Genomic DNA, 114,216 nt, shown 5'->3' with positions numbered 1-114,216 from the left:
GATTGGAGAAGTAGTAAGCGGGGTTGTAGAAAAGCACATAGCCAAGGCGTCCGCCGATCACCACGCCGAGCGCTGCCCAAATGACAAAGTCGTCGAGCGCTATCGGCTGCATAGGCGGCTGGTTGTTGGCCCAGAGGCGATGGTTACGAAGCAGCTTTTTGCCATACCACCATGCGAACATGATGCCGACGACATAGCCCAGCCCATACCAGTGCACGGCAAACGGACCGATCGAAAAGATTATCGGATCGATATTCGGAAAGGCGAGGCCAGAGGCAGACTGCAAAGTCTCCATAATTCAATAACTCCATTTTCCGGCGGACCATGCGCGACGATATCTGAGTGGTCAAGTCATCACGTTTATACAGCTTCACTTGCATCAGAACCGAGACGGCCCTATTTCAAATTGAGGTTTTCAACAAGACCGTATCGAAATAGGGAATAAAGCTATGACCAGCGGATCGAACCGGGTTCTCGATGAACTCGCAAAGCTTGTGACGGATGCGGCAGGCGCTGCGCAAGGTGTGCGCCGCGAAGTCGAGACTGCTTTACGCTCGCAGAGCGAACGCGTGCTGAACACGCTTGATGTTGTGCAGCGCGAAGACTTCGAAGCAGTACGTGAAATGGCGATCAAAGCACGCGCCGAAAATGCCGCTTTGCTTGTCAAAATTGAAGCACTTGAAGCGCGTCTTGCTAAATTTGAAGTTGATTCGACTGCGAAAACGGCAAAAACCTCTGCCGCAGCAGCGAAATCCAAAGATAATTCATAATTTTTTATTAACAGGCCATAAGTGCCAAAAACCCTTGTCTTAGAGTCGCTTAAGGCAGGGGTTCTGACCCGTCCTTCTCATATTTCCACATGCTTTAATGCCTCTTTCGACAAAAGGGGCTAGCGTTCAGATTCAGCATCAATAGACTGAAAACACTACATGATTCGTAATGTGGTCATGTAGGCAGCGGCGAGGGGCTGTAGTTTTAGTTTTCGCGTCTTCAGGCTGCTTTCCAGTATCAGTTGCGTATGTGCGTGTACCATTGAGGCGTTGCATGTTGTTCAGGCATGTCGATTCCTCGACCGATCAATTCGTGCCTTTTTTCTGCGCTTAATCTTGTGTGGGTCGGGGTGCGGGCGAGCAATTACTTGCGCGTCAGGAATTTGGAGGCGTTTTTACGAACGCTTCGCAGAACAGGAAACGGACATGAGCCTTCTTGAGCTTGAATTTGCACGCGAAGCACATCCGGTGGATGTGATTGAGCATGTTGCGAATTCAAACGACTGGACGTTCGAGCGGACTGGCGACGACGAAATTGCAATTTCGGTAGCGGGTAACTGGACTGACTACCACATCTCGTTCTCCTGGATGGAGGATTTTGAAGCACTGCATCTGGCCTGTGCCTTTGACATCAAGGTTGCAGAACCTCGCGTCAATGAAGTGATGCGGTTGCTGTCGCTCATCAATGAAAAGCTTTTGATGGGCCATTTCGATCTCTGGCAGCAGGAAGGCGCGATAATGTATCGTCAGTCGCTTCTGCTGGCGGGCGGTGCAGAGCCGACAAGCCGTCAGGTTGAAGTGTTGCTTTCTGCGGCTCTGGAAGCATGCGAAACCTATTTTCAGGCGTTTCAGTTTGTCGTCTGGTCGGGTGTAAGCGCGCGTGAATCGCTGGAAAGCGTTCTGTTCGAAACCGTCGGACGCGCATGATGAGTTTTGATCCCGGCTCAAATGCCGGGATTTTTCTGAGTGGGGAGATTGGATATGAGTGCAACTGAAACGATTACCTGGGCCGATTTCGAGCAGGTCGATATTCGCACCGGAACAATCGTTGAAGCGGTGCCATTTCCCGAAGCGCGCAAGCCGGCTTTTAAACTGAAAATCGATTTTGGTGATAAGATCGGTATTAAGAAGTCGTCTGCACAAATTACCAAGCACTATCAGCCGGAAGATTTGATCGGTCGGCAAATTATGGCTGTGGTCAATTTTCCTCCCCGCCAGATCGGCCCTTTCATGTCAGAAGTGCTGACACTCGGTTTTCCAGACGAAAATGGCGATGTGGTGCTCGCGGCAATCGATAAAAAAGTTCAAGACGGCGTCAAGCTTTTCTGATCTTCTATCTGTGATTTGTGCAGGCCGCATGTTCTGTGCCATTGATCGCGCAAGCAATGGATAGGAATGGAACAGATGCAAGGAACGATTGCCGTCGCCATCGGTGGAGCAATTGGCAGTGTTTTACGCTATTGGTTTGTCATATGGTTCGCACCGGTCAGCCGTGATTTGCCGTGGGGCACGATCGTCGTCAACATTATCGGTTCATTTGCAATTGCCTTATTTGGGGCGATGACCATGGCATCAAGCCGGATAGAGGTCCCCGAAATCTGGCGCATTGCCTTTATGGTCGGCATTTGCGGCGGCTTCACCACATTTTCATCATTCAGTGTACAGACTTTTGAACTGCTGCGACTGGGAATGCCCGGTCGTGCGCTTATGAACGTTGCTGTTTCACTCTTTGCCTGTCTGGCTGCCACAGCGCTTGGCTATGTGATTGGACAGGCAATCAGCAAGGTTTAGGACTGAGTATCAGCTTTTCGACCCCTAAGCCGGAATGCGAATAATTGCTCTCAGGCCACCCTTAGGAGCGTTTTCCAATTCAATGTCGCCGCCATGGCTTCTGGCAATGTCGCGTGCGATGGCGAGGCCAAGCCCGCCTGTTCCGCCTGAATCCTGCGTGCGTGCTTCATCAAGGCGTACAAAGGGTTTGAACACGTCTTCGCGGCGGTCTTCCGGGATGCCGGGGCCGTCATCATCCACCACGATTTTCAGCCAGCCATCATCATGCGTGACAGCGAGCTCAACATTTTGCGCATGGCGGAATGCGTTGGAAACGAGATTGCTGACAAGGCGCGAGAAGGCATTGGGGCGGACATTGACTTCGCTGTCGCCTTCGATCGAATATTGGAAACCGCGCTCGCGCAAACGTGCTTCATTGGCCAGCTTATCGCAGAGCAGGCGCATATCATAAGTAGAAGCTTCTTCCGATCCTTCACCACGTGCAAAGGCCAGATAGCCTTCCAACATGGTTTGCATGTCGGCAATGTCCTGATTGAGCGGCTCGGTATCAATGGCGTTGCCCGTCAGCGCCAATTGCAGCTTGAAGCGGGTCAGAATGGTTCGCAGATCATGACTAACGCCTGACAGCATGGCGGTACGTTGTTCAATCTGCCGTTCAATGCGTGAGCGCATTTGAATGAAGGCGATACCCGCGCGGCGAACTTCTTCCGCGCCATGCGGGCGGAAGCCTTCGGGCATGGGGCGTCCCTTACCAAAGCTCTCTGCTGCTTGTGAAAGCTGCTGGATTGGCTTGATCTGGTTGCGCAGGAAGGCAACCGCGATGATGAGCAACACAAGCGCTGTGCCGATCATCCATGTCAGGAAGATGCCAGTATTCGACGCATAAGCCTGACTGCGGCGCGCAAAGACGCGCAGCACCTTGTCTTCAAGCTTGATGCGGATTTCAATGAGATCGGAATCGCCAACGGTATCGACCCAGAACGGGCGGTTGATCTGGCGGGTGATTTCTTCGCTCAGGAAGTAGTCGAGAATGGCGAAGAAAGGCTTGGGCCCCGGCGGTGGCAGCGGGTCCGGTGGCAGGATCGAGATATTAAGCCCCAGACGCTGCTGCGAAATACGGATGAGATTGTCGTAGCCGGGTTCCTGCGGATAGGTTTCCAGCGTGTCGATGATCGCAGAAATATCGCGCACAACGGCAGTTGAAAGCCGCTCCGTCACCATCTGCCAATGACGCTCCATGAACACATAGGCAATGATCGCCTGAAGCAACACCATTGGTGCGATGATGATGATGAGCGAGCGCGCGTAAAGCCCCTTGGGCATACGGCGCGCAAACCAGCGCGATAGAGATTTCCAGAGGGACGTCATCGTCTCAGAATACTCCAGACGCTTCTGCTAGTTTATGGTTTCGGTCACGCTCTGAAATTTGCGATGCTCCGCTCTATTCAATACTTAGCTTGTAGCCGATGCCGCGAACGGTTTGCAGCCAGACCGGATTGGCCGGGTCCTGCTCGATCTTACGACGCAGACGATTGATCTGAACGTCAATGGTGCGTTCGCCGACATCGCCGTCCTGTCCCGTCAGTTCATGACGCGGGATAGTGTCGCCAGCGCGTTCGGCGAAAATCGCCATGATGTCCTGTTCACGATCCGTTAGCTTGATTGTCTCGCTGCCCTTCTTCAATTCGCGACGTGGTATGAAGAAAGTATATGGACCAAAAACGATCTGCTCGATCTTTGGTTGCGCCGGAGCTGCTCCGCGTCGCAGAATATTATTTATACGCAGGATCAATTCGCGCGGATCAAATGGCTTTGGCAGATAGTCATCAGCACCTGCGGACAGACCATCAATGCGGCTGTCGGTTTCAGACAGCGCAGTCAGCATCAGAATTGGCACGCTTTTCTGTTCGCGAAGCGAACGGGTCAGCGAGACGCCGGTTTCTCCCGGCATCATCACATCAAGAATCAGCAGATCGAAATCGATGCCTTCGAGCTTACGGCGCGCTTCAGCGGCGCTGGCTGCCATGGTGACACGGAAGCCGCTTGTCGTCAGATATTGTGACAGAAGGCTACGAATGCGGGTGTCATCATCGACAACAAGAAGATGAGGCGCGTCGTCTGAAAGGTTCTTTTCTTCTAGAGCCATGGCGTCGTTAGATCCCATCCTGTTCCACGTCTCGCTACGCGCTTAATCGTGCGGGCGTGGCAATAATTCCAAGCAATTTGTATCAGGTGAACCAGTTTTGGTTTTCCTGACAGAATATGCTGACATGCTACATCTTAACGACAGGAAAGTGGCGCGTCTATGTGAGCGTTTCCACAGCTGCTTCGGCTGCTGCAAAGTCATCAATCTGAACACGCCGTTCAGGATTGACCATGTTGTAAAGAAAACGCTCAATGACTTTCCGGTCGTCAGGCTGACTTCCCTCCAATGCCCGCGCGATACGGCGCGACTGTGGCAGAGTGATCGAGAGAGCAAGCTGTCGGCCACTTTTCGTTGGATAAAGTTTACGATGACGGCGATCATCGAGGCCTGTTTCCTGAACGACATGGCCTGTATCAATGAGTTGCTTGAGAACGCGTGACAGACTTTGTTTGGTGATACGCAGAACATCCAGAAGTTCTGCGACCGTCATGCCCGGCTTGCGATTGATAAAATACAGCACACGGTGATGGGCGCGGCCAAATCCGATCTTTTCAAGGATCAGGTCCGGATCGGCAGTGAAATCGCGATAAGAGAAGAACAGCAGTTCAATGACGTTGAGATCGTCAGCCTCCCGACACGTCAGAGGATCGCTGATATAGTTCACGTCGTTGGTCGAATTCACATCTAGGCTCCATCTTGTTGCGATAAATATGTCAGCATTGTTGACATAACTCAATCGCCAAGATAATTTTTGGTAAGTGCAGGCTGGTTATTTTGGAATAAAGTTTGCGCTTGGGCATGTTGGAGGAGAGATAATTACGCAGTTTGCTGTGACATACTGTCCAATAAGGACGGTAATGCATAATAGCGAGCGTTATTTTCCGTAATTACCGGAAATATCTTTGTTTTACATGCTTTATCTGGCTGATTTCAGCACAATTGATTGCGTTGAAATCAGTGTATTTGGTCGTAAAATACCATTTTATTTGAAGAAAAACACGTCTTCCGTGCCAGTTAATCGATTTAACTGACTGAATTTGACTAGGGAAAGGCCCATTCGGGCCAAACGGGCTGACAGGAAAACAAAGCCCAACTTTGAGGATGCTAAAATGGCTGCGATTCCATTCGATCAACGCGACGGATTTATCTGGCAGGACGGCGATTTTGTCGCCTGGAAGGATGCAAAGGTGCATGTGCTGACCCATGGTCTGCATTATGCGAGTGCAGTGTTTGAAGGCGAGCGCGCTTATGGCGGCGAGATTTTCAAGCTGACAGAGCACACCGAGCGTCTGCATGAATCTGCCCGAATTCTTGGCTTTGAAATTCCTTACAGCGTTGAAGAAATCGACAATGCCTGCCGTGAACTGCTGAAAAAGCAGGGTTTTGAAGATGCTTATGTGCGCCCGATTGCATGGCGCGGTTCGGAATCGCTTGGCGTTTCCGCACAGAAAAATCGCATTCATCTGGCAATCGCGATCTGGCAGTGGCCAAGCTATTTTTCGCCTGAAGAAAAGATGAAGGGCATTCGCCTCGACATCGCAGAATATTGCCGTCCGGATCCGCGCACTGCACCTTCGCGCTCCAAGGCTGCTGGTCTTTATATGATCTGCACCATTTCCAAGCATGCAGCCGAAGCCAAGGGCTATGCGGATGCACTGATGCTCGACTGGCGCGGTCAGGTGGCAGAAGCTACTGGCGCTAACGTATTTTTCGTGAAAGACGGCGCTTTGCATACGCCGAAGCCTGATTGCTTCCTCGACGGTATCACGCGCCGTACGATCATTGATCTTGCCAAGCATCGTGGTCTCGAAGTTGTTGAGCGGGTCATTATGCCAGAAGAACTGGCAGATTTCAGCGAATGCTTCCTATGTGGGACGGCTGCGGAAGTGACGCCGGTTTCTGAAATTAGCAAATATCAATTTACGCCTGGAGAAATTACAGAGTTGCTTATGAAGGACTATGTAAATGAAGTTCAACCGAAGCGCATAGCGGCAGAGTAACATTGTTTTAAACAGGAAAAGCGGCTTTTAAAGCCGCTTTTTTATTATTTTGATGCTTATTGTTTGACATTAACACGTTTCAGTTCAAGATTTTGCCAGTCGGACTCGCGTTATTCCGGCATTTAACTCAGATGGGGTGACGGTTATGGAATCTCTACTGCCTATCATTCTTCAGCTTGTTTCGGGTGCGGTCGGTGGCAATATTGCCGGCGCTGTTAAAAACCTGAGCCTCGGTACTGCTGGCAATACGGTCGCCGGTGGTATTGGTGGTGTCATTCTTGGTCAGCTTCTGCCGATGTTATCCGGCGGCGGACTGGATTCTGTTCTTAATGGTGTGATCGGTCAGGTTGCGGGTGGTGGTGTGGGCGGCCTCGTTCTCACAGCAATCGTCGGTCTGATCAAAAACTCCCTGGCAAGCAAAGCTTAAAAGAATAACGCGGTTGTGGGGACAACAACCGATTGATTTCCTGTGAGAGGGGAAACGGGCGGCTTTGGCCGCCCGTTTTATTTTATGCCTTTGAAAGCGTGATGTGCTGCATTATCTCATGAGCGACGATAATTTTTGAACATGCTGACTGAATGGAGTTTTTAATGGGACAATTGCAGGCAATCATCGTTCCGGTGACGCCATTTCAGCAGAACTGCACGATCCTTTTCGACGGTGATACTAAAAAAGGCGTCGTGATTGATCCGGGCGGCGATCTTGAGCGCATCAAAGAAGCGATTGCATCGCAGGATGTCAAAGTCGAAGCGATCTGGATTACGCATGGCCATATTGATCACGCGGGTGGCGCATCAGAGTTGAGAGATGAGCTTGGTGTGGATGTTATCGGTCCGCATAAAGACGACGCGTTCTTGCTCGATAATCTGGTAACGACTGGCCTGAAATACGGCCTGACCGAGGGCGTGCGTAATATTACCCCGGATCGCTGGCTGGAGGAAGGTGACCAGGTTACCGTCGCAGGCCATGTGTTTGACGTATTGCATTGTCCAGGGCATGCGCCGGGTCATGTTGTCTTCTATAATGCAGAAGCGCATTTTGCGATTGTTGGCGATGTTTTGTTTAATGGATCAGTCGGACGTACTGATTTGCCGGGTGGCGATCATGCGGCACTTATTCGTTCGATCAAAGAAAAGCTTTTGCCGCTTGGCGACGACATTGGTTTTCTGTGCGGTCATGGCCCGGGTGGACGGTTTGGTGAAGAGCGCCGCAACAATCCGTTCCTGAATGATATCGGATATGCCTGATTTGCTTCAGGTATGAAAAAAGCCGCCCTTTGAGGCGGCTTTTAATGTTTTGTTTTCCGTTTAGTTGGCGGAACAGAAATGATCCCGGCCATCATAGCCGCGATAGGTACCGGTGTTTGCATTGAACGACCGATAGCGGTCGGAACAATACTGATACCAGCCACGGCTCCATGGCTCATAACCTGCACGATATTGCACGCTGCGGGCTGGCGGTGCTGGATAATAGGCGGGTGGTGGTGGCGGTGGTGCGTAGACTGGCGCTGGCTGCACATAAGTTGGCTGAGGCTGACTCAGCGCGCTGCCGATGAGTGCACCCGCTGCCAGGCCGATGACGCCAGCCGCGAGTGCATCGCCGCCACGGTCACGATGGCGATAGGGGCGGCGATCCCAGCCGCCACGGTCCCATCCACCACGATTATAGCCGCCGCCATCCCATCCGCGACGCTCCCAACCGCCACGACCCCAAGAGTCTGCCGAAGCAGATGCGAGCGGTGCTGAGACTGCTGCTATGGAGGCAACTGCCAGAATAGCTGTCTTAAGTAACTTGTTCATTGTCCGCTCCTTCAGAAGCACAACTTCAATCTCTTTGATGTGCAGGGCCGGATCGGCACACTGCTTCAATCATGAATAACAAGTTAATAGTTTGTACATGAATGGAGGCTGAACAATGGTGACGACCTCGTGGAAAGTGTCGTCATCCGGTAAATTAAAGGCAGCGTCGGTAATATTTCGCGCTTAACTCACGCGTTTCACATTCGCATTTTTTTGGCCAGAAGCCCTGGCAGGGTGGGGCTTTGTATAATAAAAAACCCCCGGCATTAGCCGGGGATCAAATTCTTTATCAGTAAAATATCGGTTTTAGTCAGTGACCGAGATATTTACGGCCTTAGGACCCTTACCGCGACGATCCGGTTCAGTTTCATAAGAAACCTTCTGGTTGTCAGCAAGTCCTGCCAGACCTGAAGCCTGTACAGCAGAGATATGCACGAAAATATCTGCGCCACCATCATCAGGCTTGATAAATCCGAAACCTTTTTCGGAGTTGAAGAATTTGACCTGTCCGGTCTGTGCCATGGGATCCGTTCCTTTTCCTTGGCGCCACCGTTTTATTAGAGACGGTGGAATTACAACTTCTGCCGAACGCACCACACACCCGGCAGAGGGTTATGCAGGCAGTTATCGACTTAGGAAAGGAACCGATCATTGCCGGAGATTAGATCTCCAACCCGGAACTTCTAGCGGTTCCGGCACGCCGTTCTTCCAGTCTTCCGTTGTACTCAAATTGCCCGGACACATGAAGACTGATCTAAGATGCGTGGTTTGGCAAGCAAATTTTTTACCAAATATGACATTGGTTATCTTTGAAACGGTATCGTTGTTATTTTGTATAAAAATTACCAGAATATTGCTAATTTAATACCAAAAAAGAGCAAGCTTAAGGCAATATATCGCTTCATACTATGGTATAGTATGCTCAAATGCCTATTTATTATGCAAAACTATGCATGCGCCACCCGCTGCGCGCAGTTTAGCGCAGATGTTATCCGCTTCGCCACGACTGTCAGCTCCAATACGCACTGCATAGATGCCTCGGCGCGCAATTGGTGTGCGCACACGGCTGATCACTGGGTTATGTCCGGCCAGCACAGAACTGAATTGTTTGCGCAGACGGTTCCATTGATTAACTGCGACACTGCGCCGGAAATTGCCTGCAACCTGAATGCCCCATGGTTTTGGCTTGATCCGCGACATCGGGATTGTTGCGGTGCGGACGATCGGCAGGCGTTTGCAGGCTTCGCTAAAGCTTAGCTTCGCATCAAGTGGTCTGTTGGTGATCTCCTGTCCCGCTGCAAAATTATCGGCAGGTGCGCCGGTCAGATCCAGAACATAGTCTTCGGTTTCAAGTGGCAGAAAGCCACCTGAACGCATCCAGTTACCAACGCGACCCGGTCCGGCATTATAGGCCGCAGCAGCCAAGCCCCAGTTTCCGAAGGCGCTTTTTAGTTCACTCAGAAAACCTGCCGATGCGGGGATCGCCTGTTCAATGTCGAATGGGTCAGCAAGGCCGCGCTCTTTGGCTGTGTAGGGCATGAACTGTGCAATGCCCTGCGCACCGACAGGGCTGACGGCGCGATGATCAAAGCGGCTTTCCTTCCAGATAAGACGGGCGAAAAAATCTTTTGGAATGCCCCGTTTTTCTGCATTCTCTTCAATGAGTTGGCAAATGCGCGCGACAGTGGGATCCGCTTTTTTCGGCGGCATCGGCGGACCATAGACTTCCGCTGCTGTTTCGGTTTGAGCGAATGCGGATTTAATAGAGTCTGGCCAGCAAAAAAGCTGAAAAAGCGCAACCACTGCGATAGCCAGATGCGAATGCGTCATGCAGCTTTTCCGCCCGTAAACCCCAAAATCCTTGAATGCAGAGTAAAGCAAGTTTTTGTCATGTCGATATGGTTCGAGGGTAAAAGTGGAATATCCGCCGATATATCCTTGCTCTTCCCGCCTGCTGTGCCATTTACCAATTAATCAAGAGGGAGAGAGCCATGCTGTTAAATAAAATCAGTCGTTTGAGCGTGTTGGCGGGTGTCATGTTTTTGGCGGGTTGCGTGGCAGAAGGTGGACCAGATTATCGGCCACCAGTAAGACCGGGCCCATCGCAGCCGCAAATGTGTCCGATGATTTATGCGCCGGTTTGTGGTGAGCGCGGTTCGTCGCGCAAGACTTTTGGCAATGCCTGCCAAGCCCGCGCTGATGGTTATCGAATTGTTGGAAATGGCCAGTGTGGTTCAAGACCAGTAACTGGCCCGGGTTCCGGCTGGGGAGGGGAGCGCCCGGGGCGTCCACCGCACCAAGGCACGAGACCGGGTCGTCCGGGGCCAGTGGCTGCCTGCACACGCGAATACATGCCGGTTTGTGCCCGCAGAGGGAATGCAAAGCAAACATTCCCAAATCGCTGCGAAGCCGAACGTGCAGGCTACCGCATCACGAATAGTGGGCAGTGCCGTTAAGCACCCGACACTAATGGCTTATCGCCCCGGTCGGCCAGTCTTGCCGGGGCGACGCTTTTTGCGGGCGGTTTCAGCCGGATCTTCATACGAGCCGATACCTGAACGTTCGCGGCGGATCAGAGCATCGTCCGCACCCGCTGGCTTTTCCGTCCGCTTGACGGTCATCTCATCCAGCGTGTTCTTGCGGAACAGTGGTTTGGCCATGTCGGTGCCCGGTCCCATATTGTCGAGCGACGGCTTGGCGAAGAGTGACTTTTTCGGCTCGTCATCAACAGTCCGGTGCATCTTGCGACCAGCATTATGGCGTCCCTTGGTTCGTCCGGTTACTGGGCTCTCAAGCTCCACTTCCCGCGCCATCGGGTCGTCGGCAATCGCCAGTTCCATTTCGCGCAGGCGCTTGACCTCATCACGAAGGCGGGCCGCCTTTTCAAAATCAAGATCGGCTGCGGCATCGCGCATTTGCTTTTCGAGATGTTCAAGATGGGCGGCGAGATTGTTACCCATCATCGCACCTTCTTCGGCAAAGCCCGAAATATCGGCGCGGACGTGATCCTGCTCGTAAACCGAGTTGAGGATGTCCGAGATATTCTTCTTCACCGAGGCAGGCGTGATGCCATGTTCACGATTGTAAGCTTCCTGCTTTTCGCGACGGCGGCTGGTTTCATCCATCGCGCGCTGCATCGAGCCGGTAATATTGTCGGCGTAAAGAATGACCTTGCCGTCAACGTTACGGGCCGCACGACCGATAGTCTGCACCAGAGAGGTTTCCGAACGCAGGAAACCTTCCTTGTCGGCATCCAGAATGGCGACGAAACCGCATTCGGGAATGTCGAGACCTTCGCGCAGCAGGTTGATACCAACCAGAACATCGAATGCGCCAAGGCGCAGGTCGCGGATAATTTCGATACGTTCCAGCGTGTCAATGTCCGAGTGCATATAACGCACGCGAACGCCCTGTTCGTGCAGATACTCGGTCAGGTCTTCCGCCATGCGCTTGGTCAGCACTGTGCAGAGCGTACGATAGCCCTTGCGCGCAGTTTCGCGGATTTCGCCCAGCACATCATCAACCTGATTTTTGGCAGGGCGCACTTCCACTGGCGGATCGATCAGGCCGGTCGGGCGGATGACCTGTTCGGCAAACACGCCGCCAGCTTCTTCCATCTCCCATTTACCCGGCGTGGCTGACACCGCAATGGTCTGCGGACGCATGGCGTCCCATTCCTCAAAGCGCAGCGGACGGTTATCCATGCAGGAAGGAAGGCGGAAGCCATATTCGGCCAGAGTCGCTTTGCGCCGAAAGTCGCCGCGATACATGCCGCCGATCTGCGGAACCGTGACGTGACTTTCGTCAAGGAAAACGAGCGCATTGTCTGGAATATATTCGAACAGCGTCGGCGGCGGTTCGCCCGGCTGACGCCCTGTCAGATAGCGTGAATAATTTTCAATGCCGTTGCACACACCGGTTGCTTCTAACATTTCAAGGTCAAAATTTGTGCGCTGTTCAAGGCGTTGCGCTTCCAGCAGGCGACCGGCACGGGTCAATTCTGCAAGGCGGTGCTGAAGCTCTTCCTGAATGGACTTGATCGCCTGATTGAGCGTTGGACGGGGTGTTACATAGTGCGAATTCGCGTAGATTTTGACCGACTGCAAATCGCCGGTTTTCTGAGCGGTCAGTGGGTCGAACTCGGCAATGCTTTCGATTTCATCGCCAAAAAGGGAGATGCGCCATGCACGATCTTCTAAGTGGGCAGGGAAGATTTCAATTGTATCGCCGCGCACGCGAAATGAGCCGCGCACGAAATTGATGTCCTGCCGCTTATATTGCTGTGCCACGAGATCTGCGAGAAGCTGGCGCTGGTCGAGCCGGTCGCCAATCTTCATTTCAAACGTCATGGCCGTATAGGTTTCGACAGAACCGATACCGTAAATGCAGGAAACGGATGCCACGATGATGACGTCATCGCGCTCGATCAACGCACGCGTTGCTGCGTGGCGCATCCGGTCGATCTGTTCGTTTACAGTCGATTCCTTTTCGATATAGGTGTCTGAGCGCGCCACATAGGCTTCCGGCTGGTAATAATCGTAATAGGAAACAAAATATTCGACGGCATTGTTCGGGAAGAAGTTTTTGAACTCCCCGTAAAGCTGCGCGGCCAGCGTTTTATTTGGAGCAAGAATGAGCGCGGGCCGCTGCGTTTCCTGAATGACTTTCGCCATTGTGAAGGTTTTACCCGAGCCGGTGACGCCAAGCAGAACCTGCGTGCGGTCCTGATCTTCCAGACCGCTGACCAGATCGCGAATAGCGGTCGGCTGATCGCCCGATGGCTCGAAATTCGATTCCATCTGGATCGCAATACCACCTTCTGACTTGGGTGGCCGGGCTGGGCGGTGCGGTGTCCAGAGTTCGCCGTTCTTGAATAGCGGATTGCCGGATTCAATCAGATCGGACAGTGCCTTGACGGTTGCTGTCGCGCCGGTTGGGTTTAGCGTGGTTGCGTCTTCAAGGCTGATGTCGAGACCGGAGACAGGATTAAGGCCTGCTGCAGCGCGTTCTTTTGCTGAAGCTGCGCCGCCCATTGAGGTGCCGCGTGCGCTGCGTGTTGATTCCTTGCTGCGCTCAGGCACTTTTTTGGGTGCCTTTGGGGCTTTGGCTTTCGGTTGAGGTTTGTCAGCCTCTTCGCCGATGTCTTTGGCCCAGTCAGAGATCGAGCCCGAGAATGGTGTGCCTGACAAATCGCGCTGTGGCGCTTCGCCAAAGCCGCGTGTTTCGTCGTGCGAATCCTGAGTGTATTTGTCTTTTGAGGAAGCCATGGACACAATATGGAATTTCGCAGCACAAATGAAAAGGGTGCAGCGATTAAAACCGCCGCACCACTTATCAGAATTCTTTGGCTCCTGACATCAGGCTGTCAGGAGCTGTCGCTTACCGTGGTCCCCTTGGACGCCAGCGATCGCCCGGACCGTAGAAATTTGGATGGTAGCCGGGATGGTCACGCCAGCCGGGACGATCACCCCAGTGTGGTCTTGGCGGCCCCCATTGACCGGGGCCGCGCCAACCCGGACCGGGACGAACTGGACCTGGTTCCAAACCTGCTCCCCAACCTGGCCCCCAACCTGGATTGTAGGGGCGTGGTCCCCATCTCGGGCCGCCATTCCAGCGATTGTCATTGTTGATTGCCGAGCCAATTACGAGGCCAGCTATGAGTGGAATGCCAATGGCCGCTGCAGTAGGACCGAAATTGTCATTCGTGGTATATCCGCCGCCCGTTTGCACGGCGATGTAGCGGGATGACGCCCAGCCATCAAGACCGCGATAATTGACGCGGCACCAACCATATCCGTTGGTGCAGCCTGCTACATTGAGTACGACTCCATTTGGAATGCGTCCCATAGATTGATATTGAGTGCCGGGGCCGGTACGAAGATTTATAGTAGCTGTCGCTAAACCACTGGCCGCCTCCGCATTGCTTGCAAATAAAAGTCCTAATGTAACAATAGAAGTTGCTATTATTGTTTTCATTCGAATATCCTTATATTTGTATATAAATCTAAGATATTATCTTTTTATTATTTTTACTTTAAAGGATCAAATTTGTTCTGATGTGATGATTAATATTTGAAATTTTACTCGATTTTTAAATGATGAATTTTATCGCATGGCTGTAGTGCGCATGTCGCACTTTTCCTCGTTCACGGCTTACCGCATACTTCGCCCGACTCTGTTCAGGTGACCGAAGGAAACATTGATGATTGATTTGAACGCGCCAAAGGGCATGTTGACCGTACGGACACAGGCCATGCCGAATGATACCAATGCAGCGGGCGATATTTTCGGTGGTTGGGTTATGGCGCAGATGGATATTGCAAGCGCTATTCGTGCTTCAGAACGTGCCAAGGGGCGCGTTGTAACGGCGGCTGTGCGCGAAATGTCGTTCGCGAAGCCGGTCAAGATTGGCGATGTACTGTGTGTTTACACGGAAATTACGCGTGTTGGCCGGACGTCGATCACGCTGCGCGTGGAGGCGTGGGCACAGCGTTATCTTGCAGAAGAGATGGATCTGGTGACGCATGGCGAGTTTGTTATGGTTGCACTCGACAAGAGCGGACAGCCAACGCCGGTCCCTGCGGAATAATATATAAAGCCCGGATATGTCCGGGCTTTGTGCTATTTGCAGGCGCGATGACCGCTGCGGCGCTGCATCAGATCGAAATGAAAATGATCGGCATGTTCGCGGTTATAGCCGGGTCCGAGGACCGTCGTGAAATACGAGCAGGCATCGGAGCGAACACTGTTGAGCAAGCCTTTTTCGCGGAAGGCGAAGAAGCCGGGTTTGCGAACGGTAATGCTCTTGCCGTTGTTCAGAACGATTTTCGTAACGTCAATAGCATTACCGCTGGAATGCTCTGACATTTTCGCGCCGCGACGATGGTTCATCGTGCGACAGGAATAGCCACCCGCATTGTGGATCGTGTTGATGCCTGAGAGGTAACGCAAACGCGCTGACGGTTGCAGGTCGCCCTTGATCCAGCGTGCGAAGGCTTCTGTCACCTCGCAATTCAATGTTGCTGCTGGCTTGAAAGCGATGTTGCCGCTGTTGAAACCGCGTACTTCAATCGGGTTGTCGATGCGACAGCTTCCACCCTGATTGATCGGCGATTTTTCGGTGAAGACGACACCAAGACGCTTTAAGCGCGTTCGGCAGGCCGTTTCGGAATTCGACATCGCATAGATATTTTCAACAGTGCTGACCGGATTTTGCACTGGTGTGACAAAGCCATAGTCGCCCGCGTAATGTGGCTGGCTTTGCGTTGTCATTTCATTGGCATTGTTTTCGATTTCTTCCGCGAGACCAACAACGCGCGGTTCCCGTGGGGCTTGTGGCGGCACGACAATATCTGCATTGGCAATGTCTGCCTGTGGTCGTGGTGGACGATCACCCGAGCAACTGGCTAAGAGCGTCAAAAGCGCAAGACCTGTGGGCAATGCATAACGATGAAAGCGGTTGGACAACGCAAAACTCATGTCCATGCCTTTCAGTTGTGTACTGGTTTCGTCGCATATTAGCTCATAAGCGTAAACGAACAGTCAGTGCTGTTGTTAAAGCCTATGGCGATAATCGGGCAGATGGTGGTCATAAGATTGGCGAAATTTCAATATCACTCTGCTAATAGTATTTTGCGGTTGAGGGCCAGACCGCGACATGATCCTTTCGGTCCCCAAAGTTCTTCCCATGTCAGCACTCATTTCGCCAAGCGTCTTGCCGATTCTACTTCTCATCGGCTCCAATGTATTCATGACCTTTGCCTGGTACGGGCATTTGAAATTTACGAGTACACCGCTTATCACTGTTATTTTTGTCAGCTGGGGTATCGCGCTGTTTGAATATTTTCTTGCAGTGCCGGCCAATCGCATCGGGCACGAAGTCTATTCCGCCGCGCAGCTGAAAACCATGCAGGAAGTTATCACGCTGGTTATCTTCAGCCTGTTCTCGATCTTTTACCTCAAAGAAGCCTTTACCTGGAACCATGTGCTCGGCTTTGCACTGATTGCTGGTGGCGCATCGCTGATTTTTCGCGGGTAGTTTTTTCGTACTGTTGCTGGAAATGCTGGGTTATTCAGCCGCCACTGGGATAGGTTCCGCTCTGCGTTTCCAGAACATCGGAACCAATTCCACTGCCATCATTGCGATAAACAACAGTCCGCAGCCGATAAAACCGATAAATGTCAGGCGGTCGCCGAGGAAGATTGCGCCAAACAGCGCGGCAAAGATTGCTTCGGATGAGAGGAAAATCGCCGCCTGCGCCGAGGTTGTATAACGTTGGCCAATGGCTTGCAGCGTGAATGCGACGCCTGATGAAAAGACCCCCGTGAACAGCAGTTCTTTCCACGTTAGCGCTATGAAATTCCAGTTAATGTCTTCAACCGCTACAGCAATGGACAGTCCGGCCACAGCGGCGGTTGCAAACTGCACGCAGCTTAGTGTTATGGGGCGGCCCGCACGATTGGCACGGCTGATCAGCAAAACCTGCATGGCCCAAAACACTGCGCCAATGATGACGAGCCAGTCACCTTGTTTGAGTGCGCTTAAAGTGCCACCGGACAGTAGAAATATCCCTGCGAGGCACGCAATAGCGCTTGGCCAGACAATAGGGTGTGGCCAGTTTCGAAACACAATGACGCCCAATACTGGTACCATCACAACATAAAGGCCGGTGAGAAAGCCTGCATTGGTAACGGATGTGGTGATGAGGCCGATTTGTTGCAGGACGAGGCCTGTGAAAAGCATCGAACCAACAAGCATGAAATAAAGATAGTTCGAACGTTGCAGCCTATGGGGTGAGCGTCTGCCCTCGGCAATCGACCATGGCAGTACAGTGATTGCGGCAATAGCCGAGCGAACGCCAATGAAAAGGAATGGGCCAATACTGGCCATAGCGGTTGATTGGGCAACAAAGCCCATCCCCCAAATGACACCCGCCAGAAGAAGGAGTAAATTTGCCTGAACGCGTGTCATCATTGCCTCATAAATACGGGATCAGGTTAGCGGCTTGGCGCGTCATCCCTTAGCAGTTATGCTATAGGCAATAGTCGATAACGGCGGCAAGGGATTTCCTTGCGCGGTGTGTTTGGGAATGCTTTTTCGGGAGGGGCTACATGTTTTCTTTTCTCACTAGAAACAAGGCCATTCTGGCAGGAGCTGCGCTTGCAGCAGTTTTTGCCAATGCTGGTCCCGCTGCTGCGGCGTTCAAGCAAATTCGCGATAGCTGGGTTCAATGCGATTTCGCATCCAATTGTACGCTTGCGCTTAAAAGCACGGATAATGGTCCGATATCATTCAGTCTCTATCGCAGCAGTGCAGTCAATTCGCAGCCGTCATTGCGTTTGTCCGGCTTTGATCAGAACGCTAAGGCTGGCAAGATCGCCGTTGCTGTTGATGGCAAGCAGGTGATTTCCTTCGACCTCTCGGCGATGAAGCTTGATGATGGACAAGGCTATTATGAAAACGCCGCAGACGTAAAAAAGCTGCTTGATGCGATGAAAGCCGGTCAGAAGCTGACGCTGCAATATAATGGCAAAACATATAGCTATTCGCTCTCAGGTTTTGTGGGTGGGTTGATTTATATGGATGAGCAACAGTCGCTGAACGGCACAGTTGCGGCTTTGCAGGCCAAGGGCAATAAGGCGGCTCCGCCCGCGCCAGACGTGTCGCAGATCACAACCATCAATGAACTGCCAGAGTCCATTCGTAAAGATTTCATTGGCGAAGATTCGGTTTGTGGCACTGACGATGGAGACCCCTTTCAGAATGGTGGCGGGTTCAATGCAAAAATAGCCGATGGAACGAACCTCATCGGCGTGCCGTGTGGTTCTCCGGGTGCCTACAACCAGCCCTATACCTTTTACAGCCAGTCGGATGATAAGGTCGTTCCAATTTCCTTGCCGACTATCTCTGATGATGGTCCGAGCACAGTGGACGAAGCATGGAACATTGACTGGTCGCAATCTTCCAGAACACTGACTGCCTTTTTCAAAGGTCGCGGTATTGGTGATTGTGGAACCTATGACGTCTGGAAGGCGACCGACGACGTGGATGGCAAAGTGCGCTTCGTTCTCCTTGAAGAGCGTTCGAAAGGCGATTGTGACGGCAATTATGCTGGTGGACCTGAAAAGTGGCCAGCAAGCTGGCCTGTCTCGAAAAAATAGCGCGATTTCCGCGCATAATTAACAGGCAGACATTTTTGTTCGTGAAATGATCTTTTAAAATGCTATAGTTTCACCAACATCTCTTTTAACGGTTCCGAAGCGATTGCTTCGGGGGCCGTTTTCTTTTTGTGTACCGCCGGGTGATCTCACCTGTCGGACGGTGATTTTGGTTCCAGTGTGAAGCAGAATCAGGCGGGCAATCAAACTGCCGCTGCACTTAAATCCCGGAGGGAAGTGTGGCGGGCGATGGAAAGGACTGGACTGGGTATGGAAAAGTTCCCGATGACCCCTAGCGGTTTTGAAAACCTCAAGGAAGAACTGCGCACGCGTCAGCAAGTTGAACGGCCCAATATTATTGAGGCAATTGCGGAAGCACGCGCGCATGGCGATCTTTCCGAAAATGCGGAATATCACGCTGCGAAAGAAGCGCAGAGCTTGAATGAAGGCCGTATCAACGAGCTGGAAGATCTCGTTGGTCGCGCTGAAGTTATCGATGTCACCAAGCTTTCCGGCGACAAAATCAAGTTTGGCGCCACCGTTACGCTGATCGATGAAGATAGTGAAGAAGAAAAAGTCTATCAGATCGTTGGTGATCAGGAAGCCAATGTGAAGGAAGGTCGCATTTCGATTTCTTCGCCAATTGCTCGTGCGCTGATCGGCAAGGGCGAAGGTGATACGATCGAAGTCAATGCACCGGGCGGTTCGCGTTCATACGAGATCATCGGCTTCAAGTTTATCTGATGTCTGATGTGACGGTTCCTGTCGATGAGGTTGAGGTCGTCGCCCCAAATTTCAAGCGCCGCCTTTCAGGCGTGACTTCAACCATCGTACAGCTCATTCCTTTGCAACGCGCAAAGGGATTGAGCATTGCGACAATGGGACCGGGACTGCCTGAGAGCCTTCCGCATCTTGGCTGGGCGGCTCTTTTCTCCTTCTGGAAAAAGCCCGCAAATCGCCGCTTTCGCATTTGGCATGCGCGCCGCAACATCGAAATGCTGGCAGGCATTTTCATGCGTGACGTCTTGCGCATGAAGCTGCGGCTGGTGTTTACCTCCGCTGCACAGCGTCATCACAAACGTTTCACGAAATGGCTAATCCGTCGCATGAATGCGGTGATTGCGACCAGTGGTCGCTCGGGAAGCTTTCTCGAAGTGCCTCATGACGTGATTATGCATGGCGTTGATCTTGAACGGTTTCATCCGCCTGTCGGTGAGGATGATCAGTTCAGTGCATCTGGTTTGCCGGGTAAATATGCGATTGGTTGTTTTGGACGTGTGCGCCACTCCAAGGGTACTGACCTTTTCGTCGATGCGATGATCGCACTTTTGCCGAAATACCCGGATTGGACCGCCATCATTACTGGCCGCACGACGTCTGAGCATCAGGCATTTGAAGATGATCTTAAGGCGCGTATTGCGGCGGCTGGCTTGCAAGATCGTATTCGTATTCTGGGCGAAGTGCCGGATGTGCGCATCTGGTATCGGCGCTTGACACTCTATGTTGCGCCATCGCGCAATGAAGGCTTTGGCCTGACGCCGCTTGAGGCCATGGCTTCAAAAACCGCTGTCGTTGCAAGTGATGCTGGCGCTTATGCGGAAATGATCGTTGAAGGTACGGGTAGCTTCGTTGCAGCCGGTGACGACAACGCTTTGCGTGATGCAATTGAGCCTTATCTGGCCGATCCGGCGATGGCGGAGCGTCACGGTGAAAATGCGCTAACATATGTGCGCGAAGCGTTTCCGCTCGAAAAAGAAGCCGCTGCAATCAGTGCGGTTTACGAGCGCGTATTTAACAGCTGAATTCTTGTCCAAATAAAAAAGCGACTGCGCAGGACGCAATCGCTTTTTCTTGGAATTTGATCTGATCAGAGAATCATCAGAGGTTCGTCTTTAACCGGACGAATGGTCAGTGCTGTGCGGACGGAATCGACATTCGGTGCTGCCGTCAGCTCTTCGATGACGAAAGTCTGGAAGGTGTTGAGGTCACGGGCAACGCAATGCAACAGGAAATCAGATTCGCCCGAAACCATCCATGCGCGGCGTACCAACGGCCATTGCTTTGTCTTTTCCGCAAAAGCCTTCAAATCGGCATCTGCCTGACGATGCAAACCAACGGAACAGAAGGCTACCAGATCCTGACCGAGTGCGTTGCCGTTCAGGATGGCGCGATAACCACGAATGACGCCGCTTTCCTCAAGTTTGCGCACACGACGCAAGCAAGGAGGGGCGGAAATGCCGACTCGTTCAGCGAGTTCGACATTGGTGATGCGCCCGTCATTCTGGAGCTCCCGAAGGATTTTCCAATCGATGTCATCCAGATCAGCCTTAATAGGCATATAAAACTCCGCGCAAGGAAATTTCAGTCAATTGTAATTTTAAAACACTCAGCGCCTTCGTAGCGCAATGTAATCCTGCTCATACCAAAAGAAATCACAGGATGTAAACCGTCTAAAGCGTCGTTAGCGCATCCAGAACGTCCGTGTGAACAGGATAAAGATGGTGATAAGTTCAAGACGGCCAACCAGCATGAGGAAAGAAAGCACCCAAAGTGCCGGATCATGGATGGTTGAGAAGTTGCCGACAGGGCCAATAATATCGCCAAATCCGGGTCCGACATTGGAGAGTGCGGTCAGCGCGCCCGTGAAGGCCGATACAAAATCGAGGCCGAGGGATGCCAGCAGAACCGCGCCGATAACCAGCGATGCAATGTAGAGAAACAAATAGAGCAGGACGTTCTGCGCTATTTCGCCCGACACTTCTGACGAGCCGTAGCGAATTTTTATGACGGCGTGTGGCATGACAAGGCGCGCGAGATTGGCCCGTGTCAGGTTCCACAAGATGATCAGTCGGTTCATTTTGATGCCGCCGGAGGTCGATCCTGCACAGCCGCCCAGAAAACTTGCGAGGAAGAAAATGCCGATGGCTGGCGGTCCCCACAGCGAATAATCTTCTGTTGTGAAGCCGGTCGTGGTGATGACCGAGACAAAATGAAACGATGCAGCAATCAGTGCGTCACCAAACGGAATATGCGTGCCAAGCCGTAAGACGATTGCAAGAATGAAGCTGAAACCGACGACAATCGTGAAGAAGAGCTTCACTTGAGGGTCTTTTAACAGCTCAGTCCGGCGCGGCATGAATGCTTTGATGTAAAGAATAAACGGCAAGGCTGACAGAACCATGAACACGGTGGAGACGACCAGCAGCATTCGATTGCCTTCATAATAGGCGAAAGAATTATCATGCGTGGAAAAGCCAGCCGTGGCGACAGTCGCCAAACCGTGGTTAACAGCGTCAAAAATGCTCATGCCGACGGCAAAATACGCGATCATGCAGGCTGCGGTCAGGCTGAGATAAGCGGTGACGATACCAAGCGCGATCTGGTTCATTCGCGGCAGGATCTTTTCCGACTTATCGGAGTTTTCCATATGAAAAAGCGCAAGCCCACCGGCACGCAGCGATGGCAGCATCAAAAGTGCCAAACCAATGAAGCCGACGCCACCAATCCAGCAAAGAAGCGAGCGCCACAACAAAATACCGCGCTGCATGTCGTCGAGATTGATAAGCGCCGTCGCACCTGTCGATGTTACGCCTGACATGCTTTCAAAAAAGGCCGTCGCATAACTGATCGGCAGATGTGAGAAGTAGAGCGGTATCGAGCCGAGAAAGCTTGCTGTCAGCCACAAAGACGCTGTCAGCAGAAAGCCAAGGCGCGGCGTGAAGCGGGTATTCTGATTTTGTGTCGCAAGAAAAATAAGGAGAGATATTGCGCCTGTTGCTGCAGCCGAGCGGATAAAGATCAGCCAGTCGTCGCTGCCATCACGCAGGTCGATAGCCGCAGGCAACAACATTGCAACAGCCATCACGAGGCCGAAGCGCGCACAGATATTGGCGACTGTCTTATAAATGGCGGTCGGCTCCAGCGTTTCCTGAAATTAGCTTCGCTTCTTGAGTGTTTAACGTGGGAGTTGGCCCGCTGCAATGCAGGTGTGATCTAAAGCTCCTCTGAAAGACGACAAGATATTGGGGATTGTTGTTCAAATCCCGGTCTTGCCTTGCAATGGTAAGTTCACGGACCTACCTTGGCCTTAATATCAGGGCATGGGCTTGGTTGAGCGCGAGAGCGATTCTGTTAAGCCAGCTGCCCGCAAATCAAATCGATTTTTGGGACCGGAGAATTACCCATGTCACAGCGTCATGCGCCCGTCATTATCATCGGCTCAGGTCCGGCAGGTTATACGGCGGCGATTTATGCAGCGCGTGCGATGCTTAAACCGATTATCATTACCGGTTTACAGCAGGGTGGTCAGTTGATGATCACGACGGACGTGGAAAACTATCCTGGCTATGCCGAACCCGTGCAGGGTCCGTGGATGATGGACCAGATGGCAACGCAGGCCCAGAATGTTGGCGCGGAAATTGTCTATGACATCATCACCGAAGTTGACACTCAATCACGTCCCTTCCGCCTGATTGGCGATGGCGGGACGGTTTATACCTGTGATGCGCTGATTATTGCCACGGGGGCTCAGGCCAAGTGGCTGGGCCTCGAGAGCGAACAGACCTTCATGGGCGGCGGCGTTTCGGCCTGTGCGACCTGTGACGGTTTCTTTTATCGCGGCAAGGATGTTGTGGTTGTTGGTGGCGGTAATACGGCTGTCGAAGAAGCGCTTTATCTTTCGCATATCGCAAAGAGCGTGACGGTTGTTCATCGCCGCGAAGGCTTCCGCGCTGAAAAGATTATGCAGGACCGTCTGCTGTCGCGCGATAACGTTAAGGTCGTCTGGAACAGCGTCATTGATGAGATCGTCGGCACTGAAGCCAAGCCGCCTGTGGGCGCGACCGTGACCGGCGTGCGCCTGAAGAATGTTGTCACCGGCGAGACGGCTCTTCACGACGCTCATGGCGTTTTCATCGCTATCGGCCACGCACCTGCGGTTTCTTTGTTCGAGGGCAAACTTAAGCAGAAGCCAAACGGCTATCTGTGGACTGCGCCTGATTCGACCGCCACCGATGTCCCTGGTATTTTTGCTGCTGGTGACGTCACTGATGATATTTACCGGCAGGCTGTAACGGCAGCGGGTATGGGTTGCATGGCTGCTCTGGAAGCAGAGCGCTATCTGGCTGCACAGGAACCGCTGCACGAAGCTGCGGAGTAATGAGAGGGGGAGAAGGTGGTCGCACCACTCGACTGGGATAAACTGCGCATCTTCCACGCTGCCGCAGAGGCGGGGTCCTTTACCCATGCCGCGCAGACGCTGCATTTGTCGCAATCGGCTATTTCGCGACAAGTCAGCGCGTTGGAGCTTGATGTCGGCGTTCCGTTGTTCCATCGCCATGCACGTGGCCTTATTCTGACGGAGCAGGGCGAAACGCTCTATCGCACAGCGCATGATGTGCTGATGAAGCTCGAAAATGTCCGCTCCAAACTTGCCGAAAGCAAGGAGAAGCCGACGGGGCGCCTGCGGGTGACCACAACGGTCGGCCTTGGCTCCGGCTGGCTGATTGAGCGCATTCAGGAGTTCGTTGAGCTTTATCCGGATATTCAGTTGCAGCTTATCCTCGACAATGAGGAACTGGATCTGACGATGCGTCACGCGGATTGCGCAATTCGTTTGCGTCAGCCACAGCAGCCGGACCTGATCCAGCGTCGTCTGTTCACCGTGCATATGCACGTCTATGCATCGGCGGGTTATGTTTCCAAGCATGGAAAGCTTAATTCCATCGACGAAATCGACCAGCATCGCGTTGTGACATTCGGTGAGCCTGCGCCGAGCTATCTGACAGGGTTGAACTGGTTGGAAGTTGCAGGTCGCACGGACGGAAGCGCACGTATTCCTGTCTTGCAGGTCAATAATCTTCTGTCCGTGCGTCGTGCTGTGCAGCGCGGCGTCGGCATGGCGGTTCTGCCTGATTACATGGCTGACAAGGAATCAGGTCTGGTGCAGCTGCTGCCTGATCTTGAGGAAATTCCATCCTTCGACACATTTTTCTGCTACCCGGAGGCGTTGAAGAATTCGGCTAAGCTTCATGCTTTCCGCGACTTCCTGTTTTCAAAGGCGCGTAACTGGACCTATTGATCGGTTTCAAAGAGTGAGAAAAGGCCGCGGAGGGTTGCTTACGCGGCCTTTTTCTATCGAGTGTTGTTAAGCGGGCAGGTTTTCTTGAGGTTTTAGCTGTTCCCGGTTGAGATTGTTCGGGTAAACCTCATGCATGACATCATCGATGACGTGATGTGTCAGTGTTTCAATCTCAATTATTTTGCTTGTCGCTTTGTTATCAAGATCATGAATGACCCCACCGACAATCCGGTCGCCGGGAAGTTCACGATCTATTGCATGTGCTACAAATCCCGCTGACGGTGCCCAGACATAGCTTATTCCTGCCACTTCACCCGACCACGCCCGATGAAGGTGCCCGCTGGCGTGAAGCTTCACATTATGACGTGCGAAAAGTTCCATCAAGCGCTGGCGTGGCATAGGCGGGATACCCCAGAGCCCGGTTTCGCCTTCATCCGGCCGGTCAATGAATAGTGGCTTGTGCCCAAAAACCGCAACGGGGCGACCTTCGCTTTGGTTGAGCTGTTTTTCAAGCCACTGGAATTGCACTTCTTCCAGCGCCGAGCCATCGCCTATTATCAGACTGTTGAGGCCGATAAGCAGCCATTTTCCGAAATTCAGTGTCCAGTATTCAGGGCCGAAATGGTCGCGCCAGCGTTGTAAGCGTTCGACATTAACTGGCTGCCTGCTTGCCGGTAAATGGCCGATGTCATGATTACCTGGCAGGCACAGCATCGGAGCGGGAAGGTCTGTCATCAGCTCACGACAGAAGATCAGATCGGCTTCCACATCAGCGCCATCTATTGTGAAGTCGCCAGTATGGATAATGAGGTCCGGTTTCTGATCAGCGATCCAGTCAATGAGTGGTGACCAGTTGCCATTGAAGTGCGGCTTGGTTGGGCTGAGATGGGTGTCGGTAATCTGGATGATCCGCAAGATAGGCTCCGGCGCAGCGCGATGGGGGAAGGGGGCTAGGAATTTTAAACGGTATCTAGGAGCCTATCATGACAGATCGGTTGCAGCTGGATGATTGTTTAATGACAGCTGTCAGTTGGCCTGATTTGCTTGTCGGTGTGATTTTTTGCCATTTTATGAGGCATACATTATAGCTATGTGCCTTTCGTTTAGGCGGCTCATGAGTGGGGAATAAAGAAACATACTCGGTTGGTTAACGTTCAAGGTTTTGATTTTAAATGATAATATCGAATGAAGAAGCCATGCAAAAAATGCATGGCTGCATTGTGCTAAAGTTGAGTTGCAAAAACAATAATCACGATGCATAAAGAATGCATCTCAGCGCTGCGTTTCCTCCTCCCATTTGCGCGCGCTGAGTGTTCCCCTCTGGAGGTTTGCCTCAATGGCACCTTCAAAACTCAAAGCCAGACACTTGTCTGGCTTTTTTTTTGGCTTTGCGCCGGGCAGATGATTTTTTAAGAGAAATGCAGATACGAAAAAGGGGCCATTCGGCCCCTTCGTCATGTCATAATAAAAGTATTTAGCGCAGGCTTGCGCAGAAACGCTGAATGCGTGTGCAGGCTTCTTCGAGCAGCTCATCCGAAGTTGCATAGGAAATGCGGAAGTTTGGTCCAAGACCGAACGCCGAACCGTGAACAACGGCAACGCCTTCTGCTTCGAGCAGTTCGGTGACAAAGTCTTCGTCGGTTTCGATAACTTTGCCAGCTTCTGTCTTCTTGCCGATCAGCCCAGCGCATGACGGATACACGTAGAACGCACCTTCAGGTGTTGGGCAATGAATGCCGGTTGCCTGATTGAGCATGGAGACGACCAGATCGCGACGCGCCTGGAAGATTTCCTTGTTCTTCGGGATGAAGTCCTGCGTGCCGTTCAGTGCTTCAACAGCAGCCCACTGAGCGATGGAGCAAGCGCCGGAGGTCTGCTGACCCTGCACCATATCCATAGCCTTGATGAGTTGCAGCGGGCCTGCTGCATAACCAATACGCCAGCCGGTCATTGCATAGGCCTTTGACACGCCGTTCATGGTCAGCGTGCGGTCATAAAGCGATGGCTCAACCTGTGCAGGCGTGGTGAAGACGAAATCGCCATAAACGAGATGTTCATACATGTCGTCGGTGAGGATCCACACCTGCGGATGACGCACGAGAACGTCGGTCAGTGCCTTCAGTTCGGATTCTGTGTATGCCGAGCCTGTTGGGTTCGATGGCGAGTTGAAGATCAACCACTTTGTCTTTGGCGTGATCGCCTTTTCGAGATCGGCTGCGGTCAGCTTGAAATTGTCTTCGATCTTCGTGTTGACGAAAACCGGGGTGCCGCCGTTGATCGCAACCATTTCCGGGTAGCTGACCCAGTATGGCGCAGGAACGATGACTTCATCACCTGGGTTCAGGGTTGCCATGAAAGCGTTGAACAGGATCTGCTTGCCGCCGGTGCCGACGATGACCTGTTCTGGCTTATAGTCGAGACCGTTTTCGCGCTTGAACTTGGCAACGATGGCCTGACGCAGCTCAGGAATGCCAGCAACTGGGGTGTACTTTGTTTCGCCGCGATTGATCGCGTCGATAGCAGCCTGCTTGATATTATCCGGTGTATCGAAATCGGGTTCACCCGCTCCGAGACCAATCACGTCCTTGCCCTTGGCTTTCAATTCACGTGCTTTCTGGCTGACCGCGATGGTCGCAGATGGTTTTACACGGGAAAGGGCGTCGGCGAGAAATGCCATGATAGATCTCCATAGATGGCAGGATCAGATAACCGGCACCGGGCGTGGTCCGGTCTTGCGGGCTTTCTATGTCGCATTGCCGCACGAATCGCAACAAAAGCTTTGCAGTTTCGCAACAAATTCTGCGGTCTCGCGCAATTGTGTTGCTTAAAAGTTCTTATCCATAAGCGATCCGCGCCTATTCGTTCAACGAAACTGATTGGACAGCTTGCAACAGCATCGACATGTTATAGCTGCACAGGAGAAGCAGATGCTCACGATCTATTCACAGCCAGATTCTGGAAATTGTTATAAGCCACGGCTTTTGCTTGCGAAACTCGGCAAGCCTTTTAAGCACATCGCGGTTTCCGCGCTTGATGGTTCGACCCGAACGCCGGAATATTTGGCCAAAAATCCAAACGGCAAGGTTCCGTTGCTCGAACTTGAAGACGGGCGCTTCATTGCCGAATCAAATGCACTTCTTCTTCATCTGGCAGAAGGCACGGCCTATCTGCCAAAAGATGCCTATGAGCGTGCGCTCGTCTATCAGTGGCTGTTTTTCGAGCAATATAGCCATGAGCCTTATATTGCGGTGCGCCGTGCTTTGATGATTTATCCGGAGCGCGCATGTGATGCGACGCCTGAACGATTGGCATCAACGCTTGTTGGTGGCGAAAAGGCGCTCAGCGTGATGGAAACACAGCTCAAGAAAACGCCGTTTTTGGCAGGCGATACCATAAGCATCGCCGATATTGCACTCTATGCTTATACCCATGAGGCCCATCGCGGTGGCTTCATTATGGACCAGTATCCGGCTGTTCAGACGTGGCTTGCGCGTGTGGCTACCGATAAAGGCCATGTTCCGATGGATTGGCTGCCCTGAATTTCGATCAAGAAAAAGGCGGGGTGTTACCCCGCCTTTTTCTTTGCTTTATGGGCAAAACTTATACTGCGACGAGGTTGTCTGCAGATGAACGACCCGAACGACGGTCTTCAACGATTTCGAAAGAAATCTTCTGACCTTCGTCAAGCGTGGTCAGACCAGCGCGCTGAACAGCAGAGATGTGGACGAAAATGTCCGTGCTGCCCTGATCAGGCTGAATGAAGCCGAAGCCCTTGGTCGTGTTAAACCACTTAACTGTTCCCGTAGCCATGGGAAATTCCTTTGTAACATTAGTAGTCGTTAGTCCGTATGCTTCGCACACGTCCCTGTGGATCGAATTTATGGACAGGAGATCGTCAGGAAGCACGGCAGGCCGGGCGGGTCGCAAAGTCACTTGACCGAAAAATCGATAGGCGAACTATATGCGACAAATTTGACCTGCACAAGACAGGCTTTGCACTCTCTAAAGGTCTATTTTCGTAATGCTTTTTCTCATTTCTTCGGTTCTGCGAGTAAAGGTATTTGTGAGAAGAGTTGTGGTCACTCCATATTTTTCAGAAGGTTTTTAGAGTGTCTCGCTCTATCCTCGCGTGAAAGTTACATCTTATATGTACTCAAGGCCGCGCGAGTCGTTGAAAACAACAGGGTTCTGTCTGGTTTTGGTCACTATATTTCGTCAGTAATAGCGGCAACGTGAAATCGTACATGCGATGAGGAAAGACGTGGTATCCCAGTCAAAGCAGGATGAGCCGCAAGGCGTCGATCGTCGCCTTACGAAGCCGCAAGGCGAAGTGATGCCCGACGGCAACGATCTTTTCTCGCAAGTTCGCATGATGATGAGCGCATTCTGGGTCTCTCCGGTGCGCAATCAGCTTATTGCTCTGGGAACGGGCATATTTGCGCTGATTGTTCTGATTGCGGTTGGGCAGGTGGCGATCAATCGCTGGAATGTGCCTTTCTATAATGCGTTGTCTGATCGCAATCTGAGTGCCTTCTTCCATCAGCTGCTGATTTTCTTCGCGATTGCAGGCACGGTTCTCATTCTGAATGTGTCGCAGACTTGGCTGAACCAGATGTTCAAGCTGAAATTGCGTGATGGGCTGGCACGAGATCTCGTTGGTCAATGGTTGAAGCCGGGGCGGGCGTTTCGTTTGGCAAAGGCGGGCGAGATCGGTATTAATCCCGATCAGCGTTTGCAGGAAGATGCGCGGCATCTCGCGGAGACAACCAGCGATCTCGGCATCAACTTGCTGCAATCGACGGTTATTCTTGTAAGCTTCGTCGGTGTGCTGTGGTCACTTTCGAGCGGTTTTGTATTTCATGTCTGGGGCTATAGCTTTTCTATTCCCGGTTACATGGTTTGGGCGGCTGTGTTTTATGCAGGCTCCGCTTCACTGCTTTCCTGGTTTGTCGGTCGTAGCCTCGTTAATCACAATGCAGACCGCTACGCGCGCGAGGCTGATTTCCGCTTTTCGCTGATGCGCGTGAACGAACATATTGATGCCGTGACGCTGGCGCGTGGTGAGGCCGATGAGCGCCGCAGGCTGGATCGCGATCTTGACGCTGTGCTGCTCGCTATCAAGCGTATCGTCATTGCCACGACTAATCTCACATGGGTTACGGCAGGTTATGGCTGGTTTACCATTGTTGCGCCGATCCTCGTGGCTGCCCCTGTTTATTTCTCTGGTGGGCTGACATTTGGCGGCCTGATGATGGCGGTTGGTGCCTTCACGCAGGTGCATAATTCGTTGCGCTGGTTTGTCGATAATTTTGGTGCGATTGCTGACTGGCGGGCAACGCTTCTGCGTGTCGCGAGCTTTCGGCAGGCGATTTTGCGCATGGATGAAATTGGCCATCTTGATCGACAGATTACCGTCGAGACCAATACGAATGAGCAATTGACGATGGATAACCTGTCGATTGCAGCACCAGATGGCTGCCTTAATCTGGTTGAGAAGAAGGTCGTCATAAACCCCGGTGAACGTCTGCTTGTGACGGGTGCCACAGAATCTGAGCGAAGCATGCTCTTCCGCGCACTCGGTGGCCTATGGCCTTGGGGCAGTGGACGGATTGGCTTGCCTGCGGGCGACCGCGTGGTTTTCATTCCGCATGCGCCTTACATACCGCCGGGCAACTTGCATGATGCGGTTGTCTATCCTCTCAACGCTGCCGATTTTTCAAAAAGTCAGGTTGCTGAGGTTTTGAGATTAGCCGGGCTTGAGCGACTGGCGCCGCAAATTGATCGTGTATTGCGCTGGGACCGGACATTGACGGCTGATGAGCAACAAAGCCTCGCTTTGGCAAGACTCGTGCTGCAAAATCCAAGCTGGATTGTGATTGATGGAACGCTTGATGGCATGGATGAAGATGCCCGCAAGCGCGCCTATGACCTTCTGGAAGGGCCGCTAAAACCCGCATCCGTGATACATATTGGCAAGGGACTGGGTCACAATGGCCTGTTTCCGAAAAAGCTGCATCTTGAGATAGATTTGGACGCTGATCCGTTGCGCTTGTCGCATCAGCAAGGCAGCTCTTGCTAGATAATTCCCTGTTTTGAGGCGACCCATCTATGGGTTGTCTTCTCGCTGGCTGTAAAGTGAATAAGGTGTGATCGCGGCTGATCTTAAACGTAATTATTCCATTTTTCGGTGGATTTGGAGAATTTATATGCTTTAATAAGTAGAGTTGCGTAATTGTAATTTTGTTTTATTCTTTCATTTATACTAAATTTTAGTTTTTCATCAAAATTTTCTAAGTAAGTTTGAACTACTTCTTTGATTATTATTTTCTCAGTGCTTTTATTTAAAAACTGTCGAACGTATTGCTTTCCATTAAGCGCAATATCTCGGCACGTCTCTTGGTTTGAAAGGCACCACTCATAAATCTCATTTATATCTGAAAGGTCCTGTTTAACAGGAATAAAGTGAACCCAAGGTTGCAGCGCACTTTCGCAAAACCAAGTTTCGCATGTTGGAGTTGGCATTAAGACAGTAGAATTAGAGGCCATCATCCATTTTAAACCGGTCGCTACATCATTGCCTTCCAAAGAGAGAAGAAACTTGGAAGAGAGCTGTTCTGCCATTGTCATTTTTGCGCCAATACAAGATTTTATAACATTGATTGGTATGTCGCTTGTATCATCATCAATCTGAACGATGCCGCTATACTTTAAATCTATTCCGTCAGCTAAATTCGATAAGCTTGCGACATGAAATCGCTGCGAATACTCATCCGATGGATTTCTCTTCTGAAATATACCTGTCGTGACGCCGCGCCATATGATTTTATTGTCCTTACTTTCAAACGGGCGGTCATCGCGTTTGAGATTCAATAAAGCGTTCCAATGATGCTTGCGGTCCAGTGGAAGCAGTACGCCTTTGGCGTCTTGGTCCTTTATAAGCCGAGACTTAACTATCGTGGGGCTTTCGAAGCGAACTCGGCTGTCGGCAGCATAAACAGAGAAACAAGAGCGTGGAGCGACTTCTGCGAAAAGCGCCTGCGCTTGCCTAATATAGGTTTTGTATAAATTCGGAAGTCCATTCTTAAGAATGTTATCATGTCGCTTTTTGATATTTTCCTTCGTTTCACATGTCCCACACAGCATTGGCCTATCATTGTGTGGTAAAGATGAAGGTTTATTCTGTATAGCGCCAGTGACGCCAGCAATATAAATTTCAATTCGTCGCTTGTCGAACTTGGAAAAAAACAATTTCACACTCATCTAAAAACTCGATATTTTTCTGTGAGTTTATTCTCATAAAATATATTTTCAAAACACAAAAGATCGCAGATACTTATCTGCGATCTTTTGTCATCATATGTGCGGCTTGTTAGGCGCGGAAGTAATCCTGAAGCGGACGAACTTCCATTGAGCCAGCCTTGAGTGCTGCAATGGCTTCTGCTGCAGCCTCTGCACCTGCCATGGTGGTGTAGTAAGGCAGCTTCTGCATCAAGGTTGCGCGGCGGATTGATTTGCTATCCGAAACAGCACTCGCACTGTCAGTCGTGTTGAAGACCAGATGGATCTGACGATTGCGGATCGCATCTTCAACATGCGGACGGCCTTCGATCACCTTGTTGATCTTGACAGCTTCAATGCCATTTTCTTCAAGGAACTTCTGCGTACCGCCGGTTGCCATGACCTTGAAGCCAATGCTTGCCAGCTTGCGGACCGGACCGAGTACACGTTGCTTGTCTTCATCGCGGACTGATACAAACACCGTGCCTTCACGTGGAAGCTCGACACCTGCGCCGAGCTGTGCCTTGGCGAAAGCCAATGCGTAATCGTAGTCGAGGCCCATAACTTCGCCGGTCGAACGCATTTCTGGTCCGAGCAATGTGTCTACACCCGGGAAGCGCGCGAATGGGAACACGGCTTCCTTGACAGCGATGTGCGGACGCGCACTTGGCTGTGGCTTGCCGCCATAGGCATTAATTGCTTCTTCAAGGCTTTCACCAGCCATGATGCGGGCTGCAACCTTGGCAATCGGGGTTCCGATGGTTTTTGCGACAAATGGAACGGTGCGCGATGCGCGTGGGTTTACTTCAAGAATGAAGATTTCATCATCCTTGATGGCGAACTGCACGTTCATCAGGCCGCCGACGTTGAGTGCCTTGGCAAGCAGTGCTGTCTGGCGTTCGAGTTCGGTGACAATGTCTTTCGAAAGCGTGTGGACTGGCAGCGAGCAGGCGCTGTCGCCGGAGTGAATACCAGCTTCTTCAATATGCTCCATGATGCCGGAAACAAAACTATTTTTGCCATCGCAAAGGCAATCAACATCCACTTCGATAGCCTGTGTCAGGTAGGTATCGAACAGAAGTGGGTTCTTTCCAAGCAGCGTGTTGATCTGGCCGGTCTTGTCGTTTGGATACTTAGCCTTGATGTCTTCTGGTACCAGTTCAGGAACGGTGTCGAGAAGATATGTCTGCAAGCCGCGTTCGTCATGAATGATCTGCATGGCACGGCCACCCAGAACATAAGATGGACGCACAACCAGCGGGAAGCCGAGGTCGGCAACAATCAGGCGAGCCTGCTCAACCGAATAGGCGATTCCGTTCTTTGGCTGGTTAAGGCCGAGCTTGATCAGGAGCTTCTGGAAGCGGTCACGGTCTTCTGCAAGATCGATTGCGTCAGGCGAGGTGCCGAGGATCGGAATGCCGGCCTTTTCCAGTGCATTGGCAAGCTTGAGCGGTGTCTGGCCACCGAACTGGACGATCACACCGTGCAACGTGCCTTTTTCCTGCTCAACGCGCAGAATTTCAAGCACGTCTTCGGCAGTCAGTGGCTCAAAGTAGAGACGATCCGAGGTGTCGTAATCGGTGGAAACTGTTTCCGGGTTGCAGTTGACCATGATGGCTTCATAATCGGCATCATTGAGCGCGAAGGCCGCATGGCAGCAGCAATAGTCGAATTCGATGCCCTGACCAATACGGTTTGGACCTCCACCGAGAATGACGACCTTCTTGCGATCCGAAACTTCTGCTTCTGAACGCGGCTGACCAACAAAAGGTGTTTCGTAGGTCGAGTACATATAGGCGGTTGGCGATGCAAATTCCGCAGCACATGTATCGATGCGCTTGTAAACCGGATGAACGTCCAGCTCGTTACGCTGCTTGGCCACGTCTTCCGCGTCCTTGCCCGTCAGGCTTGCAAGGCGCGCATCGGAGAAGCCCATGGACTTCAACATGCGCAGGTTTTCAGCGTCCTGCGGCAGGCCGTGTTCGCGGACGCGGGCTTCGGTTAGGACGATCTCTTCCATCTGCTCAAGGAACCATGGATCGATCTTCGATACCTCGTGGATCTGTTCAGTGGTCAGACCAAGGCGCATTGCTTGAGCGACCATGCGCAGACGATCCGGTGTTGGTGTGCCGATGGCCGCGCGGATCGCATTCTTTTCGTCGCCTTCTTCAATGTTTGGAATGGCGATTTCATCAAGACCAGTGAGACCGGTTTCAAGACCGCGAAGCGCCTTCTGCAAGCTTTCCTGGAAAGTACGGCCAATGGCCATAACTTCACCGACCGACTTCATAGCGGTGGTCAGGATTGGCGAAGAGCCGGGGAATTTTTCAAACGCAAAGCGTGGGATCTTGGTGACGACATAGTCAATCGATGGTTCAAACGATGCAGGTGTTGCGCCGCCGGTGATGTCGTTGTCCAACTCGTCCAGCGTGTAACCAACTGCAAGCTTGGCTGCGACTTTGGCAATCGGGAAGCCGGTTGCTTTGGATGCAAGTGCTGACGAACGCGATACGCGTGGGTTCATTTCGATGACGATCATACGGCCATTGGCTGGGTTGATCGCGAATTGAACATTCGAGCCGCCGGTTTCAACGCCGATTTCGCGCAGTACCGCAATCGAGGCGTTACGCATGATCTGGTATTCTTTGTCGGTCAGCGTCAGCGCAGGCGCTACGGTGATTGAGTCACCTGTATGCACGCCCATTGGGTCGAGGTTTTCGATCGAGCAGATGATGATGCAGTTATCCGCCTTGTCGCGGACAACTTCCATTTCATATTCTTTCCAGCCGAGAACCGATTCTTCGATCAGCACTTCGGTGGTTGGCGATGCATCGAGGCCGCGCTCAATGATCTCGAAAAATTCCTGCCGGTTATAGGCAATGCCGCCGCCGGTACCGCCGAGTGTGAAGCTTGGGCGGATGATCGCTGGCAGGCCAACGTAATCCATGGCCTGTGCGGCTTTAGCAAGCGCATGGCTCATGTAACGCTGTTTGCGTTCGACTTCGCCGAGCTGCCATTCGGTTTCAAGCTTGTCGAGCGCCTTGTCGAGTTCGTCGCCGGAATATTGCGATTTGACTTCGTTGCGCTTGGCTTCGTGACGCTTGCGGTCTTCGTCTTTGATTTCGGTTGCGTTCGCGAGCATGGAATTCGGCGTATCAAGGCCGATTTTTTCCATGGCTTCACGGAAAAGAGCGCGGTCTTCCGCTTTGTCGATGGCTTCAGCATTCGCACCGATCATCTCTACATTGTAGCGCTCGAGAACGCCCATGCGGCGGAGCGATAATGCAGTGTTGAGTGCGGTCTGACCACCCATTGTGGGAAGAAGCGCATCCGGGCGCTCTTTAGCAATAATTTTAGCAACCACTTCCGGGGTGATCGGCTCGATATAGGTCGCATCTGCCAGATCCGGATCGGTCATGATTGTGGCCGGATTGGAGTTGACGAGGATGATGCGGTAGCCTTCCTCTTTCAGCGCCTTACAAGCTTGCGTGCCGGAGTAATCGAACTCGCAAGCCTGACCGATAACAATTGGGCCCGCGCCGATGATCAGGATGGACTTGATATCTGTACGTTTCGGCATGGGGGCGTATCCTTGTTCTTAGCCTGCCAGAAAAGCCCGCGCGGATTTCCGGCGGGTTGGCAGAAGTATATTCTTTGGGCTAAGTGGGCCTTATAGGCAATGATGAGCCAAAGCGGAACCCCTTTAAACTAAATTCGTTATTATTTAAGGCATTTTTTATGAAGGAATTTTGGGCGCAATTCGGAAGATCAAGGCCATGTGTAACTGTTCTCTAGCATTTGCAACACACCGCCCCTTTCGTTTTAGATCGGGACGGCGAATTTTTGTCTATTGTGGCGACATATCGCTACCGAGGGTACAGGCTATATTTTTGAAGAAGCCTGTTATGTTCATACATCGTTTTGCACAATCGGTTGGTCCTAGATTGTCCTTTATGCAAGCATAGACCGGATTGGTCGATAATATTGCAGCAGTGAAGAGGCAGGCAATTGCCGTTTTTTTCATTTTTAAAATATCCTATTTAGAAGGTGCTTGTGTGCCAATCATGCAATAAGCAGTTTCCCAGAATGTTGCTTTGTCCATGCATTCGATGGCGCATTCTGCCGTAGATTTTGTGCAGGCAAACACTTCAGATGAAAATAGAATGCAGTTAATTGCTAAGATAAAAAATATACTTTTTTTCAAGGTCCTATTCTCCAAATCCCGCTTTATTTAGCGGTGTCCTCTAAATTACATTTTTTGATTGAACGCATAATCGTGATTCTGTGCCGGGCTATTATGGTCGGCAAAATTGAGTGAACTGGATCGGCTTACAGGATATTGACATTTTGCAGCTTAAAGCTGCTCTATAAAGCAATTAATGGAATTGTTTGCTGCGTGAAGGTAAGTCTCCGTAGCATTTCAGGAGAGGCGACGGGATGCGCTGGCAAGGCCGTAGACAAAGCGATAATGTCGAAGACGTACGTGGACAACAAAGCGGAGGCGGGGGCTTTCGCGGTGGTGGCATGGGTGGTGGCCCCGGTTTTCGCATCATGCGTGGCGGTGGGCTTTCCGGTATTCTCATTCTTGTTGTGATGTTCTTTGTGCTGAAGGCTGTCGGTATTGATCCGCTGCCGTTTTTGTTTGGTGACGGTAGTATTAACCCGACCCAGACCTCGCAGCAGAGCACTGGCGGCAAGGTTGCCAATGACGAGGCGACGCAGTTTGCGCGCACTATTCTGGCGGAAACCGAAGACACATGGAGCGGTATTTTCCAATCGCGCGGACAAACCTATGTCCCGCCGACCATGGTTCTATTTTCCAATGGCGTGCGCTCTGCTTGTGGCATGGCATCGTCTGCTTCGGGGCCTTTCTACTGTCCCGGCGATAAAAAGCTTTATATTGACCTGACATTCTTCAACGAGCTTGCAACCAAGTTTGGCGCTTCAGGTGATTTCGCCAATGCTTATGTGATTGCGCATGAAGTCGGGCACCACGTGCAGAACCTTCTCGGGATTTTGCCGCGCTTTAATCAGATGCGTCAGCAGATGAATGAGGCGCAAGCCAATCAGATGTCAGTGCGTGTTGAGTTGCAAGCGGATTGCTTTGCGGGTGTCTGGGGCTATTACACTGATCAGAAGGGTATTCTCGAGGCCGGTGATCTCGAAGAAGCGATCAATGCCGCGCACCAGATTGGTGATGATACGCTGCAAAAGCGTTCTCAGGGTTATGTCGTTCCTGAAAGCTTCAATCACGGTACATCGGCACAGCGCGCAAAATGGTTCCAGCGCGGTTTTGATAGCGGGAAGATCGATTCCTGCGATACGTTCAGCGGCGATATTTGATCGCTGCGATAAATATGGACAAAGAAAAAGCCGGGGTTTGATCCCGGCTTTTTTGTTTTTTGCTTTATGCAGCTTCTTCGCGTTCTGGAAGAAGGGCTTCGCCTTTGTTTTCGCGGATCAGATTGATGAACCGGCGGAAAAGATAGTGGCTGTCCTGTGGGCCCGGCGAAGCTTCAGGGTGATGCTGCACGGAGAAGACTGGCTTGCCGATGACGCGCAGGCCGCAATTCGTGCCGTCAAAAAGCGATACATGCGTTTCTTCGACGTGATCCGGCAGGCTGTCGGAATCAACTGCGAAGCCGTGGTTCATCGAGACGATTTCAACCTTACCGGTAGTGTAATCCTTGACTGGATGGTTCGCACCATGATGGCCCTGATGCATCTTTTCGGTTTTTCCACCCAGTGCGAGAGCCAACATTTGATGACCCAAGCAGATGCCGAAAACAGGTAGTTCGCTATCAACGAGCTTCTGGATTGTTGGTACTGCATATTCGCCTGTTGCAGCTGGATCGCCAGGGCCGTTCGACAGGAAAATGCCGTCTGGATTGTAGGCCAGCACGTCTTCTGCGGTTGCTGTTGCAGGCAGAACGGTGACTTTCGCGCCAAGGCCCGAGAGCAGACGCAAAATATTGCGCTTTACACCGAAGTCGAGTGCAACGACATGATACTGGGCGTCGCCCTGTTCGCCGTAACCTTCACCAAGCGCCCATGGGGTCTGGTCCCACGTCTGGCTCTGGCCGATGGTGACGTCTTTTGCGAGGTCGAGGTTTTCAAGGCCGCTCCAGTTCGCAGCGCGAGCCTTGAGCGCGTCGATGTCAAACTTGCCTTCCGGGTCATGCGCGATGACAGCATTCTGTGCGCCACGCTCGCGGATGAGTGAGGTTAGGGCGCGGGTATCAATGCCGGTCAATGCGATAACGCCACGGCTTTTCAGCCATGCATCAAGATGTTCGGAAGCACGGAAGTTGGATGGGCTTGTAATGTCAGCTTTAAAGATCGCACCGACGGCGCCATGACGGTTGGCCGGTGTCAGGTCTTCGATGTCTTCTGCGTTAGCGCCGACATTGCCGATATGTGGGAAGGTAAACGTGACGATCTGACCTGCATAGGAAGGGTCGGTCAGGATTTCTTCATAGCCGGTGAGGGCGGTGTTGAAGACGACTTCCGCCTCAATTGCGCCGGTTGCGCCCACGCCCTGACCCTCAATGACGGTGCCATCTGCCAGCACCAGAACGGCGGTTCGCTTGGCAATTGTCCAGGGTGCTGTCTTCGATGGGGATTCGGTCATGGCGTGCACTCCTGCGTGGTTTAGCAGCGCCGTCTGGCGCGCGTGTTCGGTTTATCAGTCATGCGGCATGTATCCGTGTTTCAGCCGCTCAAGACTGAGCAACTTGAAAACCGATGTTTTCGGGGCCATATATGCGCCAAAAAGCAGCGGGGATTAAACTTCCCGCCGTGAGCACATGCCGATGTCCTGCTAAGCTTTGAGCAATAGAGAAACTTGCACTCCGGGTCAATCGCCTGATTGCAAGCTTTTGATGAAATGTCGGATTGGAGCGTGTGATTGCTTATTCGCCTGCTTTCAGACTAGAAGCAGTTTTAACTGAACAGTTTAAAGATATTAGGAGGCACCTATGCTGCGCCAAGAGATTTCTGATGCAATGACCACCGCTATGAAGGCGCAGGATAAGCTTCGTTTGTCCACACTGCGTCTGATCATGGCTGCGGTCAAGGATCGCGATATTGCCAATCGCGGTGCGGGAAAAGATCCGGTTGGTGACGAAGAATTGCTTGGCATTCTTGGTAAGATGGTCAAGCAGCGTGAAGAATCCGCACGCATCTATGAAGAAGGCAACCGCATCGAATTGGCTGAAGGCGAGCGTGCAGAAATTGCGATTATCAGCGATTTTCTGCCAGTTCAGATGAGTGATGACGAAGCCAAAGCGGCTTGTGAAGCTGTTATTGCTGATGTTGGCGCGAGTGGCTTGCGCGATATGGGCAAGGTCATGGCAGCGCTGAAAGAACGCTATGCAGGCCAGATGGATTTCACCAAGGCAAGCGCTCTGGTGAAAACCCTTCTTCAATAGCAACTTGGGATGGCCCATAAGTGGGCCGTCCCTGACGTGGCACGGGTAATGCATTTTTATTGCTGCGCATGATGCTCGGTTCGAGCGTTTTATGTTGCCGGAAATATCGTCTTGACGCATTCTGGTCATTCACGGCGCACAGAATTGTTGGTTCTGTGCTGTTGCAGATGCAAGAACGGGATGAATGGCCATGGAAACAAATCAACTTCATCGTGGTCGCCTCATCGACCATATTCAGCTCGTCGTCCGCGACTTGAAGGCCAGTCAGGAATTCTACACGGCGGTTCTGTCCGTGTTGGACATCCCCATCAATGTTACGGATGACGGTTATTTCTGGGCTGACGAGCTTGTGGTATCTTCTGCGGATAGTCAGGCGGCACTGGGTCTATTGACGGGGCGTCACCACCTGGCTTTTCAAGCAAAGGACCGGGCGACAGTCGATGCGTTTTATCGAGCGGCGATGGACAATGGCGGTCAGGATAATGGCGCCCCCGGCGAGCGCTCTTATCACCCGGATTACTATGCGGCGTTCGTGCTCGATCCCGATGGCAATAATATTGAGGCCGTGTTCCATGGTGAAGCAAAGCGTAGCGCATCTTCAGTGGTGATCGATTTTTAGTGCCATCGCTTCATTGGTCAGATGAAATCATGTTTTGTGCGCTCAGAAAGGTCGGAACCTTTCTGAGCATTTTTTATGAACTTTGCTTGATCGTTTTCAAGCGTGTGGTGCCGAGCAATCCTTGTTCTTCAAGAACGGGATAGGCCATTGAAGCCAGTAGCGAGTTAATCTGCTTGAGATCGCGGATTGTGTCGAGGTGGATCGTACTGGTTTCGATGCTGCGTGTTGAACCATCGCGAAGGCGCGAGAAGTGGCGCATACTTGTTTGTTTTTCTAGATCGCGCAGATTATCCTTTTCCTGCACGAGCTGGCGTGCCGTATGTCCGTCACGCGAAACGATCACGTTAAAGGCCATATGCGCATTGGCAAGTACCATGGCGTGGAAGTGGCTCAGCTCTTTCCAGCCTTCCTCGGTAAATTCGAGATTGTGGTCCATTTTCTTCTGTACATGCGCGAGCATGTTGCGGACGATGATGTCGCCGACCTGTTCCAGTTTTACGCAAGCGCCCATCAATTCCTGCATACGCAGTGCCTCAAACTCATCGAGGTTTTTGCTGGCAAGCCTTGTCAGATAAAGCTTGATGGCAGCATGCTTCTTGTCCACGCGATCATCAAGTGCTGCAAGTTCATGGATGCGCGCCTGATCGGGGTTTTCATAGAGGTCGATAATGCGTCGCAGCATCACCTCAATGGTGTCACAGACGCCGACAACTTCACGCGTCGCATTTGCAAGCGCTTGTGAAGGGCGGTCGAGAACCGCGTTATCCAGTGCACTATATTCTTCGACTTCAAGCGGTTGCGTTGGGGCATTTTTATCGCTGTTGAGATGCACCAATGCTTCAGTCGCACGCAGCACCAGTCCAGAAAGTGGAATGCCAGCGAGCATGATGATCAAGTTGAACAGAATATGCGCGTTGACCACCTGCGAGACGGGGTCGCCGCCCAGGAACGCAATCGAGGGTTTGAATGTCTCAAACAGGATCAGCATGATAAGCGAGCCAGCGCCACGCATCAGCAAATTGCCGAGCGGCACGACACGCGTTTCTGGCGGTGCCTGACGGGTGAGAATTGGTGCGATGATCGACGAGCCGAGATTGACGCCGAGTACCATAACCACGGCCAGTTCTGGTGTGATCAGCCCTCGTGAGGCAAAGGTGGTGAGCAAAATGACGGCGGCAATGCTAGAGTGAAACAGCCATGTCATCAGCGCGGCCAGAAGATAGGCAGTGACCGGATCATTTGATAGATAATCAACAATGACTGGCAGCAGCTCGCTCTGGCGGAGTGGCTCAGTTGCGTGGCCTGTCATTTCCAGAGACATGATGAGCAAGCCGATACCGACCAGAATGCGGCCGATCTGTCGCCAATCGCGTCGTTCTGTCGTCATGAAAATGGTGGTGCCCGATACAAGGCAGAGCGGGACCAGAAGAGTTAGGTCATAGCTTAGAATTTTGACAACAAGCGCTGATCCAAGCTCGCCACCGCGCACAGCCATAAGGCCTGCAACCCCGCCAACAATGCCCGATCCGACAAAGGAGCCGACCAGAAGCGTTACTGCCGTCGAGCTTTGCAGCGCAATTGCAAGCGCAAGACCAAAGGCGATGGAGAGCAGCGGGTTTTGCATCTGGTTACGCAAACGACGGCGCAAGCGATCACCATAGGCACGCTCCACACCTGTTCGCACCATGCGCGTCGCCCAAAGAAGGAGAGCAACAGCACCAGCAAGATGCAAAAGGACAAGAGAACCGTTCACGGGAACTCCTTTCAGGTTGGAGGCGGGGGAACAAATATTTCAGTTAAGTCTACGCAACAAAAAGAGAAAAAATATGTTCCGGCTAATCATATAATTCGGGGAATATGGGCCTGAAATGCCCCAAAATCAAGTCGTGAAGCTCGAATGTAAAAGTTATATGACAGTTTTGTGACAAAGGGGGCGGTCTATAAAGGTCGTCCGGCGCATGTGATTAACGGGGAGCGTTTGGCACGGGCGATGGACTGCATGTGCGCGCGAGCCTATATAGTCTATAAACTATAGAGTTTGCTGACCTGAGAGAGACAGTTGTAATGCGTTTTCCGCCGTCATTCCTTGATGAGATCAGAGATCGCGTGCCGATTTCGACGCTGATCGGAACGCGTGTTTCATTTGATCGTAAGAAAAGCAATCCGTCAAAGGGCGACTTTTGGGGCTGCTGCCCGTTTCATGGCGAGAAGACACCGAGTTTTCACTGTGAAGACCGCAAGGGCCGTTACCATTGCTTTGGCTGTGGCGTAACGGGCGATCATTTCAAGTTTTTGACGGAACTGGAAGGTGCGAGTTTTCCTGAAGCGGTTGAGCGCGTTGCCGATATGGCAGGTGTGCCGATGCCTGAGCGTGATCCAGAAATGGAAAAGCGCGAAGCGCAACGTGCAACGCTGTTCGATGTTATGGAGCTTGCCGCCCAGTTTTTCGAAAGTCAGTTGCAGGTTGCTGCTGGTGCCAAGGCGCGAGCCTATTTGCGTGACCGCGGGCTTTCGAGTGCTACGCAGCAGACGTTCCGCATTGGTTATGCCCCTGAATCACGCAATGCGCTGAAAGAGTTTTTAGCGTCCAAAGGCGTTGCAAAAGATCAGATTGAGGCTTGTGGCCTGGTGGTGCACGGTGAAGGCATTGCTGTTTCCTATGACCGCTTCCGTGATCGGATCATGTTTCCGATTGAGGATCTGCGCGGACGGATCATTGCATTTGGTGGTCGCGCACTTTCTGCTGATGCGCCTGCGAAGTATCTGAACTCGCCAGAAACTGAACTCTTTCACAAGGGCCGCATCCTTTATAACGGCTTGCGTGCACGAAAAGCTTGTCAGGCACAGGGCGGTGAAGAAGCAAAGCCGATCATTGCGGTTGAAGGCTATATGGATGTGATCGCGCTTGCACAGGCTGGCATTCATCAGGCAGTTGCTCCGCTCGGTACGGCGTTGACGGAAGAGCAGCTCGAATTGTTATGGCGCATCAGCCCTGAGCCGATCCTTTGCTTTGATGGTGACGGTGCGGGTTTGCGGGCAGCGCATCGCGCGGCGGATCTTGGGCTTCCGAGCTTGCAGCCGGGAAAGTCGCTTCGTTTTGCGATGCTACCCGAGGGGCAAGACCCGGACGATCTGGTCAAGGCGGAAGGTCCGTCGGCGTTTTACGCGGTGTTGCGCGATGCAAAGCCGCTGGTTGATATGGTCTGGACGCGGGAAACAGCGAGCGGTGTTTTTGATACGCCGGAGCGTCGTGCGGAGCTTGAAGCAAGGTTGCGCGAAATCACCAATCGTATCGCGAATGAAGATATTCGGCGTCATTATAGCCAGGAAATGCGTGACAGAGCGCAGGCATTTTTTGGCCAGCGGCGGCAAAACAATGGCGGCAATACGTTCAACCGCGATAAGGCTAAGGGACGCGGAGCGCAGCAGCAGGGGCGTGGCGGTGCTGCCTTTGGTGGGCGCAATGCTGATTATGACAGACTGACGCGCTCTAATCTGGTCAAGAAACGTAATGCGCCAGCGCGTGAAACTGCAATCGTTTTGATGTTGCTCAATCACCCACGTCTTATCGAAGAAGATTTCGAGGCGATGTCGACGCTCGATTTTGAACACGACGCTTTAAGAGTGCTGCATTTCGCCATGCTTGATGTTTTGGCATCTGATCATGTTCAGGATGGCTTTGCCATGCGCAAAGCGCTGGTCGCCGCGGGACATGGTGAAGCGATTGAGAGTCTCGAAGCTATGGTTCGACGCACCCGTGAATGGACTGCCACGGCACAGGCTGCTGAAGACGATGTGCGCGAAGCCTTAAAGCAGGCGCTTCACTTGCATCAGCGCGCACGCACCCTACATAGAGAGCTGCGCGCCGTTGAAGCATCGCTTGATACGGACGAAACGGGCGAAGTCTTTGCCCGGCTTATCGACATTCAAAAGCAGATTGCGCAGGCAGAGGCGACCGAAGCTCTCATTGATGGTTTCGGACTTTCTTCGGGTCGTGCCCCCGGTGCTTCGTAATCTGGAAACCAGCGAATCACTATAGATCGCAGGAATTTCAAACTGGCTTAGAATGCTCGTTTGTAGAAAGTATCGTTGCGTAAAAGCCCAGAGAATGGGCCGCGACAATAAATGATTCGCTTTTTAGACCCGAATCAGGTGAGTCGCTCTTGACGTGCGGCACAAATGACGGAATCACGACAGTTCGAGCAAGGATTTAAAGAACTGATATTGATCAATATTCCCTAAGAGGACCTCTGAAATCATCCTGAGCGGGCAAGAATTAAAGAGCGGGCAGGGCCTTCAAGGCGACCAGTGCCCCCGGATCAACCCACAGGATTTTGGAACCAACAGGGCTCGTTAATAACCGCAGGGTTAATTCGGCATTAACGTGAAATCAGCTATTCGCAGAATCAACAGTTAAACGGCGCTCTCGCAAAACCGTTTGGCCACTCTATATATCTTAGAAGCGACATGTGTCGCCTGGAGACGAGCAATATGGCAACGAAGGCTAAGGAAAACGAAGAAGCCGAAGTCGAGCGCGAAGGTGCGACCGACGGGCCGCTTCTCGACCTTTCTGACGATGCTGTCAAGAAGATGATCAAGGTTGCGAAGAAGCGCGGCTACGTCACTATGGACGAGCTGAATGCTGTGCTTCCTTCCGAAGAAGTGACATCTGAGCAGATCGAAGACACGATGGCTATGCTGTCGGATATGGGCATCAATGTTGTTGAAGACGATGAGCAGGAAGCTGATCGCGACGAAAACAGCAGCGATGACGAGCAGGAAGAAGGCGGCGATCTGGTTGAAGCAACTGGCACCGCCGTTGCTGCCACGACCACCAAGAAAGAGCCGACTGACCGCACCGACGATCCTGTGCGCATGTATTTGCGCGAAATGGGAACAGTTGAGCTTCTGTCGCGCGAAGGCGAAATCGCCATTGCAAAGCGCATTGAAGCCGGTCGCGAAACGATGATTGCTGGGCTTTGCGAAAGCCCGCTGACATTCCAGGCGATTATCATCTGGCGCGAACAGTTGAATGAATCCAACATTCTGCTGCGCGAAATCATCGATCTTGAAACCACTTATGCTGGCCCAGAAGCCAAGCAGGCGCCGATTGTTGAGCGCGTGGAAGAAGAAAAGCCGCGTGACGACAAGGCTCCGCGCCGTTCGCGTGACGACGACGACATTACCAATGTCGGCGGCGATATGCCTTCGGAAGAAGAGGAAGAAGACGAGGACGAAGCCAACCTGTCGCTGGCGGCTATGGAAGCCGAGCTGCGCCCACAGGTTATGGAAACGCTTGATCTGATTGCTGACACCTACCGCAAGCTGCGCAAGTTGCAGGACCAGCAGGTTGAAAGCCGTCTCGCAGCTTCAGCTGATCTGTCATCGAGCCAGGAACGTCGCTACAAGGAACTGAAAGATCAGCTGATTAAGGCTGTTAAGTCCCTTTCGCTGAACCAGAACCGTATTGAGCAGCTCGTAGAGCAGCTTTATGACATCAACAAGCGCCTTGTTCAGAACGAAGGCAAGCTTTTGCGCCTGGCAGAATCCTTCGGTGTGCGTCGCGAAGACTTCCTGAAAGAATATCAGGGTAACGAGCTTGATCCGAACTGGGTAGAGCGTGTTGGCACTCTGTCTGCGCGTGGCTGGAAAGACTTTGCTACGAAAGAAGAGCGCACGATTGATCGTCTGCGTTCGGAAATTCAGATGTTGGCCACTGAAACCGCGATTTCGATTGGTGAATTCCGCCGCATCGTCAATCAGGTTCAGAAGGGCGAACGCGAAGCAACCATCGCCAAGAAGGAAATGGTGGAAGCCAACCTTCGTCTCGTTATTTCGATTGCCAAGAAGTACACCAACCGTGGCCTTCAGTTCCTTGATCTTATTCAGGAAGGCAATATCGGTCTGATGAAGGCGGTCGATAAGTTCGAATATCGCCGTGGTTACAAGTTCTCGACCTATGCGACATGGTGGATTCGTCAGGCAATCACCCGTTCGATTGCCGATCAAGCACGCACCATTCGTATTCCGGTGCATATGATCGAAACGATCAACAAGATCGTTCGTACATCGCGTCAGATGCTGCATGAAATCGGCCGTGAACCAACGCCGGAAGAGTTGGCTGAGAAGCTGGCCATGCCGCTTGAAAAAGTGCGCAAGGTTTTGAAAATCGCCAAGGAGCCGATTTCGCTTGAAACGCCAGTGGGTGACGAAGAAGATTCACATCTTGGCGACTTCATCGAAGACAAGAATGCGCTGCTTCCGATCGATGCAGCTATTCAGGCAAACCTTCGCGATACGACCACGCGTGTTCTGGCATCGCTGACACCGCGTGAAGAACGCGTGCTGCGCATGCGTTTTGGTATCGGCATGAACACTGACCACACGCTTGAAGAAGTTGGTCAGCAGTTCTCGGTCACGCGTGAACGTATCCGTCAGATTGAAGCGAAAGCACTGCGCAAGCTCAAGCATCCGAGCCGTTCGCGCAAGCTGCGTTCGTTCCTCGACAGCTAAGACCTTTTCGCCCGATGCCGGATATGGTGTCGGGCGATTCTTTTTAAAGAAGAGGGAGCGTTATGTCTTTTTTGAAGCGCCTTTTTGGCGGTGGCTCAGCAGAACAAACGCCAGCAGCGCCAAAAGAAGCCGGACGCCTTGAGCACAAAGACTTCCTGATCGTTGCAACGCCTTACAGTGAAGGCGGCCAGTATCAGGTGTGTGGTGTGATCTCCAAGACCATTGATGGCGAGCTGAAAGAGCATCGCTTTGTGCGTGCTGATCGTTGCCCGGGCATTGAAGATGCTGCAAGCATTTCGCTCAATAAGGGTCGCCAGATTATCGACGAGCAGGGCGAAGCGATTTTCCGTTAATCTGCTTTGATAGATTTGCAAAAAGCCGCGCATGGATAATGCGCGGCTTTTTGCATGCCTTCGTTATTTTATCGCATTATCCTACGCAAAACCGCTACGCACTTTTGCTGGAAATGTTTTAGTGCGTATGGCAGACGAAGCTGACCATTTTGCGGACCATCGGCAGGATCGCCAGCAAGACCGGGAAAGCGATGGTCCATGACAGCGCCCACGAGGTCATCCAGCTATACGCGAGATCGGGATGCGTAAAGCCAAGGCTTTTTGCTGTTGCGATCAATGAGACAACGAATGTCATCATGATTGATAGAATAAGCGGCATCACAACAGATGCATAACGCGCTGGCAGTTTTCTGCGGCGTGAACCGTTCAACTGAGACATGTGTATTCCTGAATATTATGCGGGAAGGCGCAAGCAAACATCAAAGCGTATAGCCGTTCCCAGCTAAATTGATGCGTTGCCTAACGTAAGACGCTTACGGTCATAAGGATGACGAAGGTTGTCTAACGCAAGAATGCTCAGCATTCAATAGGGAAGGGCGGCGATTTGCCCACGCTATTGAAGGCAAAACCGCTACGCACTTTTGCTGCAAATGCTCTATATGCAGCATCATGGATAAGAAACCTTTCTGGCAGACCAAATCTCTTGAAGAACTCAACCGACAGGAATGGGAAAGCCTGTGCGATGGTTGTGGTCAATGCTGCCTGCATAAATTGCTCGATGACGATACCGAGGAAGTCTACTGGACAACGGTTGCCTGTACGCTGCTGGATGCGGAAAGCTGTAAGTGCAGCGATTATCCGAACCGCCGCAAGACGGTGCCTGATTGCGTGTTTCTGACGCCTGAGATCGTGCATGAGGTCAACTGGCTGCCCGCGACTTGCGCCTATCGTCTGGTGGCCGAAGGCGCTGATCTTTACTGGTGGCATCCGCTTGTGTCGGGCTCGCCAGACACGATCTACGAAGCAGGTGTGTCCATCCGTGGAAAAGTAACGGCTTTTGATCATGAGCTGGCCGATGAAGAAGAATATATCCAGCATATGGTTCCGCTGGACTGAGCGGCGACTGCTGCAAATTAATTAAGTTTAATATTGAAGTCTGTAAGCATCTATCCAAGCACGCTCTTTGATTAAGTTGTTGCTTTAAATGAATAATATTCCATGCGTCGGGGGCGATTGTTTTGTGACTATTATCAAGCTGAACACGATATGAACGCTGGCTTGGCTTTCCGTTCATCTTTCATGGACTACTTATTGGGTGTCTCAGGTCAGAGCCACCTGATAAAAGTTTGAAAGGATTTCAAGATGTCCGCAATTTCGTTCAAGTCGCTTGTTGTCACTGCCGCAATTGGTCTTGCTGCCGTCTTTTCAGCGAGTGCATCTGCAAATGCAGCGTCGCCTTCTTCCGCTCCAGCATTGAGCACATCGACACATTCGCCTTTGATCAAGATAGATCATCGTGGCAATCGTCATCATGGCCGCCCAGCTTACCGCGGCCCCGCCTGTTCGGTTGAGAATGCCAAGATGAAAGCGCATCGCATGGGCATTCGTAATGCACGCGTTGCCTATCGTGGGAAATCGGTTCAGGTGCGTGGCTTCCGCCATGGTCGCCCAACCGGGGTTGTTTTTGCAAATGCACGGGGTTGCCCGATCATCCGCTAACGGTCGCTCAATATGGAAAAAGCCAGCCTTTCATTGAGGCTGGCTTTTTCTGTTTGATGCCGCAAAAGAGAAGGAAAGGGCGCTGGAGCGCCCTTTCTTTATTCTTTAATTTCGAAAATAACATTGACCGAAACATTGTAGCTGTTTTCGCCAGCTGCAACGGGAACTGAATCTTCAGGGGCAGCTGCTGCCATCATCTTGACCTGACGTGCGATTGGCATCGGCATATAACCGCGGTTCTGCTCGTTGATTTCGACAATGCGACCGAGCCCAACGCCCGCTGCATCGGCAAGGGTTTTGGCTTTGGCAATTGCATCTGCGACGGCGCGCTTGCGTGCTTCGTTGATTGTCGATGCCGGATCGTCATTGACGAAAGTCAGGTCGCCGCCTTGATTGACGCCGAGCGTTACGGATTCATCCAGAACATTGCCAACCTTGGCCAGATCGCGCACGCGCACTGTCAAGCTGTTTGAAACACTATAGCCGCTGATCTTGGGTTCCTTAAGGCCGTTCTTGTCGTCTGGAAAAACGTAGCGTGGCTGAATATTGATGCCGCTTGTCTGCAGATCGCGCTCTTCGACGCCGGCCTTTTTCATTGCGTCCAGCACTTTTGCCATGGCTTCATTATTGGCGGTCATAGCTTCGCGCGCGGTTTCTGCGTCACGCAAGACGGTGAGATTCAGAATCGCCATATCAGGGGTGGAGGTGGTCTTGCCTTCGCCAGTCACGGAAATACGTCCGGGCTGCTTCGTCATCTGATTCTCCTGCGCTTTGGCTGGCAGTGCAAGTATGCCTGCAAGCATGATTGCCGAAATCGAAGTGGCAAGAAGAGTAGTAGCGCGGTTTTTCATGAGATCTCCTGTAGAGAATGTTGAGGCAGCTTTTACAAAGCATTCTTTGCGATAGTGCTATTTCTGCTTTGTTGCTCGTGTATTTAAGTTTCCTCTAAAGCAAAACGCCACATTATCTGATCTGAAATGCTGTTGAATTGCAATCAACTGTTTCAAATGAGGTCAATTGTGACTTGGGTTGCATGAATGGCAATCGAATATGTGCGTATTAGGGCAACTTGTGTAATTGACAGCTTGTGTCCCATGTTTCTTTAAGGTAGTTGCAGTGTTGTGTGGGCCTGTAGCTCAATTGGTCAGAGCCGGCGGCTCATAACCGCTTGGTTGGGGGTTCGAGTCCCTCCGGGCCCACCATTTTTCCATATTTATGCTATCATCAAATGTATGTTGTCAGCGGGTTTCGGTTTTTGCATAATACTTACATCTAAAAAGTATTAATAAAACAAATGTAAAGTTATAAATGTATAACATTCCAATTCTGAAATTAAAATTCAGAGAAATTCTGATATTACCTCATTTTGACTTTATTTATTTTGCAAATAATCCCGTTTCGGCGAGACAGAAAATGATAAACGCGTTTCATTAATCTAAAAATTTCACGGCGCACTTTTTTTGTTGTTGTGAGGTTGCCCTTTAGTCTCTTTGCGGCACTGCCTTCGCGCCGCTCAATTGTAGGGCTTATTGGTTTGTCATAGGACGGTAGCCTGTCAAACTGAATGCAAATAGCCGGATCAAGCTGATAAACGCCGCCATTTTGTAATATCCCCAAATCCCAGTCAAACAGCAAGTAGTCTACAGGATGCTCTAAATATGAGTTCGTTGATTCCAGTAAACTAGCCGCCGCTTTCTTCGATATTATATAACCGGCGCTGGCAGCATGCCACGATGCAAGAATCCTGACTTCACGATCAAAAGCCTTGCGGGCTCCTTTTCTGCGAAGGAAAACTGGCTGCATGAATGTTTCGATTTTGACGAGATCGGCATTTGACGGAATCCAGTCTGTGCTGCTTAAAAAAGCGTGAGAATTCGGCGAAAGCTGGACATCATCCTCAAAAATAGCTGCAAACTCATCTTCACCTCGCACTACTAACTGCCAGCATTTCCGATGGCTTAGGAAACAGGCGACTTCCCCAGCATAAAGTGCTGGAGAAGCAATATCCGGTGAAAACTGGCCCACTTGGACAGCAGGCACTCTGATTAAGTCCAATCCCAGCGCGTGCATCTGCTGCTGCATGAGAGCAAGCCGATCTACAGAGCGATCGAGATTAATTAGATAGCACTTCATTTAACCACCATTTTTCATTGCTTCTATGGCGAGACAGCAGTTTGGTCAAACAAAAGCAACGGTGTTAATGGTCAAGCACGGTTGGCATTATTTTTCGCTGCTTAGCCGTTCGGCGGACGAAGGTATTGCTGCCGACTTTTTACCATCAACATTTTTTTAGGAGTTTGTTAAAGAAATAGTAACGTAATGAAACAATTTTTCATGTCATGTGAATTTCATTTAGGAGGTCTCAGGCAATGACTAGAAAAACAACCACTGTTGCGTTGGCGCTTGCAGGGTTGATGGCGAGTTCTCTCGCGGCTTCGGCTAAAACAAGTCATATTGGCGAATTCAGGGATTGGGGTGTCTATCAGAACTCGCAATTACCAGGGAATAAGTGCTACGCATTGACTGTGCCGTCGAGTTTTCTTCCGGCAGGGGTGCGACATGGTGACAATTTCATAATTATTTCCAAGTCTGGCGGAAGTTATAGTCCACAGCTTGTTATGGGTTACCCGTTAAAAGCAGATAGCCGCGTTAACGTTATGATTGATGGCGCACAGTTTCCCTTCTTCAGTGAAGGCAATCGTGCATGGGCCCAAAATGTCGGCGATGAGGGGCGCATTATAAGCGCTATGCGGTCGGGCAAGTCGGTCAATGTCCAAGCCACGTCCGCACGCGGCACACAGACCCGTTACACATTCTCATTGATGGGATTGTCTGCTTCGCTGAAGCGCGTTGATCGCTGCTAAGCGAAAATAAAATAAAGCCCTGCCAAAGGCAGGGCTTTAAATGGGTTAGGGCAACTCTTTTAAGAAAGCCACGTCTGGTGCTTATACCAGTCATCAATGTCAGACTTTGCACGGTCCTTAGCTAGCCCATAGCGCTCTTGGATCTTACCTTCAAGCTGGTCACGGCGACCGTTAATCTGGTCGAGATCATCGTCGGTGAGTTTCCCCCACTGTTCCTTGATTTTGCCTTTGGCCTGCTTCCAGTTGCCTTCTACGCGATTCCAGTCCATTTGATTTCCTCCGTTCTGGTTTGTTGTACTAAGACAATGCTTGAGCAGGCGATTGGTTCAGATTTTTCTCTGCAAGCAAATACGCATTTGATTCTAGACCAATTAAATTCCTAAGAATTTGAACGGTTTAGCATCTTTAAATTCATTATTTACGACGCCAGAAAAAATGTTTTTCTGATCCGGTCCAAGGTCAAGTTTCTGGACTTTGCCCTTGTCAGCCGAAAAATCGATGGTCTTCAGGTCGACCCAGAAGACGTTTGGCGTGAGGGCGGATTCAAAGAAATAGAGTTTTTCTTTCTGGTCAGACACGGTGCGCCAGCGGGTCGAGGAAATGTTCGGCTCATCAGGAGTGGTGATTCCGAAAGGAACAGAAGCGTTGCGGATGACGCCAAATACACTCGCGATGGCCTCAACCGGATCTTCTGATTTTGGAATGGCGTTGATGTAGAAGGCAGCGCGTGTGAAACGGTCTGATGCGCGGTTTGTACCCGGAAGCATCACTGTCCCGCCGATCTGCTCCCAATAGGAGTGGAGTGCCAGCTGTTGATCAAACGTCGGGGAGTTGGTCATTACCTGATAGGTCGGGCTATGATGGATGACCTGCTTGCCGTTGATATATTCAACGATAGCGCTGTCGCCGCTGGCGTCAGAAATTGAAAGATGCAGCGTGGCCAAGCGGCTTTCGCCTGGAACTGCCTCGGTTACGATGGTGTACGGGTTTTTGCTAAGCTCTTGTACGGCTTCGTCGACGGTCGCGAAATTATCGAGAACGTATTGCGCCCATGCTGCAATCGAAAGGCCGGGGCCTGTGCCGTCGAATTTTGGATATTCGGATTCGACCAGCCAAAGAACATTTGCAACCAGCCCGGCTTCGTTCATGCCGTCCGTTGTCGAGATGTCGTAGCCGGAAGCGATGACGCTGCCATATTTCGAGGTCCACTTGATCGAGTTTGGACCCGTTTCGCCCGTGCGGGCCATGCCGCGTGGGAAAATCCAAAGATTTGTGCCAACGTCGACCTTCCAGTCCATCGACCGGGCAGTGATAATATGGTCGTTTGCACCGAGGTAAACCACGCGTGTGCAGGCTTCTGCGACTGGAGCGACCAGCATACTTGTGGTGACAAGCAAGCTTGTGCATGCGGCTGCTAAAGATTTCTTCAGAAATGCCATGAATGGCCCCCTATTGTTGAAACGACAGATAATTGGCTTCAATCAAAAACACTTTCGCCTCGCGGCGAGCATACTCATTCTTGTCTGAATATGCTTATTGGTAAACTAATTATATGATTGCACAATATAAACTATTGGGGGCTTCGAAAGGGTATTTACTGAAAATACTTATCTTTCGCCATTATATCCGCGGCGCTTCCATTCTTTTAAAGGCATGATGTCAGGCTGTCCGCCGCCAGCTTCATACCAGGAATCGACCGCCCATCGCTCGCCGTCGCTTGCGGTGATAACGGCAGTCCAATGAGGGTAACGGCCATCGATGAAACTGCCGCGTGTGGTTTTCCGCGCAGGCTGATGGTGTCTAAGCCAGCCTTTTGCATGCAAAAAGCGGATGAAATTATCTGTGTTGGTAGACTCATCAACACAGTCCATCTGTCCTTTTATCCGTGCTTTCCCGAACTGCATTCGTGGTTTGTCACGAACGCCAATCACAGCTGTGCTGCGTTCCTCGAAATAAGCGATAGCACGCTTTAGCGATTTTTGTTCTTCAGCAGCTGATTTGATACCACGGCTCATAATAGCGTCGATACGGCGCAAGTCCTGAGCGGATAAGATGAGCTTGGTTTGATAATAACAGTCGTAACCGTGGCAAACCCTGAAAGTGGCCGCTTCGGCGCTTGATGAAGTCGCGTAGAGCGTAAGCGCTGTTATAATCGGAGCTAGAAGTCTCATAGGGTGGATTGCTCATGCTTCTGGCTGGTGAAGAGTTGTGAAGGCTCAAGTCGCTCAATGCCCTGATAGGGATTCGCATGAATTGCCAGAATCCAAAGGCTGAATGCAGCTGTAATTGAATAAATAATTAGTGCCTTAATGCCGGCACGCGCACGATCTGCATGCGTTGAGGCTATCGTAATGGCCGTTAGTACGGTCAATGCTATTAGCAAATACCACTTATACATGTCGACAGATGTCGCGCCTACAGACAGGCGGGTATTGCGGGCATCTTGAAGCTCATCAAAGTCATGGACCAACTGAGAGATAATTGGCGTTGGAATATTGGTTTTGGCGAGGTCAACGATTTCGCGGCGGATATTTTGTAGGGCTGCCTCAACAGAATGTGCAGGCTCGATATTACTATTCTCCAGCCACTCATCTTTCACGACAGCTTGTCGATATTCGATGAGTGTTGCAGTCAGTTGAGGGGCGTTGAGAATTTCTGGGCTTGCTGCGCCAATTAATCGGTAAATTGATGACCTTTCGTCGCTCGTTGCCTGATCTGCTTTTGAATTGGCTGTCCATATATCCGCGGCAACAAAGCCCAGCGATAAAGCCCAAGCCGTTGCAATTGTGCTGACAAATGCGCCGATCGGAACGGAAAGAATATCATTCTTTGCATGGTGTGAGAGAATATGTAGTGCCAAATAACCAACGGAATAAACGCATAGTCCGAGTATGGCGAATGTCAAAAAAGAAACATACACAGATAACTCAAAAATAAACGCCATAACCCGCCTGCTTACCATTCTGGAAGTGGCATTCGTTGGTGAGGTTGGAATATTCAAAAAATAATACAAGCTCCCGCAGTTTGCCTCGTATATTTGAGGTTATCTCGAGAAATCTTGCAAGCCTAAAATAGGCACTTGTTGTTTTTGATTAATAACAGAGAAATCAGAAAGTGAAGATTTCAGGCAGGATTATACAAATTTTGCAAACGCCACAAATTGCACAAAGACTATCTTCTGCGCAATTTGTGGCCCTGATAATCGGTTGTTAAAAGACAATCGAAACGCCAACGACCGGCCCATGCTGCGTAACGTCATATCTAAACTTCTCACGACCTTCTTTGTCATTGAAGTCTTGATACAGCGCTCGATAGCCAACGCGCCAGATTGTCGGCAAATCGAATGTTTTCGTACGATAACCGAGATAGATCTGACCATGTGCACTCAGTTTGGTGCCTGCGCCAAAGCCACCAATGTCGGCTTCAGCGGAAAGGTTCCAGCGCTCGCTAACATCATATAATATACGACTGCCAATGAACGGATCGGCCCATTCCGATTTACGTGTCTCGCTGAAAGGCCCGACACTAAGTTTTGCTTTGATCCGGGTCCATCTGACTCCAGCAGTCGGCTCTATCGCAAATACGCGCTGCTTTCCAAAGTAGGTGAGGCCATCAAGATCTTGCTGGTAAGCTCGATAAAAAACACCACCTGCGAGCGAGGTCGATGTAATGTCGAGATCGAGACGTTCATGGAAGACATCTTCGCCTTGACTGGTCTTGGTGTACTGACCATCAAAATAAACGCCGAACGTGCCATTCGTAATCTCGATATTGCCCATGGCGCTCATGTCGAGATTGCTGAAAATGTCCTTGAATGGGACATCAACCTTGGATGAATACCCAAGTAATCCTGCATTGCCATTGAGCGAAGCCCCCCAGACATAAGGGCTAAAAATTACCCTCCAACTCTGTTGATCCTGAAACTCTGACTGAGCAGGCGCTGGCGCGATTACGTCTGCAGCAAGAGCAGACGCTGTTGATGTTATTAAAAAGGTGCTGATTAAAGCAATATTACGCACAGTTTTACCCGTAAAATTCCGGTTATAAGTGCTTGAATTCAGCTTCATAACGGATCCATCCCCTTGGAGCGTAATTTAGGAAAATGAAAGTATAATCTCAAAATTTCTATTTTTATCAATAAGTTAATTATTGGCAGAAATAAACTAAAAAATGGCAATTGGTTCGCTTTTATCCTCCTCGTGTGATTGAATATTCGGAGGTGCCTGATCATAGAATTGGAACGAAAATAAGCTTTGCTGATCGGAGATGAAATACTCAGATCTGCCAGATATCTTGAGCCGCCCCAAATACATTCATGGAACGTTGTCATATTCTTGAATGGCGCTTTCATTTTCCAAATTTTCACTGCGTTTTGCTTCAGAATGATTGAGTTTCAGCCTGACGCCTGGCTCGCCACTGTTTTCGCAGATAAACTGGGTGCCGACTCCTTCAAGCACAGTATTCTGAGGTTCGATCATATTTTATTGTCTGTAAATATTGTATCGAGCTGATGATCAAACGCGATGAATGCCATCATTTCTCCGTAAGATGCCAGGCGGCATGGCTGATCACATAATCTTGAGTTTTGCGTTTTTTCGTGAACACAATTTTGCCATTGTTTTTCTTGTTCGCGGCTGTGGGGCTTCTTACATAGCATGAGCGCCGCAGGAGTAGTGCCGTTTGTCTGGTGTTCTCGCCAGATTGATAGTTCGGCCTGCCTCATAAACTTGATAATTAGATGGTTTGTTATGACCACTTTTCGATATTTCACCTGGCCTGTGATTTTCACGGTCATTGGTTTGCTCTGTGCCTTATGGCTGGGATATTCATTGACCGGCACAGTGGGAGGCATGCTCTCTGTTTTCATCATCTGTGCGGTTTTGAGTATTCTCGAAATCTCGCTTTCGTTTGATAATGCTATCGTCAACGCGCGCATCCTGCGTGATATGACGCCGGAGTGGCAGCATCGATTCTTGACATGGGGCATCATCATTGCGGTTTTCGGTATGCGGATTATCTTCCCGCTTGCTATCGTCGCGGTCGCTATGTGGACGGACCCAATTTCGGCGCTGAAACTCGCGATCTGGCAGCCCAACGAATATGCACGGGTGATAGCTGAGGCCCACACGGGTATCGCGGCTTTTGGCGGCACATTCCTGCTGATGGTTGGTATGAAGTACTTCTTCGATGTCGAGAAGGACGTGCATTGGGTCAAGGTGATCGAAAGCCAAATGTCGAAGTTTGCTTCGATTCAGGGGATCGAGATCGGCGTTGCGATCGCGCTGATCTTGTTTTTCTCATATCAGCTTGATGCCGAGCATTCGCACACATTCCTTGTGGCGGCGCTGTTTGGTTTGTTGACCTTTCTCGCGGTTGAGGGCTTGGGCGCGGTGCTCGACGCTTCGCAGGAGCAGGTCGATATGGTGCATCGCGGTGGTCTTGGAGCGTTTATCTATCTTGAAGTGCTGGATGCCAGCTTCTCGTTTGATGGCGTTATCGGTGCATTTGCGCTCACCACAAACTTGTTTGTGATCGCCATTGGTCTTGGTATTGGTGCGTTTTATGTCCGGTCGCTGACCATCATGCTGGTCGAGAAAAAGACGCTCGGTCAGTATCGCTATCTCGAGCATGGCGCATTTTATGCCATCCTCGTATTGGCGGTGATTATGTATGTGCAGACACTGTTCCACATCCCGGAAGTGATTACCGGACTTATTGGTGCGGTGTTGATAGGTCTCTCATTCATGTCGTCGATCCGGTATAATAAGCGGAACCCGGAGTGGCAGAACGAGGCTGACGAAGCCGCGTTGCACTAAGTCTTGCACTGTTTAACGAAGAGAAAGGCGGTACTTGCCGCCTTTTTTGTTGACCGAATCGAAAGAGTTGGCGAGCGTTAACTTGCTCACGACAAGGCTCGTCGGAGTGTATTTTCATATGCCTCAGTCGGAAACGACTGCGGCTGCGACTTTTTTGGAGAGGGGTCTTCCATGGTCGTTACTCGCTTAAGCAAAACTGCCTTTGTTGCAGCAATTGCTTTCTTTGCAACACTCGTTTCTTTCGGCAATATCACAGACTACGGGAGCAATTTTGCTTTCGTGCAGCATGTGCTTCTGATGGATACAATCTTTCCGGATGCAACCATCAAATATCGCGCTATTGAGAGCAATACTCTGCACAATGCGGGCTATATTCTGATCATTGCTGCTGAAACATTGACAGCCGTTCTCTGCTGGATCGGTGCTTTTGCGATGCTTGGCCGTTTGGGTGGCGATGCAAAGAGCTTCAATCACTCCAAGAAGTGGGGCATTGCTGGTCTTTCGGTCGGCTTTCTCGTCTGGCAGGTTGGCTTCATGTCGATTGGTGGCGAATGGTTCGGCATGTGGATGTCGTCCACCTGGAACGGAATTGAATCCGCCTTCCGCTTCTTCATCACGATCATCGCCGTGCTGATCTATGTCGTTCTGCCGGACGGCGAGATCGAGAAGTAATCAGATGAAATGAGACGCTAAGGCGGGTTCGTTGATAAGTTCAACGCCCGCTTTTTGCATCTGATCAAGCATGGCATCCATCGAACCGCCAATGTCGATGCCGCGGCAAGCATCAAGCCTTACGCGCACCTGAAAACCGTGTGCTATAGCATCAAGCGCGGAATAGGCGACGCAGAAATCCGTGGCCAGTCCTGCGATTGTCAGAGAGCCAATTTCGCAGTCACGCAAATAGCCCGACAGGCCTGTCGGCGTTCTGCGGTCGTTTTCATAAAAAGACGAATAACTGTCTACGCCAATGCGAAAGCCTTTGCGAATTACGAGTTGCGCGCGGGTCCACTGCAAATCTGGATGAAAGTCGGCACCGTGCGTGCCTTGAACACAGTGGTCAGGCCATAGCGTCTGCGGTCCGTAAGCCATCTCTACGCTGTTAAACGGCTTTTGTCCCGGGTGACTGGTTGCAAAGCTCAAATGTCCTTCCGGGTGCCAGTCTTGCGTTAGAATGACGTGCTCGCTCTCTTCAATCAAACGGTTGATTGCGGGCAGAATTTCATCCCCCTTGTCGACGGCCAGCGCGCCACCTGGGCAGAAGTCATTTTGCACATCAACGACGAGAAGGGCATGTCCGATCATAAAACGCTCCTGAATGCTTCACTGCAATTATATTGAGACACGAGTTCATATGCCAGTCATTACCCGCGTTCTGGTATTACATCATCTTTGGTGCTACCGACCGGCTTTATTTCACTTTGACAGGGGATGTTTATGACTGGTGAAATCACACGTGACAGCAATGGAACGCAGCTCAATGATGGCGATTCGGTTACGCTTATCAAGGATTTGAAGGTAAAAGGCACGTCGACAATGCTCAAGCGCGGTACGCTGGTCAAGGGTATTCGTCTGACGGGGAATCCGGACGAAGTGGATTGCAGCACAAAGCAGGTTAAAGGCCTCGTGCTGCGTACGGAATTTTTGAAAAAAGCCTAATCAGGCATCAATTTCGACACGACCACGCGGACGGCTGCAACAGGCAAGGATGTAGCCTTCCGCGATCTCGTCATCACGAATACCGCCATTGTGGGTCATTTCGGTTTCACCACCGATACATTTGACTTTACAGGTGCCGCAAATACCGAACTCGCAGGCGCTCGGGATTTTTAATCCGCCATTGCGGGCAGTCAGCAGGATTGTGTCGTTTTCGGTGCATTCAACTTCAACACCTGAAAGCGTGAAGACAACCGTTGCAGGTGGCACGGCAGGCTTTGCGGGAGCCGCTGGCTTTTCACCCGTTGCAGCCAATGTTGTTGGCAGGGGTACAGCAGAAATTTCGCTGGCAGGCTGGAAGCTTTCCTGATGATAATTGGCCATGTTGAAGCCAGATTGCTCCAGAAGGCTGCGTACGCCATTCATGAACGGCTCAGGACCGCAACAAAATACTTTGCGATGGAGAAAATCCGGTGCCAGCAGTTCAAGCCGCGCGCGGTCGATGCGGCCATGCAGCCCCGGCCAGACATGGCGCGCCGATGATTCTTCAACAATGAATGCAAGACGCATGGCTTCCATACGGCCTGAAAGCAGTTCCAGTTCCTTGCGGAAAATAATATCATCGGGCGAGCGCGCGCAGTTGATGAAAGCGACATCGGTGGCCGGTGCACAGTCAAAAAGCCAGCGCGTCATCGAAACCATTGGTGTGATGCCAGAACCCGCTGAAATGAAGAGATATTTTTCGCTCGGATGATTGGCGAGCGAAAAGTCGCCATTGGGGCCATAGGCCTTGATGGTCATCGGCGGACGCAGATGGTCAAGCATCCAGCGCGTGCCGATGCTATCCTTCTGCGCTTTGACAGTGACGGAGATATGATAGGGGCGGGAAGGGGTCGATGATAGCGTGTAGGTGCGCAGCACCGGCCCAAGTCCATCAGCGCGTTCAATCGGCAGTTCAAGAGTGACGAACTGGCCCGGCGTGTAGCGGAACCAATTGTCCTCCAGTGTTTTGAAGGAGAAGGTCATGACGTCTGGCGCTTCTTCGATAGCCGAGATGCATTGTAGCATCTGCAACCTGTCGTTCCACGGCAGCATCTCATCCAGATATTTCAGAGGCTGCATGGCCTTCTCACTTCTTTAAGTTCATTACAAATTACGCGACGCGGCTGAGCTTCGCGGTCTCGCCCTTCAGGCGAGGCGTGATGGTGTTGGTGTACCATTCAAGGAACTGCATCACGCCGCCCTCATGCTCGACCGAATAGGGGCCGGGCTGGTAAGCGGGTGAGCGGATGCCAACCGCATTTTCTTCCACAATTTGGCGGTCCTGATCGTTGGTCTGAATCCACACATGGGTCAGCTCATCGAGGTCGTAGTCAACGCCTTCGACCGCATCCTTGTGAACCAGCCACTTGGTCGTCACCATGGTTTCATTGGCGCTGATTGGCAGCACACGGAAGGAAATGGCGTGATCGGCCATCAGGTGGTTCCAGGTCGAAGGATAATTGAAGAGCAGCATCGCGCCGATATTGGTGTTACCCGATACCTGATCGCTTAATGGTTTCTTAACCGCTGGCTTGCCCGACATGGTGTAGCTCACCGCATCGCGCAGAAGTGGAATACGGGTAATGCGATAACGGCCGTCTTCCGACATGTTAAACTCGGCAGGCAAGCCGATGGAAGCGCAGTTTTTCCAGAGCTGGTTGATTTCCGGGTCTTCCATGACGCCCTGAACGCCTGTAGCGCTCGGTGCTTCCGGGTAGGTGCGGCAAAGTTCCGGATGGTTGGCCGCGCAGTGATAGCACTCGCGGTTGTTTTCCCACACGAGCTTCCAGTTACCCTTCTCAATGATCGAGCTTTCAAAGGCGACCTTGGCTTCCTTGATATTGTGCGGTGCGAGGTAAGGCTCAACCAGAGTGCGGAAGCTATTGAAGTCGGGTGCGTCATCGGCAAGGCAGACATAGATATATCCCGCGACGCTTTCGCAATGCACTTGCTTCAAACCATATTCGGTGGGCTTGAAATCCGGCCCGACCTGACGCGCAAACAATAGGCGTCCATCAAGTTCATAGGTCCACTGATGGTAAGGACAGACGAGCTTTGCTGCGGTACCTTTTTCGGCGGAGCAGATACGTGAGCCGCGATGGCGGCAGGAATTGTGGAACGCGCGGATACCGCCCTGTGCATCGCGTACAATGACGACAGGGTATGCACCGACCTGAACGGTCATGTAGGAGCCAGTCTTGGGTAGCTCGCAATCGTGGCCGACAAACAGCCAATCGCGATAGAAAATGTTTTCCAGATCGAGCTTGTAGAAATCCGGATCAGTATAAAACTTCTGCTCGAGGCTGAAATTTGGGTCGCGCCCGGTCAAAAGCCCCAGCATTTCATTGCGAACGTCCATCGATTCGACCCTTTGCGTCCGTATCAAGGTCGGGCTGGTGCTGTTCTCTCAGCGACGCTGGCTCGACCGAATGTTCCCTTTGTCCTCCGGAAGCTGTGCTTTTCCCATTATCTCAATGGCTTGTCTGTTCATTGGCTCATGTTCAGACTGGCTTCCGTTGTCATGATTCAATCATTGAAATGTTCTAAACGCGCATTGGGATGCGACATGACTTTCGCGTAAAGACGACACGCGGGCATTCGCGCAGTTTTTTGCAAATATGTGAGAGTTGCATGCGCGGGATTGCCAAAATGGGAGAAAGCCAGTTACCAAGCTGCCTGACATATTCGGTTTCATTCCATGGGAGGCTCGCAGGCCATGAAACGTTCAGAAGTTAATGAGATTATTCGCGAGAGCGATGCTTTCATCCGTTCTTTTGGTTATATCATGCCACCATTTGCCTATTGGACGCCTGAAGAGTTGAAAACGCGCACGTCAAGCGATTCAAAGGCTATTCTCGATGGTCGTCTTGGCTGGGATATTACTGATTATGGTCAGGGCAAGTTTGCGGATCTTGGTCTGTTTCTTTTCACCACGCGCAACGGCAATGCCGAGGACCTCAAGCGTGGTGGTGGTATGCTTTATGCCGAAAAGATCATGATCTCGCGCAAGAATCAGCTTTCGCCAATGCATCGCCATGTGGTGAAGGCAGAAGACATCATCAATCGCGGTGGCGGTACGCTGGTACTGGAACTCTTCAATTCGCGCGCCGACGGTAGCGTTGACGAAGAAACTGATGTGACCGTCGCAACGGATGGGCGCTGGGTGACCCAGAAAGCCGGTGCGCATTTGAAGCTAAGCCCAGGTGAAAGCGTTACGCTTCTGCCGGGCAACTGGCATGCCTTTTGGGGCGAGGGCGGCGATGTTTTGATCGGTGAAGTATCGACCGTCAACGACGATCTGACCGACAATATTTTCCGTGAGCCGATTGGCCGCTTTTCCGATATTGAAGAGAACGAACAGCCACTGCATTTGCTCGTCTCAGACTATGATAGATGGCTCTAAGTTAGATTAAAGGACTGAACATATGAAGCTGGCGATGATCGGAACGGGCTATGTGGGTCTGGTTTCAGGTGTGTGTTTTGCCGAATTTGGCTTTCACGTTACCTGTGTCGACAAGAACCCATCGATCATCGAACGGCTTGAAGCGGGTAAGGTCACGATTTTCGAACCCGGGCTTGATGAGCTTATGGGGCGCAACATTCGTGATGGCCGCCTTGAATTCAGTACCGATCTTGCGACCAGCGTTGCTGATGCTGATGTGATCCTGATTGCAGTTGGCACGCCGTCGCGTCGTGGCGATGATGAAGCGGACCTACAATATATTGAGGCAGCTGCTGATGAAATTGCAGCTGCGATGAAGCCGGGTGCGGTGGTCGTTATCAAATCGACGGTGGTTGTCGGCACCAATGCGCGTATTCGCGACCGTATAGCGCTTGCGCGGCCGGGCGTTGAGTTTTCGATGGTCTCGAACCCGGAATTCCTGCGTGAAGGTTCAGCGATTGAAGACTTCATGCGCCCTGATCGTGTGGTGGTGGGTGTTGATGACGAGCGCGGCAAGGCGGCGATGCAGCGGCTTTATCGTCCGCTTTATCTGCGTGAAACGCCGATGGTCGTCACCTCGCTGGAGAACGCTGAAATCATCAAATATGCAGCGAATGCTTTTCTCGCTATGAAAGTGACGTTCATCAATCAGGTGGCGGATCTTTGTGAAAAGACCGGCGGCAATGTGCAGGAAGTTGCACGCGCCATCGGCATGGATAATCGTATCGGGTCCAAGTTCCTGCATGCTGGACCGGGCTTTGGTGGTTCGTGCTTCCCAAAAGATACGCGCGCTTTTGCTGCGACCGGCAAAAAATATGACGCACCGCAGTCGCTGATTGAAGAAGTAATCGCGGTCAACGAAGCGCGTAAGCTATCGATGGCAGATCGTATTATTGCCGCTGCTCGTGAGAGTGGCGCGAAAACGGTTGCTGTGCTGGGCGTCGCTTTCAAGCCGAATACGGATGATATTCGCGAATCGCCTGCGATTGACATAATTGCCGCCATTCAAAAGGCAGGCATTTCTGTGCGCGCGCATGATCCGGAAGCGATGGATGCTGCAAAGGCAGTATTGCCGGATGTTGTCTGGTGCAGTTCTGCTTACGAAGCGGCAGAGGGTGCGGGTGTTACGGCGCTTTTGACAGAGTGGAATGCTTATCGGGCGCTTGATTTGAAACGTGTCGCGAAAGCGATGGATGGCAATGTGCTGATCGATCTGCGTAATGTCTACAAAGCTGACGATGTTGCCGGAACCGGATTGGATTATCGCTCGGTAGGGCGGACCTTAAAGCAATAAAAGAAAACGCCGATCTGAGGATTTCAGATCGGCGTTTTTGTTTGGTGAAACGAATTAATTCGCTGCTTTCAACCGTTTCCGCTCATTGGCGATAAGCCAGAGATTGCGGATATAGACGATCAGGCCAAAGCCTTGACCGGCGATGAAGACCGGGTCTTTGCGTTGAATAGCGTAAACCAATAGTAGCACGCCGCCAATGAGCGAGAAGAACCAGAACGCCACTGGCATAACGCTCTTTTTTGCTTTTTCAGATGCTAGCCACTGCACGACAAAGCGCATGGTAAAGCAGGCTTGCGCGACAAAGCCCAAAATGATCCAGCCATCCCACTGTGCTACGAACACATCGTGAAGCCACTGGGACATGCTGGTGAAAATATCAGTCATGGGTAATCTCCGTCACGCGCGGCACCACCTTGCGGCGCTTGCGCAACCACCAGACGCCATAAAGGTCGAGAATGCCGCGCAGCCCACGGTCGAGAATGCCGTAGTTGGATTTTCCATGGCGCCGTTCGCGGTCAGTGACATCGATATGAACGACATCAAAACCTTCACGCAAAGCGAGCGCAGGAAGATAACGATGCCAGCCGTCAAAGAATGGCAGCTGGCGGAAGAGATCGGTGTGTAGCGCCTTGAGGCCACAACCGGAGTCGCGGGTTTTGTCCTTGAGGATTGCACCGCGCAGATTGTTGGCAAAGCGCGAGGAAAGCTGTTTGAGTTTGGTGTCGGTGCGCTTGAGGCGCTGACCGGCAGCAATGCCAAAAGCAGGGCCAGCATTGATGAGAGCGTCGGCAAGTGCCGGCAGATAGGCAGGATTGTTCTGCCCGTCGCCATCCATTGTCACGACAATCTGGCCACGCGCTGCGAAAACGCCCGAGCGCAAAGCAGCACTTTGGCCGGATGAGCGATCATGGCGGATATGGCGTAGCGGCTTGCCTGCATGGATGCGGCCAGCCAACACATCGCTGGTAGAATCTGTTGAGCCATCGTCTACGACAATGACTTCATAGGCTCGGCCCAGCATAGCGCTATCGACTTCATCGAGCAGAAAAGCGAGATTGTCGGCTTCGTTGCGGCAGGGGATGACCACAGAAATCGTCGGTGTTGACAAGCGGAGTTCCTTCATTCCTTGCGCATTTACCGTAAATCAGTGTGCATAATATCTCAGTACAGGTGCCCTGTAGTGCGCAAGGCGGGCTCCATACCATTGATTGCCGGGCAAACCAAGTGTTTCAAGAAATCGTGAGCTTGACCAGTTTTTCAGGATATCAGCTGCTTTTAGCCGGACTTGTTGTCAGACGGAAGAGCTTGCGCGAGCCAATTCAGAAAATTCTGCGTCACTTCTTCTCGGTTTAAGTCGTTGAGACTCTCGTGGCGAGACTCGGGATAGACTGTGCAGGTTACTTTGATAAAGCCCATGGCCTGCATTCTGTGTGCAAGCTTTCGGGTGGCTTTGGCTTTGTCTGTTGTAGGGTCTTCGCCGCCGCCAACAAGATTAAATGGCAGATCACGACGGATATTTGCAAAATTGCGGTCGGTTGCTCCCGCCTTCATCATGCGGAATACGTCGATCCATAAGGCGACGCTTGCATCAAAGCCACAAAGCGGATCGTTGATATAAGCTTCAACCTCTGAAGCATCGCGCGATAGCCAGTCAAACGCGGTGCGATGGTTGGGGATAGCGTTGCCCCAAGCCCGAAAGGTGAGCTTGGGCAAGATCGAACTTGGGACGTCTGAGCCTTTCAGCATGCGCTCGATTTTCAGAATTGCCATCGCCGCGCTGTTCTCAACGCCTCCGTTGAAGTTGGCATTCCAGATGGCTGCAGCATCGATTGTTTCTGAGTGCACGAGCGTATAATTGAGCGCGATCAGTCCGCCCATTGAATGTCCGAACAAAACCACCGGCAAGCCAGAGTGCGAGGCATGAATATGGCGGTTTAGGGCAAGAACATCATCAATTGCCACTCTATAGCCGTCTTTTTGCGCGAATATTCCTCTTGGCGCATATGCACCAATATTGGCGCCATGCCCGCGATGATCGTGCGCATAGACATTATAGCCTGCTGCGTTGAGGGCCATAGCAAACCGCTCGTAACGGGCTGAATGTTCTGCAAGTCCGTGGCAGATGTGCAGCGCAGCCTTTGGTGCAGCAATCAGCGATTGCCGAAATGGCAATTCGATTCCGCCATTAAGCGGCAAGCGATGGATGGTTTCAAACGACATAAAAGCATCTGAATTTATGCTGCGCAAATAGTCAAATGCTCTTTTGGTGGTGTCGCTTAAAAAGGCATCCAGAGGTTGAGTGAATTAAATTTAGGCAAATGCAATTTTTAAGCAAATTCCGCTTGAAAACCGCAGAAACCTAGGCAAATCTATCTTTAACGGGGATGTCGACGGAGTTTTGAAGGAAATCCAGAGGCGTTGAATTTAGGTATTAAGGCATAACTAGCAGGCCATTCGGTGAAAGGGAGGATACTTTCCCGAGTGGTGGCCAGAGGGGAAACCGGGTGACGGAAATATCCGCGCCCGGTTTCATTTTGTTTATAAGCTTTTCAAGCTGAAGTTTGCGCGATCATATTTGCTTCCGCGCGCTATTTCGCCTACATAGCCAGCAGAATTTTTCCTTGCGGTTCGGCGAATGGCCGTTCACGCTTTCTAACTCGTGGAGACGACGCGCTTTATGGCACGCCAATTCATTTATCATATGTCCGGGCTGAACAAGGCCTATGGTGCTAAAAAGGTTATCGAAAACCTTCATCTGTCGTTCTATCCGGATGCGAAGATCGGTATTCTTGGTCCTAACGGTGCCGGTAAGTCGACGATCCTCAAGATCATGGCTGGTCTCGACAAGGATTATACCGGTGAAGCCTGGCTCGCTGAAGGTGCGACTTGCGGCTATCTTGCGCAGGAACCGCATCTTGATCCGGAAAAGACAGTTCTTGGCAATGTCATGGAAGGCGTAGCTGACAAGACAGCTATTCTCGACCGTTACAACGAACTGATGATGAACTATTCTGATGAAACCGCTGACGAAGGTGCGGCTCTTCAGGACGTCATCGACAGCCAGAACCTCTGGGATCTCGACAGTCAGGTTGAAATGGCGATGGAAGCTCTGCGTTGCCCGCCTGCTGATGCCGATGTTACCAAGCTTTCGGGTGGTGAGCGTCGTCGTGTTGCACTGTGCAAGCTGCTTCTTTCGAAGCCTGATCTGCTGCTGCTTGACGAACCGACCAACCACCTTGACGCTGAAACTACCGCTTGGCTGGAAAAGCACCTGCGTGAATATGAAGGCGCAGTGCTTCTCATCACGCACGATCGCTACTTCCTCGACAATGTTACCGGTTGGATTCTCGAGCTTGATCGCGGTCGCGGCATTCCTTACGAAGGCAATTACTCTGCCTATCTGGAAGCCAAGTCAAAGCGCATGATTCAGGAAGGCCGCGAAGAAGATTCGCGTCAGAAGGCACTTGAGCGCGAACGTCAATGGATTGCCGCAAGCCCGAAGGCTCGTCAGTCGAAGTCGAAAGCGCGTATTAAGGCCTATGACCAGCTGGTTGAAGCTGCCAACAATCAGCGTCCGGGCGATGCCCAGATTCTGATCCCGGCCGGTGAGCGTCTTGGTCAGGTTGTTATTGAAGCTGAAGGTCTGACCAAATCGTTTGGCGACCGTATGCTGATCGAAAACCTCACCTTCAAGCTGCCTCCAGGTGGTATCGTTGGTGTTATCGGTCCAAACGGTGCCGGTAAGTCGACACTGTTCAAGATGATCACCGGTCAGGAAAAGCCGGATTCTGGTTCGATCCGCATCGGTGACACCGTTCATCTTGGTTATGTCGATCAGAGCCGCGATCACCTCGACCCGAACAAGAATGTCTGGGAAGAAATTTCTGGCGGTAACGACATTATCAAGCTCGGTAAGTTTGAAATGAACTCCCGCGCTTATTGCGGTGCGTTCAACTTCAAGGGCGGTGATCAGCAGGCGAAAGTCGGCAATCTCTCCGGCGGTCAGCGTAACCGCGTTCATCTTGCCAAGATGTTGCAGGCAGGCGGTAACGTTCTGCTCCTCGATGAACCGACCAACGATCTTGATACCGAAACGCTGGCAGCGCTTGAAGATGCGCTCGAAAAATACGCTGGTTGCGCCGTTATCATCTCCCACGATCGTATGTTCCTTGACCGTCTTGCGACACATATTCTTGCATTCGAAGGCGATAGCCATGTTGAATGGTTCGAAGGTAACTTCGAGGATTATGAAGCGGACAAGGTTCGTCGTCTCGGACCTGAAAGCGTCAATCCAAAGCGGGTTACCTACAAGCCGCTGACGCGCTAAGAAAACAAAGGCCGGTGCATCGCACCGGCCTTTTTCATTTTTTGGAGTGTCCCGTGAAAGACTGGTCTGCACAGCAATATCTGAAGTTTGAAGATGAGCGCAGCCGCCCGGCGGTTGACCTTCTGGCGCAGATAAAGATCGATAATCCGCGTAAGGTGGTCGATATTGGTTGTGGACCGGGAAATTCTACTGAACTTCTGGTTCAGCGCTGGCCAAATGCAAAAATCTCGGGATTTGATACATCGCCAGATATGATCAAGAAGGCGAAAGTGCGTTTGCCGCGAGTGGACTTCGATGTTGGTGATCTCACCAAATTTGTGCCAGATACCGAAACCGATGTGCTATTTTCAAATGCTGTTTTTCAGTGGGTTCCTGATCACATTGAGCAGATGCAAAGGTTACTGTCCGAGCTTCAGACCGGTGCTTATCTGGCAGTGCAGATGCCGGATAATATGTCAGAGCCAACCCATATTTTAATGCGTGAAGTCGCCAAAACCGGGCTATTTAACGCTATAATTGGCGATAAGGGTAGGGCACCACTGCCATCAGCGACGGAATACTATAACGCTTTGATTAAGCATGCGTCCCACGTCGATATCTGGCATGTGATTTATAATCATCAATTGGCTGATGTGGATGCAATCATTGAATGGGTGAAGTCCACTGGGCTGCGCCCGTTTCTCGATCCATTGAATGATGAGGAGCAGCGCGAGTATCTCAAAGCGTATAAGGCACGACTTGAAGCGTTCTATCCAACGCTGAATGATGGTCGTGTGCTGCTTCGTTTCCCGCGCATTTTTATTGTTGCACAGAAGTAATCGGAGAATTACGCGTCCGCTTTCTCGTCATCGTCTGCGGTGACAAGCCGTGTAGCGCGCCATTCGGTGAGCTTCTTATTGATTGCATCCATGACAAAAAAGCGTGCTGAATCTTTATCGTAGCCATCATCACGCAAAGCGTCATAGTCAGTATGCGCGTGCCGGACATGTGCAACTGTTGCTAGCCAGACAGCTATAGATGGTGGGAGAGATTTCATATGCGGAGCAAGTGCCGCTGCACGGATTGGTTCTGAATCGGAATAGGGAACTGCGGGGAGCAAAAGCGTAAGCGATTTTGCAACTGCCTTCTGGCGCTCGGTGCTTGCACCCATGGCTGTCTTCCTTTCCGGCTTTCAGCGCGATTTGCAACAAGCATACTCTGCTTATTAAATCATTCAAACTGCTACTGGAGCTTCATGGCAGTTTTACTGTGCATGGGTGCGTGAAAATTACTTGCGCGATTTACATAATTCACATAAACATATCTTTATATGTTTTAGATTGTGGAGGTTGCGTATTGCGTTTGCAACTCGATCAGCTGGTGGATGTTTTAAAAGCGGTGGCTGAACCAAGCCGTCTGCGCATACTTGCGCTTCTTTCCAGAGGCGATTTGACCGTATCGGACCTGACCACAATTCTTGGTCAGTCGCAGCCACGCGTGTCACGGCATCTCAAGCTGCTTGGTGAAGCCGATCTTATTGATCGCTATCAGGAAGGCGCATGGGCGTATTTCCGTCTGTCGGATAATGCTGTTTGCGGCGAAGTTGCGCGCAATCTTCTGTCAAAGCTCGATGGTGCCGACACCTTGCTTGAACGGGATATGGAGCGGCTTTCGCAAGTTAAATCCAGTCGCCAGGAAAAGGCTGCAGCCTATTTCAGTGCCAATGCTGGTAGCTGGGATGAAATCCGCAAGCTGCATGTGTCGGAAAGTGCTGTTGAGGTCGCTCTCAGGGGTATCATCGGCGACAAGCCATTTCAGGCGCTGCTTGATGTTGGGACTGGTACTGGCCGTTTGTTGGAGCTGTTCTCACCGCTTTATTTGCGTGGGCTTGGCATTGATATTAATCGCGACATGCTGGCTGTGGCGCGTGCCAATCTTGATTTGGCATCGGTTGCCAATGCGCAAGTGCGGCAGGGTGATGTCTATGCGTTGCCTGTCGAGCGCGAGAATTTTGATCTGGTGACAATCCATCAGGTTCTTCATTTTCTTGATGATCCACTGGCTGCAATTCGGGAAGCTGCGCGTGCATTGCGTCCGGGCGGTCGGTTGCTGATTGTTGATTTTGCCCCGCATCGGCTTGAGTTTCTGCGCGAAGAGCACGCGCATTTACGGCTTGGTTTCAGTGATGAGCAGATGCTGGGCTGGATGAAAGAGGCAGGACTGGAACCTGCAAAAACAACTGAGTTGGCGCCAAAGGCTGCAAATGGTGACGATGGACTGACGGTGAAGCTTTGGCTTGCCCATGATCCGCGTTTGCTGATTGCTGATCCGGTACCGCGCAATGCAAGCATGACGGAGACAGTCTGATGGGCTTTTATGGTCTTTCCCGCCGATCTGATATCGGCCAGACCACCCGGGTATCGTTCGAATTCTTCCCACCCAAGTCGGAAGAAATGGAACAGCGCCTGTGGGAAACGGTAACGCGGCTTGCGCCGCTTGAGCCTGAGTTTGTCTCCGTGACCTATGGTGCAGGTGGTTCGACGCGTGAGCGCACGATCCGCACTGTTGCGCGTATCTTGAAAGAAACGGATATTCAGCCAGCGGCACATCTCACTTGCGTGGATGCGACGCGTGAGGAAGTGGATCGCGTTGCGCAGGAGTTTGCAGCGCTTGGCGTCAATCGGTTTGTAGCGCTGCGTGGTGATCCTGCCAGCGGCATTGGCGAGAAATATGTACCGACACCAGGCGGTTATCAGAACGGCGCTGATTTGGTCGGTGGCCTGCGTAAGCTTTCTGATTTCGACATTTCTGTTTCGGCTTACCCGGAAAAGCATCCTGAAAGCCCGGATTTCGCGACTGACATCGATATGCTCAAGCGTAAGGTCGATAATGGTGCAACGCGAGCAATCACGCAGTTCTTCTTTGATAACGATCTTTATGAGCGTTATGTGGAGCGTGTGCGTCGAGCAGGCATTTATATCCCGATTGTTCCGGGTGTCTTGCCGGTGCATAATTTCAAGCAAGTCAGCAATTTCTGCGCGCGTTCAGCTACCCACATTCCGGCATGGCTTGCGGAACGCTTTGACGGGTTGGATAAAGACCCGCAGACCCATCAGTTGGTTGCAGCCGCAATTGCTGCCGAGCAGGTTATGGACCTGATTGAGCGTGGCGTGCAGGATTTTCATTTCTACACGATGAACCGCGCTGATCTGCCATTTGCGATTTGCCATATGATTGGCATTCGACCAAAAGCCGAGCCTGCGCTTGAAGTTGCATGAAATGAAAAAAGCCCGGTTTTAAACCGGGCTTTTCTTTCAGTAAGACACATCAGTTCATCCTCAAAAACTGATGTCGTCTAATGGCTTAGGCTATCCCTCATTCAGGGAATGACGCCCGCTATCAACGCTGCAACAAATGCAAATGCTGCACAGATCATGAGGACGTTCAAAGATCGAGTAAGTCCCATCGGTCTGTCTCCTTCTATGCACCCGACGAGCCAATGACTGGTCGAATGCGCGCTGGTAGAGAACCTGAATTTAAGCGCAAAACGGTTTAAACAAAAGAAGATTTCTTGCTGCAATATGCGGTGATGGCGAAAAAAACCTTCTGTTTAACACCTAAGTCTCTGAAATTTTTACCTGAAAAATTTGTTCACATTTCATGAAAAAGCCATGAAACTGCCAATTTTGAAGATGGCTTTTGCTGTTTTAGCGGATCAGAGCCAGCAAACCGGAGAGAGTCAGCACTGAAAGAACAGTCGAATAAAGGATGACATTCGACGTGATGGCAGCCTCGCGACGATAGTGTTCAGCCAGCATGAATGGGCCCGTTCCGGCAGGAAGGGCTGCAAGCAATGTGGCGCTTTGCGCAAGATGCGTCGGGAGATTGAAAACGTAAACCGCAAGCAACCATGTAGCCAACGGCATGATAATAAGTTTGACTGAGACGAGGAAGGCGATGGCATTGACGCTGTCGCGCTCAATCTTGCGTGGTTGTGCCAGGAATAGGCCAAGCGCAACCAATGCGCAAGGTGAAGCGGCGCCGCCCAGCATTTTTAAGAAGGTTTCGGCGGGGGCGGGAATGGTGATGCTGGTCACCGGTATCAATGCGCCCAGAAACGGTGCTACCAGGAGCGGATTACGCATCAGAGAGCGCGCAACTTTCCAGATAAGGTGCAGCGGTTTTTTCTCTGTTTGGAGACCGATCTCGATCAGCACAATTGCAAAAGCAAAAGTCACGCAGACAGTGATGATGATTGAGATCGTCGTTGCAGCGAGAACACCGGAGCCAAACGCAATCATCGAAAGCGGGATGCCCATATAGCCCGTATTCGGATAGGCGGCATTCAGGCCGTCGAGCGCATTATCCGCGAGAGAAAGCTTGCCGCGAAGACGAACAAGAAATGGAAGTACGAAAGCAATGGCGCTGCTGAGCATAAACACGCTGATAAAGCCGGGTTGCCAGAGATCGCTGCCATGGGTGTTGGCCATAATATCGAAAAGCAGGTCGGGCAGGGCGAGATAAACAACGAAGCGGTTGAGTTCTGCTATTGCATGCGGGCCTAATATTTTCAGCTTGAACGCCAGCCAACCTGAAAAAATCAGGCCGAATACGGGAAGCACGACGATCAAAGTGGAAAACATGACGAGATCAACTTGCAAGGGGAATGCAAAAAGGCGCGGAGGTGGTCCGCGCCTTCGAGTTCTTCAATATCAGAGCTTTTCGAGCAGCTCCGGTGTTGGCCAGGAATCGGCAGGCATGCCTAAACGCAATTGTTCGGTGCGAACAGCATCGCGGGTCAGTACGCCGAAGACGCCGTCGATCTTGCCCATGTCGTAGCCACGCGCCTGCAACTTGGTCTGGAGTTCTTTCATCTGTTCCTGTGTCAGGCCTTGGTCAGGATTGCCAGCATTAAAGGCTGGAGCACCTGCAAGACGGGTCGCGAAATAGGCAGCTGTCGTTGCGTAAACAATCGACTTGTTCCATTCAACGAAGATGTCGAAATTTGCATAAGATAAGAATGCCGGACCTTTGCGACCCAACGGCAGCAGCAGGGATGCATCGCCATCATCGGGGCCGAGTGGACCATTAAGGCCGGTTACACCGTGTTGCGCCCACCACGAATGCGGCTTGCGATTGGTGCGGATGGATTCTTCCCAAGGGAGATCCTGCGTGATGCGCACTTCTTCAAGCCAAGGCTCGCCGCGCTTCCAACCGAGCTCGGAAATCATACGGCCAGCGGTCATCATCGCATCTGGAATGCTATTCTTCAGATCGACCTTGCCGTCGCCATCGCCGTCAACGCCGCGTTCCAGATAATCCTTCGGCAGAAGCTGCATCATGCCGATTTCGCCAGCCCAAGCGCCGGTTGTGGCAGCATCAACAACGCCTGTATCGAAAAGCTTAAGCAGTGCGATCAATTGCGGGCGGAACAAGTCTGGACGGCGGCAATCGTAAGAGAGCGTTACCAGTGCATTCAGCGTATCGAAATCGCCCTGAATGGCGCCGTAATCGGTTTCCAGTCCCCAGAAGGCTGCGAGAACCGGGCCGGGTACGCCATAGGCTTCTTCGACCTTCTTGAAGACATCAGCATGTTTGGCGAGATTGTTCTGGCCATTCTTCAGGCGCGCTTCGGAAATCAGGCGCTTGGAAAAATCGGTGAAGGTGAGGTTGAAAACCGTCTGCTTGCGGTCGCGATCAAGAACTTTCTGCTCGAGCGTCGCCTTGTGCAGTTCAGCAATACCCTTTTCGCCGACACCTGCTTCGCGTGCTTCTTTGGTCAGATTGTCCATCCACTGACCAAAGTCGATTTCGCATTCTGGCTTTGGCTGATTAGCCGTGTCTGTTGCGGCAGACGGGGCCGGAGAAGCGAGAGCAGGGGAAATTGCAGTTGATGCCAGTAAAGCGGCAGCCATCACTGAAGCGATAAGTTTCATCGAGAGAACTCACAATTAAAGAGGGAAATAACGTCCCCATTTGTTTTTCAACCTATTGCCTCATCACGTCATGGAAATGAAGCGAAACTTAGTGTGAGCTTCCGTTTATCGTTGAGTTAACGGACCTTGTTGCTTTCGAGCCACTTTTTCCATGCTGCCGCGCTGCCTGCAAAGACATTGATGTCTGCATCACCTTTGATGCCGGGAATGGTACCGGTGCCAGTATATTGCCAGAATGTCCACGGATGGGGGCCGTATTTCTCCGTCGGATGACCGGCAGTGGAGCGCAGCCAGAACGGATAGCCGCTCAACTGGTTGAGGTTATTCTCATCGAAGAAGTCGACAGTCGTGTAAATGATTGGGCGTTTGCCATAATGCTTTTCAACGGCATCAAGAAAAATCTTCATTTCTTTGCGCACGACGACTTCATTCGGCCTCAGTTTGCACGAGGGCGAATGTGCATTCCATTCCATGTCGAGTACGGGCGGCAAAGCGTTCGGATCGCGAGGCACATTCTGGATATACCAGCGCGCTTGTTCTATTGCAGGGCGGCAGAAATAATAGAAGTGATAGGCGCTGCGCGGAATGCCAGCTTGTTTTGCGCCGTTCCAGTGTTCAGTGAAGCGATCGTCGAAGCGGTCGCCGCCTTCTGTTGCTTTGATGAAGGCGAAGGAAATACCGCTGCGCCGGACTGCGTTCCAGTCGACATCGACCTGATATTTGGAAACATCGGTGCCATGGATTGGATAATGCCACGGTGTGCGGCCAGTCCATTCAAACGGTTTGCGATCACCAAAACGCGGCGCGTTAATCGTGCCGGATGGTCGTGCCATTTGCTGCATCGAATTGCCGGATTTTTTAACGTCGGCGAAGTCGTAATCGACTGTCGTACAAGCGGACAGAAGAAACGCCCCGAGGGCAAGAAAGCAGCGGCTGGCGGTAGCGTTCATACGATAGTCCCGGTGTCGCGAATCAGTCTTGATTAGGGTTACGCGATCCCGATGCTGACGTCATCAGTCGGCGGGCAAAACTTTGCTCGATATATATTGTGTCGCAGGTTTAGGGCGTTTTGCGGATAATAGCGATCCATGCAAAGTCGCGGTACAGGACTTTTTTCTGCAAATGAGCGCCTTGTTCTTTTGCAAGCTGCTCTGACACAGCAAAGAGGTTTTCGCGTGGAGTCACATGGAACCAGTTAAGCCATGTGAAAAGGGCATTTTTGAAAAAGCTTGGTAGGTGTTGCTGATCGCCAAAATCGACAATATGCATTTCTCCGCCGGGCTTTAAGTGCTGGATGCTTTCAGCAATAGCCGATTGCCATTGCGGGATCATCGAAACCGCATAGGAAATGAAGATACGGTCGAAACTGTCTACATTGAAAAGTTTGACTGGATTGAAATGTGTTGCATCAGCACGTTCTAGTTCTATGCGTTCCGCAATTCCGGCTCTCTTTGCAGCTGCTTGAGCGGTATCGAGCATCTCGGCTGAAATATCGATGCCGTAGAGTTTTGCGGTGGGGTAGGTCTTCGCGGTTTTTACCAGATTACGTCCCGTACCGCAGCCTATTTCCAATACGCTGCCGCCTTGAGGAACGTTGAGGCCCGCAATCATTGTATCGCGACCGAGAAGATAATATTTGCGCGTCGCGTCGTAGAAGTATCGTTGGTGGCGATAGACGCGGTCCATCAGGCTCGCGTGGTCTATGCCGCTGCTCTGTTTTTGATGGGCGCTCATATTATGCGTCTTTCAGAACATAAAGGTGAAAGCCGCCATAGATGGAAGAGCGGTCGCGGTTATGCAAAGCACGAGATTGTTCTGCACAATAATTCCAATGGTCGAGTATTGAGACATCTACACGTCCCGGCAGCAAGCTTGGCTCGGCTGCTGTGCGGAAGATAACGCGGGCACCGGGTGCTGCCGTGCGCGTGATTTCGCTCCAGAGTGCGTTGAGTTGTGCGTCGTTCATCCAGTCTTGCGCGTCAAGTAAGATATAGCGATCCACCGACGAAGCAGGCTTCTTGGCGAGAAATTCCGTATAATTGGCATTGCGCACGCTCATGCGATCACCGCGCGTGCGTACAGTGTCGAAGTTTAGGCGAGAGAGATAAGGCGGCAAAGGGCCGGTCTCGTCGTTATTGCTATAGCCGCGTCCAAACGCCTGCCATGCGAAATAGTTTTCGCTGAGAGGGAAGGCGCAGGCAAGCTTTTCAAGCCGTGCACGGAGAACGAGGGCCATGTCGCCATTTCCGGCTGTTGCCAAGGCATCATATTGCTGTGGCGGAATGCCAAGGCCAAACAGTGATGATTTGCGCGCTGTGGCCCAGCGCACCATGCGTTTTTCAAACAAGGGTGCTAGGGCAGTATCAAAGAACGTGCGCTGTTCTTCCATGGTGCGTGCTTTGAGAATGTCGCGCGGGTCAATGCCATAAAGACGGGCAACGCGATGGCCCATACCAATGAAAACGCCAAGCAGGCCATGGCGGTAGAGATCGCGTGAGAAAATCGAGATGCGCTTTTCCCAGTAGGCTCGGCTTTCGTTATCAAGATGCGGTTGGATGAAGCGCTGATAGGCTGCAAGATTGGCTTTGTCATCGGCTTTTCCATAGAAGCGGTAGAATGTTGCGTAGTCCGGCAAGTGCTTGAGTGCGGCGAGTTTCAGGCGATTAAACGCGACGTGGGCGCTGTTCAGGTCAACCGCTTCGACGGAAGCTGGATCGGCCGTCAGATAGGAAAGTGCGTTGCAGCCGCCTGACGCGATAGTCACGATGCGATGCCCCGGTTCTATGGAAAGTGCTGCCATATCGACTTCCGGGTCTTCCCATATCTGCGGATAAACCAGCCCTTTAAACAGCCAGGCAAACAGTCTTTCCGAAGCACCGTCTTTTGAGAGCGCGTTGTTTTGAGTGACTGCACGCTTGAGGATCGTGTCGTTCGTACTCTGCGTTTTCATGCCATGTTCCCGGTTCCTGCGGTGCCAAATCACTGGCGAAGCCAGACGTGTTTGGCAGAGTTAAACATCATCGGGTAACAGGCGCGTGACGCCGAAAATTATGGTTAGTCCTTTGTTAATATGGCGGTTTGTTACCGCTCGTAAAACTAATTGAGAGAACCTTTTCGCATGCTCGCCGTTTCGTCCTGAGATGTTGGCATCGTCAAAACATCGCTTGGAAATAGCGCTGGGGACAAAAGCGTAATGTGACGAATGTCTTATGAAGGTGATTGGCCATTAAGGGGTCAGTCACAAAAAACCAGAGAGCGTTGGCTATATCCCCGCAACGCTTCAACTTAGGGTAAGGAGAGCCACCGTGAAGAAGTTTTTGATCACTTCAGTTGCTGCCGTATCGTTTTTGAGTCTTGCAGCTTGTAGCGACAATTCAAAAGATTCCAGTAACGCTCCGGCAGCGCCGGCGCCTGAAGCGCCAGCTGCACCGGCAGCGCCGGCTAATAACACGACAACGACTCCGGCTACCCCTGAGCCAGCAACACCGACGCCTTCAACGCCAGGTACAACCGGAACTCCGCCTGCAAACTAGCTTGCAGTGATAGTCACGTGAATGCCCACGGTATTCACAGAATTCAGATAGCGGTCCGTTTTCGGGCCGCTATTTGCCTCGAAGGGAACGGAACGAGTGACAAATTCTGCGATTGTTGAAAACAAAGATGAGGTGAGCGCGTTTTCAGTGTTCAAACGCCGTCTGACTTCGGTTATGTCTTTTGTCATGAGCCGTAATTTCTTGTTTTTCATTTCTGCTATTGTTCTTGTTGCGCTTGCTGCCTGTGGCAAAGGTGCAGAGGAACAGGCAGCCGCGCCGACACAGTCGGAACAATCGACATCTGCACCTGTTCAGCAAGCGCAGGAAGGCCCTAATCTTATAAAGGCGCTGGAAGATAATTCCGGTGTTATGACACCCGAACAACAGGCTGTAGCCATTGAGCGTGCGCGCAGCAACGCGGAAGCCGCAGCCAAAGCAGTCGGACAATCCGAGCAACAGGCGCAGGCCGCCGGTGAAGCCGCTGCGAGTTCCGCGCAGCGTTCTTTTTCAGAACGTCAGCCCCAATAACTATTTTGTTTATTGCTAAATTATTGTTTTTTCGTCGATTGTCGCGAGTTGTTGTTTCCAGCCTTTGCGGAATTCTATAGAAACGATTCATGTCGATCTGGGTTCAAATCGGTGATTTTTTCACCTCTATAACGCTCAGCGCTATTTCCAGCGTGATTGAAGCTGTGCGAACAGTTTTCGAAGGCGATGCAGACACGCGCAGACGCGTTGCTTTTTCCATCGCCATGATTGCACTGTCGGCCAAGATGGCTAAGGCTGATGGTGTCGTGACGCAGGATGAGTTTCGCGCGTTCCAGCGGATTTTCTCCGTACCCGAAGAAGAACATGCGCATGTGGTGCGCCTTTATAACCTCGCGCAGCAGGACGTCGCTGGTTACGAGAGCTATGCGCGTCAGCTTGCGGGGCTTTGTCGCGAAGGCGATGAGAATTGTCATCTACTCGAAGATATTCTCGACGGACTGTTTCATATAGCGACCGCTGACGGCTATGTGCATGAAAAGGAAATGGCGTTTCTTTCGAACGTTGCCGAAATTTTTGGTTATGACGAACAAGGCTTTGACCGCATCGCTTTCCGGCATGTCAGTCGCGGCGAGGGCGACCCCTTTGCCATTCTCGGTTTGGATCGTGGTGTTTCTTTTGAAGAAGCGCGCAAAAAATATCGCGCGCTGGTTAAGGAACATCATCCAGATAGGCTTTTTGCAGAAGGCCTTCCGCTCGAATTCATCAATATTGCAAATGCGCGCCTCGCTGCCATCAACAGTGCTTGGGCCAGTGTCGTGAAGCAACTGGAGGCCGCATGAGTGGTTCAGATATCAAGCCGTCAGATGACTTACCAGCGCTTGCATTGGAAAAGCCGGATTATCCGACCGCTACTATTGATGCCTCGCCGAACTTCGGGCTTCGCAAAGATGGTAAGACGCCGACTTATCTGATCCTGCATTATACGGGGCTGCCGACAGCAGAGGAGGCACTTGAGGTTCTCAAGTCTCCTGAGCGGGAAGTTTCAGCACATTATCTGGTTCATGAAGATGGACGCGTTGTGCAGATGGTGTCTGAAAAGGCGCGTGCATGGCATGCAGGAAACAGCTTCTGGAAAGGCGAAACTGATATTAATTCGGCTTCCATCGGCATTGAGATCGTCAATCCGGGCGTTCTTGAAAACTATCCGCCATTCGCTGAGCAGCAAGTCGCGTCGGTTATCGAACTGTGCCGCAGTATTTGCTCACGCTACGGAATCCGCCCCGAAAACGTGCTTGCGCATTCAGACATAGCACCAGAGCGTAAGACTGATCCGGGGCATAACTTCCCATGGAAGCAACTGCATGAAGCAGGTATTGGTCATTACATCGAGCCAACGCCGATCCGCGGTGGACGCTTTCTCGCGCGCGGCGAACACGGGCAACCCGTTGAGGCTTTGCAATCGATGCTTGCGCTTTACGGATACAAAATCGAGATCAATGGCGTGTTCGATGAGGCCACTGAGATCGTGATTAAGGCCTTTCAGCGGCATTTTCGGACACAAAATGTGGACGGTGTAGCCGACGTATCTACTATAGATACCCTCTACAGGCTTATTTTTTCGCTGCAAAATGTTACTGCGTGAGTATCGCCATTTTTTAACATGCTCTGGGACGCAGGATTCATATTTCTGTAGTAATTTCATTAAATTAGACCGGAAGTCGTGCTGATTATTGATCTTTTTTCCCTGATGCGTGCATCACGAAATGTGACAGTGTTTATTACAACCTGTAAGACTATTTTACTTCCCCCACCAATCTTCGGCTGCATTTCCCCAGCACATGATCTGCCATTCCCGGCGGTGATGAGCGTGTGAAATGCTTGTTGAGCGGGATCAAAAATAAAACGGCAATGCTGCCCCCAAGACCAGCAAAGCCCATAAATACGATCCAAGACGGTAGGTTATGAAGTCAAAATTTGTAGTTGTTTGCGCCCTCATTGGCGCCATGAGTTCTTTTGGTCTAAATTCTGCGATCAGTGCGCCGGTAAACGAGCCAACCAATCTCGCAGATCTTCTGAAAGCCCGCGCTCAAAACAAGGCTGTTGAAGCCAACAAGTCAGAAAAGGCTTCGCGTTCCGCACGGTCAGAAACAAAGCAGGCCGCGAAAAAGGCTTCTGTGATCACCAAGCGTGCTGCACCCGCTGCAAAAAGTGCAAAGCGTTCCAAGGCACGTTCTGATGCACCAAAGTCCGCAAAGGTTAGCGGCAAGGCTTATTCGCAGATCATCAATCGCTATGCATCAACCTATGGTGTGCCATCGTCGCTGGCGCATGCCGTTGTTCGTCACGAGAGCAACTTCCAGCCAAATGTTCGCGGCAAGGCTGGTGAAATTGGTCTGATGCAGATCAAGCTCTCGACGGCGCGTGGTCTCGGATACACGGGTTCTGCAAAGGGTCTCTACGAGCCTTCAACCAACATACAGTTTGGCATGAAGTATCTTGCAATGGCTCAGAAGCTTGGCGGCGGCAGCACTTGCGGCACGATCCTTAAGTATAATGCCGGTCATGGCGCAAAGCGTATGAACCCAACCTCTGCAAAATATTGCAGCTCAGTTAAGTCCTATATGGCTGGTCTGTAACATCTGAATTTATGTTGTCGGTCGCGTAGAGTTTCAGGCCGATGATGTGAACGAAAAGCCGGTAGTGGTTTTGCTGCCGGCTTTTTTGTTGTGTGGAGATTTTTGCGAAACACGGTTCCCACTTTGTCCGATCATGCTATATACGCGCCGTCAGTCGGTCGGGCAGCCGCGCTTGTCATATGTCGAAAGACGGCAGGTGAGGAAAGTCCGGGCTCCATGGAAATACGATGCCGGGTAACGCCCGGCGGGGGCGACCCCAGGGATAGTGCCACAGAAAGTAAACCGCCCCGTCTTCCGTACCGCTTGTTTGAGCGGCAGGGATGACGGGGTAAGGGTGAAAGGGTGGGGTAAGAGCCCACCGCGCCGGTGGTAACACAGGCGGCACGGTAAACCCCATTGGGAGCAAAACCGAATAGGGACGGCGCGCCGGTTCGTAAGGACCGGCAATCAGTTTCCGGATCAGTCGTCCGGGTGGGTTGCAAGAGGCGGGTGGCGACATCCGTCCCAGATGAATGGCTGCCACGTTGGACGAAAGTCCGGCCATACAAAACCCGGCTTATAGACCGACTGACACTTTATTCTTTCTCATATGTCTTTGATCGCAGGAAACGGATAGTTGTGTTCACGTTGCCTATCTATTGCGGAGCTTCCTAATAAAGGAGGTTTCCATGTCGATCTTAAAAGATAAAGTCGCAATTATTATCGGTGCGTCGTCGGGTATAGGGCGCGCTACGGCAATGCTTTTTGCCGCGCAGGGTGCAACTATCGTTCTAAATGCCCGCAATGAGGCGGGGTTGGTGTCAGTAGCCCAAGCTATCAAAGAGCTTGGCGGTGAAGCATATTATGTGGCTGGTGATGCTTCACGAGCTGAAACGCATGAGAAACTCATAGGCGTTGCGCAAAGTGAGTTCGGTCGTCTTGATATTGCTTTTAATAATGCTGGCACTGTCGGTCCTATCGGGCCTTTTGCAGAAACAAGCCTTGATGATTGGAACAAGGTGATTGCCGGAAATTTGACATCGGCATTTCTCGGAGCGAAATCGCAGATACCATCCATGCTCAAGTCCGGCGGCGGTTCGATCATTTTTACATCAAGCTTTGTTGGCACCAGTGTCGGAATTCCTGGAATGTCACTCTATGGTGCTGCAAAGGCTGGGTTGATAGGATTGGTGAAGGGCATCACGGCAGATTATGGCGCGCAAGGCATAAGAGCCAACGCGCTTTTGCCGGGCGGTGTCGATACGCCGATGGCAGGCAGTGATGCGCAGAAAGAATGGGCGGCGAGCCTCCATGCAATGAAGCGGATTGCGAAGCCTGAAGAAATTGCTCAGGCGGCACTCTTTCTTGCGGGTCCAATGGCGAGCTTTGTTTCCGGCTCAGCGCTTTATGCTGATGGTGGTAATTCAGCTGTCAAATAAAAAAATAGTGGCTTTCCGGGTTGGAAAGCCACTGTGCCAGATCAAATGGGTGCGCCTGTGAAGAAGTCATAAATAAGCTTCATGTTCAAAACGACAATGATTGCGGCGGTAATAGCCGCAAGAGTTGTTACCCAGCGCGGTGCCACCAGTGCGCCCATTTTTTTCTTTTCTGCTGTAAACATCACAAGCGGAATGACAGCGAAAGGCAATTGTAGGCTGAGCACAACCTGCGACAGGATGAGAAGCTCGCTGGTTCCCTGTGATCCATACATGATTGTAACGATTGCGGCTGGAACTATCGCGACAAAGCGTGTGATAGCGCGACGCAACCAAGGCTTCAGTTTGATATCGATGAAACCTTCCATCACGATTTGACCTGCCATCGTTGCAGTGATGGTCGAGTTAAGGCCACAACACAGCAAAGCAATTGCGAAGAGTGTTGGTGCCAGCGCTGAACCAAGCAGCGGATTGAGCAAGGCATGGGCCTTGTCCAGGTCTTCGACGCCGGTATTTCCGGTTGCGTGGAAACTTGCGGCAGCGAGGATCAGAATGGAAGCATTGACCAGCAGAGCAAACGTTAACGCAATGGTGGAATCAAGCGTGGCATAGCGGATTGCCTCGCGCTTTTCGAGTATTGTTTGGCCATAGTCACGGGTCTGGATGATGCCAGAATGCAGATAGAGATTATGCGGCATGACCGTCGCACCAATGATGCCGAGTGCAATATAAAGCATATCTGGATTGCGCAGGATTTCGGTGGTTGGTGCAAAACCACGGATAACATCACCCCAATTTGGGTCTGCCATCAAAATTTGGATCAGGAAGCAAATTGCAATGACAGCCAGCAGCGCAATGATCAGCGCTTCAACACGACGAAAGCCTTTGTTTTGGAGATAGAGCACCAAAAGCACATCGGCGGCTGTGAGGATGACACCGATTTCAAGCGGGATGCCAAACAGCAGGTTGAGACCAATTGCCGTGCCGATGACCTCGGCGAGATCAGTGGCACAGATGGCAAGTTCTGCCAGCAACCATAAAGGCCAGGCAAGAAAACGCGGATAGGCATCGCGGCAGGCTTGAGCAAGATCGCGTCCTGTCGCAACTGCCAGTCGGGTGCATAAAGCTTGCAGAAGTACGGCCATGAGGTTTGAAAGCAGCACGACCGACAGCAGCATATAGCCAAAGCGCGAACCGCCAGCGAGGGATGTTGCCCAGTTTCCGGGATCCATATAGCCAACGGCAACGAGATAGCCGGGGCCGAAGAAAGCCATGGCACGTCGGAGTTTAGAACCGGAGCGACTGACCCGTATAGAGCGATGAACATCTGACATCGAAGCTTCGCCGCGATCACGACGCCAGCCTTCAAAACTAACATCTTTCGCCGTGGTCGTCGTCGTATCCTGTGGGGCCATGCTTTAAGCTTCCAAAATGCAATTGCAAATTATTTGCATTTAATAATCCTGTGCGGTGATTACGTCAACGGTGTTGGGGAGAGTGCTCTTCATAACTATGTGATTGTGAAGGCTGGATATTGGATGAGTGAATTGTCGGCTAAACCGGCTCTGATGCTGCGAGGATAAGAGCAAACAAAAGTGCCTCAATTTATTGCTGGGAAAACTTTTCACACAAGACGGATTTATGAAGGTCGCGGCCAAAGGATAACGGTTCATTAAGCTTAATATCCGATAACTGTTTGAACGAATCCGCCAAATCGACACCCGTCTGAAATTGGCCGGAATGATGCGTAAAACACTGGATAGCGGGACGTGATCCCGGGAAAGGATCGTGATGATGGCTAGCCTCGGCGGAGACCAATCTCAAGCCGAAGGGGCTCAGGTCCGTCACGTTCCGGTGCTTATCTCCGAAGTGATTGACGCTCTGAAACCCGAAACCGGCAAAGTAATTGTTGATGGCACCTTTGGTGCTGGTGGTTATACGCGCTGCATTCTTGAGCAGAGCGCAAATGTTATCGCCATTGATCGTGACCCAACTGCGATTGCAGCAGGACAGATTATGGTGAAGGAGTTTGACGGCAGGCTCGATCTTGTTGAGAGCCAGTTTTCTGCGCTGGATCAAGCGGTTGAACAGGTATTGGGAGCGGGTGCCATGGTCGATGGCGTTGTTCTCGATATTGGTGTTTCCTCAATGCAGATTGATGAAGCCGAGCGCGGCTTCTCTTTCCAGAAAGATGGTCCGCTTGATATGCGCATGTCGCGCAAGGGCCCAAGTGCTGCCGACGTCGTGAACCGTCTCAAGATGGGCGATCTTGCACGTATTTTTAATTTTTTGGGCGAAGAACGTCATGCTGGCCGTATTGCACGCATGATCGAAAAGCGCCGTGAAGCACAGCCTTTTACACGCACCCTTGATCTCGCCAATGCGATTGAAGCGCTGGTCGGACGCAATCCAAAGGTGCCAATTCATCCGGCGACGCGCGTTTTTCAGGCGCTACGTATCTATGTGAATGATGAGTTGGGCGAATTGGCGCGCGCGCTGCTTGCAGCCGAACGCGTTTTGAAGCCCGGCGGGCGTCTTGTTGTTGTGACCTTCCATTCGCTCGAAGATCGTATGGTCAAGCGCTACTTTGCGGATCGTTCTGGCGGCAGTGCAGGATCACGGCATCTGCCTGCAACGCACGTGCGGTTGCCAAGCTTTACGCCTGCGGTGAAGGGCGCTGTTGGCCCAACAGCTGAAGAAGAAGAGCGCAATCCTCGCTCGCGCTCTGCAAAACTGCGTGCAGGTGTGAGAACTGAAAATCCGCCTCTTGAAGATGATTTGACGCTTTTCGGGTTGCCTAAACTGCCTGAAACGCATGAACTGGCCCGGAGTTGAACGAGTGCTGCGTACTTTTGAACTCATCATGATTGCGGCGATGCTGTTGGCAGCAACGATCACCTATACCATCAAATATGATGCGGAGAGGCAGATTTCGGTTATTGCTAAACTCCAACGTCAGATCAATTCTGAGAAAGACACGATCACGCTTCTGCGCGCAGACTGGGCATTGATGAACCAGCCGGGACGTTTGCAGAGCTTGGTGGGTGTTTATTCTGAAGAGCTGAAGCTTGAGCCAATTGAAGCGCAGCAGCTGGCCATGGGTGTCGAAGATATTCCTGAGCGTCAGCTCGATGATATTCAGAAATTGATTTCCGGCAGCGACGAACTGGTCGCAAGCGGCGTTCTGGAACCAGACGCAACCACCACCGGAAGCGTTAAGAAGAATGGAGCGAGGCACTGATCATGCGGCTGAAGCTCGGATTTTCCAAGAAGAACAAAAATACCATTGATGACGGCACCATGCCGGCTGGCAATGAAAAGCTGGCTGGCAATATGGCGTTTGTAGGTTCCCGCAAAAAACATGGCAATCGTGCGCGCAATCGTTTGTGGATGGCCATTGCCTGTTTCGTCGGTATCTACGGCGTTATCGGCGGAAAGCTCATCTATTTCGGTGTGATTGGTGGCGAAGACGATGACTCCAACGGTCCTGCTGTGCATCAGCTGGCGTCGCGCCCCGATATTCTGGACCGCAACGGCGAAATTCTGGCAACTGATATCAAGACTGCGTCGCTTTTTGCAGAACCGCGCAAGATCGTTGATCCAGATGAAACCATCGAGCTTCTTTCAACCGTCATTCCCGATCTCGATTGGGAAGCCACGTATCGCCGCCTGAAGAGCGGTGCAGGCTTTGTCTGGGTAAAACGCGGTTTGACGCCGCGTCAGCAGAGCCAGATCATGGCTCTCGGTGTGCCGGGTATCGGATTTCGTACCGAAAAGCGCCGTTTCTATCCCGGTGGTCCGACCGCGTCGCATATTCTTGGCCTCGTCAATGTCGACAATCAGGGCATTGCGGGTATGGAGAAATATATTGACAGTCAGGGGCTGAGCGATCTTCGTGCAGCAGGCATGGCCACTGCACAGTCGTTGGAACCGGTCAAGCTTTCGATTGATATTCGCGTGCAGCATATCATGCGTGATGTGCTGGTAAAGGCGGTTGAACGTTATCGCGCAATTGCAGCGGGTGCTGTGGTGCTGAACGTGAAGACCGGTGAAGTGATCGCCATGGCTTCGGTGCCGGATTTTGATCCGAACAATCCAGTGCATGCACTGGATAAGGATCGCCTTAACCGTATGTCGGCTGGTACCTATGAAATGGGCTCTACGATCAAGAGCTTCACCACGGCTATGGCGCTCGACTCTGGCAAGTTTACGCTAAACTCGAAAATTGATGCCTCGCGTCCGCTGGTTATTGGTCGTCAGACCATCCGCGACTTCCACGGCAAGGGCCGTGTGTTGACGCTGCCAGAAGTTTTCATCTTCTCATCCAATATTGGTTCGGGTCACGAAGCGAATGTCGTTGGCATTGAAGGCCACCGTGCGTTTTTGAAAAAGCTTGGTCTTCTGGATCGTATGCAGACCGAGCTTCCAGAAGTTGCGCGTCCTGTTGAGCCGCGCGTTTGGAAGAAGGTTCATTCGATGACCATTTCGTTTGGTCACGGCATGATGACCACGCCATTGCAGACGGCGGTTGGTGCGGCGGCGCTTATGAATGGCGGTAAGCTTATCGAGCCAACTTTCCTTGCGCGTACACAGGCTCAGGCCGATCAGGTCGCACAGCAGGTGATTCATCCGCAAGTCTCTGCTGACATGCGCTATCTCTATCGCCTCAACGCAACTGCGCCGGGAGGTTCAGGTAAGCGCGCAACGGTTCAGGGCTACCGTGTTGGTGGAAAGACCGGCACGGCGGAAAAGGTCGTTCATGGCCGCTATTCGAAAGATGTGCGCTTTAATGCCTTCCTTGCGTCGTTCCCGATGGATGATCCCACTTATGTGGTTTTGACCATTATTGACGAACCAAAGCCCGAAGAAGGCAAGTACAGCGCGACCGCTGGTTTGAATGCTGCACCGATGGTTGCTGATATTATTCGTCGCTCAGCAACTTTTTTGGGGGTTAAGCCCGATTTTAAACAGGAATTTGCGCCAGCAGAGTCAGAAATCGCCACCGCTGCTGCTGGATATGATTGATTCGTGTAATTGCATGTAGCGCGTGATACGTCCCTTTATCTGGAATTGGTATGACCATGAAGTTGAAAGACATCGCACTTTTTAAGGATCTTACCTCCGGTTCCGCAGGTGATCTCGAAATTACAGGCGTTACATCGGATTCCCGCAAAGTGGAGCCGGGCTTCTTGTTTGCGGCTCTCAAAGGCGTGAAGGCAGATGGCTCGGCCTATGCGATTGATGCTGTCAAACGTGGAGCAGTTGCGGTTATTGCTGGTAAGAGTGCAGTTCTTGAAAATCGCGGTGTGCCTGTCCTTCATGTTGAAGACCCGCGCCATGCGCTCGCTATTGTGGCTGCTCAATTTTATGGCAAGCAGCCGGAAGTTATGGTTGCAGTCACAGGTACCAGCGGCAAGACTTCAGTGGCGTCGTTCACGCGTCAGATCTGGGCCTATGCCGGTTTTCCAGCCGCAAACATTGGTACAACAGGTGTCTTCTCGCCAACGCGCAGCGACTATAATTCGTTGACAACACCTGATCCGGTTGAACTGCATCGTGTGCTTGCTGAACTGGCCGATGAAGGTGTGACCCATGCTGCGATGGAAGCTTCGTCGCATGGTCTTGATCAACGCCGCCTCGATGGTGTGAAGCTTGCCGCTGGTGCTTTCACAAATCTTGGTCGTGATCACATGGACTATCATGCGACGATTGAAGAATATCTGCATGCCAAGATGCGCCTGTTTGATACGCTTTTGCCAAAAGGTGCGCCTGCGATTATTTTTGCAGATGACCAATTTTCGCCGCAAGCAATTGAAGCTGCGAAGGCCGCTGGCTGCGATGTAAAGACCGTTGGTCGCAAAGGCGATTTCATCACCATCAAACGTGTCGAGCATGAGCGTTTCCGCCAGCATGTCGAAGTGCGTATCGCGGACGAAATTTTTGAAATCGAACTGCCGCTGGCTGGTGACTTTCAGGTCGCGAATGCACTGGTGTCGGCTGGTCTCGCTATGGTAACCGGTGTCCCGGCTGCTGCTGCAATGCGTGCGCTTGAACGTCTTAAAGGCGCTCCGGGCCGTCTTGATCTCGTTGGTGCCACCGAAGAGGGTGCTCCTGCCTATGTCGATTACGCCCATAAGCCTGAAGCGCTTGAAAATGTGCTGACGTCCGTGCGTCCGTTTACCACTGGCCGCGTGATCTTGGTATTTGGCTGTGGTGGTGATCGTGACAAGGGCAAGCGTCCGATCATGGGCGAAATCGCAGCGCGCCTTGCTGATGTGGCAATCGTCACAGATGACAACCCACGTTCAGAAGTGCCTGCGCAAATCCGCGCCGAAATCATGGCTGCGGCACCGGGCGCCACAGAAATTGGCGACCGTCGCGAGGCGATTTTCACAGCAGTTTCGATGATGATGCCGGGTGACACATTGGTTGTTGCGGGCAAGGGACATGAAGAAGGTCAGATTGTTGGCAATATTACTTTGCCATTCTCTGATCATACGGAAGTGGCGGCAGCACTTGGCGCACGCCTTGAGGAGCATAAGGGATGAATGACTGGCTTTGGACATCTGCCGATATGGTGGAGGCCATGGAAGGCCGGCCTTTCGGTACGTTGCCTGCGGGGATCACCGGAATTTCCATTGATAGCCGCACGCTGAAAGAAGGCGAAGCTTTCTTCGCGATCAAGGGCGATTTGTTTGACGGGCATGATTTTGCAACGGCTGCGATGGCCGCTGGCGCAGGTCTGCTGGTGGTGAACGAATCCCGCCTTCCTGCGCTTGGTCATCTCAAAGTGCCGATGATCGTGGTTGAAGATGTGCTTGAATCTTTGACCAAGCTTGGTCTTGCTTCGCGTGAACGCTCCAAAGCGCAGATCATCGCTGTCACGGGCTCTGTCGGTAAGACGACAACCAAAGAGGCGCTGCGTCACGTGCTGGCCGATAGCGGCAAAGTTCATGCGTCGGTTGCCTCGTTCAACAATCACTGGGGCGTGCCGCTGACGCTTGCGCGAATGCCAGCCGATACCGATTATGGTGTGTTCGAAATCGGCATGAATCATCATGACGAAATTCGCCCGCTGGTGAAAATGGTTCGCCCGCATGTCGCGCTGATTACGTTGATTGCGCCTGCGCATCTGGGCCATTTTGCAAATCTTGAAGAAATTGCAGTAGCAAAAGCTGAGATTTTTGAAGGCGTTGTACCGGGTGGCTATGCGCTACTTAATCGCGATGACAAGCGCTTCAAACAGCTTGAAGAACTGGCTGAAAAGGCAGGCATCGAGCACATCGTCACCTTCGGTGAAAATGCCCGTTCGGACTATCGTCTGCGTGAAGTCAAAATGCATCCGACCTGTTCATGTATGACCGTTAAGATCGGCAATGAAGAAGCCGTCGTCAAAGTCAGCATGCCGGGACGCCATATTGTGCAGAACATGCTTGCTGTTCTGGGTGCTGCTCATCTCGTTGGTGCAGACATGGCAAAAGTTGCCATTGCTATGGCAACGCTGAGCGCTGAAGGCGGTCGTGGTGCGCGTCATGTGCTGGAACACCCGGACGGTGGTTCTTTCACACTCATCGATGAAAGCTATAACGCCAACCCAACATCGATGCGTGCGTCGCTTTCACTTTTGCAGGCAACGCCGCCGGAAGGTTCGCGTGGTCGCCGCATCGCAATTTTGGGCGATATGCTGGAGCTGGGTCGTCAGTCTGGCAAGCTTCATGCTGACCTCGCGCGCCCGATTGTCGATGCCGAAGTGAACGTACTTTATATCGGTGGCCGTGAAATGTCGGTGCTGAAAAATGCCTTGCCGGTTGAAATTCACGTCGAATACAGGCAGAGCACCGAGGAATTATTGCCATTGGTGATGAAAGCAGTCCGCCCGGGCGATGTGGTCATGGTGAAATCCTCTAAAGGGATAGGTTTCGCTAAGATCGTCAAGGCGCTGACAAACCAATTTACACCGGTGGTTCCTGCCGAATAGGCGTGTTTGAGGGATTTTTCTCCGTATGTTGATGCTTCTTGCAGTTTTTGCCGATCATGTGACGCCGTTCAACGTGTTTCGCTACATCACGTTCCGCACCGGCGGCGCGATGATTACATCGGCACTGATCGTTTTCTTGTTTGGTCCTGCGATCATCAATTCGTTGCGTGCGCGACAGGGAAAAGGCCAGCCAATCCGCGCTGACGGTCCTCAGACTCACTTTAAAAAAGCCGGTACGCCAACCATGGGCGGTCTGATGATTATGACCGGCATTCTCGTGTCATGTTTCTTTTGGGCCAATCTCTCCAGCGTGTATGTCTGGGTTGTGCTGATGGTCACGGTTGGATTCGGCGCGATCGGCTTTTATGACGATTACCTCAAGGTCACCAAGCAGTCGGATAAAGGCTTTTCTGGCAAGTCGCGCCTTGGTATCGAGTTTCTGATTGCTGCTGTTGCAGCTTTTATCATTATGCGCGCCGGGCAAGAGCCGTTCTCGTCGTCGTTGACATTTCCATTTGTAAAACAGTTCGTTCTTAATCTTGGTTGGTTCTTCATTCCTTTTGCAGCCTTCGTGATGGTTGGTGCAGGCAATGCGGTGAACCTCACCGATGGTCTTGATGGTCTTGCAATCGTGCCAGTGATGGTTGCTGCCGCTTCCTTTGGCTTCATTGCCTATCTGTCGGGTAATGCTATTTTTGCGGATTACCTGCAAATTCACTTTGTTCCGGGTACGGGTGAACTGGCGGTTGTGCTGGGTGCTGTCATTGGCGCGGGGCTTGGCTTCCTCTGGTTTAATGCGCCCCCGGCCGCAATTTTCATGGGCGACACGGGTTCGCTTGCCCTTGGCGGCATGCTGGGAACTGTTGCTGTTGCGACCAAGCACGAGATTGTCCTTGCGATCATTGGCGGTCTTTTCGTTATGGAAGCGCTTTCGGTGATTATTCAGGTTGGCTCGTTCAAGATGACTGGCAAGCGCGTGTTCCTGATGGCACCTATTCATCATCATTTTGAAAAGAAGGGCTGGACGGAAAGTCAGGTCGTGATCCGGTTCTGGATCGTGGCGATTATCCTTGCCATGATCGGCCTTTCCACACTGAAGTTGAGATAAGGCAGACGAATGATCCCGATCACCACCCTTAAAGATAAGACTGTTGCCCTCTTCGGATTGGGTGGGTCGGGCATTGCAACGGCCAAGGCTATAGTGGCTGGTGGCGCGAAGATCATTGCCTGGGATGATAATCCCGACAGTGTGGCCCGCGCGCAAAGCGCAGGCATTGCAACAGGTGATCTGAGGCAGGCGGACTGGTCACAGTTCGCTGCCTTTGTGCTTTCGCCGGGAGTTCCGCTGACCCATCCAAAACCACACTGGACGGCGGATCTGGCGCTTGCCGCTGGTGTTGAGATTATCGGTGACGTTGAACTCTTCGTACGTGAACGCAATCATATTGCGCCGGATTGTCCGTTTATCGCCATCACCGGCACCAATGGCAAATCGACGACGACTGCGCTGATTGCGCATATTATCAAATCGTCGGGCCGCGACATGCAGCTTGGCGGTAATATTGGCACAGCAATCCTGACACTGGAAGCACCAGCGCCAAATCGTTTCTATGTTGTTGAATGCTCATCCTATCAGATTGATCTTGCGCCATCGCTTAATCCGACTGCTGGTATTTTGCTCAACCTGACGCCGGATCATCTTGATCGTCATGGTTCGATGGAAAACTACGCCGCAATCAAGGAGCGGTTGGTTGCGAAAAGCGGCGTGGCAATCATTGGCGTCGATGACGATTATTGCATCAGTATTGCAGACCGTCTCGCAGGAAACGGCGTAAAAGTCGCGCGTATTTCCAAGGACGAGCGCCTTGAGGATGGTGCTTTTGCGGACGGTGTAAAGCTCTATTCCGCCAAAGCTGGCAGCGTTGAAGAGCTTGCTTCGCTTGAGGGTATTGGTTCGCTTCGCGGCGCGCACAATGCGCAGAATGCGTTAGCCGCTATCACGGCCTGTCTTGCCGTTGGTCTTTCCATTGAAGAAGTCCGTGCCGGTTTGAAAAGCTTCCCTGGTCTTGCACATCGGATGGAACAGGTGGGGCATCGCGGCAAGGTTCTCTTCGTCAATGATTCCAAAGCCACTAATGCCGAAGCTACCGCTCCCGCGCTGTCATCTTTTGCCAATCATATTTACTGGATTGCCGGTGGTGTGCCCAAGGCGGGCGGTATTGCGTCGCTTTCTGGTTTCTTCCCGCGTATCACCAAAGCCTATTTGATCGGTGAGGCTGCGGCGCAATTTGCTGCCACACTTGGCGATGCGGTGTCGTTTGAAATTTCAGACACTTTGGCTGCGGCTGTTGAACATGCGGCACGCGATGCTGGCAATGATGGCTCAAGCGAACCTGTTGTTTTGCTTTCGCCTGCCTGTGCAAGCTTTGACCAGTTCCAGAATTTTGAAAAACGCGGTGATGCATTCCGCAGCGCCGTTCTCGCACTCCCGGGTATTGAACCAATCGGAGGGAAAAGCTGATGGTAAGTCGCGTTGACCGTGGTGCTGTCGCCAATTGGTGGTGGACAATCGACCGTTACTTTCTGGCTGCATGTCTGGCCCTGATGGGGCTTGGCGTACTGCTCTCCTTCGCGGCCAGTCCTGCTGTTGCACAACGCATTGGCCTCGATAGCTTCCATTTCGTGGAGCGACAGACATTTTTCATGATCCCGGCTGTTGTCGTTATGATCGGTGTGTCGTTTCTGTCACCCCGGCAGATCAGGCGTTTTGCACTGATACTGCTCTGCGCATCGCTGTTTCTTATGGCTGCGGCGCTGTTCGTCGGCATCGAAATCAAGGGCGCGCGTCGCTGGGTCAGCCTTGCCGGTGTCTCTATTCAGCCGTCCGAATTTATGAAGCCTGCTTTTGTGGTCATCTGCGCATGGCTTTTCTCGGAGCGCGAGCGCGGTGGCCATATGCCGGGATATTTTCTGGCCATGGCACTGTTCTGTGTCACGGCTGGATTGTTGATGTTGCAGCCGGACTTCGGGCAGACCATGCTGACCACTGGCACATGGGGCGCTATGTTCTTTCTCGCTGGCCTGCCAATGTTCTGGATTCTGGTTCTTGGTGGTATCGCGGTCGTTGGTGCTTTCGGTGCTTACATGACGCTGGATCACGTTGCGGGCCGTGTAAACCGCTTCATGACGGGTGAGGGCGACACGTTTCAGGTGGATGCAGGTCGCGAAGCTATTTTGCGTGGCGGCTGGTTTGGTCAGGGGCCGGGCGAAGGTACGGTAAAGCGCATCATTCCTGATAGTCACACCGACTTTATCTTCTCGGTAGCCGCCGAAGAATATGGCATTATTCTTTGCATGATGATCATGGCGCTGTTTGCGTTTATCGTGATCCGTGGCCTGTCGATTGCGCTGCGTGAGCGCGATGCTTTCACGCGTCTTGCTGTTTCTGGCATCGTGATCCTGTTCGGCTTCCAGTCGATCATTAACATGGCGGTTAATCTGCATCTGATGCCTGCAAAGGGCATGACGCTGCCATTCATTTCCTACGGTGGTTCATCGCTTGTAGCGATTGCAATCACTATGGGCATTTTGCTGGCGCTGACACGCCGTCGTCCGGAAGCGCGTATGACGCATACGGTCAGCATGGGCGAGCGCATTCCGGTTTTGTGAGGGAACTATGGCCAAAGGCGTAATCGTATTGGCTGCCGGGGGAACTGGCGGCCATCTGTTTCCAGCCGAAGCACTGGCGCATGAGTTGAAGTCTCGTGGCTGGGATGTGCATCTGGCAACCGATGCGCGCGCGCAACGCTTTGCCGGGGCATTTGCAGAAGATCATGTGCATGTGATCCGTTCCGCTACCATTGCCGGGCGCAATCCGATTGCGCTGGCACGCACGCTCTGGTCGTTGTGGCAGGGTAATCTTGATAGTCGCAAACTGTTCCGTCGGTTGAAGCCGAAACTGGTTGCTGGCTTCGGTGGTTATCCAACGCTGCCGCCGCTTTATGCTGCAAGCAATATGGGCATCCCGACAATGGTGCATGAGCAGAATGCCGTCATGGGCCGTGCCAATAAGGGCTTGGCATCGCGCGTGAAGGCAATTGCTGGCGGCTTCCTGCCAGAAACTGCCGGTGCCTTTGCTGATAAGATTATTTCGACGGGCAATCCGGTTCGTCCGCCTGTGCTTGCGGCTGCCAAAACATCCTATCGACCAGCCAAAGAAGGCCAACGTTTTCGCCTGCTGGTATTTGGTGGCAGTCAGGGTGCGCAGTTTTTCTCACAAGCTATTCCCGAAGCGATTGCGCTTTTGCCAGAGAGTGAACGGGCAAGGCTGCTGATTACCCAGCAAGCCCGCAAAGAAGATGAAGCGGCTGTTCGTGCTGCTTATCAGAAGCTGCGTATTCTTGCCGATGTTGCGCCGTTCTTCAACGATATGCCAGCACGCATCGCCGATGCGCATTTTGTCATTTCACGTTCGGGGGCTTCGACTGTTTCAGAAATAGCAGCGATTGGCCGTCCGGCGATACTGGTGCCTTTCCCGCATGCGCTTGATCATGATCAGGCAGCGAATGCGGCAGCCCTTGCGCGTGCTGGCGGTTGCGAGGTCATGCGGCAGTCGGAGCTGACGCCACAGCGACTGGCTGACATCATCAGTGCGGCGATTAACGAGCCGGAAAGGCTTGAACAACAGGCAAAAGCTGCAAAAAGCGTTGGTAAGCCTGATGCCGCGCAGTTGCTTGCTGATCTTGCAGAGGCTATTGCAGCAGGACAATCAGTTCAGGAATTTAAAGAAGGAACTCGGCCATGAAAATGCCGCTCAACATCGGGCTTGTCCATTTTATCGGGATCGGCGGCATTGGCATGAGCGGCATTGCGGAAGTGCTGCACAATCTTGGCTACAAGGTTCAGGGCTCGGATCAGTCGGACAGCGCCAATGTGCAGCGTCTGCGCGAGAAGGGCATTGAAGTCTTTGTCGGCCATAAGGCTGAGAATCTTGGCGATGCAGAAGTAATTGTTGTCTCTACAGCAATCAAGAAGACCAATCCGGAACTGGCCGCTGCGCGCGAAAAGCTTCTGCCGATTGTTCGCCGTGCTGAAATGCTGGCTGAACTGATGCGTTTCCGTCGTGCGGTTGCCATTGGCGGCACGCATGGCAAGACCACGACCACATCAATGGTCGCAGCGCTGCTTGATGCCGGTCATCTTGACCCGACGGTTATCAATGGCGGCATTATCAATGCCTATGGCACCAATGCCCGTATGGGTGACGGTGACTGGATGGTTGTCGAAGCGGATGAAAGCGACGGTACGTTCCTCAAGCTTCCAGCCGATATTGCGGTTGTTACCAATATCGATCCGGAGCATCTCGATCATTACGGCAATTTCGACAATGTACGTGCGGCTTTCGCACAGTTCGTTGAGAATGTGCCTTTCTATGGTTTTGGCGTGATGTGCCTCGATCACCCCGAAGTGCAGGCTCTGGTGAGCCGCATTGAGGATCGTCGCATCGTGACCTATGGCCAGAACCCGCAGGCAGATGTGCGCTTTGTCAATCATCGCATGGAAGGCGCTGTCAGCGTATTTGATGTGCTGATTCGTTCGCGCAAGGGTGAGACGACCGAGATCAAGGATCTGCGTCTGCCGATGCCGGGTCTGCACAATGTTTCCAACGCAACGGCGGCCATTGCGGTTGCGCATGAGCTGGGCATTTCAGCCGATGATATTCGTCGTGGTCTTGGCGCGTTTGGCGGTGTGAAGCGTCGCTTTACCCACACGGGCTCGTGGAATGGCGTTGAGATTTTCGATGACTATGGACACCATCCGGTTGAAATTCGCGCGGTGCTGAAAGCCGCACGCGAAGCAACCAAAGGTCGTGTCGTTGGTATCGTTCAGCCGCATCGCTATACGCGTCTGCACAGCCTGTTTGATGAATTTGCAGCGTGCTTCAATGATGCCGATACGGTTATCGTTGCGCCCGTGTATACGGCTGGCGAAGACCCGATTGAAGGCGTAAATTCGGAAACGCTCGTTTCGCGCATTAAGACCGCGGGCCATCGTGATGCACGTTATGCCAGTGGTCCAGAAACATTGGCGCCGCTTGTTGCATCTGTTGCTGAACCCGGTGATTTCGTGGTTTTCCTCGGTGCGGGCAATATCACGCAATGGGCCTATGCACTTCCGAAAGAACTGGCTGAACAGGGTAAAAAGTAATGGAAAGCGGCGAAGCGCTTCTCAAGAAGCTCGACGGCAGGCTGTCGGGGCTGCGTGGCAAAATGATGCCGGATACCGGCATGGACAAAATCACATGGTTCCGCGCCGGTGGCCCTGCACAGGTTCTGTTTCAGCCCGCAGATGAAGAAGATTTGGCTTTGTTTCTGCAAGCTGTGCCAGAGGAAATTCCGCTTCTGGTTGTAGGCATCGGCTCCAATCTTCTTGTCCGTGACGGCGGTATTCCGGGCTTTGTGGTGCGTTTATCAGCCAAGGGCTTCGGCAGTGTCGAACAGGTGTCGGAAACGCGGTTGAGGGCAGGCACGGCAACGCCGGATAAGCGTGTCGCAGCGGCAGCCCTTGAGGCTGGTCTTGCAGGCTTCCATTTTTATCACGGCATTCCCGGTGGCATTGGCGGCGCGTTGCGGATGAATGCCGGTGCCAATGGTGTTGAAACCCGCGAGCGCGTAGTGGAAGTGCGTGCGCTTGACCGCAAGGGTGAGCTGCACATTCTGTCCAATGCCGATATGGGCTATGCCTATCGCCATTCCTCGGCATCGCCTGATCTGATTTTCACGTCTGCCTTGTTCGAAGGTATTCCGGGCGACCGTGAAGACATTCAGAAGGCGATGGACGAGGTGCAGAATCACCGCGAGACAGTGCAGCCTGTGCGCGAGAAAACCGGCGGCTCAACCTTCAAAAACCCTGAAGGCACCTCTGCTTGGAAAGAAATCGACAAGGCTGGCTGTCGTGGCTTGCGCGTCGGTGGCGCACAGATGTCTGAGATGCACTGCAATTTCATGATCAATACGGGTGACGCCACCGGATATGATCTCGAAACTCTCGGCGAGACAGTTCGCGCTAAGGTTTATGAGAATTCCGGCATTCGCCTTCATTGGGAGATCAAGCGGCTTGGCTTATTCCGTGAAGGGCAGGAAGTGAAAGAATTCGTATAAAAATTAATATTTTAAGAAGCCCGGATTTCCCACTGAAATTCCGGGCTTTTTTGCGCTTATTGAGTCGTTCGTAAGTTGCTCCCCTTTTGATAGGGGCTTGCCACGGAATCAACTCTCTGATTCTTTATGGTTAACCGTACAGTGATTTGATTCGTCAGAGTTTTCTGACTTGGGTGTCTGCTGCGTAGTGTGGCCGGGCTATCCTGATTCTATTTTTGATTCGAGCGCAGGGGATGCGCAGAGGGGATGACTAACGTGGCTGGACAGAAGGCTGTAAAGCATGTTGCCGTTTTGATGGGCGGTTTCTCTTCAGAGCGTCCTGTCAGCCTGTCGTCCGGTGCTGCTTGTGCAACTGCTCTCGAAGATCGCGGCTACCGCGTTACGCGTGTTGACGTTGATCGCAATGTTGCCAGTGTTCTCGCTGAGTTGAAGCCTGATGTGGCGTTCAATGCGCTGCACGGTCCGTTTGGTGAAGATGGCACCATTCAGGGTATCCTTGAATATCTCCAAATTCCTTACACGCATTCCGGTGTGCTGGCTTCCGCGCTCGCTATGGATAAGGGTCGTGCGAAGACGGTTGCGGCTGCTGCTGGTGTTGCTGTTGCGCCTTCACGCCTGATGAACCGTTTTGAAATCGGCAATGAGCATCCGATGCAGCCGCCTTATGTGGTGAAGCCTGTACGAGAAGGTTCAAGCTTCGGTGTTGTCATCGTTCAGGAAGATCAGACTCATCCTCCGCAAACCATCAGCTCAGCCGAGTGGAATTATGGTGCGGATGTTTTGGTCGAAAAATACATTCCGGGTCGTGAGCTGACCTGCGCCGTGATGGGTGATCGCGCGATGGATGTCTGCGAGATCATTCCGGTAGGGCATCAGTTCTACGATTTTGATTCAAAATATGTGCCTGGAGCATCAACTCACGTATGTCCGGCAAAAATTTTACCAAATATTTACCAAAAAATACAAACAATGGCACTTACGGCGCATCGGGCAATCGGGTGTCGGGGCGTAAGCAGGTCAGACTTCCGTTTCGATGACCGTTTTTCCGAAGAAGGCGAAGTTATTTGGCTGGAAGTTAATACTCAGCCGGGAATGACTCCTACCTCGCTCGTACCTGATATCGCGAAAGCGGCGGGTATCTCTTTTGGTGAATTGTTGAGTTGGTTGGTGGAGGACGCGTCTTGTTTGCGTTAAACGGCAGATCACATGAATACAGGCGTTCTGGCGCGATGCGTGATGCATCGGGCGCAGCCTTTGTTCTGCCGCGCTTTCTACGCAAGCCATTCCGCTTTGCTGTTCGTTTGTTTCAGGGCAATATCAACGTTCCGCGCTATGCTGGCACGATTGGTATGCTCGGCTTTCTTGGCGCAACGGGCGTTTACGGCATGGTTCTTGGTGGTCATTCCGAAAACATGGTCAAGGCGACCGCCTCGACTCTCGGTTTTGCAATTGAAGACGTGAAGGTCGTTGGTAACAACGAGACCTCCGATATTGATATTCTCGGTCAGCTTGAGTTGGACGGTGAAACATCGCTCGTTGGCTTGAGTGCTGAGGCTGCGCGTCAGGCGATTGCGAAGCTTCCCTGGGTTGAAAGCGCAGAAGTGCGCAAGGTTTATCCGGGTACTCTGCTGGTGTCGCTTGAAGAGCGTAAAGCTTTCGCGGTCTGGCAGAATGGTCAGGAGCTTTCGCTGATTGATTCGGCGGGTGATACAATCGTTCCGTTCCGGCCGGGCCGTTACAACGCTCTCCCGCTAGTCGTCGGTGCGGGTGCTGAAAAACGCGTTAAGGGCTTCGTGGACGAGGTTGCCGCCTATCCTGCGCTTGCTGGCAAGGTTCGTGCATATATTCGTGTTGCTGATCGCCGTTGGGACATTCTGCTGGAAAACGGCGTTCGCATCATGCTGCCGGAAAATGATCCGATGAAGGCTCTTGCTGAAGTCGAAAAGATGGATAGCGAAAAGCATCTGTTGTCGCGCGATATTGCTGCGGTCGATATGCGTCTTGATGATCGCGTCACGGTGCAGTTGACGGCGAGCGGCATGGAGCAGCGTGAGAAGTTTCTGGCAGATCGTAAAAAAGAATTAGCCCGCACGGGGAAACGCGTATGAGTATTCTTGGCGGAAAAGGTTCATCACAAGCTGGAAGTGCAGGGCGCAAGGTGCGCCTGCTGACAGTTCTGGATGTTGGTTCTAGTAAGGTTTCCTGCGTGATCGCGCGTCTGCGTCCGCATGAAGCGGGTGCGCTTCTTCCGGGTCGCACGCATCGCATGGAAGTGCTTGGCATTGGCCATCAGCGTTCGCGTGGTGTGAAGTCTGGCGTGATTATTGATCTCGATGCGGCTGAACAGTCAATCCGCCTCGCAGTGGATGCTGCTGAGCGTATGGCTGGCCTGACGGTTGATAGCCTCATCGTGAATATTTCTGCTGGCCGTTTGAAGAGTGAGACGTTTACTGCGAGCGTTAATCTCGGTGGTCATGACGTCGAGCAAACCGATATTCGTCGTGTATTGGCCGCTGGTGCCAAGCAGGCATTGGCTGCCGAACGTCACCTCGTTCATTCGCTGCCTGTTGGTTACACGCTTGATGGCGAACGCGGCATTCGTGATCCACTTGGCATGCTGGGCGACAGCCTTGGCGTTGACATGCATGTGCTGACGGCTGATGCGGCACCGCTTCGCAATCTGGAACTTTGCGTCAATCGCTGCCATTTGTCGGTCGAAGCAATCGTTGCGACACCCTATGCGAGCGGGCTTGCTGCTCTCGTCGGTGATGAAGCTGAAATGGGTGCGGCTTGCATCGATATGGGCGGCGGCACGACCACGATTTCCGTCTTCTCTGAAGGTAAGTTTATTCATGCTGATGCAGTTGCTATCGGCGGTTCGCACGTCACGATGGATGTGGCACGCGGCTTCTCCACACGGATGGAAGATGCTGAACGCCTTAAGGTTATGTATGGCTCGGCGCTGCCAAGTGCAGCTGACGACCGCGATCTCATCTCGGTTCCGCCAATTGGCGATGACGAGCGTGATGTACCCAATCAATATCCGCGTTCGGTTTTGACGCGGATCATCCGTGCACGTGTGGAAGAAACGCTTGAACTGGTTCGCGACAGGCTGAACCAGTCGGGCCTCGGACACATCGTTGGCAAGCGTGTGGTGCTGACAGGTGGCGCAAGCCAGCTGCCGGGCATGCCAGAAGCAGCCAGACGGATACTTGCAAGGAATGTGCGTATCGGGCGTCCGCTAGGAATAGCGGGATTGCCTGAAGCGGCTAAGGGTGCGGCTTTCTCCGCGACTGTTGGACTTCTGATCTACCCGCAAGTGGCAGGCATTGAAGAACGGTCGGTGAAAGCAGCTTCCTCCGGTCTTATGACTGGTACGGGCGGGCGAATTCAGCGTGTCGGCCAATGGCTGAGAGAGAGTTTTTGAGTACACTGAGTGATTTCATTGCGTGATGTGGGCGTAACCATCAGCGTAATAACCAATTAGCACCGCGGCGGCGAAGCGGTGTGAGGCTTTAAGAGGAACGAGAACCATGACAATTAATCTGCAAAAGCCGGACATTACCGAGCTGAAGCCTCGCATCACCGTGTTCGGTGTCGGTGGCGGTGGCGGCAACGCGGTCAACAACATGATCAATGCCGGTTTGCGCGGTGTGGATTTTGTTGTCGCGAACACTGACGCGCAGGCTTTGACGATGTCGAAGTCCGAACGCATGATCCAGCTCGGCGCAGCTGTCACCGAAGGTCTCGGTGCTGGTTCGCAGCCTGAAGTTGGTCGCGCAGCTGCTGAAGAATGCATCGACGAAATCGTCGATCACCTCAATGGCACGCATATGTGCTTCGTCACTGCCGGTATGGGCGGCGGCACCGGTACGGGTGCGGCTCCTGTTGTGGCACGCGCTGCACGCGAACGCGGTATCCTCACTGTCGGCGTCGTAACAAAGCCTTTCCATTTTGAAGGTGCTCGCCGCATGAAGACGGCTGAGCTCGGCATCGAAGAACTGCAGAAGAACGTCGATACGCTTATCGTCATTCCAAACCAGAACCTCTTCCGTATTGCCAACGACAAGACCACCTTCGCTGATGCTTTCGCAATGGCGGATCAGGTGCTCTATTCGGGTGTTGCCTGCATAACCGATCTGATGGTCAAGGAAGGCCTCATCAACCTCGACTTTGCTGACGTTCGCTCGGTTATGCGCGAAATGGGCAAGGCGATGATGGGCACTGGCGAAGCTTCCGGTGAAGGCCGTGCAATGGCTGCTGCAGAAGCTGCGATTGCTAACCCGCTGCTCGATGAAACCTCGATGCGCGGTGCAAAGGGTCTTCTCATCTCGATCACCGGTGGTCGCGATATGACTCTGTTTGAAGTCGATGAAGCTGCGACACGTATCCGTGAAGAAGTTGATCCTGAAGCCAACATTATCCTTGGCGCTACTTTTGATGAAGGCTTGGAAGGCGTTATTCGCGTCTCTGTTGTTGCCACTGGCATCGACAAGAAGATCGGAGATGCGGCGCCTGCGCCGCTGGAATTTCGCCAGCCGGTAAAGCCAGTTGCCCAGCAGGCAAAGCCAATGGCTCCACATGGCATTCTTCGTCCTCCAGTCGCTGAACAGCCACGTCAGGTTGAACAGCCTGCGCCAGTTGCTCAGTCGATCGAAACTGAAATTCCAGTTGCACCAGTAGCGCCCGCCGCTTCTGCTGCTCCTGAGTTCCGTCCGCAGAGCCGTATTTTCCAGGCGCCTGCTGCTGAAAGCTTTGAACGCGCACCTGTTGCCCGTCCAGTCGCTCCACAGCCGCAGATGCATCACAATCAGGCAACTGCTCAGGCAATGCAGCCACAGGCTTATCAGCAGCCACAGCAGATGCATGCAGAACCGGCTCCTCAGCCACGTCCTGCTCCGCGTATGCCAGCTGTTTCTGATTTCCCACCTGTTGCACAGGCTGAGATCAATGCACGTCGTGCAGCGCCTCAGCAGCCTGTTCAGGAAGAACGCGGCCCAATGGGTCTGCTTTCCCGCCTGACACGTGGTCTGACCCGTCGTGAAGAAGAGCAGCCAGCAGCTCGCCTTGAGCCAGCTCAGCAGCGCGAACCTGCGATGCGTCAGCCAGAGCAGCGCCGTCCAATGCAGCAGGATGCTTCGATCTATGCACCGCGTCGCGGCCAGCTTGACGATCAGGGCCGTCCACAGCCACGCGCTGCTTCGGAAGAAGACCAGCTCGAAATTCCAGCGTTCCTGCGCCGTCAGTCAAACTGATCAGTAAACGTTGGTTGAATTTAAAAGCCGCAAGGAATTCCTTGCGGCTTTTTTCATTGGCGCTTCGTTATATGTTGTAAGAAAGCGTGATTTTGATCGGTTCCCCGCAACTACTATTTGTAGCCAATGCTTTCATATCTGCGGGCGATGTTTCTGCGTAGCGGTAGCTCATTTTTGCCATATCTCTTTTATTTAAGGGACATGAGGAAAGCTCGGTTACGTTGATTTGCCCGCTGAAAAGACCTTGGCAGTATGCTGCATCGCGCTTTAATAAAAGATAGATTGGACCCCGTTTTGAGCGTTTATCAAAAGACAATTGGCCGTGTTTTCACGTTGTCGGGCGTAGGTGTCCATGGCGGTACAAGTGCGTCGGCTACGTTTTTGCCAGCAGACGTCAACTCGGGAATTATCTTCCGCCGTTCTGATATTAAGGATGCGCCGGATACGCGCGCTCATGCCTCCGAGATTGGTGCAACTGATCTCTGTACGGCTCTTGGACCGCAGGAAGCGCGAATCAATACAGTTGAGCATCTGATGGCAGCGATTGCCGCCCTGGGTATTGATAATCTTATTGTCGAGATTGAAGGGCCAGAAGTTCCGATTCTTGATGGCACCTCCGCGCGTTTTATTGATGCGTTCGATGAAGCTGGTATTGTTACGCAAGACGCCAAGCGTCGGTTCATTCGTATTCTCAAAACAGTGCGCGTGGAAGCAGGCGGATCATGGGGGGAGTTTCAGCCCTATTCCGGGACTCGTTACGAAGTCGAAATCGATTTTGAGTGTCCGCTGATTGGTCGTCAGAAATACGCCAATGACATCAATGAAGAGGCCTTCCGTAAGGACATCTCCACTGCACGTACTTTCGGCTTCATGAAAGATGTTGAACGGCTTTGGGCTGCTGGTTTGGCGCTCGGTTCTTCGCTTGATAACTCGCTTGTCATTGGCGACGATAATTCGGTTATAAATCCGGGTGGCCTGCGTTTTAAAGATGAGTTCGTACGCCATAAGACACTGGATGCCGTGGGCGATCTTGCGCTCGCTGGGCTGCCTTTCATTGGCTGTTTCCGGTCATATCGCGGTGGTCACAGGCTGAATGCCGAAACAGTAAAGGCGCTTCTTGCTGACAAATCGAATTACGATATTGTTGAAGCAAGTGGTGTTCGTCGCAATTTTGATAATTCGGATATGGTGACCGTTCGTCCAAATATTTCGGCCCCTTGGGCACTTTAAGGGTGTGATGCGAAGGACTGGACGTTTATGGCCATAATTGGGCCGTGATCGCCACGTCATGTTTGCTATGAGTCGGTGTATCGTATGTGAAGTGACAGCCAGACCTCGCCATTGGATGAGGATGTAGCAATTGGTTTGCAAAGATAATGCCTTAGGCCGTTCCGAATATGCCATTTTCTGATGATTGATCAGCTAGACGATTGCCGATTACGCTAGCATGTGGTTTATGAACGGCCAAAACAGCCTCGGCTATGTTTACCTTTGTGCTGATGCTGATGTATTGAGTTGGATGGAAATAAGCACAGATCAGTCTGTTTGCTTACGCCCTTACTGAAAAGACGTTGCCAGATGGCCGGAGACCGCATGACGAGTTCCAATTTCCCGGTGAAGACGAAAACCGCGCTGATGGTCAGCGCCCTTGCCGTTTTTGTTCCGCTTGCGGGATGTGCCAGCAAAAACGACGATATCGATCTGACCAAATATGTTGAGACGATTGATCCGGCGGATAAGCTTTACAACGAAGGTCTTGCGAACCTCGATGCTGGTCGTCTGGGCGAAGCTGCGAAGAAGTTTGCTGCGGTCGATCGTCAGCATCCTTACACTGAATGGGCGCGTAAGTCGCTCGTCATGGCCGCTTTTACCAATTATCGTCAGGGCAATTACGAAGAAGCGATCAACATGGCAAAGCGTTACAATACGCTTTACCCTACATCGCCTGAATCGGCCTATGCATACTACATCATCGGTTTGAGCTATTTCCGCCAGATTCCTGATGTGACCCGCGATCAGGCTGCAAGCCGTCGTGCTATTGCTGCGATGCAGGAAGTGGTCGATCGCTTCCCGAATTCCGAATATGTTGACGATGCCAAGACCAAAATCCGTGTTGCGCGCGATCAGCTCGCCGGCAAGGAAATGCAGGTTGGTCGTTATTATCTTGAGCGCAAGGAATATCTGGCTGCGATCAAGCGTTTCCGCCTGGTTGTAGAGCAATACTCCAACACCCGTCAGGTTGAAGAAGCACTCGCTCGTCTGGTCGAAGCCTATTATGCGCTTGGTCTGACGTCGGAAGCGCAGATGGCTGCGTCGGTCTTGGGCAAGAATTTCCCGGATAGCCGTTGGTATAAGGATAGCTACAAGCTGTTGCAGAGCGGTGGTCTTGAACCGCGCGAAAACGGTGGTTCTTGGCTAGCCAAGGCTTCTTCGCTCATCACGGGCGGCAACTAAGCCGATACCTGCATGCTGTCGCACCTGTCGATCCGCGATATTGTTCTGATTGAAAGGCTCGACATCGAGTTCAAGACCGGCTTGTCCGTGCTTACGGGCGAGACAGGTGCAGGCAAATCAATCCTGCTTGATTCGTTGTCGCTCGCACTTGGTGCGCGCGGCGATGCTTCGCTGGTTCGCCATGGTGCGGATCAGGGGCAGGTGACTGCCGTGTTTGATGTGCCAGGTGGGCATCCTGCCCGTAAGTTCTTAAGCGAAAACGGATTTGATGATGACGGCGACGTCATCCTGCGGCGACTGCAGATGGGCGATGGGCGTACCCGCGTTTTCATCAATGATCAGGCTGCAAGCGTTGCGCTGCTGCGCGAGCTTGGCAAGCGTCTCGTTGAAATTCACGGTCAGCATGATGATCGTGCGCTTATTGATACCGATCTTCATCGTACATTGCTGGATGCTTTTGGCGGACTTGATGCTGAGGCCGCAACTGTTCGCGAGTGCTATAAAGCATGGCGCGATGCTGAAACTGCATTGTCGAAGCATCGTGCGCGTGTCGAACAGGCTGAGCGCGAAGGTGACTATCTGCGCTCGTCAGTCGAAGAACTGACCAAACTTGATCCGCAGCCGGGCGAAGAAGACGAACTCGCTGAACGCCGTGCGATCATGATGAAATCAGAAAAGATTGCCGGTGACGTGAATGAAGCAGGTGAGTTGTTGTCAGGGAATGGTTCGCCAGTGCCGACACTTGCAAGCCTCGTGCGTCGGTTAGAGCGTAAAATCCCGGAAGCGCCGCATCTTCTTGAGCCCGTTTGTAAGGCGATTGATGAAGCACTCAATCACCTAGCACTTGCACAGGATGGTATTGATCATGCCATGCGCGAGATTGATTTTGATCCGCGTGTGCTGGAGCAAGTCGAGGAGCGGTTGTTTGCTTTAAGAGCCGCCGCGCGCAAATATTCGGTTGCAGTCGAAGGCTTGCCAGCTTTGCGGGACAAGATGGATGCCGATCTTGCTGATCTTGATGCCGGAGCAGAAAAGCTGATTAAGCTTGAAGCACAAGCCACAGAAACCCGTGCGTCTTATGATGCCGCTGCCAAGGTTCTGTCTGAACGCCGTACGTATACAGCTGAGCATCTTAAAGCCGCTGTTATGGCCGAGCTTCCGGCGTTGAAGCTTGAGCGTGCTGAGTTTATCGTCGAAATGACGACGGATATAAATGCGCGTGCTGCCGAAGGCATTGATACGGTTGAATATTGGGTTCGTACCAATCCGGGCACCCGTGCTGGTCCGATGATGAAAGTTGCCTCTGGTGGTGAACTTTCTCGCTTCCTGCTTGCGCTGAAGGTAGCGCTTGCTGATCGCGGTTCGGCTCCGACACTTGTGTTTGACGAAATTGATACGGGAGTAGGTGGAGCAGTTGCCGATGCGATTGGGCAGCGCTTGGCACGTCTTTCATCGCGTGTGCAGGTGCTTTCGGTTACGCATGCGCCGCAGGTGGCCGCGCGTGCATCAACGCATTTCCTGATTGCGAAATCTGCGACCAACGAAGATCGCATGTCTACGTCGATCCGTTCGATTGGTGTCGATGAACGGCAGGAAGAAATCGCACGTATGTTAGCCGGTGCCAGCATTACCGATGAAGCACGCGCAGCGGCGGAACGTTTGCTGGCCGAGAACAGTGCACTAGCAATTTAAACTGTTGTCAGCAGTCTGTATGCGACTTGCTGTTTTCGTAGGCGCAGCCTCATTTCTTAGCTATGTTGAGCAAAATTGAATCAGCAGGTTTTGCCACGCATATGTCCGATATTTTCGTTGAAAAACTGACCGACCAAGAAGCCACCGCAGAACTGGAACGGCTTGCGCGTGAAATTGCGCATCATGATGAGCTTTACCACGCCAATGATCGGCCAGAAATTTCGGATGCCGACTATGATGCATTGAAGCGGCGCAATGATGCGATTGAAGAGCGCTTTCCACATCTGGTTCGGCCAGATAGTCCATCCTTGCGGATTGGCACTGCACCTGTTTCCAAATTCGCTCAGATTACCCATGCGCGACCAATGCTGTCGCTCGGCAATGCCTTTTCGGATGAAGACGTGCAAGATTTTGTGGGCAGCGTGTATCGCTTTCTTGGACAATTGCCTGATAATTCCATTGCATTCACGGCAGAGCCGAAGATCGACGGGCTTTCCATGTCGATCCGCTATGAGAATGGCGTTCTGGTGAGTGCGGCCACGCGCGGCGATGGCACCACTGGCGAGAATGTAACGGCCAATATCCGCACCATTGGTGAAATTCCGAATAAGCTTCCGGCGGGTGTTCCAGCCATCGTTGAAGTGCGCGGCGAAGTCTATATGGCGAAGAGCGACTTTCTTGCGCTCAACGAGCAGATGGTGGCAGAAGGCAAACAGACTTACGTCAATCCGCGTAACACGGCAGCAGGCTCGCTGCGTCAGCTTGATGCGAAAGTGACCGCCAGCCGCAAGCTTAGGTTCTTCGCCTATGCTTGGGGTGAAATGTCGGAAATGCCTGCGGATACGCAGCATGGCATGGTCGACGTGTTCGCCAAGTGGGGCTTCCCGGTAAATCCGCTGACCAAGCGGTTGCAGAGCGCAGATGAACTGATTGCGCATTATCGCGCCATTGGTCTTGAGCGTGCCAAGCTCGATTACGATATTGACGGCGTTGTCTACAAAGTGGATCGGCTGGATCTGCAAACACGGCTTGGGTTCCGCTCGCGTAGCCCGCGCTGGGCTATCGCACACAAGTTCCCGGCAGAGCAGGCAACGACTATCCTGCGCGGCATAGACATTCAGGTTGGACGTACGGGCGCGCTGACGCCGGTCGCTCGCCTTGAGCCGATTACTGTTGGCGGCGTGGTTGTCACCAATGCCACGTTGCACAATGAAGATTACATCAAGGGCATAGGCCTCAAGGGTGAACGTATCCGTGAGGAGGATCACGACATTCGCATCGGCGATACGGTGATCGTGCAACGGGCAGGCGATGTCATTCCGCAGATTGTCGATGTGGTGTTGGAAAAGCGCCCTGCTGATGCTGTGCCGTTCCATTTCCCGCATGAATGCCCAGTTTGTGGCAGTCATGCCGTGCGCGAAGAAGGCGAGGCGGTCTATCGCTGCACAGGTGGTTTGACCTGTGCCGCACAGGCTGTAGAGCGCATCCGCCATTTCGTATCGCGCAACGCGTTCGACATTGAAGGTCTCGGCGAAAAGCAGGTCGAGTTTTTCTTCCATGCGGAAGATGAAAACCTGAAAATCAAATCACCTGCGGATATTTTCACGCTGCAAAAGCGGCAGGAAGCGTCGGTCTTTAAGAAGCTTGAAAATATTGACGGCTTTGGCACGACTTCGGTAAAAAAGCTCTATGACGCGATCAATGATCGGCGTGAGATTGCACTGCATCGCTTCCTGTTTGGTCTTGGTATCCGCCATGTTGGTGAAGTGAACGCTAAGCGCTTTGCCAAGGCCTATCTCACCTACGACAAGTTTGCGGAAGCTGCCACAACAGCTGTCCCGCCAAAAGAAGGCCACCGTACCGATAAGGGCAATGAAGCTTGGCAGGATCTGATTGCCGTTGAAGGTATCGGCGCGATTGTGGCGGAAGCCGTCGTTGATTTTTATGCAGAGCCGCATAATCAGGAAGTGCTGAACGCACTTTTGGCTGAGGTAAAGCCGCTGGATGAAGTGGTACGCGTGGCGACCGGATCACCAGTTGAGGGCAAGACCGTGGTTTTCACTGGTAGCCTTGAACGCATGTCGCGCGATGAGGCAAAAGCCATGGCCGAGCGTCATGGCGCCAAGACTGCGGGTTCTGTTTCTAAAAAGACTGATCTTGTGGTGGCTGGTCCGGGTGCAGGTTCGAAGCTTGCGAAGGCATCGGAACTTGGTATCGAAGTGATCGATGAAGATGCGTGGCTGACATTGGTTGGAGAAGGCTGATGGCTCCGTTCAAAGGTTTTGGCGACAAGGCTATTCCTTTTCTCAAAGCGCTTGATTTTCATCAGAACCGCGAGTGGTTCGTTGAAAACAAAGACCTGTTTGAAGAGCATCTGAAAGAGCCGCTTGGCGATCTGATTGAGGAACTGACGGTACGCTTCGAAAAAGCCGGATTACCTTTCAAAGGTGATCGCGTGAAGTCGCAGTTTCGCATCAAGCGGGATACGCGGTTCTCTCATGATAAAGCACCTTACAACCGGCATTTGTCGGCGCTCCTCTCAAACTCCGGTGCGAAGTGGGACGAGAGCGGCTGCTTTTATGTTTGCATCGGCTTGCCGGGCATTCGTGATTGTTATGCCGGTGTGGCGTGGTGGGGGCCGAAGAAAGAGCTGCTTCAGGCTATCCGCGAGGCAATTGTCGAAAAGCCAGACGCGTATCGTGCGGTTGTGGCAAAGCTCAAGAAAAGCGGCTTGCAGATCAGTGATCACGAGCGTCTGAAGCGGACCCCACGCGGTTTTGAAACTGTCACTGATGCTGATCTTCTTGAGGGTATTCGTAATCGGCATTTTGCTGTTCGCATGGAAATTGACCCGGAGAGCATCACCCGCGCGGACCTTGCTGATCGGCTGGTCAAGTTTGCTGAACAGTCCCGACCGCTGATTGATTGGATCAAGAAGATTGAGGGCACAGTCCCGCAAGCATCAGAATAATTCATTTCAGTATCACTGGTTTTTATCAGTGATGCTGAAATGCTGCGCGTATATTCTAATAGTATGATTTTTATCGAAAATTGATTTCAACTCGCTGACAAATCTTCTAATCAGACTTTGAGTCAGGAGTGATATTTCGTGGATCAGGGTTTTCGACCAGCACAGGCATCAGTGCATCATGATTTCTGGGTGGGCGTCAAGCGTGGAGTGCCTATCGTTGCAGCGGGAGCACCGTTTGGTTTGTTGTTTGGTGCGGTGGCTATAGACAACGGTTTTACCATTGCTGAAGCCATTTTTATGAGCGGAATGATCTATGCAGGCGCCAGCCAGATGGTGGGGCTCGATCTCTTCGGCCAGAAAATCGCGCCCTGGATGATTGTGCTGTCGATTTTCGCGGTCAATTTCCGTCATGTGCTTTATTCAGCGACTGTTGGGCGACGTATTCGTCATTTCACATTTACGCAGAAGGCCGTTGCGTTCTTTCTGCTGGTCGATCCACAATATGCTGAAGTTGAAATTCGCGCTGAAGCGGGCCGGAAAATCAGCTTCGCATGGTATATGGGGCTTGGCCTCACGATTTATGTCTGCTGGCTGATCGAGACGCTTATTGGTGCGCTGTTTGGCAATCTGATTTCTGATCCTTATGCGCTGGGCATCGACTTTCTGCTGCCAATCTATTTCCTTGGAATGGTGATGAGTTTTCGTCATCGTGAACACTGGTGGCCCGTTGTTATCGTTAGTGCTGTGTGTGCAGTGGCTGCTTACAAGTTTGTCGGTTCGCCATGGCATGTGACGCTCGGCGCTATGGGCGGAGTTATTTTGGCCGCTGTTCTCGCAAAGCCGCAAGAAGGGAAGGCATAGATCATGTCTACGACGATCTGGATCATTCTTGCGGGCGCGTTATGCACTTATATTACCCGCTTTGGCGGACACCTGATTTTATCGCGTTTTGAGCGTGTGCATTATCGCGTTGAAGCAGCGCTGAATGCTGTGCCAGCGGCGGTTCTGACCGCAATTGTTGCAGCGCCTGCATCGGATCATGGCTGGCGTGAATTGCTGGTGCTGGTTTTCTGCGTGTTGTTGTCATTACGGGTTAGCATGATGACAATGTTTTTTGCAGGCGCAGCGCTTTTGGTCGCGCTGCGCCATTTCTTTCCGGTTTAAAGCGGGGCGGTTGCTGCTTCGAGCCACTTGGCCTGTGCATCATCGAGATGGCTGATAAGCTTCTCACGCACGCTCGCATGATAGGCATTCAGCCAGTCCAGTTCTTCCTGCGTGAGCAGTGATTTGTCGATCAGGCGGCGGTCGATTGGGCAGAAGGTGAGCGTTTCAAAGCTCATCATCGGAAGCTCGCCGCCTGCTGGCACTTCCGCTTCTTTCACGATGATCAGGTTTTCAATGCGGATGCCGTAAGCGCCCGGCTTGTAATGACCCGGTTCGTTGGAAAGGATCATGCCAGGCAAAAGCTCCTGCACGCCTTTCTTTGAAATGCTCTGCGGTCCTTCATGAACCGACAAATAGCTGCCGACGCCGTGACCCGTACCATGTGCATAGTCGAAACCCTGTTTCCACAGCGCGATACGTGCCAGCACGTCGATGTCCTGTCCGCGCGTACCTTTTGGGAAGCGGGCGGTGGTGATCGCGATCATGCCCTTTAGCACAAGCGTGAAAGAGCGTATCGTTTCTGGTGTGGTGGTGCCGATAGCAACCGTGCGGGTTATATCCGTTGTGCCGTCACGATATTGCGCACCGGAATCGATCAAATAAAGATCGCCATCGTTAAGCTTGCGGTTTGTATCGGTGTTAACGCGGTAGTGGATGATTGCGCCGTCTGGGCCTGCACCAGAGATCGAATCAAACGAAATGTCTTCAAGCGGCATCTGGAAATCGCGACCAGCCTTGTCGCGGCTTTGTTCCAGCTTTTGCGCTGCTGAGATTTCATCAACTGTGCCGGGCTTTTCGCCATCAAGCCATGACAGGAAATTGACCATGGCCACCCCATCGCGCTCGTGCGCTGCGCGGGAACCGTCAAGCTCTGCCTTGTTCTTGATGGCGCGAGGCAGGCGGGCAGGGTCTTTGCCATGAATGACATGGCCACCAGCAGCTTCTACCGCAAGACGAAGCTTTTCCGCAGCCAGTGCGGGATCGAGCAGAATCGTTTCGCCGTTCGCTGCGCGCGCACTCAAATGGCCTTCAAGTTTGGTTGGTTCACACAGTTTGGAAAGCTGTGTGAGATAGGCGCGGGGTTCGATGGCGAGCTTGCGCTCGTCGATGAACAGTTCCGGCTCGCCCTCTGCCGGAATGATGGCAAAGCTCAGTGGCAGAGGCGTGTTGGACACGTCCTTGCCACGAATATTGAACACCCAGGCAACCGAAGAAGGATCGGTCAGAACGGTTGCGCTTGCACCCGTTGCGGCCACGGCTTTTTGCATTTCCTTGATTTTGTCTTCAGCCTCGTGGCCCGAGAAACGGGCTGGCTGAATAGTGACCGGCGCAAGTGGGGCTTCCGGCTGATCATCCCAGATGAGATCAACCAAATTATGCGCAACCGGCGCCAGCTTTCCGCCCTGCTTTTCCAAAGCGTCGCGTAGCGCGGAGGCCTCGGAAATCGTGTGCAACCACGGATCGAAACCAATCGTGAGACCCTTGCCATTTTCTGCGAGCCAGCTTGCAGGTGGATTGGTGACAAGGCTTTCATAAGAAAACACGTTACCATCCGTCTGATTGCGAACCTGCAACTCATAGCGACCATCGATGAAGACGAAAGCTTTATCTTTTAAGATAAGAGCTGCACCTGCCGAACCGGTAAAACCTGTCAGCCAGCCAAGGCGCTGCGCACGCGGCGGCACATATTCGCCCTGATGCTCGTCGGCACGCGGAACGAGGAAGCCGTCGAGCCCCTGTTCGACAAGCTTTTCGCGCAATCTGGCGACACGTGGCGCACCATTGGCCGGATCGGTGGTTACATCAAAAGTCTGAAAAGCCATGAGCGTAACTCGCAATAAATAATGGAAACCTATTACTTCAGGTGAATCGTGACCCAACCTTCGCGGTGGAAGGTTTTCTGATGGGTAAGCCCTTGTGCCTGATAGGCGGCAAGGACCATGTCATGCTGGCTGTCGAGAATGCCGGACAGGATGATTGAACCGCTTGGTGCCAGATGTGATTTCAGTGCCGGTGCAAGTTCCATCAGCGGATTGGCGAGAATATTGGCGACGATCAGATCAAACGGCGTGTAGGAGCGGAAGATTGCATGATCAAAGCCTTCGGCAGTCGCCGTAACGACATGTTCGCTCACGCCGTTGAGGACTGTGTTTTCAGCGGCAACCGTAACGGCGATTGGATCGATATCGGTAGCGAGAACCGGGATTGGTGCAAGCTTGGCAATGGCGATGGCCAGAACAGCCGAGCCGGTACCAAGATCAAGCGCATTGGTTGGGTGCTCGCGCTCAACAACTTCCTCAAGCATTTCGAGGCAACCCGACGTGGTGCCATGATGACCGGTGCCGAAAGCAAGGCCAGCATCAATCAAAATCGGAATATCATCGGCTTGCAGCTTGTCGCTATCGTGCGAGCCATGCACGAAAAAGCGTCCCGCACGAACAGGTTTCAGGACTGAGAGCGAGTGTGTGACCCAGTCAATGTCTGGCAGCTCTTCAGTTTCAAATTTGCCAGCACCCACCAGCGCGTCTATGCGCGCTGCAAGTTCATCCGCTCCATCTTCGGTGTAGACGGAAACTTCGAAAATCTGACGGTCTTCATCGATCTCAGTAATCGCAATCGGGAAGGCTTCATCCTCAAATGCTTGTTCGATGATGTCATAGATTCGTTCGGCTTCCGTCTTGTCAGCCGAAAAGAAGAGTCGTGATTGGGGCATGGATAATAAGCTCTCAAATCGAATTGGAAGCTTTGTTTACCCGTTTGTGCGGCCTTTGGCCAGATTCTTCAACTTTTCCAGAGCAGTATCTGGGTTCTCCTGATAGGCGATCGTTCCACGGAAGCGGCCACCCTTATCGAGAAGGAAAACCGAAGCCGTGTGATCCATTGTATATTCGCCGTCTTCGGTCAGAACCTTCTTGGCGTAGATGTGATAGGACTTCACCATGTCCGCAACGTTTTCCGGTGTTCCGGTCACGCCGATAATGCGGTCTGATACGTTGCTCACATAGGTTTTCATGATTTCCTGTGTGTCGCGTTCTGGGTCCACAGAAATGAAATAAGCTTTAATATCAGATGCTTCTGGTCCAAGCTGTTTGAAGTAGCCGTCCAGTTCGTAAAGCGTGGTCGGGCACACATCAGGGCAATGGGTGAAACCAAAGAAAACTACAGAAGGCGTGTCGCGCAGTTCTTTTTCAGTGAAAGGCTTGCCATCCATGGACACGAGATTGAACGGACCGCCGAAAGGCTGATCGGCGGAATTACGATCACGGATCATATTGAAGCCCGCAGCGCCAACAATCACAATGATGAAGGCGAAGATGAAGATGGGCAGGAATTTTTTCATGTCCGGTCAGCCTTGAATTTTGTTTTGCATTTATCGCAGATAAGAACGCTATTTAGTGTTTACATCGTTATGCAACAGGAAAGCGCTTATTTAACGAGCACATCTTATGTTGAAACGATAGATCCAGTCTAGCAGAGTACAAAGATTTCAGAAAGTTTTGAAATGACGCAGGGCGAAGAC

General features: G+C 52.1%; 109 protein-coding genes, 1 tRNA gene, 1 other RNA gene and 2 pseudogenes (2 of these 113 running past the window's edge). 65 read left to right on the top strand and 48 right to left on the bottom strand.

Features of this window, described 5'->3' with window-relative positions; all coding sequences use genetic code 11:
- Positions 1–298: the 5' end (the start) of a prolipoprotein diacylglyceryl transferase gene (gene lgt, locus U2P60_RS17450; RefSeq protein WP_413573853.1), read on the bottom strand. Its footprint begins 548 nt before the window's first position; 298 of the gene's 846 nt are visible here — the first part of the coding sequence; the start codon lies at positions 296–298; its stop codon lies off the left edge, out of view.
- A gap of 151 nt (positions 299–449) precedes the next feature.
- Here lgt and U2P60_RS17445 point away from each other — a divergent pair, with 151 nt between their 5' ends.
- The 4 genes from U2P60_RS17445 (at position 450) to crcB (ending at position 2,561) form a co-directional block, all read left to right on the top strand.
- Positions 450–770 carry an accessory factor UbiK family protein gene (locus tag U2P60_RS17445; protein ID WP_310009751.1) on the top strand — a complete coding sequence of 107 codons (321 nt, stop codon included), beginning with the start codon at positions 450–452 and terminating at the stop codon, positions 768–770.
- A 426-nt stretch (positions 771–1,196) separates the two neighbouring features.
- On the top strand, positions 1,197–1,697 hold the full coding sequence (locus U2P60_RS17440) for a YbjN domain-containing protein (protein WP_313826856.1): 501 nt from the start codon (positions 1,197–1,199) through the stop codon (positions 1,695–1,697).
- A 54-nt stretch (positions 1,698–1,751) separates the two neighbouring features.
- Positions 1,752–2,099 carry a tRNA-binding protein gene (locus tag U2P60_RS17435; RefSeq protein ID WP_413573506.1) on the top strand — a complete coding sequence of 116 codons (348 nt, stop codon included), beginning with the start codon at positions 1,752–1,754 and terminating at the stop codon, positions 2,097–2,099.
- A gap of 66 nt (positions 2,100–2,165) precedes the next feature.
- Complete coding sequence (crcB, locus tag U2P60_RS17430) at positions 2,166–2,561, top strand: fluoride efflux transporter CrcB (protein ID WP_413573505.1); 396 nt, start codon at positions 2,166–2,168, stop codon at positions 2,559–2,561.
- Between the two features lie 24 nt (positions 2,562–2,585).
- On the opposite strand, the gene U2P60_RS17425 is transcribed toward crcB, so the two are convergent.
- From U2P60_RS17425 to U2P60_RS17415, 3 genes are all read right to left on the bottom strand, one after another.
- Positions 2,586–3,929 carry an ATP-binding protein gene (locus tag U2P60_RS17425; protein ID WP_413573504.1) on the bottom strand — a complete coding sequence of 448 codons (1,344 nt, stop codon included), beginning with the start codon at positions 3,927–3,929 and terminating at the stop codon, positions 2,586–2,588.
- 73 nt (positions 3,930–4,002) lie between these two features.
- Positions 4,003–4,725 (bottom strand): response regulator, encoded by a 723-nt coding sequence (locus U2P60_RS17420; protein WP_250038783.1) that lies wholly within the window; start codon positions 4,723–4,725, stop codon positions 4,003–4,005.
- 139 nt (positions 4,726–4,864) lie between these two features.
- Entirely contained in the window at positions 4,865–5,389 is a 525-nt protein-coding gene (locus U2P60_RS17415) for a MarR family winged helix-turn-helix transcriptional regulator (RefSeq protein WP_250038784.1), read from the bottom strand.
- Positions 5,390–5,816: 427 nt separating this feature from the next.
- On the opposite strand from U2P60_RS17415, the gene U2P60_RS17410 reads away from it, so the two are divergent.
- The 3 genes from U2P60_RS17410 to U2P60_RS17400 all read left to right on the top strand — a co-directional run bounded on the left by U2P60_RS17410 (position 5,817) and on the right by U2P60_RS17400 (position 7,955).
- Positions 5,817–6,707, top strand: a complete 891-nt coding sequence (locus tag U2P60_RS17410; protein WP_413573503.1) for a branched-chain amino acid aminotransferase — start codon at positions 5,817–5,819, stop codon at positions 6,705–6,707.
- A gap of 145 nt (positions 6,708–6,852) precedes the next feature.
- Positions 6,853–7,134 (top strand): hypothetical protein, encoded by a 282-nt coding sequence (locus U2P60_RS17405; RefSeq protein WP_250038786.1) that lies wholly within the window; start codon positions 6,853–6,855, stop codon positions 7,132–7,134.
- 164 nt (positions 7,135–7,298) lie between these two features.
- Positions 7,299–7,955, top strand: coding sequence for an MBL fold metallo-hydrolase (locus U2P60_RS17400; RefSeq protein ID WP_413573502.1), 657 nt, complete (start codon positions 7,299–7,301; stop codon positions 7,953–7,955).
- Between the two features lie 60 nt (positions 7,956–8,015).
- On the opposite strand, the pseudogene U2P60_RS17395 reads toward U2P60_RS17400, so the two are convergent.
- The 3 genes and pseudogenes from U2P60_RS17395 to U2P60_RS17385 form a co-directional block, all read right to left on the bottom strand.
- A pseudogene (locus U2P60_RS17395) lies at positions 8,016–8,312 on the bottom strand (BA14K family protein); the annotation flags it as partial.
- Positions 8,313–8,813: 501 nt separating this feature from the next.
- Complete coding sequence (locus U2P60_RS17390) at positions 8,814–9,029, bottom strand: cold-shock protein (protein ID WP_024899445.1); 216 nt, start codon at positions 9,027–9,029, stop codon at positions 8,814–8,816.
- A 408-nt stretch (positions 9,030–9,437) separates the two neighbouring features.
- A complete protein-coding gene (locus U2P60_RS17385; RefSeq protein ID WP_413573501.1) occupies positions 9,438–10,337 on the bottom strand; it encodes a transglycosylase SLT domain-containing protein in 900 nt (299 codons plus the stop codon).
- Between the two features lie 161 nt (positions 10,338–10,498).
- Between U2P60_RS17385 and U2P60_RS17380 the strand changes: the two genes are divergently transcribed.
- On the top strand, positions 10,499–10,963 hold the full coding sequence (locus tag U2P60_RS17380) for a Kazal-type serine protease inhibitor domain-containing protein (protein WP_413573500.1): 465 nt from the start codon (positions 10,499–10,501) through the stop codon (positions 10,961–10,963).
- 18 nt (positions 10,964–10,981) lie between these two features.
- On the opposite strand, the gene uvrB is transcribed toward U2P60_RS17380, so the two are convergent.
- The gene (gene uvrB / locus U2P60_RS17375; RefSeq protein ID WP_413573851.1) at positions 10,982–13,774 is read right to left on the bottom strand and encodes an excinuclease ABC subunit UvrB; all 2,793 of its coding nucleotides are present in this window, start codon (positions 13,772–13,774) and stop codon (positions 10,982–10,984) included.
- Between the two features lie 112 nt (positions 13,775–13,886).
- Positions 13,887–14,483 carry an SH3 domain-containing protein gene (locus tag U2P60_RS17370; protein ID WP_413573499.1) on the bottom strand — a complete coding sequence of 199 codons (597 nt, stop codon included), beginning with the start codon at positions 14,481–14,483 and terminating at the stop codon, positions 13,887–13,889.
- 226 nt (positions 14,484–14,709) lie between these two features.
- Here U2P60_RS17370 and U2P60_RS17365 point away from each other — a divergent pair, with 226 nt between their 5' ends.
- A complete protein-coding gene (locus U2P60_RS17365) occupies positions 14,710–15,096 on the top strand; it encodes an acyl-CoA thioesterase (RefSeq protein ID WP_313826841.1) in 387 nt (128 codons plus the stop codon).
- Between the two features lie 32 nt (positions 15,097–15,128).
- On the opposite strand, the gene U2P60_RS17360 is transcribed toward U2P60_RS17365, so the two are convergent.
- A complete protein-coding gene (locus tag U2P60_RS17360) occupies positions 15,129–15,986 on the bottom strand; it encodes an extensin family protein (RefSeq protein ID WP_413573498.1) in 858 nt (285 codons plus the stop codon).
- A 208-nt stretch (positions 15,987–16,194) separates the two neighbouring features.
- Here U2P60_RS17360 and U2P60_RS17355 point away from each other — a divergent pair, with 208 nt between their 5' ends.
- Entirely contained in the window at positions 16,195–16,545 is a 351-nt protein-coding gene (locus tag U2P60_RS17355) for a DMT family protein (RefSeq protein WP_273726770.1), read from the top strand.
- Positions 16,546–16,575: 30 nt separating this feature from the next.
- Here the strand turns inward: U2P60_RS17355 and U2P60_RS17350 are convergent, their stop codons facing one another.
- Positions 16,576–17,478, bottom strand: a complete 903-nt coding sequence (locus U2P60_RS17350) for a DMT family transporter (protein ID WP_313826838.1) — start codon at positions 17,476–17,478, stop codon at positions 16,576–16,578.
- A gap of 140 nt (positions 17,479–17,618) precedes the next feature.
- Here U2P60_RS17350 and U2P60_RS17345 point away from each other — a divergent pair, with 140 nt between their 5' ends.
- The 3 genes from U2P60_RS17345 (at position 17,619) to U2P60_RS17335 (ending at position 20,467) form a co-directional block, all read left to right on the top strand.
- On the top strand, positions 17,619–18,668 hold the full coding sequence (locus tag U2P60_RS17345) for a DUF1176 domain-containing protein (RefSeq protein ID WP_413573497.1): 1,050 nt from the start codon (positions 17,619–17,621) through the stop codon (positions 18,666–18,668).
- 267 nt (positions 18,669–18,935) lie between these two features.
- Entirely contained in the window at positions 18,936–19,409 is a 474-nt protein-coding gene (gene greA, locus U2P60_RS17340) for a transcription elongation factor GreA (protein WP_413573850.1), read from the top strand.
- Complete coding sequence (locus tag U2P60_RS17335; protein ID WP_413573496.1) at positions 19,409–20,467, top strand: glycosyltransferase family 4 protein; 1,059 nt, start codon at positions 19,409–19,411, stop codon at positions 20,465–20,467. Before greA ends, U2P60_RS17335 begins: the two co-directional genes overlap by 1 nt.
- Before the next feature lie 65 nt (positions 20,468–20,532).
- Here the strand turns inward: U2P60_RS17335 and U2P60_RS17330 are convergent, their stop codons facing one another.
- Both U2P60_RS17330 and U2P60_RS17325 read right to left on the bottom strand, forming a co-directional pair.
- Positions 20,533–21,003, bottom strand: a complete 471-nt coding sequence (locus U2P60_RS17330; protein WP_007875947.1) for an Lrp/AsnC family transcriptional regulator — start codon at positions 21,001–21,003, stop codon at positions 20,533–20,535.
- 123 nt (positions 21,004–21,126) lie between these two features.
- The gene (locus U2P60_RS17325) at positions 21,127–22,527 is read right to left on the bottom strand and encodes a TrkH family potassium uptake protein (protein WP_313826835.1); all 1,401 of its coding nucleotides are present in this window, start codon (positions 22,525–22,527) and stop codon (positions 21,127–21,129) included.
- A gap of 321 nt (positions 22,528–22,848) precedes the next feature.
- Here U2P60_RS17325 and trxB point away from each other — a divergent pair, with 321 nt between their 5' ends.
- Both trxB and U2P60_RS17315 read left to right on the top strand, forming a co-directional pair.
- Positions 22,849–23,823 carry a thioredoxin-disulfide reductase gene (gene trxB / locus U2P60_RS17320; protein ID WP_413573495.1) on the top strand — a complete coding sequence of 325 codons (975 nt, stop codon included), beginning with the start codon at positions 22,849–22,851 and terminating at the stop codon, positions 23,821–23,823.
- 15 nt (positions 23,824–23,838) lie between these two features.
- Entirely contained in the window at positions 23,839–24,744 is a 906-nt protein-coding gene (locus tag U2P60_RS17315; RefSeq protein ID WP_313826832.1) for a LysR family transcriptional regulator, read from the top strand.
- 66 nt (positions 24,745–24,810) lie between these two features.
- Here U2P60_RS17315 and U2P60_RS17310 read toward each other — a convergent pair whose 3' ends face one another.
- The 3 genes and pseudogenes from U2P60_RS17310 to U2P60_RS17300 all read right to left on the bottom strand — a co-directional run bounded on the left by U2P60_RS17310 (position 24,811) and on the right by U2P60_RS17300 (position 27,421).
- Positions 24,811–25,659, bottom strand: a complete 849-nt coding sequence (locus tag U2P60_RS17310; protein ID WP_413573494.1) for a metallophosphoesterase family protein — start codon at positions 25,657–25,659, stop codon at positions 24,811–24,813.
- 334 nt (positions 25,660–25,993) lie between these two features.
- Positions 25,994–26,202, bottom strand: a pseudogene (locus U2P60_RS17305) (hypothetical protein).
- 16 nt (positions 26,203–26,218) lie between these two features.
- Positions 26,219–27,421 (bottom strand): pyridoxal phosphate-dependent aminotransferase, encoded by a 1,203-nt coding sequence (locus U2P60_RS17300; RefSeq protein ID WP_313826830.1) that lies wholly within the window; start codon positions 27,419–27,421, stop codon positions 26,219–26,221.
- A 250-nt stretch (positions 27,422–27,671) separates the two neighbouring features.
- Between U2P60_RS17300 and U2P60_RS17295 the strand changes: the two genes are divergently transcribed.
- Complete coding sequence (locus tag U2P60_RS17295) at positions 27,672–28,283, top strand: glutathione S-transferase family protein (RefSeq protein ID WP_413573493.1); 612 nt, start codon at positions 27,672–27,674, stop codon at positions 28,281–28,283.
- 61 nt (positions 28,284–28,344) lie between these two features.
- Here the strand turns inward: U2P60_RS17295 and U2P60_RS17290 are convergent, their stop codons facing one another.
- Positions 28,345–28,554, bottom strand: coding sequence for a cold-shock protein (locus tag U2P60_RS17290; protein WP_250038802.1), 210 nt, complete (start codon positions 28,552–28,554; stop codon positions 28,345–28,347).
- 523 nt (positions 28,555–29,077) lie between these two features.
- Between U2P60_RS17290 and U2P60_RS17285 the strand changes: the two genes are divergently transcribed.
- Entirely contained in the window at positions 29,078–30,823 is a 1,746-nt protein-coding gene (locus U2P60_RS17285; RefSeq protein ID WP_413573848.1) for an ABC transporter ATP-binding protein/permease, read from the top strand.
- An 83-nt stretch (positions 30,824–30,906) separates the two neighbouring features.
- On the opposite strand, the gene U2P60_RS17280 is transcribed toward U2P60_RS17285, so the two are convergent.
- Both U2P60_RS17280 and carB read right to left on the bottom strand, forming a co-directional pair.
- Positions 30,907–32,004: a glycosyl transferase family 90 gene (locus U2P60_RS17280; protein WP_413573492.1), complete on the bottom strand. Its 1,098-nt coding sequence runs from the start codon at positions 32,002–32,004 to the stop codon at positions 30,907–30,909.
- A gap of 109 nt (positions 32,005–32,113) precedes the next feature.
- Positions 32,114–35,602: a carbamoyl-phosphate synthase large subunit gene (gene carB / locus U2P60_RS17275; protein WP_413573491.1), complete on the bottom strand. Its 3,489-nt coding sequence runs from the start codon at positions 35,600–35,602 to the stop codon at positions 32,114–32,116.
- An 857-nt stretch (positions 35,603–36,459) separates the two neighbouring features.
- Between carB and U2P60_RS17270 the strand changes: the two genes are divergently transcribed.
- A complete protein-coding gene (locus U2P60_RS17270) occupies positions 36,460–37,365 on the top strand; it encodes a neutral zinc metallopeptidase (RefSeq protein WP_413573490.1) in 906 nt (301 codons plus the stop codon).
- A 64-nt stretch (positions 37,366–37,429) separates the two neighbouring features.
- Here the strand turns inward: U2P60_RS17270 and carA are convergent, their stop codons facing one another.
- Complete coding sequence (gene carA / locus U2P60_RS17265; RefSeq protein ID WP_413573489.1) at positions 37,430–38,653, bottom strand: glutamine-hydrolyzing carbamoyl-phosphate synthase small subunit; 1,224 nt, start codon at positions 38,651–38,653, stop codon at positions 37,430–37,432.
- A gap of 346 nt (positions 38,654–38,999) precedes the next feature.
- Here carA and U2P60_RS17260 point away from each other — a divergent pair, with 346 nt between their 5' ends.
- Positions 39,000–39,452: a GatB/YqeY domain-containing protein gene (locus U2P60_RS17260; protein ID WP_313826822.1), complete on the top strand. Its 453-nt coding sequence runs from the start codon at positions 39,000–39,002 to the stop codon at positions 39,450–39,452.
- A 190-nt stretch (positions 39,453–39,642) separates the two neighbouring features.
- Positions 39,643–40,071, top strand: coding sequence for a VOC family protein (locus U2P60_RS17255; RefSeq protein ID WP_313826820.1), 429 nt, complete (start codon positions 39,643–39,645; stop codon positions 40,069–40,071).
- 73 nt (positions 40,072–40,144) lie between these two features.
- Here the strand turns inward: U2P60_RS17255 and U2P60_RS17250 are convergent, their stop codons facing one another.
- Positions 40,145–41,824, bottom strand: a complete 1,680-nt coding sequence (locus U2P60_RS17250) for a Na/Pi cotransporter family protein (RefSeq protein ID WP_413573488.1) — start codon at positions 41,822–41,824, stop codon at positions 40,145–40,147.
- A 311-nt stretch (positions 41,825–42,135) separates the two neighbouring features.
- Between U2P60_RS17250 and dnaG the strand changes: the two genes are divergently transcribed.
- The 3 genes from dnaG to U2P60_RS17235 all read left to right on the top strand — a co-directional run bounded on the left by dnaG (position 42,136) and on the right by U2P60_RS17235 (position 46,937).
- Positions 42,136–44,085 carry a DNA primase gene (gene dnaG, locus U2P60_RS17245; RefSeq protein WP_413573487.1) on the top strand — a complete coding sequence of 650 codons (1,950 nt, stop codon included), beginning with the start codon at positions 42,136–42,138 and terminating at the stop codon, positions 44,083–44,085.
- 477 nt (positions 44,086–44,562) lie between these two features.
- The gene (gene rpoD / locus U2P60_RS17240; RefSeq protein WP_313826816.1) at positions 44,563–46,584 is read left to right on the top strand and encodes an RNA polymerase sigma factor RpoD; all 2,022 of its coding nucleotides are present in this window, start codon (positions 44,563–44,565) and stop codon (positions 46,582–46,584) included.
- A gap of 62 nt (positions 46,585–46,646) precedes the next feature.
- A complete protein-coding gene (locus U2P60_RS17235; protein WP_413573486.1) occupies positions 46,647–46,937 on the top strand; it encodes an HlyU family transcriptional regulator in 291 nt (96 codons plus the stop codon).
- 118 nt (positions 46,938–47,055) lie between these two features.
- Here U2P60_RS17235 and U2P60_RS17230 read toward each other — a convergent pair whose 3' ends face one another.
- A complete protein-coding gene (locus tag U2P60_RS17230) occupies positions 47,056–47,316 on the bottom strand; it encodes a DUF2798 domain-containing protein (protein WP_413573485.1) in 261 nt (86 codons plus the stop codon).
- Positions 47,317–47,546: 230 nt separating this feature from the next.
- Between U2P60_RS17230 and U2P60_RS17225 the strand changes: the two genes are divergently transcribed.
- Positions 47,547–47,993: a YcgN family cysteine cluster protein gene (locus U2P60_RS17225; RefSeq protein WP_313826813.1), complete on the top strand. Its 447-nt coding sequence runs from the start codon at positions 47,547–47,549 to the stop codon at positions 47,991–47,993.
- Between the two features lie 246 nt (positions 47,994–48,239).
- Positions 48,240–48,596 carry an antifreeze protein gene (locus U2P60_RS17220; protein ID WP_413573484.1) on the top strand — a complete coding sequence of 119 codons (357 nt, stop codon included), beginning with the start codon at positions 48,240–48,242 and terminating at the stop codon, positions 48,594–48,596.
- A 98-nt stretch (positions 48,597–48,694) separates the two neighbouring features.
- On the opposite strand, the gene U2P60_RS17215 is transcribed toward U2P60_RS17220, so the two are convergent.
- On the bottom strand, positions 48,695–49,447 hold the full coding sequence (locus tag U2P60_RS17215) for an SIMPL domain-containing protein (protein WP_413573483.1): 753 nt from the start codon (positions 49,445–49,447) through the stop codon (positions 48,695–48,697).
- 274 nt (positions 49,448–49,721) lie between these two features.
- On the opposite strand from U2P60_RS17215, the gene U2P60_RS17210 reads away from it, so the two are divergent.
- Positions 49,722–49,798 (top strand) — tRNA-Ile (locus tag U2P60_RS17210).
- Between the two features lie 154 nt (positions 49,799–49,952).
- Here U2P60_RS17210 and U2P60_RS17205 read toward each other — a convergent pair.
- Positions 49,953–50,729: a glycosyltransferase family 25 protein gene (locus U2P60_RS17205; RefSeq protein ID WP_313826809.1), complete on the bottom strand. Its 777-nt coding sequence runs from the start codon at positions 50,727–50,729 to the stop codon at positions 49,953–49,955.
- Between the two features lie 236 nt (positions 50,730–50,965).
- On the opposite strand from U2P60_RS17205, the gene U2P60_RS17200 reads away from it, so the two are divergent.
- Positions 50,966–51,460, top strand: coding sequence for an invasion associated locus B family protein (locus U2P60_RS17200; protein WP_413573482.1), 495 nt, complete (start codon positions 50,966–50,968; stop codon positions 51,458–51,460).
- A 59-nt stretch (positions 51,461–51,519) separates the two neighbouring features.
- On the opposite strand, the gene U2P60_RS17195 is transcribed toward U2P60_RS17200, so the two are convergent.
- From U2P60_RS17195 to U2P60_RS17165, 7 genes are all read right to left on the bottom strand, one after another.
- Positions 51,520–51,729, bottom strand: coding sequence for a CsbD family protein (locus U2P60_RS17195; RefSeq protein WP_413573481.1), 210 nt, complete (start codon positions 51,727–51,729; stop codon positions 51,520–51,522).
- A gap of 102 nt (positions 51,730–51,831) precedes the next feature.
- Positions 51,832–52,839 carry a linear amide C-N hydrolase gene (locus U2P60_RS17190; RefSeq protein ID WP_413573846.1) on the bottom strand — a complete coding sequence of 336 codons (1,008 nt, stop codon included), beginning with the start codon at positions 52,837–52,839 and terminating at the stop codon, positions 51,832–51,834.
- 228 nt (positions 52,840–53,067) lie between these two features.
- The gene (locus U2P60_RS17185) at positions 53,068–53,631 is read right to left on the bottom strand and encodes a hypothetical protein (RefSeq protein WP_313826805.1); all 564 of its coding nucleotides are present in this window, start codon (positions 53,629–53,631) and stop codon (positions 53,068–53,070) included.
- Positions 53,628–54,404 (bottom strand): hypothetical protein, encoded by a 777-nt coding sequence (locus U2P60_RS17180; RefSeq protein WP_413573480.1) that lies wholly within the window; start codon positions 54,402–54,404, stop codon positions 53,628–53,630. The genes U2P60_RS17185 and U2P60_RS17180 overlap by 4 nt, the downstream gene beginning before the upstream one ends.
- 265 nt (positions 54,405–54,669) lie before the next feature.
- A complete protein-coding gene (locus tag U2P60_RS17175; protein WP_413573479.1) occupies positions 54,670–55,527 on the bottom strand; it encodes a hypothetical protein in 858 nt (285 codons plus the stop codon).
- A gap of 246 nt (positions 55,528–55,773) precedes the next feature.
- Positions 55,774–55,938, bottom strand: coding sequence for a hypothetical protein (locus U2P60_RS17170; RefSeq protein ID WP_413573478.1), 165 nt, complete (start codon positions 55,936–55,938; stop codon positions 55,774–55,776).
- Positions 55,935–56,255: a hypothetical protein gene (locus U2P60_RS17165; protein ID WP_413573875.1), complete on the bottom strand. Its 321-nt coding sequence runs from the start codon at positions 56,253–56,255 to the stop codon at positions 55,935–55,937. Before U2P60_RS17165 ends, U2P60_RS17170 begins: the two co-directional genes overlap by 4 nt.
- On the opposite strand from U2P60_RS17165, the gene U2P60_RS17160 reads away from it, so the two are divergent.
- Positions 56,209–57,276 (top strand): DUF475 domain-containing protein, encoded by a 1,068-nt coding sequence (locus U2P60_RS17160; RefSeq protein ID WP_413573477.1) that lies wholly within the window; start codon positions 56,209–56,211, stop codon positions 57,274–57,276. The two genes, U2P60_RS17165 and U2P60_RS17160, sit on opposite strands and share 47 nt — an antisense overlap.
- 171 nt (positions 57,277–57,447) lie before the next feature.
- Positions 57,448–57,948, top strand: a complete 501-nt coding sequence (locus U2P60_RS17155; RefSeq protein ID WP_413573476.1) for a DUF2165 family protein — start codon at positions 57,448–57,450, stop codon at positions 57,946–57,948.
- Here the strand turns inward: U2P60_RS17155 and pncA are convergent, their stop codons facing one another.
- Positions 57,949–58,578 (bottom strand): bifunctional nicotinamidase/pyrazinamidase, encoded by a 630-nt coding sequence (gene pncA, locus U2P60_RS17150; protein WP_413573475.1) that lies wholly within the window; start codon positions 58,576–58,578, stop codon positions 57,949–57,951.
- A 132-nt stretch (positions 58,579–58,710) separates the two neighbouring features.
- Here pncA and U2P60_RS17145 point away from each other — a divergent pair, with 132 nt between their 5' ends.
- Positions 58,711–58,932, top strand: coding sequence for an alkylphosphonate utilization protein (locus U2P60_RS17145; protein ID WP_413573474.1), 222 nt, complete (start codon positions 58,711–58,713; stop codon positions 58,930–58,932).
- Here U2P60_RS17145 and U2P60_RS17140 read toward each other — a convergent pair whose 3' ends face one another.
- Both U2P60_RS17140 and U2P60_RS17135 read right to left on the bottom strand, forming a co-directional pair.
- Positions 58,933–60,051 (bottom strand): 2Fe-2S iron-sulfur cluster-binding protein, encoded by a 1,119-nt coding sequence (locus tag U2P60_RS17140; protein ID WP_413573473.1) that lies wholly within the window; start codon positions 60,049–60,051, stop codon positions 58,933–58,935.
- A 31-nt stretch (positions 60,052–60,082) separates the two neighbouring features.
- Entirely contained in the window at positions 60,083–61,330 is a 1,248-nt protein-coding gene (locus U2P60_RS17135; RefSeq protein ID WP_413573472.1) for an aromatic ring-hydroxylating oxygenase subunit alpha, read from the bottom strand.
- A gap of 357 nt (positions 61,331–61,687) precedes the next feature.
- On the opposite strand from U2P60_RS17135, the gene U2P60_RS17130 reads away from it, so the two are divergent.
- Together U2P60_RS17130 and U2P60_RS17125 are read left to right on the top strand one after the other, a co-directional pair.
- Complete coding sequence (locus tag U2P60_RS17130; protein WP_413573471.1) at positions 61,688–62,374, top strand: D-lyxose/D-mannose family sugar isomerase; 687 nt, start codon at positions 61,688–61,690, stop codon at positions 62,372–62,374.
- A 22-nt stretch (positions 62,375–62,396) separates the two neighbouring features.
- Positions 62,397–63,707: a UDP-glucose dehydrogenase family protein gene (locus U2P60_RS17125; protein ID WP_413573470.1), complete on the top strand. Its 1,311-nt coding sequence runs from the start codon at positions 62,397–62,399 to the stop codon at positions 63,705–63,707.
- A gap of 54 nt (positions 63,708–63,761) precedes the next feature.
- On the opposite strand, the gene U2P60_RS17120 is transcribed toward U2P60_RS17125, so the two are convergent.
- The 3 genes from U2P60_RS17120 to U2P60_RS17110 form a co-directional block, all read right to left on the bottom strand.
- Complete coding sequence (locus tag U2P60_RS17120) at positions 63,762–64,091, bottom strand: lipid-A-disaccharide synthase N-terminal domain-containing protein (RefSeq protein ID WP_413573469.1); 330 nt, start codon at positions 64,089–64,091, stop codon at positions 63,762–63,764.
- A complete protein-coding gene (locus tag U2P60_RS17115) occupies positions 64,084–64,815 on the bottom strand; it encodes a glycosyltransferase family 2 protein (RefSeq protein ID WP_250038831.1) in 732 nt (243 codons plus the stop codon). Before U2P60_RS17115 ends, U2P60_RS17120 begins: the two co-directional genes overlap by 8 nt.
- 167 nt (positions 64,816–64,982) lie before the next feature.
- Positions 64,983–65,927, bottom strand: a complete 945-nt coding sequence (locus tag U2P60_RS17110) for an alpha/beta fold hydrolase (protein ID WP_413573468.1) — start codon at positions 65,925–65,927, stop codon at positions 64,983–64,985.
- A 457-nt stretch (positions 65,928–66,384) separates the two neighbouring features.
- Here U2P60_RS17110 and ettA point away from each other — a divergent pair, with 457 nt between their 5' ends.
- Both ettA and tam read left to right on the top strand, forming a co-directional pair.
- A complete protein-coding gene (gene ettA, locus U2P60_RS17105) occupies positions 66,385–68,034 on the top strand; it encodes an energy-dependent translational throttle protein EttA (RefSeq protein WP_413573467.1) in 1,650 nt (549 codons plus the stop codon).
- A 53-nt stretch (positions 68,035–68,087) separates the two neighbouring features.
- Complete coding sequence (gene tam, locus U2P60_RS17100) at positions 68,088–68,852, top strand: trans-aconitate 2-methyltransferase (protein WP_413573466.1); 765 nt, start codon at positions 68,088–68,090, stop codon at positions 68,850–68,852.
- Positions 68,853–68,860: 8 nt separating this feature from the next.
- Here the strand turns inward: tam and U2P60_RS17095 are convergent, their stop codons facing one another.
- Positions 68,861–69,184, bottom strand: coding sequence for a DUF2293 domain-containing protein (locus U2P60_RS17095; protein ID WP_413573465.1), 324 nt, complete (start codon positions 69,182–69,184; stop codon positions 68,861–68,863).
- Between the two features lie 185 nt (positions 69,185–69,369).
- Between U2P60_RS17095 and U2P60_RS17090 the strand changes: the two genes are divergently transcribed.
- On the top strand, positions 69,370–70,380 hold the full coding sequence (locus U2P60_RS17090) for an ArsR/SmtB family transcription factor (RefSeq protein ID WP_413573464.1): 1,011 nt from the start codon (positions 69,370–69,372) through the stop codon (positions 70,378–70,380).
- The gene (metF, locus tag U2P60_RS17085; RefSeq protein WP_413573463.1) at positions 70,380–71,291 is read left to right on the top strand and encodes a methylenetetrahydrofolate reductase [NAD(P)H]; all 912 of its coding nucleotides are present in this window, start codon (positions 70,380–70,382) and stop codon (positions 71,289–71,291) included. Before U2P60_RS17090 ends, metF begins: the two co-directional genes overlap by 1 nt.
- 429 nt (positions 71,292–71,720) lie before the next feature.
- On the opposite strand, the gene U2P60_RS17080 is transcribed toward metF, so the two are convergent.
- The 6 genes from U2P60_RS17080 to U2P60_RS17055 form a co-directional block, all read right to left on the bottom strand.
- Positions 71,721–72,656, bottom strand: coding sequence for an AEC family transporter (locus U2P60_RS17080; protein ID WP_413573462.1), 936 nt, complete (start codon positions 72,654–72,656; stop codon positions 71,721–71,723).
- A gap of 69 nt (positions 72,657–72,725) precedes the next feature.
- Complete coding sequence (locus U2P60_RS17075; protein ID WP_413573461.1) at positions 72,726–73,949, bottom strand: lytic murein transglycosylase; 1,224 nt, start codon at positions 73,947–73,949, stop codon at positions 72,726–72,728.
- A 116-nt stretch (positions 73,950–74,065) separates the two neighbouring features.
- Positions 74,066–74,899, bottom strand: a complete 834-nt coding sequence (locus U2P60_RS17070) for a GH25 family lysozyme (RefSeq protein WP_413573460.1) — start codon at positions 74,897–74,899, stop codon at positions 74,066–74,068.
- A 109-nt stretch (positions 74,900–75,008) separates the two neighbouring features.
- Positions 75,009–75,683, bottom strand: coding sequence for a class I SAM-dependent methyltransferase (locus U2P60_RS17065; protein WP_413573459.1), 675 nt, complete (start codon positions 75,681–75,683; stop codon positions 75,009–75,011).
- Between the two features lies 1 nt (position 75,684).
- The gene (locus U2P60_RS17060; protein ID WP_413573458.1) at positions 75,685–76,899 is read right to left on the bottom strand and encodes a DUF3419 family protein; all 1,215 of its coding nucleotides are present in this window, start codon (positions 76,897–76,899) and stop codon (positions 75,685–75,687) included.
- Positions 76,900–77,229: 330 nt separating this feature from the next.
- Positions 77,230–77,400: a hypothetical protein gene (locus U2P60_RS17055; protein ID WP_413573457.1), complete on the bottom strand. Its 171-nt coding sequence runs from the start codon at positions 77,398–77,400 to the stop codon at positions 77,230–77,232.
- A 256-nt stretch (positions 77,401–77,656) separates the two neighbouring features.
- Between U2P60_RS17055 and U2P60_RS17050 the strand changes: the two genes are divergently transcribed.
- The 6 genes from U2P60_RS17050 to U2P60_RS17025 all read left to right on the top strand — a co-directional run bounded on the left by U2P60_RS17050 (position 77,657) and on the right by U2P60_RS17025 (position 82,025).
- On the top strand, positions 77,657–78,010 hold the full coding sequence (locus U2P60_RS17050) for an antifreeze protein (protein ID WP_313828523.1): 354 nt from the start codon (positions 77,657–77,659) through the stop codon (positions 78,008–78,010).
- A gap of 89 nt (positions 78,011–78,099) precedes the next feature.
- Positions 78,100–78,810, top strand: coding sequence for a TerB family tellurite resistance protein (locus tag U2P60_RS17045; RefSeq protein WP_413573456.1), 711 nt, complete (start codon positions 78,100–78,102; stop codon positions 78,808–78,810).
- Entirely contained in the window at positions 78,807–79,613 is an 807-nt protein-coding gene (locus U2P60_RS17040; RefSeq protein ID WP_413573455.1) for an N-acetylmuramoyl-L-alanine amidase, read from the top strand. Before U2P60_RS17045 ends, U2P60_RS17040 begins: the two co-directional genes overlap by 4 nt.
- Before the next feature lie 319 nt (positions 79,614–79,932).
- Entirely contained in the window at positions 79,933–80,607 is a 675-nt protein-coding gene (locus U2P60_RS17035; protein WP_413573454.1) for a lytic transglycosylase domain-containing protein, read from the top strand.
- 150 nt (positions 80,608–80,757) lie between these two features.
- Positions 80,758–81,182, top strand: an RNA gene (gene rnpB, locus U2P60_RS17030) — RNase P RNA component class A.
- 93 nt (positions 81,183–81,275) lie between these two features.
- Positions 81,276–82,025: an SDR family oxidoreductase gene (locus tag U2P60_RS17025; RefSeq protein ID WP_413573453.1), complete on the top strand. Its 750-nt coding sequence runs from the start codon at positions 81,276–81,278 to the stop codon at positions 82,023–82,025.
- A gap of 41 nt (positions 82,026–82,066) precedes the next feature.
- Here the strand turns inward: U2P60_RS17025 and U2P60_RS17020 are convergent, their stop codons facing one another.
- Entirely contained in the window at positions 82,067–83,356 is a 1,290-nt protein-coding gene (locus U2P60_RS17020; RefSeq protein WP_413573845.1) for an Nramp family divalent metal transporter, read from the bottom strand.
- Positions 83,357–83,813: 457 nt separating this feature from the next.
- Here U2P60_RS17020 and rsmH point away from each other — a divergent pair, with 457 nt between their 5' ends.
- The 22 genes from rsmH to U2P60_RS16910 all read left to right on the top strand — a co-directional run bounded on the left by rsmH (position 83,814) and on the right by U2P60_RS16910 (position 110,696).
- Entirely contained in the window at positions 83,814–84,857 is a 1,044-nt protein-coding gene (rsmH, locus tag U2P60_RS17015; protein WP_413573844.1) for a 16S rRNA (cytosine(1402)-N(4))-methyltransferase RsmH, read from the top strand.
- Positions 84,858–84,861: 4 nt separating this feature from the next.
- On the top strand, positions 84,862–85,263 hold the full coding sequence (locus tag U2P60_RS17010; RefSeq protein ID WP_413573452.1) for a hypothetical protein: 402 nt from the start codon (positions 84,862–84,864) through the stop codon (positions 85,261–85,263).
- A 2-nt stretch (positions 85,264–85,265) separates the two neighbouring features.
- Positions 85,266–87,047: a peptidoglycan D,D-transpeptidase FtsI family protein gene (locus tag U2P60_RS17005; protein ID WP_413573451.1), complete on the top strand. Its 1,782-nt coding sequence runs from the start codon at positions 85,266–85,268 to the stop codon at positions 87,045–87,047.
- Between the two features lie 50 nt (positions 87,048–87,097).
- Entirely contained in the window at positions 87,098–88,570 is a 1,473-nt protein-coding gene (locus U2P60_RS17000; RefSeq protein ID WP_413573450.1) for a UDP-N-acetylmuramoyl-L-alanyl-D-glutamate--2,6-diaminopimelate ligase, read from the top strand.
- Positions 88,567–90,000 carry a UDP-N-acetylmuramoylalanyl-D-glutamyl-2,6-diaminopimelate--D-alanyl-D-alanine ligase gene (locus U2P60_RS16995; protein WP_413573449.1) on the top strand — a complete coding sequence of 478 codons (1,434 nt, stop codon included), beginning with the start codon at positions 88,567–88,569 and terminating at the stop codon, positions 89,998–90,000. The genes U2P60_RS17000 and U2P60_RS16995 overlap by 4 nt, the downstream gene beginning before the upstream one ends.
- 25 nt (positions 90,001–90,025) lie before the next feature.
- Positions 90,026–91,108: a phospho-N-acetylmuramoyl-pentapeptide-transferase gene (gene mraY / locus U2P60_RS16990; RefSeq protein ID WP_313826765.1), complete on the top strand. Its 1,083-nt coding sequence runs from the start codon at positions 90,026–90,028 to the stop codon at positions 91,106–91,108.
- Positions 91,109–91,117: 9 nt separating this feature from the next.
- A complete protein-coding gene (murD, locus tag U2P60_RS16985) occupies positions 91,118–92,521 on the top strand; it encodes a UDP-N-acetylmuramoyl-L-alanine--D-glutamate ligase (protein ID WP_413573448.1) in 1,404 nt (467 codons plus the stop codon).
- On the top strand, positions 92,521–93,669 hold the full coding sequence (ftsW, locus tag U2P60_RS16980; RefSeq protein WP_413573447.1) for a putative lipid II flippase FtsW: 1,149 nt from the start codon (positions 92,521–92,523) through the stop codon (positions 93,667–93,669). The genes murD and ftsW overlap by 1 nt, the downstream gene beginning before the upstream one ends.
- A 7-nt stretch (positions 93,670–93,676) precedes the next feature.
- Positions 93,677–94,804 carry an undecaprenyldiphospho-muramoylpentapeptide beta-N-acetylglucosaminyltransferase gene (gene murG, locus U2P60_RS16975; RefSeq protein ID WP_413573446.1) on the top strand — a complete coding sequence of 376 codons (1,128 nt, stop codon included), beginning with the start codon at positions 93,677–93,679 and terminating at the stop codon, positions 94,802–94,804.
- The gene (gene murC, locus U2P60_RS16970) at positions 94,801–96,207 is read left to right on the top strand and encodes a UDP-N-acetylmuramate--L-alanine ligase (RefSeq protein ID WP_310009827.1); all 1,407 of its coding nucleotides are present in this window, start codon (positions 94,801–94,803) and stop codon (positions 96,205–96,207) included. The genes murG and murC overlap by 4 nt, the downstream gene beginning before the upstream one ends.
- Positions 96,207–97,160, top strand: coding sequence for a UDP-N-acetylmuramate dehydrogenase (gene murB, locus U2P60_RS16965; protein WP_413573445.1), 954 nt, complete (start codon positions 96,207–96,209; stop codon positions 97,158–97,160). The genes murC and murB overlap by 1 nt, the downstream gene beginning before the upstream one ends.
- Before the next feature lie 246 nt (positions 97,161–97,406).
- A complete protein-coding gene (locus U2P60_RS16960; protein WP_413573444.1) occupies positions 97,407–98,354 on the top strand; it encodes a D-alanine--D-alanine ligase in 948 nt (315 codons plus the stop codon).
- Complete coding sequence (locus U2P60_RS16955) at positions 98,342–99,268, top strand: cell division protein FtsQ/DivIB (protein WP_413573443.1); 927 nt, start codon at positions 98,342–98,344, stop codon at positions 99,266–99,268. Before U2P60_RS16960 ends, U2P60_RS16955 begins: the two co-directional genes overlap by 13 nt.
- A complete protein-coding gene (gene ftsA / locus U2P60_RS16950; RefSeq protein WP_413573442.1) occupies positions 99,265–100,587 on the top strand; it encodes a cell division protein FtsA in 1,323 nt (440 codons plus the stop codon). Before U2P60_RS16955 ends, ftsA begins: the two co-directional genes overlap by 4 nt.
- Positions 100,588–100,693: 106 nt before the next feature.
- On the top strand, positions 100,694–102,415 hold the full coding sequence (gene ftsZ / locus U2P60_RS16945; RefSeq protein WP_310009832.1) for a cell division protein FtsZ: 1,722 nt from the start codon (positions 100,694–100,696) through the stop codon (positions 102,413–102,415).
- 294 nt (positions 102,416–102,709) lie between these two features.
- Complete coding sequence (lpxC, locus tag U2P60_RS16940) at positions 102,710–103,645, top strand: UDP-3-O-acyl-N-acetylglucosamine deacetylase (RefSeq protein WP_413573441.1); 936 nt, start codon at positions 102,710–102,712, stop codon at positions 103,643–103,645.
- Positions 103,646–104,008: 363 nt separating this feature from the next.
- Positions 104,009–104,869: an outer membrane protein assembly factor BamD gene (locus tag U2P60_RS16935; RefSeq protein ID WP_313826755.1), complete on the top strand. Its 861-nt coding sequence runs from the start codon at positions 104,009–104,011 to the stop codon at positions 104,867–104,869.
- 12 nt (positions 104,870–104,881) lie between these two features.
- Positions 104,882–106,561, top strand: coding sequence for a DNA repair protein RecN (recN, locus tag U2P60_RS16930; protein WP_413573440.1), 1,680 nt, complete (start codon positions 104,882–104,884; stop codon positions 106,559–106,561).
- Positions 106,562–106,662: 101 nt separating this feature from the next.
- Positions 106,663–108,825 carry an NAD-dependent DNA ligase LigA gene (gene ligA, locus U2P60_RS16925; RefSeq protein ID WP_413573439.1) on the top strand — a complete coding sequence of 721 codons (2,163 nt, stop codon included), beginning with the start codon at positions 106,663–106,665 and terminating at the stop codon, positions 108,823–108,825.
- On the top strand, positions 108,825–109,532 hold the full coding sequence (locus U2P60_RS16920) for a DUF2461 domain-containing protein (RefSeq protein ID WP_413573438.1): 708 nt from the start codon (positions 108,825–108,827) through the stop codon (positions 109,530–109,532). Before ligA ends, U2P60_RS16920 begins: the two co-directional genes overlap by 1 nt.
- A gap of 138 nt (positions 109,533–109,670) precedes the next feature.
- On the top strand, positions 109,671–110,393 hold the full coding sequence (locus U2P60_RS16915; protein WP_413573437.1) for an AzlC family ABC transporter permease: 723 nt from the start codon (positions 109,671–109,673) through the stop codon (positions 110,391–110,393).
- Positions 110,394–110,396: 3 nt separating this feature from the next.
- Positions 110,397–110,696, top strand: coding sequence for an AzlD family protein (locus U2P60_RS16910; protein WP_313826750.1), 300 nt, complete (start codon positions 110,397–110,399; stop codon positions 110,694–110,696).
- Here the strand turns inward: U2P60_RS16910 and U2P60_RS16905 are convergent.
- From U2P60_RS16905 to U2P60_RS16895, 3 genes are read right to left on the bottom strand one after another with little or no spacing between them, the layout of a single operon-like run.
- Entirely contained in the window at positions 110,693–112,519 is a 1,827-nt protein-coding gene (locus U2P60_RS16905) for an aminopeptidase P family protein (RefSeq protein WP_413573436.1), read from the bottom strand. The genes U2P60_RS16910 and U2P60_RS16905 overlap by 4 nt on opposite strands.
- A gap of 32 nt (positions 112,520–112,551) precedes the next feature.
- Positions 112,552–113,409, bottom strand: coding sequence for a 50S ribosomal protein L11 methyltransferase (locus tag U2P60_RS16900; protein ID WP_313826748.1), 858 nt, complete (start codon positions 113,407–113,409; stop codon positions 112,552–112,554).
- A 36-nt stretch (positions 113,410–113,445) separates the two neighbouring features.
- The gene (locus U2P60_RS16895) at positions 113,446–114,036 is read right to left on the bottom strand and encodes an SCO family protein (RefSeq protein ID WP_413573435.1); all 591 of its coding nucleotides are present in this window, start codon (positions 114,034–114,036) and stop codon (positions 113,446–113,448) included.
- Positions 114,037–114,198: 162 nt separating this feature from the next.
- On the opposite strand from U2P60_RS16895, the gene U2P60_RS16890 reads away from it, so the two are divergent.
- Positions 114,199–114,216, top strand: partial view of a DapH/DapD/GlmU-related protein gene (locus U2P60_RS16890; RefSeq protein ID WP_413573434.1) — the start only. Its footprint extends 615 nt past the window's final position; 18 of the gene's 633 nt are visible here — the first part of the coding sequence; it begins with the start codon at positions 114,199–114,201; its stop codon lies off the right edge, out of view.

It is taken from the genome of Brucella sp. H1_1004 (genome assembly GCF_047308065.1).
GTDB classification, from domain to species: domain Bacteria; phylum Pseudomonadota; class Alphaproteobacteria; order Rhizobiales; family Rhizobiaceae; genus Brucella; species Brucella pseudogrignonensis_B.
This window is presented reverse-complemented; position numbering and strand designations above follow the sequence as displayed.

Bases quoted from the DNA above. Each gene is read 5' to 3' on its own strand.
- U2P60_RS17445 (WP_310009751.1), top strand. From the start codon at position 450: ATGACCAGCGGATCGAACCGGGTTCTCGATGAACTCGCAAAGCTTGTG.
- U2P60_RS17440 (WP_313826856.1), top strand. From the start codon at position 1,197: ATGAGCCTTCTTGAGCTTGAATTTGCACGCGAAGCACATCCGGTGGAT.
- U2P60_RS17435 (WP_413573506.1), top strand. From the start codon at position 1,752: ATGAGTGCAACTGAAACGATTACCTGGGCCGATTTCGAGCAGGTCGAT.
- crcB (WP_413573505.1), top strand. From the start codon at position 2,166: ATGGAACAGATGCAAGGAACGATTGCCGTCGCCATCGGTGGAGCAATT.
- U2P60_RS17425 (WP_413573504.1), bottom strand. From the start codon at position 3,929: ATGACGTCCCTCTGGAAATCTCTATCGCGCTGGTTTGCGCGCCGTATG.
- U2P60_RS17420 (WP_250038783.1), bottom strand. From the start codon at position 4,725: ATGGGATCTAACGACGCCATGGCTCTAGAAGAAAAGAACCTTTCAGAC.
- U2P60_RS17410 (WP_413573503.1), top strand. From the start codon at position 5,817: ATGGCTGCGATTCCATTCGATCAACGCGACGGATTTATCTGGCAGGAC.
- U2P60_RS17405 (WP_250038786.1), top strand. From the start codon at position 6,853: ATGGAATCTCTACTGCCTATCATTCTTCAGCTTGTTTCGGGTGCGGTC.
- U2P60_RS17400 (WP_413573502.1), top strand. From the start codon at position 7,299: ATGGGACAATTGCAGGCAATCATCGTTCCGGTGACGCCATTTCAGCAG.
- U2P60_RS17390 (WP_024899445.1), bottom strand. From the start codon at position 9,029: ATGGCACAGACCGGACAGGTCAAATTCTTCAACTCCGAAAAAGGTTTC.
- U2P60_RS17385 (WP_413573501.1), bottom strand. From the start codon at position 10,337: ATGACGCATTCGCATCTGGCTATCGCAGTGGTTGCGCTTTTTCAGCTT.
- U2P60_RS17380 (WP_413573500.1), top strand. From the start codon at position 10,499: ATGCTGTTAAATAAAATCAGTCGTTTGAGCGTGTTGGCGGGTGTCATG.
- uvrB (WP_413573851.1), bottom strand. From the start codon at position 13,774: ATGGCTTCCTCAAAAGACAAATACACTCAGGATTCGCACGACGAAACA.
- U2P60_RS17370 (WP_413573499.1), bottom strand. From the start codon at position 14,483: ATGAAAACAATAATAGCAACTTCTATTGTTACATTAGGACTTTTATTT.
- U2P60_RS17365 (WP_313826841.1), top strand. From the start codon at position 14,710: ATGATTGATTTGAACGCGCCAAAGGGCATGTTGACCGTACGGACACAG.
- U2P60_RS17360 (WP_413573498.1), bottom strand. From the start codon at position 15,986: ATGAGTTTTGCGTTGTCCAACCGCTTTCATCGTTATGCATTGCCCACA.
- U2P60_RS17355 (WP_273726770.1), top strand. From the start codon at position 16,195: ATGTCAGCACTCATTTCGCCAAGCGTCTTGCCGATTCTACTTCTCATC.
- U2P60_RS17350 (WP_313826838.1), bottom strand. From the start codon at position 17,478: ATGACACGCGTTCAGGCAAATTTACTCCTTCTTCTGGCGGGTGTCATT.
- U2P60_RS17345 (WP_413573497.1), top strand. From the start codon at position 17,619: ATGTTTTCTTTTCTCACTAGAAACAAGGCCATTCTGGCAGGAGCTGCG.
- greA (WP_413573850.1), top strand. From the start codon at position 18,936: ATGGAAAAGTTCCCGATGACCCCTAGCGGTTTTGAAAACCTCAAGGAA.
- U2P60_RS17335 (WP_413573496.1), top strand. From the start codon at position 19,409: ATGTCTGATGTGACGGTTCCTGTCGATGAGGTTGAGGTCGTCGCCCCA.
- U2P60_RS17330 (WP_007875947.1), bottom strand. From the start codon at position 21,003: ATGCCTATTAAGGCTGATCTGGATGACATCGATTGGAAAATCCTTCGG.
- U2P60_RS17325 (WP_313826835.1), bottom strand. From the start codon at position 22,527: ATGGCTGTTGCAATGTTGTTGCCTGCGGCTATCGACCTGCGTGATGGC.
- trxB (WP_413573495.1), top strand. From the start codon at position 22,849: ATGTCACAGCGTCATGCGCCCGTCATTATCATCGGCTCAGGTCCGGCA.
- U2P60_RS17300 (WP_313826830.1), bottom strand. From the start codon at position 27,421: ATGGCATTTCTCGCCGACGCCCTTTCCCGTGTAAAACCATCTGCGACC.
- U2P60_RS17295 (WP_413573493.1), top strand. From the start codon at position 27,672: ATGCTCACGATCTATTCACAGCCAGATTCTGGAAATTGTTATAAGCCA.
- U2P60_RS17290 (WP_250038802.1), bottom strand. From the start codon at position 28,554: ATGGCTACGGGAACAGTTAAGTGGTTTAACACGACCAAGGGCTTCGGC.
- U2P60_RS17285 (WP_413573848.1), top strand. From the start codon at position 29,078: ATGCCCGACGGCAACGATCTTTTCTCGCAAGTTCGCATGATGATGAGC.
- U2P60_RS17280 (WP_413573492.1), bottom strand. From the start codon at position 32,004: ATGAGTGTGAAATTGTTTTTTTCCAAGTTCGACAAGCGACGAATTGAA.
- carB (WP_413573491.1), bottom strand. From the start codon at position 35,602: ATGCCGAAACGTACAGATATCAAGTCCATCCTGATCATCGGCGCGGGC.
- U2P60_RS17270 (WP_413573490.1), top strand. From the start codon at position 36,460: ATGCGCTGGCAAGGCCGTAGACAAAGCGATAATGTCGAAGACGTACGT.
- carA (WP_413573489.1), bottom strand. From the start codon at position 38,653: ATGACCGAATCCCCATCGAAGACAGCACCCTGGACAATTGCCAAGCGA.
- U2P60_RS17260 (WP_313826822.1), top strand. From the start codon at position 39,000: ATGCTGCGCCAAGAGATTTCTGATGCAATGACCACCGCTATGAAGGCG.
- U2P60_RS17255 (WP_313826820.1), top strand. From the start codon at position 39,643: ATGGAAACAAATCAACTTCATCGTGGTCGCCTCATCGACCATATTCAG.
- dnaG (WP_413573487.1), top strand. From the start codon at position 42,136: ATGCGTTTTCCGCCGTCATTCCTTGATGAGATCAGAGATCGCGTGCCG.
- rpoD (WP_313826816.1), top strand. From the start codon at position 44,563: ATGGCAACGAAGGCTAAGGAAAACGAAGAAGCCGAAGTCGAGCGCGAA.
- U2P60_RS17235 (WP_413573486.1), top strand. From the start codon at position 46,647: ATGTCTTTTTTGAAGCGCCTTTTTGGCGGTGGCTCAGCAGAACAAACG.
- U2P60_RS17230 (WP_413573485.1), bottom strand. From the start codon at position 47,316: ATGTCTCAGTTGAACGGTTCACGCCGCAGAAAACTGCCAGCGCGTTAT.
- U2P60_RS17225 (WP_313826813.1), top strand. From the start codon at position 47,547: ATGGATAAGAAACCTTTCTGGCAGACCAAATCTCTTGAAGAACTCAAC.
- U2P60_RS17220 (WP_413573484.1), top strand. From the start codon at position 48,240: ATGTCCGCAATTTCGTTCAAGTCGCTTGTTGTCACTGCCGCAATTGGT.
- U2P60_RS17215 (WP_413573483.1), bottom strand. From the start codon at position 49,447: ATGAAAAACCGCGCTACTACTCTTCTTGCCACTTCGATTTCGGCAATC.
- U2P60_RS17205 (WP_313826809.1), bottom strand. From the start codon at position 50,729: ATGAAGTGCTATCTAATTAATCTCGATCGCTCTGTAGATCGGCTTGCT.
- U2P60_RS17200 (WP_413573482.1), top strand. From the start codon at position 50,966: ATGACTAGAAAAACAACCACTGTTGCGTTGGCGCTTGCAGGGTTGATG.
- U2P60_RS17195 (WP_413573481.1), bottom strand. From the start codon at position 51,729: ATGGACTGGAATCGCGTAGAAGGCAACTGGAAGCAGGCCAAAGGCAAA.
- U2P60_RS17190 (WP_413573846.1), bottom strand. From the start codon at position 52,839: ATGCTGGTCGCTCCAGTCGCAGAAGCCTGCACACGCGTGGTTTACCTC.
- U2P60_RS17185 (WP_313826805.1), bottom strand. From the start codon at position 53,631: ATGAGACTTCTAGCTCCGATTATAACAGCGCTTACGCTCTACGCGACT.
- U2P60_RS17180 (WP_413573480.1), bottom strand. From the start codon at position 54,404: ATGGCGTTTATTTTTGAGTTATCTGTGTATGTTTCTTTTTTGACATTC.
- U2P60_RS17175 (WP_413573479.1), bottom strand. From the start codon at position 55,527: ATGAAGCTGAATTCAAGCACTTATAACCGGAATTTTACGGGTAAAACT.
- U2P60_RS17170 (WP_413573478.1), bottom strand. From the start codon at position 55,938: ATGATCGAACCTCAGAATACTGTGCTTGAAGGAGTCGGCACCCAGTTT.
- U2P60_RS17160 (WP_413573477.1), top strand. From the start codon at position 56,209: ATGACCACTTTTCGATATTTCACCTGGCCTGTGATTTTCACGGTCATT.
- U2P60_RS17165 (WP_413573875.1), bottom strand. From the start codon at position 56,255: ATGACCGTGAAAATCACAGGCCAGGTGAAATATCGAAAAGTGGTCATA.
- U2P60_RS17155 (WP_413573476.1), top strand. From the start codon at position 57,448: ATGGTCGTTACTCGCTTAAGCAAAACTGCCTTTGTTGCAGCAATTGCT.
- pncA (WP_413573475.1), bottom strand. From the start codon at position 58,578: ATGATCGGACATGCCCTTCTCGTCGTTGATGTGCAAAATGACTTCTGC.
- U2P60_RS17145 (WP_413573474.1), top strand. From the start codon at position 58,711: ATGACTGGTGAAATCACACGTGACAGCAATGGAACGCAGCTCAATGAT.
- U2P60_RS17140 (WP_413573473.1), bottom strand. From the start codon at position 60,051: ATGCAGCCTCTGAAATATCTGGATGAGATGCTGCCGTGGAACGACAGG.
- U2P60_RS17135 (WP_413573472.1), bottom strand. From the start codon at position 61,330: ATGGACGTTCGCAATGAAATGCTGGGGCTTTTGACCGGGCGCGACCCA.
- U2P60_RS17130 (WP_413573471.1), top strand. From the start codon at position 61,688: ATGAAACGTTCAGAAGTTAATGAGATTATTCGCGAGAGCGATGCTTTC.
- U2P60_RS17125 (WP_413573470.1), top strand. From the start codon at position 62,397: ATGAAGCTGGCGATGATCGGAACGGGCTATGTGGGTCTGGTTTCAGGT.
- U2P60_RS17120 (WP_413573469.1), bottom strand. From the start codon at position 64,091: ATGACTGATATTTTCACCAGCATGTCCCAGTGGCTTCACGATGTGTTC.
- U2P60_RS17110 (WP_413573468.1), bottom strand. From the start codon at position 65,927: ATGTCGTTTGAAACCATCCATCGCTTGCCGCTTAATGGCGGAATCGAA.
- ettA (WP_413573467.1), top strand. From the start codon at position 66,385: ATGGCACGCCAATTCATTTATCATATGTCCGGGCTGAACAAGGCCTAT.
- U2P60_RS17095 (WP_413573465.1), bottom strand. From the start codon at position 69,184: ATGGGTGCAAGCACCGAGCGCCAGAAGGCAGTTGCAAAATCGCTTACG.
- metF (WP_413573463.1), top strand. From the start codon at position 70,380: ATGGGCTTTTATGGTCTTTCCCGCCGATCTGATATCGGCCAGACCACC.
- U2P60_RS17080 (WP_413573462.1), bottom strand. From the start codon at position 72,656: ATGTTTTCCACTTTGATCGTCGTGCTTCCCGTATTCGGCCTGATTTTT.
- U2P60_RS17075 (WP_413573461.1), bottom strand. From the start codon at position 73,949: ATGAAACTTATCGCTTCAGTGATGGCTGCCGCTTTACTGGCATCAACT.
- U2P60_RS17070 (WP_413573460.1), bottom strand. From the start codon at position 74,899: ATGAACGCTACCGCCAGCCGCTGCTTTCTTGCCCTCGGGGCGTTTCTT.
- U2P60_RS17065 (WP_413573459.1), bottom strand. From the start codon at position 75,683: ATGAGCGCCCATCAAAAACAGAGCAGCGGCATAGACCACGCGAGCCTG.
- U2P60_RS17060 (WP_413573458.1), bottom strand. From the start codon at position 76,899: ATGAAAACGCAGAGTACGAACGACACGATCCTCAAGCGTGCAGTCACT.
- U2P60_RS17050 (WP_313828523.1), top strand. From the start codon at position 77,657: ATGTCTTTTGTCATGAGCCGTAATTTCTTGTTTTTCATTTCTGCTATT.
- U2P60_RS17045 (WP_413573456.1), top strand. From the start codon at position 78,100: ATGTCGATCTGGGTTCAAATCGGTGATTTTTTCACCTCTATAACGCTC.
- U2P60_RS17040 (WP_413573455.1), top strand. From the start codon at position 78,807: ATGAGTGGTTCAGATATCAAGCCGTCAGATGACTTACCAGCGCTTGCA.
- U2P60_RS17035 (WP_413573454.1), top strand. From the start codon at position 79,933: ATGAAGTCAAAATTTGTAGTTGTTTGCGCCCTCATTGGCGCCATGAGT.
- U2P60_RS17025 (WP_413573453.1), top strand. From the start codon at position 81,276: ATGTCGATCTTAAAAGATAAAGTCGCAATTATTATCGGTGCGTCGTCG.
- U2P60_RS17020 (WP_413573845.1), bottom strand. From the start codon at position 83,356: ATGTCAGATGTTCATCGCTCTATACGGGTCAGTCGCTCCGGTTCTAAA.
- rsmH (WP_413573844.1), top strand. From the start codon at position 83,814: ATGATGGCTAGCCTCGGCGGAGACCAATCTCAAGCCGAAGGGGCTCAG.
- U2P60_RS17005 (WP_413573451.1), top strand. From the start codon at position 85,266: ATGCGGCTGAAGCTCGGATTTTCCAAGAAGAACAAAAATACCATTGAT.
- U2P60_RS17000 (WP_413573450.1), top strand. From the start codon at position 87,098: ATGACCATGAAGTTGAAAGACATCGCACTTTTTAAGGATCTTACCTCC.
- U2P60_RS16995 (WP_413573449.1), top strand. From the start codon at position 88,567: ATGAATGACTGGCTTTGGACATCTGCCGATATGGTGGAGGCCATGGAA.
- mraY (WP_313826765.1), top strand. From the start codon at position 90,026: ATGTTGATGCTTCTTGCAGTTTTTGCCGATCATGTGACGCCGTTCAAC.
- murD (WP_413573448.1), top strand. From the start codon at position 91,118: ATGATCCCGATCACCACCCTTAAAGATAAGACTGTTGCCCTCTTCGGA.
- ftsW (WP_413573447.1), top strand. From the start codon at position 92,521: ATGGTAAGTCGCGTTGACCGTGGTGCTGTCGCCAATTGGTGGTGGACA.
- murG (WP_413573446.1), top strand. From the start codon at position 93,677: ATGGCCAAAGGCGTAATCGTATTGGCTGCCGGGGGAACTGGCGGCCAT.
- murC (WP_310009827.1), top strand. From the start codon at position 94,801: ATGAAAATGCCGCTCAACATCGGGCTTGTCCATTTTATCGGGATCGGC.
- murB (WP_413573445.1), top strand. From the start codon at position 96,207: ATGGAAAGCGGCGAAGCGCTTCTCAAGAAGCTCGACGGCAGGCTGTCG.
- U2P60_RS16960 (WP_413573444.1), top strand. From the start codon at position 97,407: ATGACTAACGTGGCTGGACAGAAGGCTGTAAAGCATGTTGCCGTTTTG.
- ftsA (WP_413573442.1), top strand. From the start codon at position 99,265: ATGAGTATTCTTGGCGGAAAAGGTTCATCACAAGCTGGAAGTGCAGGG.
- ftsZ (WP_310009832.1), top strand. From the start codon at position 100,694: ATGACAATTAATCTGCAAAAGCCGGACATTACCGAGCTGAAGCCTCGC.
- U2P60_RS16935 (WP_313826755.1), top strand. From the start codon at position 104,009: ATGACGAGTTCCAATTTCCCGGTGAAGACGAAAACCGCGCTGATGGTC.
- recN (WP_413573440.1), top strand. From the start codon at position 104,882: ATGCTGTCGCACCTGTCGATCCGCGATATTGTTCTGATTGAAAGGCTC.
- ligA (WP_413573439.1), top strand. From the start codon at position 106,663: ATGTCCGATATTTTCGTTGAAAAACTGACCGACCAAGAAGCCACCGCA.
- U2P60_RS16920 (WP_413573438.1), top strand. From the start codon at position 108,825: ATGGCTCCGTTCAAAGGTTTTGGCGACAAGGCTATTCCTTTTCTCAAA.
- U2P60_RS16910 (WP_313826750.1), top strand. From the start codon at position 110,397: ATGTCTACGACGATCTGGATCATTCTTGCGGGCGCGTTATGCACTTAT.
- U2P60_RS16905 (WP_413573436.1), bottom strand. From the start codon at position 112,519: ATGGCTTTTCAGACTTTTGATGTAACCACCGATCCGGCCAATGGTGCG.
- U2P60_RS16900 (WP_313826748.1), bottom strand. From the start codon at position 113,409: ATGCCCCAATCACGACTCTTCTTTTCGGCTGACAAGACGGAAGCCGAA.
- U2P60_RS16895 (WP_413573435.1), bottom strand. From the start codon at position 114,036: ATGAAAAAATTCCTGCCCATCTTCATCTTCGCCTTCATCATTGTGATT.